Source organism: Streptomyces sp. NPDC007088 (genome assembly GCF_042869355.1).
Taxonomy (GTDB): Bacteria; Actinomycetota; Actinomycetes; order Streptomycetales; family Streptomycetaceae; genus Streptomyces.
This window is the reverse complement of record NZ_JBIAFO010000001.1, coordinates 152,760-268,102: the sequence shown is the minus strand read 5'-3', so window position 1 is coordinate 268,102 and position 115,343 is coordinate 152,760. Positions and strand designations below refer to the sequence as shown.

Annotated in this window: 98 protein-coding genes and 1 tRNA gene (2 of these 99 cut by a window edge); 62 read left to right on the top strand and 37 right to left on the bottom strand. The window is 72.4% G+C overall.

The window, feature by feature from the left end:
- Positions 1–1,828 carry the 3' portion of a hypothetical protein gene (locus ACFYMP_RS01190; protein WP_388848476.1) on the top strand. 1,061 nt of this gene lie to the left of the window's left edge, so 1,828 of the gene's 2,889 nt are visible here — the last part of the coding sequence; its start codon lies off the left edge, out of view; its stop codon occupies positions 1,826–1,828.
- Positions 1,829–1,949: 121 nt separating this feature from the next.
- On the opposite strand, the gene ACFYMP_RS01185 is transcribed toward ACFYMP_RS01190, so the two are convergent.
- Positions 1,950–3,200 (bottom strand): mechanosensitive ion channel family protein, encoded by a 1,251-nt coding sequence (locus ACFYMP_RS01185; RefSeq protein WP_388848474.1) that lies wholly within the window; start codon positions 3,198–3,200, stop codon positions 1,950–1,952.
- 56 nt (positions 3,201–3,256) lie between these two features.
- On the opposite strand from ACFYMP_RS01185, the gene ACFYMP_RS01180 reads away from it, so the two are divergent.
- On the top strand, positions 3,257–3,826 hold the full coding sequence (locus ACFYMP_RS01180; protein WP_388848471.1) for a dienelactone hydrolase family protein: 570 nt from the start codon (positions 3,257–3,259) through the stop codon (positions 3,824–3,826).
- Positions 3,827–3,918: 92 nt separating this feature from the next.
- Here ACFYMP_RS01180 and ACFYMP_RS01175 read toward each other — a convergent pair whose 3' ends face one another.
- The 3 genes from ACFYMP_RS01175 to ACFYMP_RS01165 all read right to left on the bottom strand — a co-directional run bounded on the left by ACFYMP_RS01175 (position 3,919) and on the right by ACFYMP_RS01165 (position 7,163).
- Complete coding sequence (locus ACFYMP_RS01175; protein ID WP_388848468.1) at positions 3,919–4,746, bottom strand: thioredoxin domain-containing protein; 828 nt, start codon at positions 4,744–4,746, stop codon at positions 3,919–3,921.
- A gap of 130 nt (positions 4,747–4,876) precedes the next feature.
- Positions 4,877–5,572 carry a hypothetical protein gene (locus tag ACFYMP_RS01170; protein WP_388848465.1) on the bottom strand — a complete coding sequence of 232 codons (696 nt, stop codon included), beginning with the start codon at positions 5,570–5,572 and terminating at the stop codon, positions 4,877–4,879.
- A 253-nt stretch (positions 5,573–5,825) separates the two neighbouring features.
- Positions 5,826–7,163: a DUF2252 domain-containing protein gene (locus ACFYMP_RS01165; RefSeq protein WP_388848462.1), complete on the bottom strand. Its 1,338-nt coding sequence runs from the start codon at positions 7,161–7,163 to the stop codon at positions 5,826–5,828.
- 450 nt (positions 7,164–7,613) lie between these two features.
- Between ACFYMP_RS01165 and dnaE the strand changes: the two genes are divergently transcribed.
- Positions 7,614–11,162, top strand: a complete 3,549-nt coding sequence (gene dnaE, locus ACFYMP_RS01160; protein ID WP_388848459.1) for a DNA polymerase III subunit alpha — start codon at positions 7,614–7,616, stop codon at positions 11,160–11,162.
- Positions 11,163–11,256: 94 nt separating this feature from the next.
- On the opposite strand, the gene ACFYMP_RS01155 is transcribed toward dnaE, so the two are convergent.
- Positions 11,257–11,439, bottom strand: coding sequence for a hypothetical protein (locus tag ACFYMP_RS01155; protein WP_388848456.1), 183 nt, complete (start codon positions 11,437–11,439; stop codon positions 11,257–11,259).
- A 320-nt stretch (positions 11,440–11,759) separates the two neighbouring features.
- Here ACFYMP_RS01155 and ACFYMP_RS01150 point away from each other — a divergent pair, with 320 nt between their 5' ends.
- The 4 genes from ACFYMP_RS01150 (at position 11,760) to ACFYMP_RS01135 (ending at position 15,948) form a co-directional block, all read left to right on the top strand.
- Entirely contained in the window at positions 11,760–13,082 is a 1,323-nt protein-coding gene (locus tag ACFYMP_RS01150) for an NYN domain-containing protein (RefSeq protein ID WP_388848453.1), read from the top strand.
- A gap of 85 nt (positions 13,083–13,167) precedes the next feature.
- Entirely contained in the window at positions 13,168–14,178 is a 1,011-nt protein-coding gene (locus ACFYMP_RS01145) for an ABC transporter ATP-binding protein (protein ID WP_388848450.1), read from the top strand.
- Between the two features lie 106 nt (positions 14,179–14,284).
- The gene (locus ACFYMP_RS01140; RefSeq protein WP_388848447.1) at positions 14,285–15,130 is read left to right on the top strand and encodes an ABC transporter permease; all 846 of its coding nucleotides are present in this window, start codon (positions 14,285–14,287) and stop codon (positions 15,128–15,130) included.
- Positions 15,131–15,195: 65 nt separating this feature from the next.
- On the top strand, positions 15,196–15,948 hold the full coding sequence (locus tag ACFYMP_RS01135) for a hypothetical protein (RefSeq protein ID WP_388848444.1): 753 nt from the start codon (positions 15,196–15,198) through the stop codon (positions 15,946–15,948).
- A gap of 71 nt (positions 15,949–16,019) precedes the next feature.
- Here ACFYMP_RS01135 and ybaK read toward each other — a convergent pair whose 3' ends face one another.
- The 4 genes from ybaK to ACFYMP_RS01115 form a co-directional block, all read right to left on the bottom strand.
- Entirely contained in the window at positions 16,020–16,520 is a 501-nt protein-coding gene (gene ybaK, locus ACFYMP_RS01130; protein ID WP_388848441.1) for a Cys-tRNA(Pro) deacylase, read from the bottom strand.
- Positions 16,521–16,551: 31 nt separating this feature from the next.
- Positions 16,552–17,292: an LON peptidase substrate-binding domain-containing protein gene (locus ACFYMP_RS01125; protein ID WP_388848438.1), complete on the bottom strand. Its 741-nt coding sequence runs from the start codon at positions 17,290–17,292 to the stop codon at positions 16,552–16,554.
- 70 nt (positions 17,293–17,362) lie between these two features.
- Positions 17,363–18,403, bottom strand: a complete 1,041-nt coding sequence (locus ACFYMP_RS01120; RefSeq protein ID WP_388848435.1) for a hypothetical protein — start codon at positions 18,401–18,403, stop codon at positions 17,363–17,365.
- A 264-nt stretch (positions 18,404–18,667) separates the two neighbouring features.
- On the bottom strand, positions 18,668–20,182 hold the full coding sequence (locus tag ACFYMP_RS01115) for an oxidoreductase (protein ID WP_388849527.1): 1,515 nt from the start codon (positions 20,180–20,182) through the stop codon (positions 18,668–18,670).
- Between the two features lie 289 nt (positions 20,183–20,471).
- Here ACFYMP_RS01115 and hisD point away from each other — a divergent pair, with 289 nt between their 5' ends.
- The 8 genes from hisD to hisF are packed head-to-tail and all read left to right on the top strand — an operon-like array spanning position 20,472 to position 26,230.
- Positions 20,472–21,812 carry a histidinol dehydrogenase gene (gene hisD, locus ACFYMP_RS01110; RefSeq protein ID WP_388848432.1) on the top strand — a complete coding sequence of 447 codons (1,341 nt, stop codon included), beginning with the start codon at positions 20,472–20,474 and terminating at the stop codon, positions 21,810–21,812.
- On the top strand, positions 21,809–22,945 hold the full coding sequence (locus ACFYMP_RS01105) for a histidinol-phosphate transaminase (protein ID WP_388848429.1): 1,137 nt from the start codon (positions 21,809–21,811) through the stop codon (positions 22,943–22,945). Before hisD ends, ACFYMP_RS01105 begins: the two co-directional genes overlap by 4 nt.
- Complete coding sequence (hisB, locus tag ACFYMP_RS01100; RefSeq protein WP_388848426.1) at positions 22,942–23,535, top strand: imidazoleglycerol-phosphate dehydratase HisB; 594 nt, start codon at positions 22,942–22,944, stop codon at positions 23,533–23,535. Before ACFYMP_RS01105 ends, hisB begins: the two co-directional genes overlap by 4 nt.
- Entirely contained in the window at positions 23,532–23,699 is a 168-nt protein-coding gene (locus ACFYMP_RS01095) for a hypothetical protein (protein WP_388848423.1), read from the top strand. Before hisB ends, ACFYMP_RS01095 begins: the two co-directional genes overlap by 4 nt.
- Positions 23,700–23,701: 2 nt before the next feature.
- Positions 23,702–24,346 (top strand): imidazole glycerol phosphate synthase subunit HisH, encoded by a 645-nt coding sequence (gene hisH / locus ACFYMP_RS01090; protein ID WP_388849524.1) that lies wholly within the window; start codon positions 23,702–23,704, stop codon positions 24,344–24,346.
- Positions 24,347–24,348: 2 nt separating this feature from the next.
- Complete coding sequence (priA, locus tag ACFYMP_RS01085) at positions 24,349–25,080, top strand: bifunctional 1-(5-phosphoribosyl)-5-((5-phosphoribosylamino)methylideneamino)imidazole-4-carboxamide isomerase/phosphoribosylanthranilate isomerase PriA (RefSeq protein WP_388848420.1); 732 nt, start codon at positions 24,349–24,351, stop codon at positions 25,078–25,080.
- Positions 25,077–25,478, top strand: a complete 402-nt coding sequence (locus ACFYMP_RS01080; RefSeq protein ID WP_388848417.1) for a Rid family hydrolase — start codon at positions 25,077–25,079, stop codon at positions 25,476–25,478. The genes priA and ACFYMP_RS01080 overlap by 4 nt, the downstream gene beginning before the upstream one ends.
- Positions 25,475–26,230: an imidazole glycerol phosphate synthase subunit HisF gene (gene hisF, locus ACFYMP_RS01075; protein WP_388848414.1), complete on the top strand. Its 756-nt coding sequence runs from the start codon at positions 25,475–25,477 to the stop codon at positions 26,228–26,230. Before ACFYMP_RS01080 ends, hisF begins: the two co-directional genes overlap by 4 nt.
- Positions 26,231–26,263: 33 nt before the next feature.
- Here the strand turns inward: hisF and ACFYMP_RS01070 are convergent, their stop codons facing one another.
- Together ACFYMP_RS01070 and ACFYMP_RS01065 are read right to left on the bottom strand one after the other, a co-directional pair.
- Positions 26,264–26,665, bottom strand: a complete 402-nt coding sequence (locus ACFYMP_RS01070; protein ID WP_388848412.1) for a VOC family protein — start codon at positions 26,663–26,665, stop codon at positions 26,264–26,266.
- 73 nt (positions 26,666–26,738) lie between these two features.
- A complete protein-coding gene (locus ACFYMP_RS01065) occupies positions 26,739–27,374 on the bottom strand; it encodes a TIGR03085 family metal-binding protein (protein WP_388848409.1) in 636 nt (211 codons plus the stop codon).
- Between the two features lie 137 nt (positions 27,375–27,511).
- On the opposite strand from ACFYMP_RS01065, the gene hisI reads away from it, so the two are divergent.
- From hisI to ACFYMP_RS00985, 16 genes are all read left to right on the top strand, one after another.
- Entirely contained in the window at positions 27,512–27,892 is a 381-nt protein-coding gene (gene hisI / locus ACFYMP_RS01060) for a phosphoribosyl-AMP cyclohydrolase (protein ID WP_388848406.1), read from the top strand.
- Positions 27,893–27,903: 11 nt separating this feature from the next.
- Positions 27,904–29,409 carry an anthranilate synthase component I gene (locus tag ACFYMP_RS01055; RefSeq protein WP_388848403.1) on the top strand — a complete coding sequence of 502 codons (1,506 nt, stop codon included), beginning with the start codon at positions 27,904–27,906 and terminating at the stop codon, positions 29,407–29,409.
- A gap of 7 nt (positions 29,410–29,416) precedes the next feature.
- The gene (locus ACFYMP_RS01050) at positions 29,417–30,064 is read left to right on the top strand and encodes a TIGR02234 family membrane protein (RefSeq protein ID WP_388848400.1); all 648 of its coding nucleotides are present in this window, start codon (positions 29,417–29,419) and stop codon (positions 30,062–30,064) included.
- Between the two features lie 118 nt (positions 30,065–30,182).
- Positions 30,183–30,407, top strand: coding sequence for an HGxxPAAW family protein (locus ACFYMP_RS01045; protein WP_388848397.1), 225 nt, complete (start codon positions 30,183–30,185; stop codon positions 30,405–30,407).
- 272 nt (positions 30,408–30,679) lie between these two features.
- On the top strand, positions 30,680–31,060 hold the full coding sequence (locus ACFYMP_RS01040; RefSeq protein ID WP_388849522.1) for a DUF2752 domain-containing protein: 381 nt from the start codon (positions 30,680–30,682) through the stop codon (positions 31,058–31,060).
- A 232-nt stretch (positions 31,061–31,292) separates the two neighbouring features.
- Positions 31,293–32,102 (top strand): indole-3-glycerol phosphate synthase TrpC, encoded by an 810-nt coding sequence (trpC, locus tag ACFYMP_RS01035; protein WP_388848394.1) that lies wholly within the window; start codon positions 31,293–31,295, stop codon positions 32,100–32,102.
- A gap of 10 nt (positions 32,103–32,112) precedes the next feature.
- Positions 32,113–32,361 (top strand): tryptophan biosynthesis modulator TrpM, encoded by a 249-nt coding sequence (gene trpM, locus ACFYMP_RS01030; protein WP_388848391.1) that lies wholly within the window; start codon positions 32,113–32,115, stop codon positions 32,359–32,361.
- A 124-nt stretch (positions 32,362–32,485) separates the two neighbouring features.
- Positions 32,486–33,766 carry a tryptophan synthase subunit beta gene (gene trpB, locus ACFYMP_RS01025; RefSeq protein WP_388848388.1) on the top strand — a complete coding sequence of 427 codons (1,281 nt, stop codon included), beginning with the start codon at positions 32,486–32,488 and terminating at the stop codon, positions 33,764–33,766.
- Entirely contained in the window at positions 33,763–34,647 is an 885-nt protein-coding gene (gene trpA / locus ACFYMP_RS01020; RefSeq protein ID WP_388848385.1) for a tryptophan synthase subunit alpha, read from the top strand. Before trpB ends, trpA begins: the two co-directional genes overlap by 4 nt.
- 122 nt (positions 34,648–34,769) lie before the next feature.
- Complete coding sequence (locus tag ACFYMP_RS01015; protein ID WP_388848382.1) at positions 34,770–35,549, top strand: DsbA family protein; 780 nt, start codon at positions 34,770–34,772, stop codon at positions 35,547–35,549.
- Between the two features lie 307 nt (positions 35,550–35,856).
- Positions 35,857–36,831 carry a prolipoprotein diacylglyceryl transferase gene (gene lgt / locus ACFYMP_RS01010; protein ID WP_388848379.1) on the top strand — a complete coding sequence of 325 codons (975 nt, stop codon included), beginning with the start codon at positions 35,857–35,859 and terminating at the stop codon, positions 36,829–36,831.
- Between the two features lie 231 nt (positions 36,832–37,062).
- Positions 37,063–37,908, top strand: a complete 846-nt coding sequence (locus tag ACFYMP_RS01005; RefSeq protein ID WP_388848376.1) for a VIT1/CCC1 transporter family protein — start codon at positions 37,063–37,065, stop codon at positions 37,906–37,908.
- A gap of 354 nt (positions 37,909–38,262) precedes the next feature.
- Positions 38,263–42,888, top strand: coding sequence for a glutamate synthase large subunit (gene gltB, locus ACFYMP_RS01000; RefSeq protein ID WP_388848373.1), 4,626 nt, complete (start codon positions 38,263–38,265; stop codon positions 42,886–42,888).
- Positions 42,881–44,344, top strand: coding sequence for a glutamate synthase subunit beta (locus tag ACFYMP_RS00995; RefSeq protein WP_388848370.1), 1,464 nt, complete (start codon positions 42,881–42,883; stop codon positions 44,342–44,344). The genes gltB and ACFYMP_RS00995 overlap by 8 nt, the downstream gene beginning before the upstream one ends.
- A gap of 346 nt (positions 44,345–44,690) precedes the next feature.
- Positions 44,691–44,894: a cold-shock protein gene (locus ACFYMP_RS00990; protein WP_363145956.1), complete on the top strand. Its 204-nt coding sequence runs from the start codon at positions 44,691–44,693 to the stop codon at positions 44,892–44,894.
- A gap of 87 nt (positions 44,895–44,981) precedes the next feature.
- Positions 44,982–46,748 (top strand): DEAD/DEAH box helicase, encoded by a 1,767-nt coding sequence (locus ACFYMP_RS00985; RefSeq protein WP_388848366.1) that lies wholly within the window; start codon positions 44,982–44,984, stop codon positions 46,746–46,748.
- 195 nt (positions 46,749–46,943) lie between these two features.
- Here ACFYMP_RS00985 and ACFYMP_RS00980 read toward each other — a convergent pair whose 3' ends face one another.
- On the bottom strand, positions 46,944–48,395 hold the full coding sequence (locus ACFYMP_RS00980) for an ankyrin repeat domain-containing protein (RefSeq protein ID WP_388848363.1): 1,452 nt from the start codon (positions 48,393–48,395) through the stop codon (positions 46,944–46,946).
- Between the two features lie 161 nt (positions 48,396–48,556).
- Here ACFYMP_RS00980 and ACFYMP_RS00975 point away from each other — a divergent pair, with 161 nt between their 5' ends.
- The 4 genes from ACFYMP_RS00975 to ACFYMP_RS00960 all read left to right on the top strand — a co-directional run bounded on the left by ACFYMP_RS00975 (position 48,557) and on the right by ACFYMP_RS00960 (position 54,824).
- Entirely contained in the window at positions 48,557–48,895 is a 339-nt protein-coding gene (locus ACFYMP_RS00975; protein ID WP_388848360.1) for a chorismate mutase, read from the top strand.
- A 73-nt stretch (positions 48,896–48,968) separates the two neighbouring features.
- Positions 48,969–51,500: an aminopeptidase N gene (pepN, locus tag ACFYMP_RS00970; protein ID WP_388848357.1), complete on the top strand. Its 2,532-nt coding sequence runs from the start codon at positions 48,969–48,971 to the stop codon at positions 51,498–51,500.
- Positions 51,501–51,936: 436 nt separating this feature from the next.
- A complete protein-coding gene (locus ACFYMP_RS00965; protein ID WP_388848354.1) occupies positions 51,937–53,340 on the top strand; it encodes a pyridoxal phosphate-dependent decarboxylase family protein in 1,404 nt (467 codons plus the stop codon).
- Positions 53,337–54,824, top strand: coding sequence for a lysine N(6)-hydroxylase/L-ornithine N(5)-oxygenase family protein (locus ACFYMP_RS00960; protein WP_388848351.1), 1,488 nt, complete (start codon positions 53,337–53,339; stop codon positions 54,822–54,824). Before ACFYMP_RS00965 ends, ACFYMP_RS00960 begins: the two co-directional genes overlap by 4 nt.
- Before the next feature lie 74 nt (positions 54,825–54,898).
- Here the strand turns inward: ACFYMP_RS00960 and ACFYMP_RS00955 are convergent, their stop codons facing one another.
- The gene (locus ACFYMP_RS00955; RefSeq protein WP_388848348.1) at positions 54,899–56,707 is read right to left on the bottom strand and encodes a bifunctional metallophosphatase/5'-nucleotidase; all 1,809 of its coding nucleotides are present in this window, start codon (positions 56,705–56,707) and stop codon (positions 54,899–54,901) included.
- Between the two features lie 271 nt (positions 56,708–56,978).
- On the opposite strand from ACFYMP_RS00955, the gene pyk reads away from it, so the two are divergent.
- Positions 56,979–58,415: a pyruvate kinase gene (pyk, locus tag ACFYMP_RS00950; RefSeq protein ID WP_388848345.1), complete on the top strand. Its 1,437-nt coding sequence runs from the start codon at positions 56,979–56,981 to the stop codon at positions 58,413–58,415.
- 57 nt (positions 58,416–58,472) lie between these two features.
- Here the strand turns inward: pyk and ACFYMP_RS00945 are convergent, their stop codons facing one another.
- The 3 genes from ACFYMP_RS00945 to ACFYMP_RS00935 all read right to left on the bottom strand — a co-directional run bounded on the left by ACFYMP_RS00945 (position 58,473) and on the right by ACFYMP_RS00935 (position 60,363).
- A complete protein-coding gene (locus ACFYMP_RS00945) occupies positions 58,473–59,261 on the bottom strand; it encodes a helix-turn-helix domain-containing protein (RefSeq protein WP_388849519.1) in 789 nt (262 codons plus the stop codon).
- A 148-nt stretch (positions 59,262–59,409) separates the two neighbouring features.
- On the bottom strand, positions 59,410–60,180 hold the full coding sequence (locus ACFYMP_RS00940) for an IS630 transposase-related protein (RefSeq protein ID WP_388848342.1): 771 nt from the start codon (positions 60,178–60,180) through the stop codon (positions 59,410–59,412).
- Between the two features lie 108 nt (positions 60,181–60,288).
- A tRNA-Leu gene (locus tag ACFYMP_RS00935) sits at positions 60,289–60,363 on the bottom strand.
- A gap of 102 nt (positions 60,364–60,465) precedes the next feature.
- On the opposite strand from ACFYMP_RS00935, the gene ACFYMP_RS00930 reads away from it, so the two are divergent.
- Positions 60,466–61,131: an ANTAR domain-containing response regulator gene (locus ACFYMP_RS00930; protein WP_388848339.1), complete on the top strand. Its 666-nt coding sequence runs from the start codon at positions 60,466–60,468 to the stop codon at positions 61,129–61,131.
- An 82-nt stretch (positions 61,132–61,213) separates the two neighbouring features.
- Here ACFYMP_RS00930 and ACFYMP_RS00925 read toward each other — a convergent pair whose 3' ends face one another.
- From ACFYMP_RS00925 to ACFYMP_RS00895, 7 genes are all read right to left on the bottom strand, one after another.
- Positions 61,214–61,930: an ABC transporter ATP-binding protein gene (locus ACFYMP_RS00925; RefSeq protein ID WP_363145945.1), complete on the bottom strand. Its 717-nt coding sequence runs from the start codon at positions 61,928–61,930 to the stop codon at positions 61,214–61,216.
- Positions 61,927–62,913 (bottom strand): ABC transporter ATP-binding protein, encoded by a 987-nt coding sequence (locus ACFYMP_RS00920; RefSeq protein WP_388848335.1) that lies wholly within the window; start codon positions 62,911–62,913, stop codon positions 61,927–61,929. Before ACFYMP_RS00920 ends, ACFYMP_RS00925 begins: the two co-directional genes overlap by 4 nt.
- Before the next feature lie 3 nt (positions 62,914–62,916).
- A complete protein-coding gene (locus ACFYMP_RS00915; RefSeq protein WP_388848332.1) occupies positions 62,917–64,710 on the bottom strand; it encodes a branched-chain amino acid ABC transporter permease in 1,794 nt (597 codons plus the stop codon).
- A gap of 5 nt (positions 64,711–64,715) precedes the next feature.
- Positions 64,716–65,645 carry a branched-chain amino acid ABC transporter permease gene (locus tag ACFYMP_RS00910; RefSeq protein WP_388848329.1) on the bottom strand — a complete coding sequence of 310 codons (930 nt, stop codon included), beginning with the start codon at positions 65,643–65,645 and terminating at the stop codon, positions 64,716–64,718.
- A gap of 124 nt (positions 65,646–65,769) precedes the next feature.
- Positions 65,770–66,999 carry a branched-chain amino acid ABC transporter substrate-binding protein gene (locus tag ACFYMP_RS00905; RefSeq protein WP_388849516.1) on the bottom strand — a complete coding sequence of 410 codons (1,230 nt, stop codon included), beginning with the start codon at positions 66,997–66,999 and terminating at the stop codon, positions 65,770–65,772.
- A 651-nt stretch (positions 67,000–67,650) separates the two neighbouring features.
- Positions 67,651–68,118 carry a PaaI family thioesterase gene (locus ACFYMP_RS00900; protein ID WP_388848326.1) on the bottom strand — a complete coding sequence of 156 codons (468 nt, stop codon included), beginning with the start codon at positions 68,116–68,118 and terminating at the stop codon, positions 67,651–67,653.
- A 32-nt stretch (positions 68,119–68,150) separates the two neighbouring features.
- Positions 68,151–70,436: an FdhF/YdeP family oxidoreductase gene (locus tag ACFYMP_RS00895; protein WP_388848323.1), complete on the bottom strand. Its 2,286-nt coding sequence runs from the start codon at positions 70,434–70,436 to the stop codon at positions 68,151–68,153.
- A gap of 162 nt (positions 70,437–70,598) precedes the next feature.
- On the opposite strand from ACFYMP_RS00895, the gene polA reads away from it, so the two are divergent.
- Positions 70,599–73,340: a DNA polymerase I gene (gene polA / locus ACFYMP_RS00890; RefSeq protein WP_388848320.1), complete on the top strand. Its 2,742-nt coding sequence runs from the start codon at positions 70,599–70,601 to the stop codon at positions 73,338–73,340.
- Positions 73,341–73,601: 261 nt separating this feature from the next.
- On the top strand, positions 73,602–75,386 hold the full coding sequence (locus ACFYMP_RS00885; protein WP_388848317.1) for a hypothetical protein: 1,785 nt from the start codon (positions 73,602–73,604) through the stop codon (positions 75,384–75,386).
- Between the two features lie 38 nt (positions 75,387–75,424).
- Here the strand turns inward: ACFYMP_RS00885 and hrpB are convergent, their stop codons facing one another.
- Positions 75,425–77,899, bottom strand: coding sequence for an ATP-dependent helicase HrpB (gene hrpB, locus ACFYMP_RS00880; RefSeq protein ID WP_388848314.1), 2,475 nt, complete (start codon positions 77,897–77,899; stop codon positions 75,425–75,427).
- Between the two features lie 76 nt (positions 77,900–77,975).
- A complete protein-coding gene (locus tag ACFYMP_RS00875) occupies positions 77,976–78,854 on the bottom strand; it encodes a class I SAM-dependent methyltransferase (protein WP_388848311.1) in 879 nt (292 codons plus the stop codon).
- 360 nt (positions 78,855–79,214) lie between these two features.
- Here ACFYMP_RS00875 and rpsA point away from each other — a divergent pair, with 360 nt between their 5' ends.
- The 3 genes from rpsA to ACFYMP_RS00860 all read left to right on the top strand — a co-directional run bounded on the left by rpsA (position 79,215) and on the right by ACFYMP_RS00860 (position 83,620).
- Positions 79,215–80,738, top strand: coding sequence for a 30S ribosomal protein S1 (rpsA, locus tag ACFYMP_RS00870; protein WP_363145936.1), 1,524 nt, complete (start codon positions 79,215–79,217; stop codon positions 80,736–80,738).
- 890 nt (positions 80,739–81,628) lie between these two features.
- On the top strand, positions 81,629–82,567 hold the full coding sequence (locus ACFYMP_RS00865) for a PAC2 family protein (RefSeq protein WP_388848308.1): 939 nt from the start codon (positions 81,629–81,631) through the stop codon (positions 82,565–82,567).
- A gap of 261 nt (positions 82,568–82,828) precedes the next feature.
- Positions 82,829–83,620: an ATP-dependent Lon protease gene (locus ACFYMP_RS00860; RefSeq protein WP_388848305.1), complete on the top strand. Its 792-nt coding sequence runs from the start codon at positions 82,829–82,831 to the stop codon at positions 83,618–83,620.
- Between the two features lie 158 nt (positions 83,621–83,778).
- On the opposite strand, the gene ACFYMP_RS00855 is transcribed toward ACFYMP_RS00860, so the two are convergent.
- Positions 83,779–84,258 (bottom strand): hypothetical protein, encoded by a 480-nt coding sequence (locus ACFYMP_RS00855; RefSeq protein ID WP_388848302.1) that lies wholly within the window; start codon positions 84,256–84,258, stop codon positions 83,779–83,781.
- Between the two features lie 160 nt (positions 84,259–84,418).
- On the opposite strand from ACFYMP_RS00855, the gene ACFYMP_RS00850 reads away from it, so the two are divergent.
- The 4 genes from ACFYMP_RS00850 (at position 84,419) to ACFYMP_RS00835 (ending at position 87,505) form a co-directional block, all read left to right on the top strand.
- Entirely contained in the window at positions 84,419–85,627 is a 1,209-nt protein-coding gene (locus ACFYMP_RS00850) for a sensor histidine kinase (protein WP_388848299.1), read from the top strand.
- Positions 85,624–86,229 (top strand): response regulator transcription factor, encoded by a 606-nt coding sequence (locus tag ACFYMP_RS00845; RefSeq protein WP_388848296.1) that lies wholly within the window; start codon positions 85,624–85,626, stop codon positions 86,227–86,229. Before ACFYMP_RS00850 ends, ACFYMP_RS00845 begins: the two co-directional genes overlap by 4 nt.
- A 155-nt stretch (positions 86,230–86,384) precedes the next feature.
- Positions 86,385–87,005 (top strand): dephospho-CoA kinase, encoded by a 621-nt coding sequence (gene coaE, locus ACFYMP_RS00840; protein WP_388848293.1) that lies wholly within the window; start codon positions 86,385–86,387, stop codon positions 87,003–87,005.
- Positions 87,006–87,127: 122 nt separating this feature from the next.
- Positions 87,128–87,505: a tetratricopeptide repeat protein gene (locus tag ACFYMP_RS00835; RefSeq protein ID WP_388848290.1), complete on the top strand. Its 378-nt coding sequence runs from the start codon at positions 87,128–87,130 to the stop codon at positions 87,503–87,505.
- A gap of 164 nt (positions 87,506–87,669) precedes the next feature.
- On the opposite strand, the gene ACFYMP_RS00830 is transcribed toward ACFYMP_RS00835, so the two are convergent.
- Entirely contained in the window at positions 87,670–87,903 is a 234-nt protein-coding gene (locus ACFYMP_RS00830) for a DUF6343 family protein (protein ID WP_388848287.1), read from the bottom strand.
- A 128-nt stretch (positions 87,904–88,031) separates the two neighbouring features.
- A complete protein-coding gene (locus ACFYMP_RS00825) occupies positions 88,032–88,424 on the bottom strand; it encodes a winged helix-turn-helix transcriptional regulator (RefSeq protein WP_388848284.1) in 393 nt (130 codons plus the stop codon).
- A 99-nt stretch (positions 88,425–88,523) separates the two neighbouring features.
- On the opposite strand from ACFYMP_RS00825, the gene ACFYMP_RS00820 reads away from it, so the two are divergent.
- Both ACFYMP_RS00820 and ACFYMP_RS00815 read left to right on the top strand, forming a co-directional pair.
- Positions 88,524–89,192, top strand: coding sequence for an NAD(P)-dependent oxidoreductase (locus tag ACFYMP_RS00820; RefSeq protein ID WP_388848281.1), 669 nt, complete (start codon positions 88,524–88,526; stop codon positions 89,190–89,192).
- Between the two features lie 151 nt (positions 89,193–89,343).
- On the top strand, positions 89,344–90,033 hold the full coding sequence (locus ACFYMP_RS00815; protein ID WP_388848278.1) for a class I SAM-dependent methyltransferase: 690 nt from the start codon (positions 89,344–89,346) through the stop codon (positions 90,031–90,033).
- Positions 90,034–90,058: 25 nt separating this feature from the next.
- Here the strand turns inward: ACFYMP_RS00815 and ACFYMP_RS00810 are convergent, their stop codons facing one another.
- Entirely contained in the window at positions 90,059–90,568 is a 510-nt protein-coding gene (locus tag ACFYMP_RS00810; protein WP_388849513.1) for an RNA-binding S4 domain-containing protein, read from the bottom strand.
- A gap of 130 nt (positions 90,569–90,698) precedes the next feature.
- On the opposite strand from ACFYMP_RS00810, the gene ACFYMP_RS00805 reads away from it, so the two are divergent.
- The 3 genes from ACFYMP_RS00805 to ACFYMP_RS00795 all read left to right on the top strand — a co-directional run bounded on the left by ACFYMP_RS00805 (position 90,699) and on the right by ACFYMP_RS00795 (position 93,345).
- On the top strand, positions 90,699–90,971 hold the full coding sequence (locus ACFYMP_RS00805) for a hypothetical protein (protein WP_388848275.1): 273 nt from the start codon (positions 90,699–90,701) through the stop codon (positions 90,969–90,971).
- Entirely contained in the window at positions 90,968–92,503 is a 1,536-nt protein-coding gene (locus ACFYMP_RS00800; protein ID WP_388848272.1) for a YfcC family protein, read from the top strand. The genes ACFYMP_RS00805 and ACFYMP_RS00800 overlap by 4 nt, the downstream gene beginning before the upstream one ends.
- Positions 92,504–92,628: 125 nt before the next feature.
- Positions 92,629–93,345, top strand: a complete 717-nt coding sequence (locus ACFYMP_RS00795; protein WP_388849510.1) for a uracil-DNA glycosylase — start codon at positions 92,629–92,631, stop codon at positions 93,343–93,345.
- Positions 93,346–93,506: 161 nt separating this feature from the next.
- Here the strand turns inward: ACFYMP_RS00795 and ACFYMP_RS00790 are convergent, their stop codons facing one another.
- Positions 93,507–95,729 carry an NADP-dependent isocitrate dehydrogenase gene (locus tag ACFYMP_RS00790; RefSeq protein ID WP_388848269.1) on the bottom strand — a complete coding sequence of 741 codons (2,223 nt, stop codon included), beginning with the start codon at positions 95,727–95,729 and terminating at the stop codon, positions 93,507–93,509.
- Between the two features lie 672 nt (positions 95,730–96,401).
- Here ACFYMP_RS00790 and ACFYMP_RS00785 point away from each other — a divergent pair.
- Positions 96,402–98,177, top strand: coding sequence for an FUSC family protein (locus ACFYMP_RS00785; RefSeq protein ID WP_388849507.1), 1,776 nt, complete (start codon positions 96,402–96,404; stop codon positions 98,175–98,177).
- Between the two features lie 331 nt (positions 98,178–98,508).
- Complete coding sequence (locus tag ACFYMP_RS00780; protein ID WP_363145919.1) at positions 98,509–98,682, top strand: hypothetical protein; 174 nt, start codon at positions 98,509–98,511, stop codon at positions 98,680–98,682.
- A gap of 284 nt (positions 98,683–98,966) precedes the next feature.
- Here ACFYMP_RS00780 and ACFYMP_RS00775 read toward each other — a convergent pair whose 3' ends face one another.
- Entirely contained in the window at positions 98,967–99,413 is a 447-nt protein-coding gene (locus ACFYMP_RS00775) for a hypothetical protein (protein ID WP_388848266.1), read from the bottom strand.
- Positions 99,401–100,132, bottom strand: a complete 732-nt coding sequence (locus ACFYMP_RS00770) for an ATP-binding protein (protein ID WP_388848263.1) — start codon at positions 100,130–100,132, stop codon at positions 99,401–99,403. The genes ACFYMP_RS00775 and ACFYMP_RS00770 overlap by 13 nt, the downstream gene beginning before the upstream one ends.
- 115 nt (positions 100,133–100,247) lie before the next feature.
- On the opposite strand from ACFYMP_RS00770, the gene ACFYMP_RS00765 reads away from it, so the two are divergent.
- Entirely contained in the window at positions 100,248–101,108 is an 861-nt protein-coding gene (locus ACFYMP_RS00765; RefSeq protein ID WP_388848260.1) for a helix-turn-helix domain-containing protein, read from the top strand.
- Positions 101,109–101,351, top strand: coding sequence for a DUF397 domain-containing protein (locus ACFYMP_RS00760; RefSeq protein ID WP_388848257.1), 243 nt, complete (start codon positions 101,109–101,111; stop codon positions 101,349–101,351). It begins immediately after the preceding gene.
- 294 nt (positions 101,352–101,645) lie between these two features.
- Here ACFYMP_RS00760 and ACFYMP_RS00755 read toward each other — a convergent pair whose 3' ends face one another.
- Positions 101,646–102,170, bottom strand: coding sequence for a DUF1772 domain-containing protein (locus ACFYMP_RS00755; protein WP_388848254.1), 525 nt, complete (start codon positions 102,168–102,170; stop codon positions 101,646–101,648).
- Between the two features lie 203 nt (positions 102,171–102,373).
- Between ACFYMP_RS00755 and ACFYMP_RS00750 the strand changes: the two genes are divergently transcribed.
- Positions 102,374–103,033, top strand: a complete 660-nt coding sequence (locus tag ACFYMP_RS00750; RefSeq protein WP_388848251.1) for a uridine kinase — start codon at positions 102,374–102,376, stop codon at positions 103,031–103,033.
- Between the two features lie 104 nt (positions 103,034–103,137).
- Positions 103,138–103,551, top strand: a complete 414-nt coding sequence (locus ACFYMP_RS00745) for a CBS domain-containing protein (RefSeq protein ID WP_388848248.1) — start codon at positions 103,138–103,140, stop codon at positions 103,549–103,551.
- 190 nt (positions 103,552–103,741) lie between these two features.
- Here the strand turns inward: ACFYMP_RS00745 and ACFYMP_RS00740 are convergent, their stop codons facing one another.
- Positions 103,742–104,398 carry a methylated-DNA--[protein]-cysteine S-methyltransferase gene (locus ACFYMP_RS00740; protein ID WP_388848245.1) on the bottom strand — a complete coding sequence of 219 codons (657 nt, stop codon included), beginning with the start codon at positions 104,396–104,398 and terminating at the stop codon, positions 103,742–103,744.
- Positions 104,399–104,476: 78 nt separating this feature from the next.
- Positions 104,477–105,367 carry a glycerophosphodiester phosphodiesterase gene (locus tag ACFYMP_RS00735; protein ID WP_388848242.1) on the bottom strand — a complete coding sequence of 297 codons (891 nt, stop codon included), beginning with the start codon at positions 105,365–105,367 and terminating at the stop codon, positions 104,477–104,479.
- A gap of 244 nt (positions 105,368–105,611) precedes the next feature.
- Here ACFYMP_RS00735 and uvrB point away from each other — a divergent pair, with 244 nt between their 5' ends.
- The 4 genes from uvrB (at position 105,612) to aroQ (ending at position 110,872) form a co-directional block, all read left to right on the top strand.
- Positions 105,612–107,753, top strand: a complete 2,142-nt coding sequence (gene uvrB, locus ACFYMP_RS00730; RefSeq protein WP_388848239.1) for an excinuclease ABC subunit UvrB — start codon at positions 105,612–105,614, stop codon at positions 107,751–107,753.
- Between the two features lie 225 nt (positions 107,754–107,978).
- Complete coding sequence (locus tag ACFYMP_RS00725; RefSeq protein ID WP_388848236.1) at positions 107,979–108,557, top strand: TerD family protein; 579 nt, start codon at positions 107,979–107,981, stop codon at positions 108,555–108,557.
- A 622-nt stretch (positions 108,558–109,179) separates the two neighbouring features.
- Positions 109,180–110,223, top strand: a complete 1,044-nt coding sequence (locus ACFYMP_RS00720; protein WP_388848233.1) for a TerC family protein — start codon at positions 109,180–109,182, stop codon at positions 110,221–110,223.
- A 193-nt stretch (positions 110,224–110,416) separates the two neighbouring features.
- Entirely contained in the window at positions 110,417–110,872 is a 456-nt protein-coding gene (aroQ, locus tag ACFYMP_RS00715) for a type II 3-dehydroquinate dehydratase (protein WP_388848230.1), read from the top strand.
- A 37-nt stretch (positions 110,873–110,909) separates the two neighbouring features.
- On the opposite strand, the gene ACFYMP_RS00710 is transcribed toward aroQ, so the two are convergent.
- Positions 110,910–111,566 (bottom strand): MBL fold metallo-hydrolase, encoded by a 657-nt coding sequence (locus ACFYMP_RS00710; RefSeq protein WP_388848227.1) that lies wholly within the window; start codon positions 111,564–111,566, stop codon positions 110,910–110,912.
- Between the two features lie 626 nt (positions 111,567–112,192).
- Here ACFYMP_RS00710 and uvrA point away from each other — a divergent pair.
- Positions 112,193–115,246 (top strand): excinuclease ABC subunit UvrA, encoded by a 3,054-nt coding sequence (gene uvrA, locus ACFYMP_RS00705; protein WP_388848224.1) that lies wholly within the window; start codon positions 112,193–112,195, stop codon positions 115,244–115,246.
- A gap of 81 nt (positions 115,247–115,327) precedes the next feature.
- Here the strand turns inward: uvrA and ACFYMP_RS00700 are convergent, their stop codons facing one another.
- Positions 115,328–115,343 carry the 3' end of a carbohydrate kinase gene (locus tag ACFYMP_RS00700; RefSeq protein ID WP_388848221.1) on the bottom strand. Its footprint extends 905 nt past the window's final position, so only the last 16 of its 921 coding nucleotides appear in the window; its start codon lies off the right edge, out of view; its stop codon occupies positions 115,328–115,330.

The following is a 115,343-nucleotide window of genomic DNA, read 5'->3' as shown; positions in this document are numbered from 1 at the left end:
GGCCGCGCGGGACGTACCGGCCCTGGACCGGCCCCGTACGACGATCCGGGTCACGACCGGGCGCACCGCCCCGCTGAACCTGAGCGAACGCGTCGCGCACCTGCACGAGGAGTGGGAGGGGGCCCTGCGCGCCCGGCAGTCCCCGAGCCGTTCGGGCACCGTGCCGTGGGCGCTGCCGATCGCGCTGACGGCGACCGACCTGGAACGGCCCGCCCAGCCGGTGCGCTGGTGCGAACACGCCTCGGCCCGCCCCTCCCCGGCCCGCGTCGTGTGGTCGGCGGGGGTCCTCGTGGTGGGCCTGGCACTCGTCGCCGGCCTGCTCGTCGCCCGGCAGCTCCACCTCGACGCGACGTACTGCAGCACCGGACCGCTCACCGCCGACCGGGACTCGGTGCTGCTGCCGGGCGCGGGCGAGGAGAAGCAGTGCATCGGCATCTCGACCGGCGCGGTCAGCTTCGGTGCCCGGCTGCCGAAGGACCGGCGCGGTCCGGTGGCCGGCGGGGTGCCGTGGAGCGTCCCGCAGCTGGAGAAGCAGATCGCGGAGCGCAACCGGAAGGTACTCGCGAACTCCCGGGGCCACTACGTCACCATCGTCTACGCGGGCCCGCTCAGCGCAGACGCCACGGGTAGCTCCTCGCCGGTCAAGGGCACCGAGGAACTGGCCGGCCTCGCGCTCGCCCAGGCCGCGGTCAACGAGGACAACGCGCCCGTCAAACTCCGTGTCCTGGTCGCCAACGGCGGCGTCGACATGGACGAGCAGGTGCGCATGGCCCGGCTCATCGCGGCTTACGCGGCGCGCGACGACACGGTCGTCGGCGTGGTCGGCGCGGGACGGGACATGAAGACCAGCGGGAAGGTCGCCGAGATCCTCGGCGGGGCCGGGCTGCCCGTCGTCTCCGGCACCAACTCCGCCACCTACCTGCCCAAGGAGTACGCCAACTGGTTCTCCCTCGCCGCGCCCGACGAGTGGCAGGCGCAGCAACTCGGCCTGCTCGTGAAACAACTGCGCACGGAGGGAAAGCCGCAGCGGGCGCTCGTGCTGAGCCGGGAGACCAAGGGCACCGGCGACATGTACACGGGGGAGCAGGAGAAGTACGGCGGGCGGATGCTCCAGGACCGCGGCTTCACCCTCGTCCCCGAGAAGCCGATCCGCTACGAGCTGCGGGACAGCGGCGGCGCGGCGCTGCGGGACGCCGTCTCCGGGTTCTGCCTCCCCGGGGAGGTGCCCGACGTCATCTACTTCGCGGGCCGCGTCGAGGACCTGGGCAACCTGCTGCGCGCCCTGTCCGAGGACGACGACTGCCACCGGCACAAGATCGCCCTGGTGATGGGGGACGACGTCTCCAAGGCCCATTTCGAGAGCGAGGGCATCGGGCGCAACGTCACGATCTACCACGCGACGCTCGCCGACCTCAGGGACGCCGCGCCCGGCACGGAGTTCTACCGGGACGTCGCGCGGTACTTGCCCGGCACCGGTGGCACGCAGGTCGGCTACAACAGCCCCTTCCTCGCGAGCGGCCAGACCGCCCTGTCCCACGACGCGACCCGCGCCCTGTACGAGGCCGCCAGCCGCCGGGACCGGGTCCACAGCCGTGCGGCGACCTGGGTCAACCTGCGGGACGTGGAGCTGGGCGCCCAGGCCACCGGCACCGTGAACTTCAAGGACGCCCCGGTCTACGGGGTGCGGACGGGCCACGCCATCGCGCTGTGGCGGGTACGGCAGGACCCGGGGAGCGGGAAGACGGAGTCGGTCATGCTGTGCGGCCGGACGAGCGGGGCCGCCAAGGAGCTGACGGTCGACGCCTGCCGTATCGACAAGAAGCGGTGAGCGGCGTCCGCCCGGGGACGGACGGGCCTCCCCGGGCGGGGGCGCCGGCCCGGGTACGGGACGACGCCCCGGGGACGGCCGCACCCCGCCCGCGGACGGGGCTCCTCAGGGAGCCGGTGTCTCAGCCCCGCCCGGTGCGCGGCACCGCGTCCACCTGCGGGCGCGGACGGTCGCCGTCCGCACGCGAGGGCTCCGGGACCTCCGGGGCGGCCGGCCGGTCCTCCAGGCCGTCCGAGCGCCCGGCTCGGGCGGCGTACGCGTCGGCGTTGTTGCTGTGCACCTCCTCCTGGCGCGGCGTCTCGTCCTTGCGCAACTGGACGGGGTCCTCCTCCGGCGGGGCCACCGCCGGGACCGTCGCGACGCTCGGCAGCGCGTACGGGTGCTTCTCGCTCAGCCAGGCGATCATGCGCTCGCGCACCACGCAGCGCACCGTCCAGATGTCGTCGGCGTTCTTCGCGGTGACCACGGCACGCACCTCGATCGTGGTCTGGGTCGTGTCGGTCACCGCGAGGCTCCAGTCGCGGCGGTCCCAGGCCGGGCAGTCGTCCAGGATGACCTGCAACTGCTCGCGCATCAGCGGGACCGGGGCGGAGTGGTCGAGCTGGAAGAAGACCGTGCCGGACATCTGCGCCCCGCCGCGCGACCAGTTCTCGAAGGGCTTGCTGGTGAAGTACGACACCGGCATCGTGATGCGCCGCTCGTCCCAGGTGCGGACCGCGAGGAAGGTCAGCGTGACCTCCTCGACCACCCCCCACTCGCCGTCCACCACCACGGTGTCGCCGATGCGCACCATGTCGCCGAAGGCGATCTGGAAACCGGAGAAGAGGTTGCCCAGCGTCGACTGGGCCGCGACACCGGCCACGATCCCGATCAGCCCCGCCGAGGCCAGCACCGACTTCCCGGCCGTCCGCAGGTCCGGGAAGGTCATGAGCATCGCCGCCACCGCGATGACGATGACCAGCGCGGTGACGATCCGCATGATCAGCGTCACCTGGGTCCGCACCCGGCGCACCCGGGCGGGATCGCGCGTGGCCGAGGCGTAGCGGGCGTACGACGACTCCACGACGGCTGAGGCGACCCGGACCAGCAGCCAGGCCGTCGCCCCGATCAGCACGAGGGACAGGACGAGGCCGACGGCGCCGTCGAAGTGCCGCACCGGGCGCCAGGTGATCTCGCGGTAGGAGCCGCGCAGCATCGCCGCGAGCAGCACCACCTGCCAGGGCACCCGGCACTGCCGCAGCATGCCCCACAGGGGCGTCTCGTGGTGGCGGGCGTCGGCCCGGCGCAGCAGCTGGTCCACTGCCCAGCCGATGACCAGCGTGAACAGGACGGAACCACCGATCACCAGGACGGGGCGCAGTATGTTCTCCATCTCTCCCTTGGTCTCCGTTGGAAGTGGGGGAAGTGGCGGCTGGCAGGATGTCCCGTATGGACATCCTGCTTCTTCATTCCGCCTACGGTCTGCGACCGGCCGTCCACTCGGCGGCCGACCGGCTGCGAGCCGCCGGACATCAGGTGCATGTGCCCGACCTGTACGGGGGACAAACGGCCGACACCCTGGAGCGGGGTCTGGAGCTGCGGGACGGGATCGGCAACGAGGAGTTGCTGACCAGGGCGATCAAGGCCGCCGCGCCCCTGTCCGACCGGGGGCTGGTCTACGCCGGGTTCTCGCTCGGCGGCGCGCTCGCCCAGAACCTCGCCCTCGGTGACGAGAAGGCGCGCGGGCTGCTGTTGCTGCACGGCACCTCCGACCTCAAGGACGACGCGAGCGTCGACGACCTGCCCGTTCAGCTGCACGTCGCCGACCCCGACCCCTTCGAGTCGCACGACTGGCTGAACGCCTGGTACCTGCGGATGCGGCGGGCCGGCGCCGACGTCGAGGTCTTCCGGCACCCGGGCGCCGGGCACCTCTACACCGACCCGGAACTGCCGGACTGGGACGAGCGGGCCACGGAGGAGACCTGGAGCGTCGCGCTCGGTTTCCTCGACAGCCTGTAGGCCGCGAGAACCCACGGGCGGGCAGGTGAAGGGAGGGGCGGCACCACGAGGTGCGTGGTGCCGCCCCTGCCTCGTCCTCGCGCGGTGGCGGATCAGCCCTTCAGCAGCGGGTTGAGCGCGTTGGTGAACTCGGCGACCGTCATCGGCGCGTTCTCGCTGCCCGGCGAGGTCAGCTTCTTGCCGTCCATCTGGAGGGTCGGGGTGGCCTGCACGCCGCTCTTGTCGAACTTCTCCGACATGGTCAGCGCCCACTTGTCGAAGGTGCCGTCCTTGACGTCCTTCTGGAACGCCTTGTTCCCCTTCAGCTCGGGCACCTGATCGGCGATCTTGATGAGGGCCGCGTCGCTGTTGAAGGTGTCCTTCTGCTCGTCGGGGTGGTTGTCCTTGGCGTACATCGCGGCCTTGTAGTGCCAGAAGGCGTCGGGGCTGACGTCGAGGGCCGCGCCCAGCGCGCTCAGCGCGTTCTTCGAGCCCGAGCCGCCGAGGTTGCCGTCCAGGAAGGTCGCGCCGATGTACTGGACCTTGTACGTGCCGTCCTCGACGGCCTTGTCCACCGTCGAGCCGACCGTCTGCTCGAACTGGGCGCAGACCGGGCAGCGCGGGTCCTCGTACATCTGGAGGGTCTTCTTCGCGCCGGCCTTGCCGACGACGACGGTCGTACCATCCTTGCCGCTCGCGTTCTTGGGCTTGACCAGCGGGTCCTTCTTCGCCGAGGCCCACTGGTCGGAGGAACCGGAACCGCCGCCACTGGCCTGGCTCACGCCGAACACGACACCCCCGGCCACCACGAGGACGGCGAGGACCCCGCCGCCCACCTTGAGCTGCCGGTTCCTGGCCTCCTTCTTGGCCTGTCGCTCGCGCTCGGCGCGCAGCCGCTCACGGGCCGCGGTCTTCTCCTGCTGGGTGTTGCGCTTGCTCATGGGTACTCCGTCGGTACAGAAAAGTGCGGGAGCCCGGACCGGGTACGCCTGCGTCGCACGCCACGGGGGTCACGACGGGGCCCGGTCGTACGGGCGGGAAAAGGGAGGGGGGAAGCGCCGGGGGCCGTACTCAGGCCAGGGCGTACGCGGCGGCCGGCGGACCGCGCCGTCCCAGGGAGTGGGCGAGCAGCGCCAGGTGCGGACGGCGTGCGCCGCGCGCCGCGCGCGCCGTGATCGCGCGCACGGTGCGGGCCTCGCCGGCCACGACGAAGGCCACCGCGAGCAGCAGCGGGCGGAAGGCGAAGGCCGTGAACGCGGCGAGCGACTGGGCCAGGGCGCGTTCCCCGCGCCGCAGCCAGGCCGCCGCGAGCAGTCCCACCGCGAGGTGGGCGCCCAGCAGGACCCAGGAGGCGCCGGGGCGCGGATCGGCCAGCAGCAGGGCGGCACGCGTCTCCTCGCCGCCGGCGAGGGAGCTGAGCGGCGTACCGATCGGTCCGCCGCCGCACAGCACGTCGATGCCGAAGGAGCGCAGCGGACCCGCGACGGGGCCGCCCGCCGAGCCGTAACACAGATGCTGACCGGTGGTGAAGACCGTGTCCGCCGCCAGCTCCAGGGGGACCAGCAGCGCCGCGATGTGCCAGAAACCGCGCTCGCGCCCGGCCAGACCGTAGGAGAGCGCGAAGACCGCGCCGGCGACGGCGAGCAGGGGGAGCAGCGGCAGGGGAGCCCGGGACAGGACGACGTGGGAGGCAGCCGAGAGCGTCACGACGAGCGCTGTGAACAGCGTCGCGCGCAGCGCTCTGAGCTGGGTCCCGGATATGTCCATCGTTGCCGAGTGTGCCACGGGCCCCGGTAAGCGAGCCCTAAAAGGTTCCTGTGAAGTGCGGTCTTTGTGAACAAAGGCACGCGGGGGAACGGCGGCACGTGCGGGGCGGGGCGAGGCGGGGCGGAAGCTCGCGGCGGGATGGGGGCACGCGGCCTTTCCGGTGCCGGGCGCCAGACGCCGGGCGTCAGACGCCAGACGCCGGGCGGCCGGCGTCTGGCGGCCGGTCCCCGGCGTCGCGAGGCGCCTCCCCGGGTTACAGGCCGGGGATGCGGCCGTTGCGGAAGAGGTCCACGAAGATCTGGTGGTCGTGACGGGCCCGCGCGCCGTAGCCGTGCGCGAAGTCCACCAGCAGCCCGGCGAAGCCCTCCTCGTCGGCCGCGATCGCCGCGTCGATGGCCCGCTCGGTCGAGAAGGGCACCAGCTCCGAGTGGCCGCTCTCGTCGTCGGCCGCCGCGTGCATCGCCGCCGTGGCCCGGCCGAGGTCCGCGACGACCGCCGCGATCTCCTCGTACTCGTCGATGTCCGACCAGTCGAGGTCCACCGCGTACGGCGAGATCTCGGCGACCAGCTGCCCCGCGCCGTCCAGCTCGGTCCAGCCCAGCCACGGGTCGGCGTGCGCCTGCAGGGCGCGCTGCGAGATGACCGTGCGGTGTCCCTCGTGCTGGAAGTAGGAGCGGATCGCGGGATCCGTGACGTGCCGCGAGACCGCCGGGGTCTGCCCCTGCTTGACGTAGATCACCACGTCGTTCTCCAGGGCGTCGCTGTTGCCCTCCAGCAGGATGTTGTACGAGGGCAGCCCGGCCGAGCCGATCCCGATGCCGCGCCGGCCCACGACGTCCTTGACGCGGTAGGAGTCGGGACGGGTCAGGCTCGACTCGGGCAGCGTCTCCAGGTACCCGTCGAACGCGGCCAGGACCTTGTAGCGGGTCGCGGCGTCCAGCTCAAGGGAGCCGCCGCCCGGCGCGAAACGGCGCTCGAAGTCGCGGATCTCCGTCATCGAGTCGAGCAGGCCGAAGCGGGTGAGTGAACGGGCCTCGCGCAGCGCGCCCAGCAGCGGCCCGTCCGCGGTGTCCAGGGTGAAGGGCGGTACCTCGTCGCTCTTGGCGCCCGTCGCGAGCTGGTGGACACGCTCGCGGTAGGCGGCCGCGTAGACCCCCACCAGCTCGCTGATCTGCTCGTCGCTGAGCGCCTTCGCGTAGCCGATCAGGGCGAGGGAGGCCGCGAACCGCTTGAGGTCCCAGGTGAAGGGGCCGACGTACGCCTCGTCGAAGTCGTTGACGTTGAAGATCAGGCGGCCCTGGGCGTCCATGTAGGTGCCGAAGTTCTCGGCGTGCAGATCGCCGTGGATCCACACCCGGCCGGTGCGGTCGTCCAGGTAGGGGCCCGCGTGCTGCTCGCGGGCCAGGTCCGCGTAGAACAGGCAGGCCGTACCGCGGTAGAACGCGAAGGCGGAGGCCGCCATCTTGCGGAACTTCACCCGGAACGCGGCGGGGTCGGCGGCCAGCAGCTCACCGAACGCCGTGTCGAACACCGCGAGGATCTGCTCCCCACGCTCCTCGCGGTCTGCTGCCGTGGACTGCGGGACCGACATCGCTGGGTGCCTCCTGGTACGGGAAGTGCGGGGCGTCTTTGCCCGGGGACCTCTGTGCGTCCCGGTGTGTCAACGCCTGAAGGTACCGCCGAGTGCCCGGGTCCTTGGCGGACCGCTCCGGGTGGGGGTGGTTCCGGGTGGCGGTCACTGATCGCGGCCTTCGGCCTTGTCCTCAAGCGCCGGACGGGCTGGGGGGTGCCGGGTGCGGTCGGCGGGGGGCCGGGCGGACGGGCGGACGGGCCGGGCGTGGATGCCGGGCGGGCCGGCCGGGGTGCTGGACAGGGGGGACGGGAGGTGTCGGACGGGGGCGGCGGGGGTGGTGGGGCGGCTTCCGGGTGAGGTCGGGTTCAGGGGGGCGGGGTGTGTGGGGGGAGATCGATCTTGGGGGGTCGCGACGTAGACTTCCTCGCTGTTCGTCCTGTTGTCGATGTGCCGCCGGAGGCCCCTGTCGTGTCGTCGTCCAAGCCGCCGTTCACCCATCTGCACGTGCACACCCAGTACTCGCTGCTGGACGGGGCGGCGCGGCTCAAGGACATGTTCGACGCGTGCAACGAGATGGGCATGACGCATATCGCCATGTCCGACCACGGCAACCTGCACGGGGCCTACGACTTCTTCCACCAGGCGAAGAAGGCCGGGGTCACGCCGATCATCGGGATCGAGGCGTACGTCGCGCCCGAGTCGCGGCGCAACAAGCGCAAGATCCAGTGGGGGCAGCCGCACCAGAAGCGGGACGACGTCTCCGGTTCCGGCGGGTACACGCACAAGACCATCTGGGCCGCGAACAAGACCGGTCTGCACAACCTGTTCCGGCTGTCCTCCGACGCCTACGCCGAGGGCTGGCTCCAGAAGTGGCCCCGGATGGACAAGGAGACCATCGCGCAGTGGTCGGAGGGCCTGATCGCCTCGACCGGCTGCCCCTCCGGAGAGGTGCAGACCCGGCTGCGGCTCGGCCAGAAGGAGGAGGCGCTCAAGGCCGCCGCCGACTACCAGGACATCTTCGGCAAGGGCCGGTACTTCCTGGAGCTGATGGACCACGGCATCGAGATCGAGAGCCGGGTGCGCCAGGGCCTGCTGGAGATCGGCAAGAAGCTCGGCATCCCCCCGCTGGTCACCAACGACTCGCACTACACCTACGCGCACGAGGCCACCGCCCACGACGCGCTGCTGTGCATCCAGACCGGCAAGAACCTCTCCGACCCCGACCGCTTCCGCTTCGACGGCACCGGCTACTACCTCAAGTCGACCGACGAGATGTACGCGATCGACTCCTCCGACGCCTGGCAGGAGGGCTGCCGCAACACCCTCCTGGTCGCCGAGCAGATCGACACCACCGGCTGGTTCGAGAAGCGCGACCTGATGCCGAAGTTCGACGTGCCCGAGGGCTTCACCGAGGTCACGTGGTTCCAGGAGGAGGTCAGGCGCGGCATGGCCCGCCGCTTCCCCGGCGGCATCCCCGAGGACCGGCAGCAGCAGGCCGAGTACGAGATGGGGATCATCATCCAGATGGGCTTCCCGGGGTACTTCCTCGTGGTCGCCGACTTCATCATGTGGGCCAAGAACAACGGCATCGCGGTGGGCCCCGGCCGTGGTTCCGCGGCCGGCTCGATCGTCTCGTACGCCATGGGCATCACCGACCTCGACCCGATCGAGCACGGGCTGATCTTCGAGCGCTTCCTCAACCCCGAGCGCATCTCCATGCCCGACGTCGACATCGACTTCGACGAACGCCGGCGCGTCGAGGTGATCCGCTACGTCACCGAGAAGTACGGCGCCGACAAGGTCGCCATGATCGGCACCTACGGCAAGATCAAGGCCAAGAACGCCATCAAGGACTCCGCGCGCGTCCTCGGCTACCCGTACGCGATGGGCGACCGGCTCACCAAGGCGATGCCCGCCGACGTCCTGGGCAAGGGCATCGACCTCAACGGCATCACCGACCCCAAGCACCCCCGCTACTCCGAGGCGGGCGAGATCCGGGGGATGTACGAGAACGAGGCGGACGTCAAGAAGGTCATCGACACCGCCAAGGGCGTCGAGGGCCTGGTGCGGCAGATGGGCGTGCACGCCGCCGGCGTCATCATGTCCAGCGAGACCATCACCGACCACGTCCCGGTGTGGGTGCGGCACACCGACGGCGTCACCATCACCCAGTGGGACTACCCGAGTTGTGAGTCGCTCGGCCTGCTGAAGATGGACTTCCTGGGTCTGCGCAACCTCACGATCATGGACGACGCGGTCAAGATGGTGAAGGCCAACAAGGGCCTCGACCTCGACCTGCTCGCCATCCCGCTGGACGACCCGAAGACCTACGAACTGCTGTGCCGCGGTGACACGCTCGGCGTGTTCCAGTTCGACGGCGGGCCCATGCGCTCCCTGCTGCGCCTGATGAAGCCCGACAACTTCGAGGACATCTCCGCCGTCTCGGCCCTGTACCGGCCGGGCCCGATGGGCATGAACTCGCACACCAACTACGCGCTGCGCAAGAACGGCCAGCAGGAGATCACCCCGATCCACCCCGAGCTGGAGGAGCCGCTCAGGGAGGTGCTGGGCCTGACCCACGGGCTCATCGTCTACCAGGAGCAGGTGCAGAAGGCCGCGCAGATCATCGCCGGCTACTCGCTCGGCGAGGCCGACATCCTGCGCCGCGTCATGGGCAAGAAGAAGGCCGACGAGCTCCAGAAGAACTTCGTCCTCTTCCAGGCGGGCGCCCGCAAGAACGGCTACAGCGACGAGGCGATCCAGGCCCTGTGGGACGTCCTGGTGCCGTTCGCCGGATACGCCTTCAACAAGGCCCACTCCTCCGCGTACGGACTGGTCACCTACTGGACCGCCTACCTCAAGGCCAACTACCCGGCCGAGTACATGGCGGCGCTGCTCACCTCGGTGCGCGACGACAAGGACAAGTCCGCGGTCTACCTCAACGAGTGCCGCCGCATGGGCATCCGGGTACTGCCGCCCAACGTCAACGAGTCGGTCGCCAACTTCGCCGCCCAGGGCGACGACGTGATCCTCTTCGGCCTCACCGCCGTGCGCAACGTCGGGCAGAACGTCGTGGACTCGATCATCCGCAGCCGCAAGGCCAAGGGGAAGTACGCCTCCTTCCCCGACTACCTCGACAAGGTCGAGGCCGCGGCCTGCAACAAGCGCACCACGGAATCGCTCATCAAGGCCGGCGCCTTCGACGAGATGGGCCACACCCGCAAGGGCCTCACCGCGCAGTACGAGCCGATGATCGACAACGTCGTCGCGGTCAAGCGCAAGGAGGCCGAGGGCCAGTTCGACCTGTTCGGCGGCATGGGCGAGGAGGGCGGCAAGGACGAGCCCGGCTTCGGGCTCGACGTCACCTTCACCGAGGACGAGTGGGACAAGTCCTACCTGCTGGCGCAGGAGCGCGAGATGCTCGGGCTCTACGTGTCCGACCACCCGCTGTTCGGTATCGAGCACGTCCTGAGCGACAAGAGCGACGCGGCCATCTCCCAGCTCACCGGCGGGGACTTCGGGGACGGCGCCGTCGTCACCATCGGCGGCATCATCTCCGGACTCCAGCGCAAGATGACCAAACAGGGCAACGCCTGGGCCATCGCGACCGTCGAGGACCTCGCCGGTTCCATCGAGTGCATGTTCTTCCCCGCGACCTACCAGCTCGTGTCCACCCAACTCGTCGAGGACACGGTGGTGTTCGTCAAGGGGCGGCTGGACAAGCGGGAGGACGTGCCGCGTCTGGTCGCGATGGAACTGCAGGTGCCCGACCTGTCGAACGCGGGGACCAACGCGCCGGTGATCATCACCATCCCGGCCGTCAAGGTGACCCCGCCCATGGTCAGCAGGCTCAACGAGGTGCTCGGCAGCCACCGCGGCAACTCGGAGGTCCGGATCAAGCTCCAGGGCCCCCGCAAGACCACCGTGCTGCGCCTGGACCGCCACCGCGTCCAGCCCGACCCCTCCCTGTTCGGCGACCTCAAGGTCCTGCTCGGCCCGTCCTGCCTGGCCGGCTGAGACACCGCCGGCCCCAGGGGCGGCCGCACGCGGGAGAGGGGCGCACCCGGCCGGGGTGCGCCCCTCTCCCACGGGGTCAGCGCGTGGTCACCGCTCAGTTGTGGCCGAAACGGCGCTGGTGCTTACGGGCCACGTCGGCGGGGCTGCCCTGCGCCTGGGACTGGAAGCCCTCGCGGCCCTCGGTCGCGCTCGTCCGCGCCTCGGCCCGCGCCTCCTCGGCGGCCGAGGAGCGGCCCCGCGCGTCGCCCTGCTTGCGGTTGTTCTTGTTCTTGGCCATGGAAATCTGCCTCCTGCGAGGTTCTCGGGGCCAGGTCCGCCTTCAGGCTCACATGACCGGACAGAGAACGCATTTCGGATCGTCACCGTGTGTCATCGCCGCCGGAACGACCGCGTGTCATCACCCCCGGAGAAGGGGAGGAGAAGCGGGGGAGAGGGGCGGGAGAAGCGCGGGAAGCGGCCGAAGCGTGGAAACGCCGCGCCGAAGATCGAGTTCAGGCCGTTAACCCCCGCCCCGTCGGGCAGACTCGAAGGAAACCCGATGCGCCCCTGTCCCCGGCACCGTGGACGCGGGGCCGGACAGGGACTTCAGGGAAGAGGGTGGAACGCGTGGACCGCTGCGTCGTCCTGGTGGACGCCGGATATCTCCTCGGCGCCGCCGCGAGCCTGCTCGCCGGCGAACCCTCCCGCTCCCGGATCACCGTGGACCACCACGCCCTCATCCAGCGACTGCGGGAGCGCGCGGAGCACGAGACCCAGCAGCCGCTGCTGCGCATCTACTGGTTCGACGGCGCCCCCGACCGCGTCCCGCAACCCGAGCACCGGAGGCTGCGGGTCCGCCCCCGTGTCACCGTACGGCTCGGAGCGCTCACACGCAGTGACGGGCGGTGGGCGCAGAAGGGCGTGGACGCCGCGATGCACGCCGAACTGACCGAACTGGCCCGCAACCGCGCCTGCTCCGACGTCGTCCTCGTCACCGGCGACGGTGACCTGCTGCCCGGTCTCGTCTCCGCCAAGGAACACGGCGTCGCCGTGCACCTGTGGGCCGTCCAGGCCGCCGACGGGGACTACAACCAGTCCGAGGACCTCGTCGCCGAGGCCGACGAACGCCGTGTCCTGGACCGGCAGTGGATCACCGGCGCGATCCGCGCCAAGGAGCACCCCGGACCGTGCGCCCCGCCCGCCGAGCCCCGCCCCGAGTACGCCGCGATCCTCTCCGCCCCGCTGCCCGAGTCGGCGCTGTCCTCCGCCGAGCACGGAACGGACGGCCACTCCGGGAACGGCCACCGCGCCGACGGGCACTCCGGGAACGGCCACCGCGTACCCGGACACACGCCCCTGGAGGGCGCCGGGCACGAGAGCGGCCCCGTCCCGGCCCGCGCCGTCGAGGAGGACCACGAGGAGGACCGCCCCGCCCCCGGCAAGGGCGTACCGACCCCCAAGGACCTCGCCGCGCTGCGCGCCGTCGCCGCCGGCCCCCTCCCGTCCCCGCCACCCCCCGCGAACGCGACCCTGCGCTGGTCCTCCGACAAGGGCTGGGTCGAGCGGCCCGGGAGCGGCGAGCCGCCCGAGGCCGCCCAGTTGCCCACCCTCGCGCAGCTCACGACCGCCGAACAGCGCTGGGCCGACCGCGAGGAGGACATCACGACGGTCGGCGGCGACCCCTACGAGGTCGGGCAGGTCTTCGCCCGCCGCTGGCTCGCCCGGATGCCCGAACAGCCCGGACTCCCGCCGCTGCGCGAGCGGCTGTCCGCGCTCTACCCGCGCATCCCGCACCGCGTCGACGGCGAGCTGCTGCGCTACGCCGCGCGCTTCGGCCTGCTCGCCCACAAGGACGACCAGATCGACGAGAACGACCGCTACGCGATCCGGGCCGGCTTCTGGCGCGAGGTGGGCGCCGAGGCCGCCAGCGTCGTCGAATGACCGTGAGAAACCCGACACGCCGTACGCCCCGGGGAACCGGCCCCGCCCGCCGTCCCGGAGCGGACACCCAGTAGCCTCGGTTCTCGTGAGTACGGGCACGGCACGGGCGCGAGGAAGCGACGCGGTGTGCGTCGTGCGGGATCTGGTCAAGACCTATCCCGCGCTGCGCGGTCGGCGCGGACAGCCCGCTGCCCCTGCCGTACGGGCCACCGACGGCATCGACCTCGACGTGCGGCGCGGCGAGATCTTCGGGCTGCTCGGCCCCAACGGCGCCGGGAAGTCCACCCTCGTGAGGCAGCTGACCGGGCTGATGCGGCCCGACTCCGGCAGCGTCCACCTGCTGGGCCACGACCTCGTGCGCCACCCCGAGCGCGCCGCCCGGCTGCTCGCCTACCTCGGCCAGGAGTCGACCGCCCTCGACGAACTGACCGTGTCCCTGGCCGCCGAGACCACCGCGCGGCTGCGCGGGCTCGACCTGCCCGAGGCCCGCCGCGCCCGGGACGCCGTCCTCGACGAACTCGGCCTCACCGACATCGCCGCGCGCCCCCTCAAGAAGCTCTCCGGCGGTCAGCGCCGTCTCGCCTGCTTCGCCGCCGCCCTCGTCGGCGAACGCTCCGTCCTCGTCCTGGACGAACCCACCACCGGGATGGACCCCGTCGCCCGGCGCGCCGTATGGGCCGCCGTCGACCGGCGCCGCGCCGACCACGGGGTCACCGTCCTGCTGGTCACCCACAACGTCATCGAGGCCGAGACCGTGCTCGACCGGGTCGCCGTCCTCGAACAGGGCCGGGTCATCGCCTGCGACACCCCCGCGGGGCTCAAGTCCCGGGTCGCGCACGAGGTCCGCCTCGAACTCGTGTGGCGCGAACAGGCCCCGCTGGAGGTGCCCGAGGTCGCCGCCCTGCGGCACTCCGCGGTCGAGTCCGGCCGCCGCTGGACCCTGCGCCTGGGCCCCGACGAGGCGCGCGCCGCCGTCTCCGCCGTGACCGGGGGCGCCGCCTTCCGCGCCCTCGACGACTTCACCCTCAGCACCCCCAGTCTCGAAGACGTCTACCTCGCCCTCGGCGGCCGGACGAAGGGCCTGGTCAAGTCATGAACCAGACCGCGGGCCGGCCCCTCGGCCCAGCGAACAGGAGCGCCCGCAGCGTGAAAGCCGTACCGGTGGACCGCAGCCCCGTGCCGCCCGGCGAGGACGGACCGCGATGAGCGCCGCACCCGTCGAGGCCACCGGCGCGCTGCGTGCCCCCGGCGCGGCCCCCGCCCGGGGCGGCGCGGACGGGGCGGCCGCCCCGCTCGCCCCCCGTGCCCGGCTGCTGCCCTCCCTCGCCGCCGTCTACCGCGCCCAGCTCTCCCGCGCCCGCGTCGCGCGCATCCCGCTGCTGTTCGTCGCGACCTTCCAGTCCGTCGGCATCATGATCCTCATGCGCGGGGTCGTGGACGGCGGCGACGAGGCCCGCTCGGTCGTCGCCGGCTCCGCCGTGCTCGTCGTCGCGTTCGTCGCCCTCAACCTGCTCGCCCAGTACTTCGGGCAACTGCGCGCCACCGGCGGGCTCGACCACTACGCGACGCTGCCCGTACCCCCGGCCGCGGTGGTCCTCGGGGCCGCCGCCGCCTACGCCTCGTTCACCGTGCCCGGCACCGTCGTGACCGCCGTCGTGGGCTGCGGCCTGTTCGGGCTGCCACTCACCCACCTGTGGGTGCTGGCCGCCGTGGTCCCGCTCGCGGGCGCCGCCCTCGCCGGGCTCGGCGCCGCCTGCGGCCTGCTCGCCCCGCGCGCCGAACTCGCCACCCTGCTCGGTCAGCTCGGGATGTCCGCCGCGCTGCTGCTCGGCGTCCTGCCGCCCGACCACATGCCGCAGCTGATCCGCTGGTGCCGTGACCTGCTGCCCTCGACCTACGGGGTGGAGGCGCTGGCCAGGACCTTCTCCGGCGCCCCGCACTGGCCGGCCGTCCTCGGCGACCTCGGGGTGTGCGCGGGGGTCGGTGTCCTCTCGCTGGCTCTCGCCACCTGGGCCTACCGGCGCGCGGCGGTCTCGGGGGCCCGCTGAGCCCGCTTGGTCCGATCGGCCCTCCCGCCCCTGAGCCGGTGTGAGCCGTTTGACACGATGTCCCGGTGAGCGCATCCCAGACACCGCCCCCGGGCCCCCCGTACGACCCCTGGCAGGCCGCGCCGGGCGGACCGCCGCCGGCGCACCCCGAGGACGAGGGCCCCGGGACCGGGGCGGAGATCCGCCGGGCCGCCCTCGTGGGCCTCGGCCTGGTGGTGGCCGGAGTACTCATGGGCCTGCTGTGGCTGTGGCTCGCCCCCCGGGTCCCGCTGGTCTCGGACGGCAAGATCGTCTATCTCAAGGACAGCGAGGGCGAGCAGGCCATCGGCACGGACGGGGTCTTCGTCCTGCTCGGTCTCGGCTTCGGCCTGGTCAGCGCGGCCGTCGTGTTCCTGGTCCAGCGCCGCGGCGGGGTCCCGCTCGTGGTGGGCCTCACGGTGGGCGCGCTGCTCGGCTCCGTCGTGGCCTGGCGGGTGGGCGTCTGGCTCGGCCCCACCCAGGACGTCGTGGCGCACGCCCGCGCCGTCGGGCAGGACGTGACCTTCGACGCCCCGCTCGAACTGCGCGCCAAGGGTGTCCTGCTCGCCTGGCCGCTCGCCGCCGTCGCCCTGCACCTGCTGCTCACCGGGGTCTTCGGCCCGCGCGAGGCGGTCCCCTTCCCGCCGGGCCCGTGGGCCGGCGGTCCGCAGTGGACCTCGGCCGGGGCGCCCCCGCGTCCGGCGGGCGGGAGCGACCCGCGGGGCGGCGAGGACGCCCCGCCCCCGTACGCGCCCCCGCAGCAGCCCGGCGGACAGGGCCAGGGCCCGCAGCGCGGATGAGGCGGGCGACCGGGGCCTGAGCGCCGCCCGGCCCGGGGCGGCGCTCCGGGTGCGCTTCCTTCGGGCGCCGCTCAGCCCCGGCCGACCGGTGCCAGGACGGCCCCGGTGAGCGCCACCAGATCGGCCGGGGCCAGTTCGACCTCCAGGCCCCTGCGGCCCGCCGAGACACAGATCGTCCCGAAGCCCTGCGCGGAGGCGTCGACGACGGTGGGCAGGCGCTTGCGCTGCCCCAGCGGGGAGATCCCGCCGCGCACATAGCCCGTCGTGCGCTCGGCCGCCGCCGGATCGGCCATCACCGCGCGCTTGCCGCCGACCGCCGCGGCCAGCGCCTTCAGGTCCAGGCTGCCCGCGACCGGTACGACCGCGACGGTCAGCGCCCCGTCCACCTCCGCGACCAGCGTCTTGAACACCCGCTCCGGGGAGACACCCATGGCCTCGGCCGCCTCCTCGCCGTACGAGGGGTGGGCCGGGTCGTGCTCGTAGGCGTGCAGCGCGAAGGCCGCGCCCGCGGCCGTCAGCGCGAGCGTCGCGGGGGTGGCCCCGGACTGCTGCTTCTTCGGCTTCCTCACCATGGACGGTCCCTGTCGTCGCACTCGGCCGGGTTCAGTTGAGGCTCGTGGGCGAGCGGGTCAGCTCGATCGCCGGGAGCGAGGGCAGATGCCGGATCACGGCCGTCTCCGTGCGCAGCAGCCGCAGCTCCTCCCGCAGCCGCGAGGCCGTGTCCGGCGCCTCCAGCAGCCGCTGCCGGGTCGGCACGTCGAGCATCGTCGCCGCGGCCACCAGGAAGGAGATGACGGAGGGCTCGTCGGGCAGCTCCGCGTCCGGGGCGAGCGTGCGCTCCTTGGCCCCGGCGAGCCGCTTCTGGTACGAGCGGAAGGCCCGCAGCACCGTCTCCGCGAGCGAGCCCGCGTCCTCGCCGGGCTCCTCGGCCAGCTCCTCGACCTCGGCGGTCAGGTACGGGCCCGAGGCGTCGACGGACAGCAGCCGCACCCGTTTCGTCCCGGTCGTCAGCAGTTCGAAACCGCCGTCGGGTCGCTCCTGCAGCGTCGCCGTGTCGGCGATGCACCCGACCTCGTGGAAGGCGCGCAGCGGCTCCTCGCCGAAACCCGCCGCCGGGCCCTTCTCGGGCACCGCCGTCGGGTCCGGCAGGCCCGGGGAGCTCGGCGCGATCTCCAGGCCGTCGCGGATGGCGACGACGACGAAACGGCGTTCGTCGTCCTCGGGGATCTTGCTCAGATCGCGCATCATGGCGCGATAGCGCTCCTCGAACACGTTCAGCGGGAGGACGAGCCCCGGGAACAGCACCGAGTTGAGCGGGAACAGCGGAAGGCGGACGGTGGTCACGGCTGGCAAGCCTAATGGCCCCGGCCGACAGCCGGGGCCATGAGGGGCGCCCGGCCCCGCCCCGCACCGCTCAGCCCGTACGGTCCCGGCGGCGGCCACGCCCCACGGGGGTCAGGGCCGCGACCTCGATCCGCACCCCGTCGCGCACGTCGAGGAACTGCGCGAGCGGATCGTCGGAGAGCGCCGCCCAGGGCGTGGAGGTGGCGAGCGGGCCGACCCGGCGCAGTTCCTGGAGCGCCTGCGTCCAGCGCTCCAGCCGCAGCAGGACGTACACGAGCAGGTTGCGGGCCTCGGCCGGCCACGGATCGCCCTGCGGGTAGCGGGCGGACAGGGCAAGGGCCCGGTCCGCCGCCGCGTCCAGCCGCTCCCGGGCGACGGCCGCCGCGCGCGGCCCGCGCGGCGTACCGCCCTCCTCCGCCGTCAGCCACATGTACGCGGCGCGCAGCGGCAGGGTCTGCAGCAGCGAGTCGGGCAGCGCGTCCTCGGCCGCCCGCTCCGCGAAGTCGAAGCACTCCCGGTGCGAGCCGTACCAGGCCGCTGACAGGTACTCCAGCGCGGCCAGATGGCAGCCGTAGTGGTGCGAGGAGCGGCGCACCGCCTGCTCCCACAGGTTCTCGAAGACGGTGTGCGAGGCGTTGGTGCCGCGCGCCTGGTCCAGCGCCACCCGCCAGGGCACCGGATCACTCGCGTCCCCCTCGGCCGCCGCCGCGATCAACGGGGAGGCGCCGCGCAGCAGATCGGCCCGCGCCGGTGAGGCCCAGCCGCGCCGCAGCGCGAGTTCCGCTTTGACGAGCAGCATGTCCGGGTCGTGCGGGGCCGCCTCCTGCCAGTGGGCGAACCACTCCGGGCGCGCGTCGGCGAAGGCCGCCAGCCGCGCGACACAGCGGTCCCGGGTCTCCCACTCGGCCCGTTCCCTGGTCGTCGCGAGCAGTTTGGCGGCGTCCTCGTAGACGCCCGTACCGGCCGCGACCAGCGCGGGGGCGAGCCAGGGTTCGGGGGCGTCGAGGAGGACCTCCTCGTCGGCGGGCAGCCCGTCGGAGAGAGGTGCGGTAAGCCGGATCATCCGCGCGGTACGGCGCAGGGCAAGCAGCGGGTGCATGGTGCGGACCATTGAAAGCCGCAGGTGGGAGCGCGTCCAGAGGGCGGCGGGTGTCGCTTTCGTATCGTGTGTTCGGTTGTGCTCCCGAAAGTCAAGCTACGGTAAAGGCTCGCGGGTTGTGCAGGCGGCGTCACTGTGCGGTGAAGATCGCGACCCGCTTCGTGCGCGGCCCGGCACCCGGCCCGCGCAGGTACCCCGCATTCCGCTTCGGGACGCGCGCGGGGGCCGGGCGTGCGGGGGAGCCGGGCGCGCGGGGGAGCCGGGCGCGCGCCGGCCCTATCCCCGGCGCAGGGCCCGCGTCGCGCCCGCGGCGACCGTCGTGGCGAGCGCCCAGCCCAGCGTGATGAGCACCGCGCCCGCCCACTGCCACGCCCCCTGGAGCCGCCAGTAGCCGTCCTGGCCGAAGTTGATCACCGGGACCAGCAGGTCCAGGGCGAACAGCGCCGGATTCCAGTCGGGATGCTCGTCCGCCTTGATCGGGGCCGGGCGCGCGTGCGCGAACAGGTACGAGCTGGTCGCCCACAGCACCGCCATCCATATCGCCGCCCGGCCCGGCCGGAAGCCGTAGGCCACCGTCCAGTCCTGCGCGTACCCCCACAGCTTCCCGGCCGGCGGCAGGGTCCTGCGCCGCGCCCGCTGCTTGGCGAGCAGCACCTCCCGCGCCTCGACGTCCTCCCCGCCGGCCCGCAGCACCGAGGCCAGCCGCTCGTACGCCTCCGGGCTGTAGTCCGGGCCCGAGGAGGCCACCCACTCAAGACGCCGCGCCAGGGGGAAGGTGTCCACCGCCACCAGATTCTCGTACACGAAACCGCCCATCGCCAGATGCCCGCGCGTCGGCCAGCTCGCCGCCCGGTCGATCAGCGTGACCACCCGCGCCCCCGACAGCACGACCCGGCCCCGCTCCACCCTGCGTCCCAGAAACCGCAGTTCGGGCACCTGGATACGGCGCAGCGACAACTCCTGGTCGTTCTCCATCGTGAACCGGGCCTGCTCCAGGTCCACCGCGTCCCCGAACCGCCCGTCGTCCAGCCGCAGTCCGCCCTGGCACTCGAAACGGCGCACCCGCGTGCCGCGCGCCGGGGTCGTCCCGCTGGAGCCCGGCGGGTCGCCCACCGCCGCCGGGGTCAGGTACAGCGTGCGCTCGACCGTCATCTGCGGGGCGTTGAGCGCCCGCCTGCCGTACGGGTTGGCCAGCCGGGCGCCCCGCAGGCTCAGCGAGACGCCGACCTGGGCGCCGCGCAGGCTCAGTTCGCCGTGCGACTCCAGCAGCTCCGCCTGGAGGTCCTGGCCCACGCTCAGCCCGTCCGCCATGATCGAGCGGTTGCGCCGGTCGCGGTAGACCACCGCCTCGTTGAGCAGCAGGTCGGTGCCGATGTGCGCGTCGGTCAGCCGGATGCCGTTCTGCACCCGGCAGCGCGGCAGGTGCAGATCGCCCTCGGTGTGCAGCCGCGCCGCCTCCAGCCTGGGCAGCGCGCAGTCCACCAGGCGCAGCGTCGTGAACCGCGTCTCCGGCAGCAGCACCTCCTGCTCGAAGCGGCAGCCCACCAGCTCGACGTACGGCACCACCGCGCCACCCGCGAGATCCAGCGGGTCCATGATCTGCACCCCGGCGAGCTTGAGGGAGGAGACCCGGCCGTGCAGCGCCGGCGGGCAGCTCAGCAACAGCACGCACACCACCCGCGCCCGCACCTGCCGCTGCGGGCCCCACGGGTGGGCGCCGTGCGGATCGTCCTCCGCCGGATCACCGGTCCGCAGGTCGTACACGCTGCCGTTGCGGAACGCCTGCCACATACCGACCTCCGCCGCCGTCAGCCATTCCGGCGGTTCACCGTCCTCGCGCACAGCCGTCCCTCCTCCCCGGGATCCCCCATGTGCCGTGTACACATGTACATGCCCGCTGTGTGACGCGACGAAAGCCCGTGGTGCGGGTGAGTGGAAAGGGAACACAGTGGCGGTCCTTCGTACCTCTGCGTGTCGGGGGGCGAAGCCGGTCGCGCCGGGGGACGGAGCGGGCGCCGGGGTGTCCCAGTGCGTGATACGCGGCGCCGGACCCTCCCGGCCGTCTGAGAGAATTGGGCGCGTGATCTCTCGAATCGACCTGCGCGGCGACGCTCTCCCCGAGGGCGCCGCCCTGCGCGACCTGCTGCCCCGAGCCGAGTTCGACGTGGAAGCCGCCCTGGAGAAGGTGCGGCCCGTCTGCGAGGACGTACGCCATCGTGGCGCGGCGGCGGTCATCGAGTGGGGAGAGAAGTTCGGCGACGGGCGCCCCGCCCACCTGCGGGTGCCCGCGGCCGAACTGGAGCGCGCCCTGAGCACGCTCGACCCCGAGGTGCGCGCCGCCCTGGAGGAGTCGATCCGCCGGGCCCGCCTCGTCCACCGCGAACAGCGGCGCGCCGACGTCACCACCCAGGTCGTGCCCGGCGGCACCGTCACCGAGAAATGGGTCCCCGTCGAACGCGTCGGGCTCTACGTGCCCGGCGGCCGCTCGGTCTACCCCTCCTCCGTCGTGATGAACGTCGTCCCGGCCCAGGAGGCCGGCGTCGAGGGCATCGCCGTGGCCTCGCCCGCGCAGGCCGAGTTCGACGGCCTGCCGCACCCCACGATCCTCGCCGCCTGCGCCCTGCTCGGCGTCGACGAGGTCTACGCGGCGGGCGGCGCCCAGGCCGTCGCCATGTTCGCCTACGGCACCGTGAGCGAGGACGAACCCGAGGGCTGCCGCCCGGTCAACCTCGTCACCGGCCCCGGCAACATCTACGTCGCCGCCGCCAAACGCCTCCTCAAGGGCCGCGTCGGCATCGACGCGGAGGCGGGGCCCACCGAGATCGCCATCCTCGCCGACGCGGGCGCCGACCCCGTCCACCTCGCCGCCGACCTCATCAGCCAGGCCGAGCACGACCCGATGGCCGCCTCCGTCCTCGTCACCGACTCCGCGGAGCTGGCCGAGGCCACCGAGGCCGAACTGCGCGTCCAGGCCGCCGCGACCAGGCACCGCGCGGAGCGCGTGCTCCCCGCCCTCGCCGGCCGCCAGTCCGCGATCGTCCTGGTCCGCGATCTCGACGCCGGGCTCACCGTGGTCAACGCCTACGGGGCCGAGCACCTGGAGATCCAGACCGCCGACGCCGCCGCCCTCGCCGCCCGGGTCCGCAACGCCGGGGCGATCTTCGTCGGCCCCTGGGCCCCGGTCTCCCTCGGCGACTACTGCGCCGGCTCCAACCACGTCCTGCCCACCGGCGGCTGCGCCTGCCACTCCTCGGGCCTGTCCGTGCAGTCCTTCCTGCGCGGCATCCACATCGTGGACTACAGCCGCGACGCCCTCGCCGAGGTCGCCCACCACGTCGTGACCCTCGCCGAGGCCGAGGACCTGCCCGCGCACGGCGCCGCCGTCAAGGCCCGCTTCGAGTGGAAGGTTCCCCAGGCGTGAGCACGAACGAACCCCGCGCCACCACCCTGGAGGACCTGCCCCTCCGGGACGAACTGCGCGGCAAGAGCCCCTACGGCGCCCCGCAGCTCGACGTGGCGGTACGGCTCAACACCAACGAGAACCCGTACCCGCTGCCCGAAGCCCTCGTGGACCGCATCACCGAACGCGTCCGCGAGGCCGCGCGCGGACTCAACCGCTACCCGGACCGCGACGCCCTCGAACTGCGCTCAAAGCTCGCCGCGTACCTCACACGCACCGGCGGACACCCCGTACGCACCGCACAGGTATGGGCCGCCAACGGCTCCAACGAGGTCATCCAGCAACTCCTCCAGGCTTTCGGCGGCCCCGGCCGCAGCGCCATCGGCTTCGAACCCTCGTACTCGATGCACGGACTCATCGCGCGCGGCACCGGCACCGAGTGGGTCTCCGGGCCGCGCCACGAGGACTTCACGATCGACGTGGCCGCCGCCCGGCGCGCCCTGGCCGAGCTGCGCCCCGACGTCGTGTTCATCACCTCGCCCAACAACCCGACCGGCACCGCCGTCGACCGCGACACCGTCCTCGCCCTCTACGAGGAGGCGCAGTCGGCCAAGCCCTCCCTCGTCGTCGTGGACGAGGCGTACGTCGAGTTCAGCCACCGCCCCTCGCTGCTGCCGCTCCTTGAGGGCCGGCCCCATCTGGTCGTCTCCCGCACCATGTCGAAGGCGTTCGGCGCCGCCGGACTGCGCCTGGGCTACCTCGCGGCCGACCCCGCCGTGGTCGACGCCGTCCAGCTCGTGCGCCTGCCCTACCACCTGTCGGCCGTCACCCAGGCCACCGCGCTCGCCGCGCTGGAGCACACCGATACGCTGCTCGGGTACGTCGAACAGCTCAAGGCCGAACGCGACCGCGTCGTCACCGAGCTGCGCGCCGCGGGCTGCGAGGTCACCGACTCGGACGCCAACTTCGTCCAGTTCGGCCGCTTCGACGGCCCCGGAGGCGCGCACGCCGCCTGGCAGCGCATCCTCGACCAGGGCGTACTCGTCCGCGACAACGGCGTACCGGGGTGGCTGCGGGTCACCGCCGGCACACCCGCCGAGAACGACGCGTTCCTCGACGCGGTACGCGCACTGATGAAGGAGCAACACGCATGAGCCGCACCGGCCGTGTGGAACGCAAGACCAAAGAGACCTCCGTACTCGTCGAGATCGACCTCGACGGCACCGGCAAGGTCGACGTCGCCACCGGGGTCGGGTTCTACGACCACATGCTCGACCAGCTCGGCCGGCACGGGCTGTTCGACCTCACGGTCAGGACCGAGGGCGACCTGCACATCGACACCCACCACACCATCGAGGACACCGCCCTCGCGCTCGGCGCCGCCTTCCGGCAGGCGCTCGGCGACAAGGTGGGCGTCTACCGCTTCGGCAACTGCACCGTGCCGCTGGACGAGTCGCTCGCCCAGGTCACCGTCGACCTCTCCGGCCGCCCCTACCTCGTGCACACCGAGCCCGAGAACCTGGCGCCGATGATCGGTGACTACGACACGACGATGACCCGGCACATCCTGGAGTCCTTCGTCGCCCAGGCGCAGGTCGCCCTGCACGTCCACGTCCCCTACGGACGCAACGCGCACCACGTCGTCGAGTGCCAGTTCAAGGCCCTCGCCCGCGCCCTGCGCTACGCCAGCGAGCACGACCCGCGCGCCGCCGGAATCCTCCCCTCCACGAAGGGCGCGCTGTGAACGGCCTCTCCACCGTCCTGATCCTCGTCGGCCTCTTCCTGGTCGGCGGGATCGTGTCCTTCGTCAAGCAGGACATGCCCAGGAGCCTCATCGTCTTGCTGTCCATCGGCGCGGCCATGTGCCTGATCGCCGGAATCCTCCGTATGGAATGGCTGTTCGGCTGACCATGAACACCTCCCCCAAGAAGGTCGTGGTCTTCGACTACGGCTTCGGCAACGTGCGGTCCGCCGAACGCGCCGTCGCCCGGACCGGAGCCGAGGTCGAGATCACCCGCGACTACGACACCGCGATGAACGCCGACGGGCTCCTCGTCCCCGGCGTCGGTGCCTTCGCCGCCTGCATGCGGGGCCTCAAGGAGGCGCGCGGCGACTGGATCGTGGGCCGCCGCCTGTCCGGCGGGCGCCCCGTCCTCGGCATCTGCGTCGGCATGCAGATCCTGTTCAGCCGCGGCATCGAGCACGGCGTCGAGACCGAGGGCCTCGACGAGTGGCCCGGAACCGTCGGCCCGCTCAAGGCCGACGTGGTCCCGCACATGGGCTGGAACACCGTCGAGGCCCCCGAGGACGGGCGGATGTTCTCCGGCCTCGGCCCCGAGGACCGCTACTACTTCGTGCACTCCTACGCGGTGCGGGACTGGACCCTGGAGACCGGCAACCCCAACATCCGCGCCCCCCGCGTCGCCTGGACCCGGCACGGCGAACCCTTCGTCGCGGCCGTCGAGAACGGCGCCCTGTGGGCCACGCAGTTCCACCCCGAGAAGTCCGGCGACGCCGGAGCCCAGCTCCTCACCAACTGGATCGAGACCCTCTGATCATGGCAGCGCAGCTCGAACTCCTCCCCGCCGTCGACGTCCGCGACGGCCAGGCCGTACGCCTCGTGCACGGCGAGTCCGGCACGGAGACCTCGTACGGCTCCCCGCTGGAGGCGGCCCTCGCCTGGCAGCGCTCGGGCGCCGAGTGGCTGCATCTGGTCGACCTCGACGCCGCCTTCGGCACCGGCGACAACCGCGCGCTGATCGCCGAGGTGGCCCGCGCGATGGACATCAAGGTCGAACTCTCCGGCGGCATCCGCGACGACGACACCCTCGCCGCCGCCCTCGCCACCGGCTGCACCCGCGTCAACCTCGGCACCGCCGCCCTGGAGACCCCCGAATGGGTCGCCAAGGTCATCGCCGGACACGGGGACAAGATCGCGGTCGGCCTCGACGTCCGCGGCACGACCCTGCGCGGCCGGGGCTGGACCCGCGACGGCGGCGACCTCTACGAGACGCTCGCCCGCCTCGACTCCGAGGGCTGCGCGCGCTACGTCGTCACCGACATCGCCAAGGACGGCACCCTCCAGGGCCCCAACCTGGAGCTGCTGACCAACGTGTGCGCCGCCACCGACCGCCCCGTGGTCGCCTCCGGCGGCGTCTCCTCCCTCGCGGACCTGCGCGCGATCGCCGCGCTCGTCCCGCGCGGTGTCGAGGGCGCCATCGTCGGCAAGGCCCTGTACGCCGAGGCGTTCACCCTGGAAGAGGCGCTGCGGACGGTGGCCGCCGGATGACCGGGGAAATCCGCCGCCTGTCCTCGGGCGGCCCCTGGGAGGACGCGATCGGCTACTCGCGCGCCGTCGCCCTGCCCAACGGCCTGGTCCTCGTCTCCGGCTGCACCGGCGTCGTGGACGGCGCGATCGTCGAGGGCGGCCCCTACGAACAGGCACAGGCCGCCTTCGGCGTCGCCCTCGACGCGCTCGCCGCACTCGGCCTCGGCGCGCAGGACGTCGTCCGCACCCGGATGTACGTCACCCACAGCGGCGACACGGACGAGGTGGGCCGCGCCCACAAGGAGCGCTTCGACGCCGTCCGCCCCGCCGCCTCCATGATCATCGTCTCCGGTTTCGTCGACCCGGGCCTCGTCGTCGAGGTCGAGGTCGAGGCGTACCGGCCGGAAGGAGCGGCATGAGCCTCGCCGTACGGGTCATCCCCTGCCTCGACGTGGACGCGGGCCGGGTCGTCAAGGGCGTCAACTTCCAGAACCTGCGCGACGCGGGCGACCCCGTCGAGATGGCCAAGGTCTACGACGCCGAGGGCGCCGACGAACTGACCTTCCTCGACATCACCGCCTCCTCCGGCGACCGCGAGACGACCTACGACGTCGTGCGGCGCACCGCCGAGCAGGTGTTCATCCCGCTGACCGTCGGCGGCGGCGTCCGCACCGCCGAGGACGTCGACAGGCTGCTGCGCGCCGGGGCCGACAAAGTCGGCGTCAACACCGCCGCGATCGCCCGGCCCGAGCTGATCCGGGAGATCGCCGAACGCTTCGGCCGCCAGGTCCTCGTCCTGTCCGTCGACGCGCGCCGCACCCCGGCCGGCACCTTCGAGGTCACCACCCACGGCGGCCGCAAGGGCACCGGCATCGACGCCGTCGAATGGGCCGAACGCGCCGCCGCGCTGGGCGCGGGGGAGATCCTGCTCAACTCCATGGACGCCGACGGCACCAAGGACGGCTACGACCTCGACATGATCGCCGCCGTACGCGAGCGGGTGCACGTCCCGGTCATCGCGAGCGGCGGGGCGGGCCGGCTCGACGACTTCGTCCCGGCCGTCACCGCGGGCGCCGACGCGGTCCTGGCCGCGTCCGTCTTCCACTTCGGCGACCTCAGGATCGGGCAGGTCAAGGACACGCTGCGGGGCGCCGGGCTCGCGGTGCGCTGAGACGCGGCCGGGCCCTGTCCTCCCCGCGGGGGCTCAGGTGCCCGGCAGCGGCTCCATGAGCTGCACCAGATTGCCCACCGTGTCGTCGAGGACCGCCATCAGCGTCGGCCCCTGCGCGACCGGCTCCTGCACGAAGCGCACCCCGAGGCCGGTCAGCCGGCCGTACTCGGCGCGCAGGTCGTCCACCGAGAACACGATCGCCGGCAGCCCCTTCGCGAACAGCCCCTCCCGGTAGACGCGGGCCACGTCGTCGTCCGAGGGCTCCAGCAGCAGCGCCACGTCCGGCTGCGCCCCACCGGGGGCGCCCACCGTCACGAACAGCGTGCTGCCCATGTCGAGCCGGGTCCTGGTCTCGAAGCCCAGCACCTCCGTGTAGAAGGCGTGCGCCCTCTCGACGTCCTCGACATGGACACCGGTCATCGCGAGTCTGATCACGGCACTGCCTCCTCGTGCGACGGAACACACCGGACGGGTTCCTCCCGGGGAAGCCCTTCCGTGCCCCGCGCCCTCAGAAACCGAGCTGCCTGGTCTCGCTCAGCGCCTCGACCGCGGCCTTCTCCCCGTCCAGCTCCACCTGCGCGTGCCCCTGGCGGCCGAAACCGAACACGGTCAGCTCACCCGGCTCCCCGGTGACGGTGACCACCGGAGTACCCCGGTGGGCGACCGCCGTCTGCCCGTCCGGGCGACGCAGCACCAGTCCGACCGGCGCCTTGCGCCCCAGCATCCGCGCGGTCTTCTCCAGCCGCGCCCACAGCGTGTCCGAGAACACCGGGTCGAGCTGCCGGGGCGTCCAGTCGGGCTGGGCGCGGCGCACGTCCTCGGCGTGCACGAAGAACTCCACCGCGTTCGCGAGTTCGTCGACCTGCTTGAGCGAGTACGGCGAGAACCTGGGCGGACCCGTCCTGATGAGCTGGATCAGCTCCTCGTACGGCTTCGCGGCGAACTCGGCCTGCACCCGCTCCAGGCGCGCGGCCAGCGGCTTGATGAACATGCCGCCCGCCGCGTCGGGCCGGCGCTCGCGCAGCACCACGTGGGCGGCGAGGTCCCGGGTCTGCCAGCCCTCGCACAGGGTCGGCGCGGCCGGGCCCGCGGCCTCCAACAGATCGGCGAGGAGCAGCCGTTCACGCTTCGCATGAGTGGACATACTCGTCAGCGTAGCCCCGCCGGGCGCGGAACGGGGCGTACGCGGCACGGTCCGTACACCCGCCCCCCGGGCGGGGCCGGATCGCGGGTGGCCCACAGGGGACGGGCCCCGCCGGGCGCTGCGCCACAATGGGGGGCATGAACAGCACGGCGGACAGCCCCCTCGACGCGGCCCTCGCCGCCCGGCTCAAGCGCACCCCGGACGGCCTCGTACCGGCCGTCGCCCAGCAGTACGACACGGGCGAGGTGCTCATGCTCGGCTGGATGGACGACGAGGCGCTGCACCGCACCCTCACCACGGGACGCTGCACCTACTGGTCGCGCAGCCGCCAGGAGTACTGGGTCAAGGGCGACACCTCCGGCCACGTCCAGCACGTCAAGTCCGTCGCCCTCGACTGCGACGGGGACACCCTGCTCGTGCGGGTCGACCAAGTGGGCGCCGCGTGCCACACCGGGGACCGCACCTGCTTCGACGCGGACGTGCTGCTGCCGTCCGCCGAGCCCTCCACCGCCCAGTAGGGTCTGCCGCCATGGACCTCGAATCCTTCCGCAAACTGGCCGCCGACCGGCGCGTCATCCCGGTCAGCCGCACCCTCCTCGCCGACGGCGACACCCCGGTCGCGCTGTACCGCAAGCTCGCCGCCGAACGCCCCGGCACCTTCCTGCTGGAGTCCGCGGAGAGCGCCGGCCAGTCCTGGTCCCGGTACTCCTTCGTCGGTGTCCGCAGCGCCGCGACCCTCACCGAACGCGAGGGCCGCGCGCACTGGCTGGGCACCCCGCCCGTCGGCGTCCCCGTCGACGGCGACCCCCTCGCCGCGCTGCGCGCCACCGTGGAGACCCTGCACACCCCGCGCGACCTCGCCTCGGGCCTGCCGCCCTTCACCGGCGGCATGGTCGGCTACCTCGGCTACGACGTCGTGCGCCGCCTGGAGAAACTCGGCCCCGGCGAGCACGACGACCTCCACCTGCCCGAGCTGACGATGCTGCTCACCTCGGACCTCGCGGTGCTCGACCACTGGAGCGGCACCGTCCGCCTCATCGCCAACGCCATCAACCACAACGACCTCGACACCGGGGTCGACGAGGCGTACGCGGACGCCGTGGCCCGGCTCGACGCCATGGAGGCCGACCTCGCCCGCGCGGTGCCCACCGCGCCCACCGCGCTGCCCGCCTCCGAACTGCCCCCGTACACCGCGCGCTGGGGCGGCCCCGACTACCAGGAGGCCGTCGAGGACATCAAGGAACGCATCCGGGCCGGAGAGGCGTTCCAGGTCGTGCCCTCCCAGCGCTTCGAGACCGCGTGCACCGCGAGCGCCCTCGACGTCTACCGGGTCCTGCGCGCGACCAACCCCTCGCCGTACATGTACCTCTTCCGCTTCGACGGCTTCGACGTCGTCGGCTCCAGCCCCGAGGCGCTCGTCAAGGTCGAGGACGGCCGGGCCATGGTCCACCCCATCGCCGGGACCCGCCCGCGCGGGGCGAGCCCCCGCGAGGACCAGTCGCTCGGCGAGGAACTGCTCGCCGACCCCAAGGAGCGCGCCGAGCACCTCATGCTCGTCGACCTCGGCCGCAACGACCTCGGCCGGGTCTGCGAACCCGGCAGCGTCGAGGTCGTCGACTTCATGTCCGTCGAGCGCTACTCGCACGTCATGCACATCGTGTCCACCGTCACCGGGCGCGTCGCCGAGGGCCGCACCGCCTTCGACGTACTGACCGCCTGCTTCCCGGCCGGCACCCTGTCCGGGGCGCCCAAACCCCGGGCCCTGCAGATCATCGACGAACTCGAACCGGCCCGGCGCGGACTGTACGGCGGCTGCGTCGGCTACCTCGACTTCGCGGGCGACTCCGACACCGCCATCGCCATCCGCACGGCCCTGCTGCGCGAGGGCACCGCCTACGTGCAGGCCGGGGCCGGGGTCGTCGCCGACTCCGATCCGGTCGCCGAGGACACCGAGTGCCGCAACAAGGCCGCCGCCGTCCTGCGCGCCGTCCACACCGCCAACCGCCTGAACGCCACGGGAGCGCGTGAGGGATAGTGGAAGGGTGACTGCCGTCCCCCATCCCCGTACCGACGCCCTCGCAGCCTCCGCCCGCGGCGGGGGCGCGGGGCGCCGCAGCCTCTCCGCGGCCCTCCTCCTCGGCGCGGTCGGCGCCGGTGTGGCCCTGCTCTGCTCCCGGCAGACCTGGGCGCACGGCACCGCCTCCGTCGTCGGCGGCTCCCTGCCGCTGAGCGCGAAGGGCAGCGACGTCACCGGAGTGCCCGCCGCCCTCGCGATCGTCGGCCTCGCCGCGCTCTTCGCGGTCTTCGCGGTACGCCGCGCGGGCCGGGTCCTGGTCGCGCTCCTGCTCGCCCTGAGCGGGGCCGGCACCCTGGCCGCCGCCCTCACCGGCGCCGGGGACACCGGCGCCCTCGACGAGAAGGCGGCCACCGCCACCGGTGACACGGCGGGCACCGTGCACCACTTCAGCCACACCGCGTGGCCCTACGTCGGCGCCCTGGGCGGACTGTTCATCCTGCTCGCCGGGGTGCTCGCGCTGCTGTTCAGCCGCCGCTGGCCCGCCATGTCGGGGCGCTACGACCGTGAGGGCGCCCCCCGCGCGCGCGGGGCACGCAAGGCCGTCGACCCCGACCGGCCCGAGGACCTGTGGAAGGCCATCGACCGCGGCGAGGACCCGACCCGGGGCGACTGACCCCCGCCCCCTCGTCCCCCCTCGGTCCCCGCCCCGTGCGCGAGTGCCACCCGGCTGCGCGGTGTCCCCACCCGTACGGGAGAATGGGGGCGAGACCTACCGCTATGAGGAGCTAGTCATGTCGAAGAGCAGCCACGGACACACCCCGGCGGCGTGGACCGGCGTCGCCATCGCCTTCGTCGGCTTCATCGTCGCCTGCGTGTTCACCGTGATGGCCGTGCCCGCCGGCTTCTGGGCGGGCATCGGCCTCCTCGCGGTCGCCGCCATCGTCGGCGGGGCGATGAGCGCAGCCGGCCTCGGTGCCCCCAGGGGCCACCACGACGCGACCTCCGCCCAGCACTGAGTTCCCGGCGGGCCCGCCCGCCCATCCGGAGGGCCCCGGCGCGCCACGCGCCGGGGCCCTCCGCGTGTACGAGCCCGCCGCCCGCGCCACACCCGGGGCAGAATGCCGGAGTGAGCGCAGACACAGACGCAGACACGGCCGGGCCCGGTGGAGCTTCGGCGCCCCGGGCGGGCACCGGCCGCGCGCAGGCCGTCCCGCACACCGCGGCCCCGCCGTCGCCGGCCCCCGACACGCCCACCGGGGGCACCCGCCGCGGCCCCGTACGCCGCCTCCTGGGACCCGCCGCGGCCCTCGGCGCGGTCCTCGCGGCCTTCGCCTACGTCGGCACCGTCGACCCCAACGAGCCCGGCCACTACCCGGCCTGCCCCCTGCTGCGCCTCACCGGGCTGTACTGCCCCGGCTGCGGCGGGCTGCGCAGCGCCCACGCCGTCGCCCACGGCGACCTCCTCGGCGCTCTCGGCGACAACGCGCTCGCCGTCCTCGGCTACGGCGCCGCCGCGATCCTGTGGGGCGTGTGGGTGCTGCGCGCCGTACGAGACCGCCCCGGGCCCCCGACGGCGCTCACACCGCGCGCGACCTGGGCCCTGGGCGGTGTGCTCCTCGTGTTCTGCGTTGTCCGGAACCTGCCCCTGGGCTCCTTCCTGCGTCCGTGACGTTTCGTCCCGGTCCGCTCCCCGGAGCCGGTATGAAAAGTCCAGGTCATGGGACTGGCGTCAACCGGATGCGAGCCCTACGCCCCGCGGCGGATACCATCGCAGTGGCGCCCGGTTCCCGTCCCGGTTCCCCACGGGGAGCCGCCACGGTCACCTCCGGGGCCTGTCCGAAAATCGTCCCTCCCCCGTCGTCACCGTCGCGGGGAGGGGTTCCGGGAAGGAGTCCGCCGGCGTGAGTGTGCTCGACGAGATCATCGACGGAGTGCGTGCCGACCTCGCCCAGCGGCAGGCGCGCGTCAGCCTCGACGAGCTGAAGCAGCGCGCCGCGCGAGCCCCCGAGGCCCGGGACGGACTCGCCGCCCTGCGCGGTGACGGAGTCAAGGTCATCTGCGAGGTCAAGCGCTCCAGCCCCTCCAAGGGCGCCCTCGCCGCGATCGCCGACCCGGCCGCCCTCGCCGCCGACTACGAGGCGGGCGGCGCCGCCGTCATCTCCGTCCTCACCGAGCAGCGCCGCTTCGGCGGCTCCCTCGCCGACCTGGAGGCGGTCCGCGCCAAGGTCGACATCCCGGTCCTGCGCAAGGACTTCATCGTCACCTCGTACCAGCTGTGGGAGGCCCGTGCCCACGGAGCCGACCTCGCCCTGCTGATCGTCGCCGCCCTGGAACAGCCGGCCCTCGAATCGCTCATCGAACGGGCCGTCTCCATCGGGCTCACCCCCCTCGTCGAGGCCCACGACGAGGAGGAGGTCGAGCGCGCCGTCGAGGCCGGAGCCAAGATCATCGGGATCAACGCGCGCAACCTCAAGACCCTCAAGGTCGACCGCGACACCTTCGAGAGGGTCGCCCCCGAGGTCCCCGCGGGCCTCATCAAGGTCGCCGAGTCCGGAGTGCGCGGCCCGCACGACCTCATCGCCTACGCCAACGCCGGCGCGGACGCCGTCCTGGTCGGCGAGTCCCTCGTCACCGGCCGCGACCCGAAGGCCGCCGTCTCCGACCTCGTCGCCGCCGGCGCCCACCCCGCGCTGCGGCACGGCAGGAGCTGACCGCTCCCCGATGAACCCTCCCGCGAGCGGCACCGAGAGCCTCCGGCCGGGCACCCCCCGCCCCGCCGCGGCCCCGGCGCGCCCGCAGCCGGAGGCGCCCGTCCCCGCGCGCGACCCCTACGCCCGCCTCGCCCGCGGCTGCAAGCCGCGCGGCTGCCGGGCCCCGGCCCGCCGCGTCCACGGCCGCCGCGTGCGGTACGTCATCGGTGACGAGCCCGGACAGGTCAACGGCATGCGATGGCGCCGCCCCGGCCGCTGAGGCGCACCCGTGTACCCGGACCCGTCCGGGCGCACGGCACCCCGTGCGCGGCGGCCCTCCGTGTTCACCGTCAGCCCTTCACCCGGGCCGCTCACGCGCGCCCCGGCACACAGGAGCACACGAGATGCCGAGCGAGTTCTTCCTCCCCGATCCCGAGGGGCGGATTCCCAGCGCCGAGGGGTACTTCGGCGCCTACGGCGGCAAGTTCATCCCGGAGGCGCTGGTCGCCGCCGTGGACGAGGTCGCCGTCGCCTACGACAAGGCCAGGACAGACCCCTCCTTCGCCGCCGAGCTGGACGATCTGCTGGTGAACTACACCGGCCGCCCCAGCTCCCTCACCGAGGTCCCCCGCTTCGCCGAACACGCAGGCGGGGCGCGGGTGTTCCTCAAGCGCGAGGACCTCAACCACACCGGCTCGCACAAGATCAACAACGTGCTCGGGCAGGCCCTGCTGACCCGCCGCATGGGCAAGACCCGGGTCATCGCCGAGACCGGCGCCGGCCAGCACGGCGTGGCCACCGCGACCGCCTGCGCCCTGTTCGGCCTCGACTGCACGATCTACATGGGCGAGATCGACACCGAGCGCCAGGCCCTCAACGTGGCCCGCATGCGCATCCTCGGCGCCGAGGTCGTCGCCGTGAAATCGGGCAGCCGCACCCTCAAGGACGCCATCAACGAGGCGTTCCGCGACTGGGTCGCCAACGTCGACTCCACGCACTACCTGTTCGGCACCGTCGCCGGCCCCCACCCCTTCCCCGCGATGGTCCGCGACTTCCACCGCGTCATCGGCGTGGAGGCCAGGCGCCAGATCCTGGAGCGCGCCGGACGCCTCCCCGACATCGCGGTCGCCTGCGTGGGCGGCGGCTCCAACGCGATGGGCCTGTTCCACGCCTTCCTTCCGGACACCTCCGTCCGGCTGCTCGGCTGCGAGGCGGCCGGACACGGCGTCGACTCCGGCGAACACGCCGCGACCCTCACCGCGGGCGAGCCCGGCATCCTGCACGGCTCCCGCTCCTACGTCCTACAGGACGAGGAGGGCCAGATCACCGAGCCGTACTCCATCTCCGCCGGCCTCGACTACCCCGGCATCGGCCCCGAGCACGCCTACCTGCGCGACTCCGGGCGCGCCGAGTACCGCCCGGTCACCGACGACGCGGCCATGCGGGCGCTGCGCCTGCTCTCGCGCACCGAGGGCATCATCCCGGCCATCGAGTCGGCGCACGCCCTCGCCGGGGCGCTGGACGCGGGCCGGGAACTGGGCCCCGAGGGCCTCGTCCTCGTCAACCTGTCCGGCCGCGGCGACAAGGACATGGACACCGCCGCGAAGTACTTCGGGCTGTACGACGAGGAGAGCGTCGTCGTCGACGCCGTCGTCGAGGCCGACACCGAGGGGGAGCCCCAGTGACCAGCACCAGCACCCACGCCGCTCCGGCCGACGCGGGCACCGCGCCGCACTCCGGCAACCTCGCCCTGCTCGGCGAGAGCCTCGCCGCCGCGAAGGCCGAGGGGCGCGCCGCGCTCATCGCCTACCTCCCGGCCGGTTTCCCGACCGTCGAGGGCGGGATCGAGGCCGCCAAGGCCGTTCTGGAAGCCGGCGCCGACGTGGTCGAGATCGGGCTGCCGCACAGCGACCCGGTCATGGACGGCCCCGTCATCCAGACCGCCGACGACATCGCGCTGCGCGGCGGGCTGAAGATCGCCCACGTCATGCGCACCGTCCGCGAGGCGTACGAGGCGACGGGCAAGCCCGTCCTCGTCATGACGTACTGGAACCCCATCGACCGCTACGGCGTCGAGCGGTTCACCCGGGAGCTGGCCGAGGCGGGCGGCGCCGGCTGCATCCTGCCCGACCTTCCCGTCCAGGAGTCCGCGCTGTGGCGCGAGCACGCCGGCAAGCACGGGCTCGCGACCGTGTTCGTCGTCGCGCCCAGCAGCAAGGACGCCCGGCTCGCCGAGATCACCGCGGCCGGCTCGGGCTTCGTGTACGCCGCCTCCCTCATGGGCGTCACCGGCACCCGCGCCTCGGTCGGCGCCCAGGCGCAGCGGCTCGTGGAGCGGACCCGTGTGAGCACCGCACTGCCGGTGTGTGTCGGACTCGGCGTCTCCAACGCGGAACAGGCCGCCGAGGTGGCCGGATTCGCCGACGGGGTCATCGTCGGCTCGGCCTTCGTCAAGCGCCTGCTCGACGCACCCGACCCGGCGGCCGGTCTCGCCTCCGTACGGGAACTCGCCGCCGACCTCGCGCGGGGTGTCCGCGCGGGCCGGGACAGGGCCGCCACGCAGTAGGGCCCGCCGGCCCCGGGCGGGCCGCGGGCCCCCACCGGCAACCTGGCGCCCCGCCGTTCGCTCGTAGGTGTGAAAAAGGGACCGGGGAGGCACGTGTGCCTCCCCGGTTCGTTTGCGCAGGTGTGAGCGAGAAGAATCGTCAGGGAAAGCTGTCCGCCCGCGAGCGCATCGCGGCCGACCGCCGTCAGGAGCAGGTCCGGGAGAAGCGCCGCAAGACCGTGGTCGTGGCGGTCTCGGTCGCCGCCGTCCTCGGGGTGGCCGGGGCCATCGGCGCCGTCGCCGCCAACCTGAACGGGGACAAGGCGGACGCCGCCGGGCCCGTCGTGACGCCCAAGGGCGCGGCGGGGGAGGACGGCCTCGCGATCCCCGTCGGCAAGGAGTCCGCGAAGTCCACCCTCACGATCTGGGAGGACTTCCGCTGCCCCGCCTGCGCCCAGTTCGAGGGCGCCTACCGCTCGACGATCCACGAGCTGGCCGGCAAGGGCCAGCTCAAGGTCGAGTACCACCTCGCGACGCTCATCGACAAGAACATGGGCGGCAGCGGCTCGGCGCGCGCCGCCAACGCGGCGGTCTGCGCCCAGGACGCCGGGAAGTTCCCCGAGTACCACGACGAGCTGTACCGCAACCAGCCCGCCGAGACCGAGGACACCTTCGCCGAGCCGGACAAGCTCCTCGGACTGGCCAAGAAGGTCGACGGCCTCGACACGCCCGCCTTCCGGTCCTGCGTCGAGAAGGGCACCCACGACGCGTGGGTCGCGAAGTCCGACGAGAAGTTCCAGCAGGGCAACTTCCGCGGCACCCCGACGGTGCGGTTCAACGGCAAGGACGTGTTCTCCGACCAGAAGAACCCGCTGACCCCCGCCAAGCTCAAGAAGCTGGCCGAGGACGCGGCGCGCGGCTGAACGCCCGGGGAGAACGGGGGAGCACCGGGGCGCGCAGGACGCACGGAACCGGGCGGCGGCCACCAGCCCGGGGCCCGTCGGTCCTGCGCGGCCCCGGCCGCCCTGCGGTCGGCGACCCGGTGACCGGCCCGCGCCCTTCGCGGGCGTGCTCCCACCGGGTGTGAGCGGGCACACCCCGCCGGGTACGCCAGGGTTGTCCGCCCCCCGAACCGGGGCCGTCCGCGTGACCGTCGTGTCGCTCGTTACGGAGCCGTTGCCTGGGCTGGAGTCCGCGTTCCGGGCCCGGCACGGTAGCGTCGGACCTGCCATGGACCTTGCCTTCATTCCCAGCCCGTCGCGCGGGGTGCTGTACCTCGGCCCCCTCCCTCTGCGCGGATACGCGTTCTGCATCATCATCGGCGTCTTCGTCGCCGTGCTGCTCGGAAACCGGCGCTGGATCGCGCGCGGTGGCCGGCCCGGCACCGTCGCGGACATCGCCGTATGGGCGGTGCCCTTCGGCCTGGTGGGGGGCCGCCTCTACCACGTCGTCACCGACTACGAGCTGTACTTCGCCAAGGGCCGCGACTGGGTCGACGCCTTCAAGATCTGGGAGGGCGGCCTCGGGATCTGGGGCGCGATCGCCTTCGGCGCGCTCGGCGCCTGGATCGGCTGCCGGCGGCGCGGGATCACGCTCCCCGCGTGGGCCGACGCGGTGGCCCCCGGGGTCGCCTTCGCCCAGGCCATCGGCCGCTGGGGCAACTGGTTCAACCAGGAGCTGTACGGAAAGCCGACCGATCTGCCCTGGGCCGTCAAGATCACCAGCGACACCGGCGGCCGGGTCCCCGGCACGTACCACCCGACCTTCCTCTACGAGTGCCTGTGGTGCATCGGCGTCGGGCTCCTGGTCATCTGGGCCGACCGGCGTTTCCGCCTCGGACACGGCCGGGCCTTCGCGCTGTACGTCGCCGCGTACTGCGCCGGCCGCGGCTGGATCGAGTACCTGCGGGTCGACGAGGCCCACCACATCCTGGGCGTCCGGCTCAACGTCTGGACCGCGATCCTGGTGTTCCTGGCCGCGGTCGTCTACTTCGTGCTCTCCGCGCGGCTGCGGCCGGGCCGCGAGGTCATCCACGACCGCGGTGACGGCAGCGACCCCGAACCGCGGGGCGCGGCCGGGGACGGCGCGGACACGGGGGGCGTCGAGGACGGCCATGGCGTCGAGGACGTCAAGAGCGGCGAGGGTTCCGGGGACGTGAAGGAGGCCGAGCAGGACCCGGCCTCCACCTCGCTGAAGAAGAGCTAGGTTCCCCCGGCCCCCTCCTCCGGCGGTCCACCGGCCCGGCCGCTCCGCGCGGGGCGAGGCGTCCGTCGTACCCCCGGTAAGCGCTGGTAAGTACGGCCTTCCTTGCTGGCGGGACGGCTTTTCCGTGCGTACTTTCGAACCGTCGCGAGGGCTCCCGCCGGGCCCCGCGAGGGGGAGCGGACGACCCGGTCGAGGGCCGCCGCGCGAGCGGAGAAGAGGAACACGGGCGCGATGGCCGTCACCGAGAAACACCTGAAGAGCGAAGAGACCCGGGGAGCCGGGGGGACCGAGGGCGCTGGAAGGACCGGGGGCTCCGGGGGGACCGGATCGCCGCTCGCGCACCGCGGCCACCCGAAGGACCCGGACGACCAGGGCCACGGCGGCCACCAGGACCACCACACCCACCGCGACGTCACCGGCGGCTGGCTGCGTCCCGCCGTCTTCGGCGCGATGGACGGGCTCGTGTCGAACCTCGCGCTGATCACCGGGGTCGCGGGCGGCGCGGTGGCCCCGCACACCGTCGTCCTGACCGGTCTGGCCGGACTGGCCGCGGGGGCCTTCTCCATGGCGGCCGGCGAGTACACCTCGGTCGCCTCGCAGCGTGAACTGGTCCTCGCCGAACTCGACGTCGAACGCCTTGAACTGCGCAGGCACCCCGAGGACGAGATCGCGGAACTCGCCGAGCTGTACGTCGCGCGCGGCGTCGAGCCGGAACTCGCCGCCGAGGTGGCCCGGCAGTTGTCCGCCGACCCCGAGCAGGCCCTGGAGATCCACGCCCGCGAGGAACTCGGCGTCGACCCGGGCGACCTGCCCTCGCCGTCCCTGGCGGCCGGGTCCTCGTTCGTGTCCTTCGCCGTGGGCGCGCTGCTGCCCGTGCTGCCGTACCTGCTGGGCGCGACCACGCTGTGGCCCGCGGTCCTGCTCGCGCTCGCCGGGCTCTTCCTGTGCGGGGCCGTCGTCGCCCGCGTGACGGCGCGCACTTGGTGGTTCGGCGGACTGCGCCAGCTCGTGCTGGGCGGCGCCGCCGCCGGTGTGACCTACGTCCTGGGCAATCTCTTCGGCGCCGCCGTAGGATGAGGCCCTATACAGGGGTGCGCATAACTAATCGTTACCCGGCGGTTTCAGGAGTGCGACCGAAGGGCATGAGCCGTACGCGCCGCGGGCAACGTCGCCCGCACGCCCCAGAGCCGACGGCACGCACCCGTGGCCGTACCGGCTTCCGGCACCCGGCCCCCACCGGGCCCGCCCCCGTCACGGCCACTCGCCCGACCAGCACGTCGATCGGTTCGCACCCCCTTGGTTGTCCGCATGATGGAACGAAGTATCCGGTTTCCGGGATTGCTTCCATCATGTAACCTGCTCGAAATTTCGCAGAGGGCCAACGTCGTCCCTCGGCACATGTCATATGCCACGACGACGACGGGAGAGCCGATGCGTACACCGCGCCCGCAGTCCCAGCATTCAGCGGCCCAGGGCTCCGCGGTCACCTCGACCTCCTGGGCCCACATGGATGCCCGCCCTGCCGCCCAGGGACTGTACGACCCCAGCTTCGAGCACGACGCCTGCGGCGTCGGCTTCGTGGCCACCCTCACCGGTGAGGCGAGCCACGCGCTGGTCGAGCAGGGCCTCACGGTCCTCAAGAACCTGGAGCACCGCGGCGCGACCGGCTCAGAGCCCGACTCCGGTGACGGAGCGGGTCTCCTCTCCCAGATCCCGGACGCCTTCCTGCGCGAGGTCGCCGGTTTCGACCTGCCCGAGGCCGGCGCCTACGCGGTCGGCATCGCCTTCCTGCCCGAGAACGGCGCGGACGACGTGGCCGACGCCGTCGGCCTGATCGCCGCCGAGGAGGGCCTCGCCGTCCTCGGCTGGCGCGAGGTCCCCGTCGCCCCGCAGCTGCTCGGCGCCACCGCCCGCGCCACGATGCCCGTCTTCCGCCAGCTGTTCGTCGTCGACGCCGCGGACACCGAGCCCGCGACCGGTATCGCCCTGGACCGCAAGGCGTTCGTGCTGCGCAAGCGCGCCGAACGCGAACTGGGCGTCTACTTCCCGTCGCTGTCCGCCCGCACGATCGTGTACAAGGGCATGCTGACCACCGGCCAGCTCGAACCCTTCTTCCCGGACCTCTCGGACCGCCGCTTCGCGAGCGCCATCGCGCTCGTGCACTCCCGGTTCTCCACGAACACCTTCCCGAGCTGGCCGCTCGCGCACCCCTACCGGTTCATCGCCCACAACGGCGAGATCAACACCGTCAAGGGCAACCGCAACTGGATGCGCGCCCGCGAGTCCCAGCTCGCCTCCGAGCTGTTCGCCGGCGACTCCCTGGAGCGGATCTTCCCGATCTGCACCCCGGACGCCTCGGACTCCGCCTCCTTCGACGAGGTCCTCGAACTCCTCCACCTCGGCGGCCGCTCCCTGCCGCACAGCGTGCTCATGATGATCCCCGAGGCATGGGAGAACCACGCCTCGATGGACCCGGCACGCCGCGCGTTCTACGAGTACCACGCCTCCCTCATGGAGCCCTGGGACGGCCCCGCCGCCGTCGCCTTCACCGACGGCGTCCAGATCGGCGCCGTCCTCGACCGCAACGGTCTGCGCCCCGGCCGCTACTGGGTGACGGACGACGGACTGGTGGTCCTCGGTTCCGAGGTCGGCGTCCTCGACATCGACCCCTCCAAGGTCGTCCGCAAGGGCCGCCTCCAGCCCGGCCGCATGTTCCTCGTGGACACCGCCGAGCACCGCATCATCGAGGACGACGAGATCAAGGCCGAACTCGCCGCCGCCCACCCCTACCAGGAGTGGCTGGAGGCCGGCGAGATCGAACTGCCCGACCTGCCCGAACGCGAGCACGTCGTCCACACCCACGCCTCGGTCACCCGCCGCCAGCAGACCTTCGGCTACACCGAGGAGGAGCTGCGCGTCCTGATCGCGCCCATGGCCAAGACCGGCGCCGAGCCCATCGGCTCGATGGGCACCGACTCGCCCATCGCCGCGCTCTCCGCCAAGCCCCGCCTGCTCTTCGACTACTTCACACAGCTGTTCGCGCAGGTCACCAACCCGCCGCTGGACGCCATCCGTGAGGAACTCGTCACCTCCCTGCGCTCCAGCCTCGGCCCGCAGGGCAACCTCCTGGAGCCCTCCGCGGCCTCCTGTCGCGGCGTCACCCTGCCCTTCCCGGTGATCGACAACGACGAGCTGGCCAAGCTCATCCACATCAACGCCGACGGCGACCTGCCCGGGATGACGACGGCGACCCTCTCCGGTCTCTACCGCGTCTCCGGCGGCGGCCGCGCCCTCGCCGAGCGCATCGAGGAGATCCGCGCCGAGACCGACGCCGCCATCGAGGGCGGCGCCCGCCTCATCGTCCTCTCCGACCGGCACTCCGACGCCGAGCACGCCCCGATCCCCTCGCTGCTGCTCACCGCCGCCGTCCACCACCACCTCATCAAGACGAAGCAGCGCTCCCAGGTGGGCCTGCTCGTCGAGGCCGGGGACGTGCGCGAGGTCCACCACGTCGCGCTGCTCATCGGCTACGGCGCCGCCGCCGTCAACCCCTACCTCGCCATGGAGTCCGTCGAGGACCTCGTGCGGGCCGGCACCTTCCTGCCCGGACTCGACGTCGAGGAAGGCATCCGCAACCTCATCTACTCGCTCGGCAAGGGCGTCCTGAAGGTGATGTCCAAGATGGGCATCTCCACCGTCGCCTCCTACCGCGGCGCGCAGGTCTTCGAGGCCGTCGGCCTGTCCCAGGAGTTCGTCGACACCTACTTCTCCGGGACCACCACCAAGATCGGCGGCATCGGCATCGACGTCGTCGCCGAGGAGGTCGCCGCCCGCCACGCCAAGGCGTACCCCGCCTCCGGCATCGCGCCCGCGCACCGCGCGCTCGACATCGGCGGCGAGTACCAGTGGCGCCGCGAGGGCGAACCGCACCTGTTCGACCCGGACACCGTCTTCCGCCTCCAGCACGCGACCCGCACGCGGCGCTTCGACATCTTCCAGCAGTACACCGCGCGCGTGAACGAGCAGTCCGAGCGGCTCATGACGCTGCGCGGCCTGTTCGGGCTCACCTCCGACCGCCCCGCGATCCCCGTCGAGGAGGTCGAGCCGGTCTCCGAGATCGTCAAGCGCTTCTCCACCGGCGCCATGTCGTACGGCTCCATCTCCAAGGAGGCGCACGAGACCCTCGCCATCGCGATGAACCAGCTCGGCGGCAAGTCGAACACCGGTGAGGGCGGCGAGGACCCCGACCGCCTCTACGACCCGGCCCGGCGCTCCGCCATCAAGCAGGTCGCCTCCGGCCGCTTCGGCGTCACCAGCGAGTACCTCGTCAACGCCGACGACATCCAGATCAAGATGGCCCAGGGCGCCAAGCCCGGCGAGGGCGGCCAGCTGCCCGGCCACAAGGTCTACCCCTGGGTCGCCAGGACCCGGCACTCCACCCCGGGTGTCGGGCTCATCTCCCCGCCCCCGCACCACGACATCTACTCCATCGAGGACCTCGCCCAGCTCATCCACGACCTGAAGAACGCCAACCCCAAGGCGCGCATCCACGTCAAGCTGGTCTCCGAGGTCGGCGTCGGCACCGTCGCCGCCGGGGTGTCCAAGGCGCACGCCGACGTCGTCCTGGTCTCCGGCCACGACGGCGGCACCGGCGCCTCCCCCCTCACCTCCCTCAAGCACGCGGGCGGCCCCTGGGAACTCGGCCTCGCCGAGACCCAGCAGACCCTGCTGCTCAACGGGCTGCGCGACCGCATCGTCGTCCAGACCGACGGACAGCTCAAGACCGGCCGCGACGTCGTCATCGCCGCGCTGCTGGGCGCCGAGGAGTTCGGTTTCGCGACCGCCCCCCTCGTCGTGTCCGGCTGCGTCATGATGCGCGTCTGCCACCTCGACACCTGCCCCGTCGGGATCGCCACCCAGAACCCGGTGCTGCGCGAACGCTTCGCCGGCAAGGCCGAGTTCGTCGTCAACTTCTTCGAGTTCATCGCGGAGGAGGTCCGCCAGCTCCTCGCCGACCTCGGCTTCCGCTCCATCGAGGAGGCCGTGGGCCGCGCCGAGGTCCTCGACACCTCGCGCGCCGTCGACCACTGGAAGGCGCAGGGCCTCGACCTCGCCCCGCTCTTCCACGTGCCCGAGCTGCCCGAGGGCGGGGTGCGCCACCGCGTCACCGAGCAGGACCACGGCCTGAGCAAGGCCCTCGACAACGAGCTGATCAGGCTCGCCGCCGACGCCCTGCACGCCGCCTCCCCCGAGGAGGCCCAGCCGGTGCGCGCCCAGGTCGCCATCCGCAACATCAACCGCACCGTCGGCACGATGCTCGGCCACGAGGTGACCCGGAAGTTCGGCGGCGCCGGACTGCCCGAGAACACCGTCGACATCACCTTCACCGGCTCGGCCGGCCAGTCCTTCGGCGCCTTCCTCCCGCGCGGCGTCACGCTGCGCCTGGAGGGCGACGCCAACGACTACGTCGGCAAGGGCCTGTCCGGCGGCCGCGTCGTGGTCCGCCCCGACCGGGGCGCCGACCACCTCGCCGAGTACTCCACCATCGCGGGCAACACCCTCGCCTACGGCGCGACCGGCGGCGAACTGTTCCTGCGCGGCCGGGTCGGCGAACGCTTCTGCGTCCGCAACTCCGGCGCCACCGTCGTCGCCGAGGGCGTCGGCGACCACGGCTGCGAGTACATGACCGGCGGCCAGGCCGTCGTCCTCGGCGAGACCGGACGCAACTTCGCGGCCGGCATGTCCGGCGGCATCGCCTACGTCATCGACCTCGACCGCTCCCACGTCAACGCCGGTAACCTCGAATCCGTCACCGACGTGCTCGACGAGGCCGACACCGCCTGGCTGCACGACGTGGTGCGCCGCCACCAGGAGGAGACCGGCTCCACCGTCGCCGAGAAGCTCCTCGCCGACTGGGACGCCGCCGTGACGCGCTTCAGCAAGATCATCCCCCGTACGTACCAGGCCGTGCTCGCCGCCAAGGACGCCGCCGAGCGGGCCGGGCTCTCGGAGAACGAGACCCAGAACAAGATGATGGAGGCGGCGACCAATGGCTGACCCCAAGGGCTTCCTCACCCACGGACGCGAGGTCGCCAAGACCCGTCCCGTCGGCGAACGCGTGCAGGACTGGAACGAGGTCTACGTCCCCGGCTCGCTGCTGCCGATCATCTCGACCCAGGCGTCCCGCTGCATGGACTGCGGCATCCCGTTCTGTCACCAGGGCTGTCCGCTGGGCAACCTCATCCCCGAGTGGAACGACTACGCCTACCGCGAGGACTGGTCCGCCGCCTCCGAACGGCTGCACGCGACGAACAACTTCCCCGAGTTCACCGGGCGGCTGTGCCCCGCGCCCTGCGAGTCGGCCTGCGTGCTCGGCATCAACCAGCAGCCGGTCACGATCAAGAACGTCGAGGTCTCCATCATCGACAAGGCGTGGGAGACCGGTGACGTCACGCCGAGCATCCCCGAGCGCCTGTCCGGCAAGACCGTCGCCGTCATCGGCTCGGGACCGGCCGGACTGGCCGCCGCCCAGCAGCTGACCCGGGCCGGGCACACCGTCGCCGTCTACGAGCGCGCCGACCGCATCGGCGGGCTCCTGCGGTACGGCATCCCCGAGTTCAAGATGGAGAAGCGGCACATCAACCGCCGTATCGAGCAGATGCGCGCGGAGGGCACCAAGTTCCGCACCGGGGTCGAGATCGGCCGCGACATCGACGCGGCGAAGCTGCGCAAGCGCTACGACGCCGTGGTCATCGCCGCCGGGTCCACCGTCTCCCGCGATCTGCCGGTCCCCGGCCGCGAGCTGAACGGCATCCACTTCGCGATGGAGTACCTGCCGCTGTCCAACAAGGTCCAGGAGGGCGACTACGTCACCTCCCCGATCTCCGCGGAGGGCAAGCACGTCGTCGTCATCGGCGGCGGCGACACCGGCGCCGACTGCGTCGGCACCGCCCACCGGCAGGGCGCCGCCTCCGTCACGCAGCTGGAGATCATGCCGCAGCCCGGCGCCGAGCGGCACCCGGTCACCCAGCCCTGGCCGACCTTCCCGCTGCTCTACAAGGTCACCTCCGCGCACGAGGAGGGCGGCGAGCGGATCTACTCCGCCTCCACCACCCACTTCGAGGGCGACGAGGACGGCAACGTCCAGTCCCTGCACCTCACCGAGGTCGAGTTCGTGGACGGCAAGCTCACGCAGAAGCCGGGCACCGAGCGGAGCATCCCCGCGCAGCTCGTGACCCTCGCGATGGGCTTCACCGGCATCGACCAGTCCGGCGGCCTCGCCGAGCAGTTCGGCGTGGACCTCGACGCGCGCGGCAACGTCGCCCGCGACGAGCACTTCGAGACCAGCGTCCCGGGCGTCTTCGTCGCCGGTGACGCCGGCCGCGGCCAGTCCCTCATCGTGTGGGCCATCGCCGAGGGCCGCTCCGCCGCCCGTAACGTGGACGCCTACCTCACCGGGGCCAGCGCCCTGCCCGCCCCGATCCGTCCCACCGACCGCTCCCTGGCGGTCTGACCCGTACCACCCACACGTCCCGTACAAAGGCGTACGGAACTGAACGCGGCGCCTGCCCCGTCCCCGACCAAGGACGGCAGGCGCCGTGGCGCGTCCCGGGCCACCCGGCGAGCCCCGGAACGACACGCCGGCCAGGTGTGGCGCGTCCCACCCGGCACATCCAAAACCGTCGTGTTAGGCTGGCGGAGTTGCAGTTTTGGTACCCATAGAACTTCTTATGTGCGCCTGACGGAATGCTTCGTCGGGCGCATTGTTTGTTTTGTTCCGGTTAACCGGATGGGGCTCATGGTGCGACACGGTGTACACGAGGTGTGTGCACCGCTCCGTCTCATCAAAGGAGAACGACATGGCCACCGGAACCGTGAAGTGGTTCAACAGCGAAAAGGGCTTCGGCTTCATCGAGCAGGACGGCGGCGGCCCCGACGTCTTCGCTCACTACTCCAACATCGCGTCCTCGGGCTTCCGTGAGCTCCAGGAGGGCCAGAAGGTGTCCTTCGAGGTCACCCAGGGCCAGAAGGGCCTCCAGGCGGAGAACATCGTTCCCGCCTGACCCTCGCAGGCCGCGAACCTCGCGACCGGGGCCCGCACCGGCAGGTGCGGGCCCCGGTCGTCTGCTGTCTCCAGGAAGGCACACCCCATGACCAGCTCTCAGGAGCCCGCCCGCCCGGCGCGCGACTCCGCCCGCCCGGCCCGTGGCCGCTCCCGCTCCGGTCGTACGGGTACGACCTCCGGCGACGCCGCGCCCGCCCGCCGCACCGGCGGCGCCCCGCGCAAGGCCTCCGCCGGCAACCGCGCCGGCGCTGCCCGCAGGCCCGCCGCCGCCCCGCAGGGCGACTTCACCCCGCCCCAGACCCTCACCCCGGCGCTGCCGCCCGCCCCGGCCTTCGAGGACCTCGACATGCCCGAGGGCCTCCTGAAGACCCTCGCGGAACAGGGCGTCAGCACCCCCTTCCCGATCCAGTCGGCGACCCTGCCCAACTCCCTGGCCGGACGCGACATCCTCGGCCGGGGCCGCACCGGCTCCGGGAAGACCCTCGCCTTCGGCCTGGCCCTGCTCGCCCGCACCGCCGGCCGCAAGGCCGCCCCGCGCGCCCCGCTCGGCCTCGTACTCGTCCCCACCCGGGAACTCGCCCAGCAGGTCACCGACGCCCTCACCCCGTACGCGGACGCCCTGGGCCTGCACCTGACGACCGTGGTCGGCGGACTGTCGATCGGCAAGCAGGCCGGCGCGCTGCGCCGCGGCGCCGAGATCGTCGTCGCGACCCCCGGCCGCCTCAAGGACCTCCTCGACCGGGGCGACTGCACCCTGGAGAACGTCGCGGTCACCGTCCTCGACGAGGCCGACCAGATGGCCGACATGGGCTTCCTCCCGCAGGTCACCCGGCTGCTCCAGCAGGTCGAGCCGGACGGCCAGCGCATGCTGTTCTCCGCGACGCTGGACCGCAACATCGACCGGCTCGTGAAGCAGTTCCTGACCGACCCCGTCGTGCACTCCGTCGACCCCTCGGCGGGCGCCGTCACGACGATGGAGCACCACCTGCTGCACCTCGCCGACGAGACCGAGAAGAAGGCCGTCACCCACCGCATCGCCGCCCGCGAGGGCCGGGTGATCCTCTTCATCGACACCAAGCGGGGCGCCGACCGCCTCGCCAAGCGCCTGCTCGCGGACGGCGTCAAGGCCGCCGCCCTGCACGGCGGACGCTCCCAGCCGCAGCGCAACCGCACCCTCGACCAGTTCAAGAACGGCCAGGTCACCGCCCTGGTCGCGACGAACGTCGCGGCCCGCGGCATCCACGTCGACGACCTCGATCTGGTCGTCAACGTCGACCCGCCGATGGACCACAAGGACTACCTGCACCGGGGCGGGCGCACCGCCCGCGCCGGCGAGTCCGGCAGCGTCGTGACCCTCGTCCTGCCCGAGCAGAAGCGCGAGATGTCCCGCCTCATGGTGGCGGCCGGCATCACCCCGCACACCGCCCGGGTCGCCTCCACCGACCCCGAACTCGCCCGGATCACCGGGGCGCGGGAGCCCTCCGGCGTCCCCGTCGTCCTGGAGGTCCCGGTGCAGCCGACCGCGCAGAACCAGAACGAGGGCGCCGGCCCGTCCCGGACCGGTGGCTCCTCCTCTTCCTCGCGCGGCCGGCGCCGCCGCAGGCCGGCCGGCGCCCAGGGCGCCGCACCCGGTACCGGGACGGGCACCACATCCTCCTCGGGCGGAGCGCGCCAGGGCGGCTCGCGCGCCACCGGCGGCAACGCCGAAGGCGGCCGCAGGGGCGCCGCGGGCGGCCAGGGCCGAGGCGGCCAGGGCCGAGGCGGGGCCTCCGGCTCCGGCCGGCCCCAGGGCGCCGGCGGCGGCGCGGCCCGCTCCCGCTCCGGCGGCCGGGGACGCTCCACGGGGCGCTGACAGCTCCGCCGGGCGCCCCACGGGGCGACGCTGGAATCCCGCCGGGCGTCCACGGGCGCCGGACCCCGCGGGGGACACCCCGCGAGGCGCTGCCGCCCCTGACACCCCGCCGGCCCGCACGACGCCGCCCCCGGTGCCGCCGACCGAAGCCACGGTCGGCGGCACCGCCGCGTCCTCGCCCCAGCCGCCCGCCGGCTAGAGAGCCCGCACCCGCACCGCCGTCGCCGCCAGCCGCCGCCGCGCCCCCGCGTCCGCCACCAGGGCCACCGCGTCCACCGCGAGCGCCCTCGCGGGCTCCCCGGGCGGGCTGTCCGCGAGCAGCGCCGCGAGCACCGGTACGGCACGCGGGTCGCCGCGACGCGCCAGAGCCGCCGCCGCGTGCGCCCGGACCACGGGGGAGTGGTCGTCGAGCAGCCCCGCCAGCGCCTCCCGCACCCCGCCCGCCCGCGCGGCCGGCTCCACCGGGTCCCGCAGAGCCTCCGCCGCCCGCTCCCGCACCTCCGTCACCGGGTCCCGCGCCAACGCCACGAGCGCCCCGACGCCGCCCGACCGCCCCGCCAGCGCCCCGGCCACCGCCGCCCGCACCCGCGCCCAGGGACGCGTCGCGAGCGCGACCAGCTCGGGGACCGCCGCGGGATCGCCGTACCGGGCCAGGGCAGCCGCCACCGCCACCAGCGGCTCCGGCTCCCGCGAACGACGCGCCAGCCCCCGCAGCAGCGGCACCGCCCGCGCCTCGCCCCACCCGGCCAGCACGTCCGCCGCCAGCGCCCGCCGCGCCTCGTCCTCCCACGCGCACCACGCCGCCACCGCCGCGAACGTCTCCTCGTCCCGGCGCTCCACCAAGGCCCCGACGGACCGCGCCCAGTTGTCCAGCCCCCGGCCCCGCACCCCGTCCCGCAGCGCCCGGCCCGCCAGCTCCGCGCGCGCCGTCACGATCCCCGCCTCCCGCTCCAGCAGCGTGCACACCGCCCCGTGGCCCGTACGCCGCTCGGCCGACCCCACCGGCAGCCCCGCACGGAACGCCTCCGCGACCACCGTCAGCCCGCCGTCCTCCACGACCTCCCGCACGAAGACCTCCACGCCCGGCCCCGCGCCGCCCGCCCCCTCCAGCGCCGCCCGCTCCGCGTCCGCGCGCACATCGCCGGACAGGGCCGCCCACGCCGCCGCGAGCGCCGCCCGCCCGCCCCGCGCGCCGTACGCCCGCAGACACCGCACCGTGGAGAACGAGCCACCCGCCGCGGCCACCACCAGAGGCCGCTCACCCCCCGGAGCGGCCCGGTCCGGATCAGCCCCCGCCGCGAGCAACACCTCCGCCACCCCCGCGAAGCCCAGGGCCACCGCCCAGTCCAGCGCCCGGAACCCGAACTCCTCGACCCCGTCCACCTTCGCCCCGGCCGCCAGCAAGGCCCGCACCACACCCACGTGCCCACCGCAGGCCGCCCCGCACAACGGCAGGTCACCGGCGCCACTCAGCTCGTCCGGATCGGCCCCCGCCGCGAGCAGCAACCGCACCACCCCCGGCTCGTCCCGCACCGCCGCCGCGTACAGCGCCGTCTGCCCCCGCGCGTCCACACTGCGCGCCGACACCCCGCGACGCAGCAGACCCAGCACCGCGTCCTCGTCCCCGGCCTCCACCGCCGCGAACAACGCCCCCGCGTCACCTGTCCGAAAACCGCTCCTTACCGTGCCCATGCCGCGACTGGTACCCCCGCGAGCGCCGGAAAGGCAAACAGGACCCCGGACGCAGGAGCGCCCGACACGGACCCGCACCCCCACACCCCGGCCCCCGCCCCGTAAGCTGCCCCACCATGACCACCAGCAACGCCGACGACGCCCGCGCCGAACTCCTCCGGCTGCGCGACAGCATCGACAACATCGACGCCGCCGTCGTCCACATGCTCGCCGAGCGCTTCAAAGCCACCCAGCAGGTCGGCCACCTCAAGGCCATCCACCACCTGCCCCCGGCCGACCCCACCCGCGAGGCCGAACAGATCGCCCGCCTGCGCCGCCTCGCGGAAAGCGCCAAGCTCGACCCCGCCTTCGCCGAGAAGCTCCTCAACTTCATCGTGGCCGAGGTCATCCGCCACCACGAACGCATCGCCGAGGAGAAGGCCGGCACCCAGCCCCGGGGGACCACCGCCGACTGAACCCGGTCCCCCCGGCGGCAGCACACCTCACCACCCCGCACGGTCCCCGTGCGGGGTACGGCAGCATGTCCCCATGCCCGTACTGACACGCGAAGAAGCCCGCACCCGCTCCGCCCTCCTCGACGTCCACCACTATCAGGTCGACCTCGACCTCACCCACGGCGAGGAGACCTTCGACTCCCGCACCACCGTGCGCTTCACCGCCCGCACCGGCGGCGACACCTTCCTCGAACTCAAGCCCGCCACCCTGCACTCCCTCAGCCTCGACGGCACCCCCCTCGACCCCGAAGCCCTCGCCGACAACCGCTACCCCCTCACCGGGCTCGGCGCCGGCGAACACGAGATCACCGTGCACGCCGCGATGCGCTACTCCCGCACCGGCGAGGGAATGCACCGCTTCACCGACCCCACCGACGGCGAGAGCTACGTCTACACCCAGCTCTTCATGAACGACGTCCAGCGCGTCTTCGCCGCCTTCGACCAGCCCGACCTCAAGGCCGTCTTCACCCTCGGCGTCACCGCCCCCCAAGGCTGGACCGTCCTCGCCAACGGCATCACCGAACACCACGGCGAGGGCCACTGGAGCGCCGCCCCCACCCCCCTCGTCTCCACCTACCTCGTCGCCGTCGCCGCCGGCCCCTGGCACTCGGTGCGCACCGAACACCGCGGCCTCCCCTTCGGCCTGCACTGCCGCCGCTCCCTCGCCCCCCACCTCGACACCGACGCCGAGGAACTCCTCGACATCACCCGCGCCTGCTTCGACCGCTACCACGAGAAGTTCGACGAGCCCTACCCCTTCGACTCCTACGACCAGGCGTTCGTCCCCGAGTTCAACGCCGGAGCCATGGAGAACCCCGGACTCGTCACCTTCCGCGACGAGTTCGTCTACCGCTCCGCCGTCACCGACACCGAACGCCAGACCCGCGCCATGGTCGTCGCCCACGAAATGGCACACATGTGGTTCGGCGACCTCGTCACCCTCAGCTGGTGGGACGACATCTGGCTCAACGAGTCCTTCGCCGAGTACATGGGCTACCAGACCCTCACCGAGACCACCCGCGAGGACGCCCCCGGCCGACCCGTACGCGACTGGTGCGCCGACACCTGGACCGACTTCGCCGTCGCCCGCAAGTCCTGGGGATACGACGCCGACCAGCGCCCTTCCACCCACCCCGTCGCCCCCGACCCCGACGCCGTCCCCGACACCGCCTCCGCCCTCCTCAACTTCGACGGCATCTCCTACGCCAAGGGCGCCTCCGCCCTGCGCCAACTCGTCACCTGGCTCGGCGAGAAGGACTTCCTCGCGGGCATCAACACCCACTTCGCCCGCCACAAGTTCGCCAACGCCACCCTCGCCGACTTCATCGACAACCTCGCCTCCGCCACCGACCGCGACGTCCACGCCTGGGCCGCCGCCTGGCTGCGCACCACCGGAGTCGACACCCTCACCCCCCGCCTCACCCCCGGCCCCGACGGCCACACCCTCACCGTCGACCACCAGGGACAGCGCCCCCACCGCATCGCCGTCGGCGTCTACGACCACGACCCCGTCGACCCCGACCGCCTCGTCCTGCGCGCCCGCCCCCTCCTCGACCTCCCCGCCCAGGGCCCCGCCACCACCACCCTGCCCGGCCAGGCCCCCGCCCTCGTCCTCCTCAACGACCACGACCTCAGCTACGCCAAGGTCCGCTTCGACGACCCCTCCTGGACCACCGCCCGCACCCACCTCTCGGCCGTCAGCGAGCCCCTCAGCCGCGCCGTCCTGTGGAACGCCCTGCGCGACGCCGTACGCGACGGACACCTCAGCCCCGAGCAGTACCTCGACGCCGCCCGCACCCACCTGCCCCGCGAAACCGACCTCGCCGTCGTCTCCGGCGTCCTCACCTTCGCCACCAGCCAGGTCGCCGACCGCTACACCACCCCCGCCGCACGCCCCGCCGCCCTCAGCACCCTCGGCGACCTGTGCCGCGACCTGACGCGCCGCACCGAGAGCGGCGACCACCCCGGGCTGCGCCTCACCGCCGTCCGCACCGCCATCCGCACCACCACCCGCCCCGAAACCCTCCAGGACTGGTACGACAACGACACCGTCCCCGGCGGACCCGAACTCGACCCCGAACTGCGCTGGAGCATCCTCGCCCGCCTCGCCGTCCTCGGCGCCACCGACGAGGCCACCATCGCCACCGCCCTCGACCAGGACCCCAGCGCCACCGGCCAGGAAGGCGCCGCCCGCTGCCGCGCCGCCCTGCCCGACCCCGAGGCCAAAGCCCGCGCCTGGCACTCCCTCTTCGAGGACGACACCCTCTCCAACTACCTGTTCACCGCCACCGCCCAGGGCTTCTGGCAACCCGAACAGCACGAACTGACCGCCGCCTACGTCAGCCAGTACTTCCCCGCCGCCACCGCCCTCGCCCAGCGCCGCGGCCCCGCCATCGCCCAGGCCGCCACCCGGTACGCCTTCCCCGGCCACGCCGTCGACAGCGAAACCCTCCGCCTCGGCCGCGCCTGCCTCGCCGCGGACACCGCCACCCCCGCCCTCGCCCGAGGACTCGCCGACCAGCTCGACGACCTCGAACGAGCCCTGCGCGTACGCGAAAACGCCTGACCCGGCACCCCGCCCACCGCGACCCGGACAGCACCGCCCCGACGCCGGGCGGGCCGGCACCCCACCGGCCCGCCCGGCGTCGCGCATGACCGGCCCGCCGCGAGGACGACGGCGGGGGCTTACCGGCCGCCGCGACGACGACGGCGAACGCCCGCCAGCCCGCCATCTGCCGGGTCCTGCGCCCCTCGGCCCCGCGCCTCCAGCCCCAGCCCCCGGGCCCCGGCCCCCGGCCCCCGGCCCCCGGGCTCCGGGCTCCGGGCTCCGGGCTCCGGGCTCCGCGCGGGACCGCCCCCATACCAGAACTGGCGCCCCCGCCGCCGGTTCACCTCACCCCCATACCCCTTTCGGGTCCCAGTCGTTGGGCTTACCGGGCCGCCCCCGTCAACACTCCGAACAGACGGCCGCCCCACCCCGAGCGCAGCGGAAGGACCAGCCCATGACCGCCCCACCACCCCTCGCCGGCGGACCGAACGGGCCCGACGCCCTGCGCCCCCTCCTCGACACCGTCCTCACCGCCCTCGCCGAAGGCGCCGCGCAACGCCGAGGCCCCCTCCCCGCCGGCGGACCCACCCGCACCGCCACCCGCACCCGCAGCGCCACCGACCCCGTCCTCCCCGACACCGGCAGCGACCCCCACACCGTCCTGCACACCCTCGTCACCGCCCTCACCCACGGCGCCGCCGACCCCGCCCACCCCCACTGCGCCGCCCACCTGCACTGCCCACCCCTCGCCGTCGCCACCGCCGCCGACCTCGCCGCCAGCGCCCTCAACCCCTCCCTCGACTCCTGGGACCAGGCCCCCGCCGCCACCGCCCTCGAACAACTCGTCACCCACACCCTCGCCACCGAAGTCCACGGCCACCCCCAGCACCCCGGCACCCCCCGGCCCGACGCCCTCGTCACCACCGGCGCCACCGAGGCCAACCAGCTCGCCGCCCTCCTCGCCCGCGAGAAAACCACCCCCGACCGGCCCCTGCGCCTCCTGCACGGCGCCAACGCCCACCACAGCGTCCCCCGCGCCGCCTGGCTCCTCGGCCTCCCCGCCACCCCGCCCCTGCCCACCCCCCGCGGCGTCCTCGACCCCACCACGCTCCACCACGCCCTCCAGGACCACACCGGACACCCCGTCCTCGTCACCGCCACCGCCGGCACCACCGACGCCGGACTCATCGACCCCCTCCCCGCCCTCGCCGACCTGTGCGCCCACCACGGCGCCCGCCTCCACATCGACGCCGCCTACGGCGGAACCCTCCTCTTCAGCCCCACCCACCGCCCCCTCCTCGACGGCCTCGACCGCGCCCACACCGTCAGCCTCGACCTCCACAAACTCGGCTGGCAGCCCGTCGCCGCCGGACTCCTCACCCTGCGCGAGCCCACCGACCTCGCCCCCCTCAACCACCAGGCCGACTACCTCAACGCCGACGACGACACCCAAGCCGGCATCCCCGACCTCCTCGGCCGCTCCCTGCGCACCACCCGGCGCCCCGACATCCTCAAAATCGCCGTCACCCTCCGCACCCTCGGCCGCACCGGACTCGCCCAGCTCATCGACACCGTCTGCGCCCAGGCCCACACCCTCGCCGACCTCGTCACCGCCCACCCCCGCCTCGAACTCCACTCCCGCCCCACCATCAGCACCGTCCTCTTCCGCCCCACCCACAGCGAGGACCGCACCGTCGCCCACCTGCGCCGCAGCCTCCTGCACGAAGGCACCGCCGTCCTCGGCCGCGCCCACCTCGACGGCCGCCTCTGGCTCAAAGCCACCCTCCTCAACCCCCACACCACCACCGCCGACCTCACCGCCCTGCTCACCCTGGTGGAAGGACACCTCGACCGATGACCACCGCACCCCGCCCCACCCCCGAAACCCCGCACCACCCCACACCCGCCCACTCACCCCGGCCCACGCCGCCCCACGACACCGACACCCCCCACGACCTCGTCGGCATCGGCATCGGCCCCTTCAACCTCTCCCTCGCCGCCCTCGCCCACACCCTCCCCGCCACCACCCCGCCCCTGCGCACCGCCTTCTACGAACAACAAGCCGCCTTCCACTGGCACCCCGGCCAGCTCATCGAAGGCAGCACCCTCCAAGTCCCCTTCCTCGCCGACCTCGTCACCCTCGCCGACCCCGCCAACCCCTGGTCCTTCCTCAGCTACCTGCGCACCCGCGACCGCCTCTACCCCTTCTACTTCGCCGAGCGCTTCCACATCCAGCGCGCCGAATACGACGCCTACTGCCGCTGGGTCAGCGACAACCTCCCCGGCCTCCACTTCGGCCATCAGGTCGACGCCGTCCGCTGGAACACCGAACGCCACCTCTTCGAAGTCGACTACACCCAGACCGACCACGAAGGAGAAGCCGAAGCCCTCGGCCGCGCCTACACCCGCAACCTCGCCCTCGGCATCGGCACCGCCCCCTACGTCCCCGAACCCCTGCGCCCCCTCGCCGAAGCCCCCACCGTCCCCGTCGTCCACTCCGCCGACTACCTCGCCCACCGCGAACGCCTCCTCGCCGCAGGCCACATCACCGTCATCGGCTCAGGACAGTCCGGCGCCGAGATCTACCTCGACCTCCTCCGCCACCGGCCCCCCGGCCACGAGAAGATCACCTGGCTCGCCCGCACCCCCGCCTTCGCCCCCATGGAGTACTCCAAACTCGGCCTCGAACACTTCACCCCCGACTACACCCGCTACTTCCACCACCTCCCCGAAACCACCAGAGACGCCCTCCTGCCCCAACAGTGGCAACTCCACAAAGGCATCGACACCGACACCCTCACCGCCATCCACGAGGAGCTCTACCGCCGCACCCTCCACGGCGGCTGGCCCGACACCACCCTCACCCCCGGCGTCACCGTCCGCACCGCGGGCCGCGTCGCCACCAGCCGCATCGAACTCCACCTCGAACACCGCCAACAAGGCACCCGCTCCCGCCTCGCCACCGACGCCGTCGTCCTCGCCACCGGCTACCGCGAACGCCCCCTCGACCAGCTCCTCGCCGGCCTTGACCCCTACCTCCACCGCGACACCGCCCACCGCCCCCGGATCGACGAGCACTACCGCCTCACCCTCGACCCCGCCATCAGCGACACCGGCTCCCACGTCTACGTCCAGAACGCCGAACGTCACACCCACGGAGTAGGCGCCCCCGACCTCGGCCTCGCCGCCTGGCGCAGCGCCACCATCCTCAACCACCTCACCCGCGCCACCCCCTACCCCCTCCCCAGCCGCACCGCCTTCACCACCTTCGGCCTCACCCCCGACCAGCCCCGCCCCCAGCCCCACCCCGCCACCGTCATCCGCCTCACCGAACAACGCTGACCCCACCCACCGCGCCGGAACACGACAGCGGCCCCGCAGGAGAACCCACGGGGCCGCCGCACACCACCCGACGCTCAGAACAGGGGCACACCCTCCCGCGTCAACCGCCAGTCCACCGAGGCGAAGACAGCCGGATCGATCGAACCCGCCGCCCGCACCCACCCGATGATCGTGTTCCGGATCTCGTCGGAATCCGCCCACACCTGCCGCGCCTGCGCCACATGCGGGAAGTTCCCCCCACCACTCGCCCGGTAGTTGTTCACCGCCAGTACGAACTGCGCCGACCCCTGAACCGGCGTCCCCCCGAACGACAGACCCACGATCCGCGAACCCACCGGCCGCGACACGTCGATGTCGTACGTCACCCCCGACACCGCGTCGTAGTTGTAGTCCGGCGTCCCGTCCGCGTTCGTCAGCTTCGCCACATCCACCGGCGCCCCCACCGCCGTCCGCACGAAATACTTCGCCGAGAACTCCAGGTAGTCCTTCAACTGCGCACCCGTGATCAGACGCGCCTCCAGAGTGTTCTCGAAGGTGTACAGACCCGCCGCGTCCCGGATCGTCACCTCACCCGCCGGAACCACCGCCGTCCGCGAGAAACACGAAGCCTGCGACAACACCGGCAACGAGGCGAACTCCCCACCCGCGAGCGCCTCCCGCACGGTCTGCGCCTGCACATGATTGATCAGGTCGATCAGCGGAACGTCCTTGTACGCCCCCTCCACGGTGTCCATCGCCACCACCGAGGTACCGATCACCTGATTCACATACGCCACGACCTTCTTGTGCTCCCCCGACAACAAGCGCGTGATCCGCCGGTCCTCCTCCACCGCGTTCGAGTTCAGCACCCGCGAACCCGCCCGCTCCACCGACCAGCGACCCCGCTCCAGCACCAGATCGAAGTCGAACACCGTCAGCCGCTCACCCCACTTCAACGGCTCCGACAGCACGACCTGCCGCCCCGACTCCTTGTTCGTCACCCGGCGCTCCGGAATCTCCACGTGCGCGTGCCCCACCAGAATCGCGTCGATCCCCGGCACCCGCTCCGCCACCAGGGCCGCCGCGTTCTCCACATACGGCAACTGATCACCCCAGGACGAAGAACCGTCCGCCCCCGAATGCGCCGCCACCAGCACCACGTCCGCACCCATCGACCGCAGCCTCGGCACCCACTTCGCCGCCTGCTCCTCCAGCCCCGGGAACGCCAGCCTCCCCTGCACGTTCGCCTTGTCCCAGATCGCGATCCCCGGATTCGTCAGCCCCAGCACCGCCACCCGCACATCCCGGCCGTACGGAGTCCGCAAGCGCTTCATCACATACGGCCGGAACGCCGGCTTCAAGGACTTCGCGTCCACCGCGTTCGCCCCCAGCAGCGGGAAATCACACTGCTCCTCGAACTTCCGCAGCACCTCGATGCCGTAATTGAACTCGTGGTTGCCCAGCGCCGCCGCGTCATAACCGATCGCGTTCATCGCCTTCGCCATCGGATGCACCGGACCACGCCGCGCCGTGATCGGGTCCACCCGCGCGTAGTAGTACGACAACTGCGTGCCCTGGATCGTGTCGCCCGCGTCGATCAACAGCGTGTTGTGCCGGCCCCGCTCCGCACGCACCCGCTCCACCAACGTGGAGATCTTCGCGAGCCCCACGTCATTGTGCTGAGCGTCGTCGTACTCCTTATCGGTGAAATAATCCCAGTTCAACGCATTGCCGTGCAGATCCGTCGTGCCCAGCACCGAGAACGAGTAGCGCCGCCCGCGACCCGGCCCGTGCCCACCGCCCCGCCCGGCCGCCGCCGCCGGGGAAACCGCCGCACCCGCCAGCGCCACCCCCGCCCCCGTCGCCGCCGACGTACCCAGGAACGACCTGCGATCCAACGCCATCACCCAGCTCCTCACCACTCGTCACGACGGCCGGAACACCCCACCGCCCCACGGACACAACGCGCGTAGATTCTGACGCAGCAACACCCCGAACAACACCCCTCCCGCGTTTCCATCAGATGACCACCAGCCTCACCCGCACCCCACGCAAGCGCTCATCGGAGCACCCCCGCGCACACTTCAACAATTGTCAAGTTCCCTACACCCGAAGGACGTTGAACAGTCACCCCCGACTAAACCCCTACCCGCCGGTAAGCCCTAGGCTCGACCCATGCGCCGAGCAAAAATCGTCTGTACCCTGGGCCCCGCCACCGACTCCTACGACCAGATCAAAGCCCTGGTCGAAGCCGGAATGGACGTAGCCCGCCTCAACCTCAGCCACGGCAGCTACGCCGAACACGAGGAGCGCTACCACCGCGTGCGCGAAGCCGCCGAGGAAACCGGCCGCAGCGTCGGCATCCTCGCCGACCTTCAAGGCCCGAAGATCCGCCTCGGCCGCTTCAAAGAAGGCCCCGTACTCCTTGAACGCGGAGACACCTTCACCATCACCGTCGAAGAAGGCGTCCAAGGCGACCGCCACCAGTGCGGAACCACCTACGCCGGCCTCGCCGCCGACGTCACCCAGGGCGAACGCATCCTCGTCGACGACGGCAAGGTCAGCCTCGAAGTCGCCGCCGTCGAAGGCCCCCGCGTCATCACCACCGTCGTCGAAGGCGGCATGGTCTCCGACAACAAGGGCCTCAACCTCCCCGGCGTCGCCGTCTCCGTCCCCGCCCTCTCGGAAAAGGACGTCGAAGACCTCCGCTGGGCCCTGCGCACCGGCGCCGACGCCATCGCCCTCTCCTTCGTCCGCAGCGGCCGCGACATCAACGACGTCCACCGCGTCATGCGCGAGGAGAACCGCCGCCTGCCCGTCATCGCCAAGGTCGAGAAACCCCAGGCCGTCCAGAACATCGCCGACATCGTCGACGCCTTCGACGGCATCATGGTCGCCCGCGGCGACCTCGGCGTCGAAATGCCCCTCGAACAGGTCCCCATCGTCCAGAAGCGCGCCATCAAACTCGCCAGGCGCAACGCCAAACCGGTCATCGTCGCCACCCAGATGCTCGACTCGATGATCGAGAACTCCCGCCCCACCCGCGCCGAGGCCAGCGACGTCGCCAACGCCGTCATCGACGGCACCGACGCCGTCATGCTCTCCGGCGAGACCAGCGTCGGCAAATACGCCGTCCAGACCGTCCAGACCATGGGACGCATCGTCGAGGCCGCCGAGGAGGACATCCTCGCCCAGGGCCTCCCGCCCCTCACCGACCGCGACAAGCCCCGCACCCAGGGCGGCGCCGTCGCCCGCGCCGCCGCCGAGATGGGCGACTTCCTCGGCGCCAAGTACCTCGTCGCCTTCACCCAGTCCGGCGACACCGTCCGGCGCCTCTCCCGCTACCGCTCCCCGATCCCGCTCCTCGCCTTCACCCCCGACAAGGCGACCTACGCCCAGCTCACCCTCTCCTGGGGCGTGGTGACCTTCCTCGGCCCGCACGTCGAGTCCACCGACGCGATGGTCGATCAGGTCGACGAGATGCTGCTCAAACTCGGCCACTGCCAGAAGGGCGACGTCGTCGTCATCACCGCCGGCTCCCCGCCCGGAGTCGCCGGCTCCACCAATCTGGTCCGCGTCCACCACATCGGCGAGGACGACTCACCGAAGTAACGGCGCACGAAGTAACGGCGCACGAAGGCGGGTTGCCGGGGCCGGGGTACTGGACGGTCAGTACTTCGGCCCCACGTGCTGGTCCATGAGGGCTACGGAGGCTTTGCGGGCCACGGAGATGTTGTACGGGACGCCGTGGCGGAAGCACGAGGTCCACTCCACGCCCAGTCGGTCGAGCGTGTCCGTATAGAGGCGGCGGATGTCGTCCGAGACGTTGGTGAACCAGTAGCGCGGATACTCGTAGCGTTTCCGCTCGCCACCGACCACGCGCGTGGTCCAGTTGGTGATCCGGCAGCCGTCGGAGTGGATCAGGCCACGGACGAAGCCCCAGGGGTGGGCCTCGACCACAGCCTGTTGCCAGCTTTCGAGCCGGATCTCCCGGTCGTGCTTCTTGCCGGGGCCGTGCTGGGGGAAGAGACAGGGCAGGTGCTGGGAGTAGACCTTGATGTTGTGGCAGCCCGTCCGGCGCACGCGGCAGGTCGCGTTACCCGGGAGCACTGCCCGCATGGCCGCCTCGCACTCGTCCTGAATGCCGGGCCACGCGTCGTCCAGCGTGATCATCAGGCTCGGGGCCCGGTGTTCCGAGTAGAGGCTTATGTGCCCGTCGCCCAGATAGAGGCCGAGGAGATACGAGTACGCCGCGTCGGCGAGAGGGGATTCGTCGCACCGTGGGCAGAAACTGCGCTTGCGGCCGGGGTTTTCGCCTCGCTTGGCCAGGTCGACATGTTTCCAGTAGCCGATTGTCCCTTTCGGGACATGCAAGAGGCGTGCGACCTCGGCGTTGGACATACCCTCGCGCAGGAGTGACAGTGCCTGCCGGCGCGTCTCGAATGGGTGGAAGAGCATGTGGCTCACGGTCGAGCATTGAGGGCCGACTCGGGCGGGAGACGGAGTACTTTCACCGCATGGGGGGAATGCGGGGTGTCGCTGTCGGCGCTCGAACCCGCGAACTCTCCTGAGAGGGGGCCTCGGGGCCGACGGGGGCATCCACGTATCAGTACTTCGGCCCCACGTGTCGGTCCATGAGGGCGACTGAGGCCTTGCGGGCCACGGAGATGTTGAGAGCGCGCTTGTCGCGGTGCAGAACTGTCCACTCGACGCCCAGTGTGTCGAGAGTGGCGCAGTACAGACCCCGGATGTCGTCAGATCTGTTGGTGAAGAAGTAACGGACATATTCGTAGCGCTTCAACTCGCCTGCGATGGTCCTCTGTGTCCAGTTGATGATGCGAGAGCCGTCGGAGTGGATGAGCCCCCGGACGAAGGCCCACGGATGTGCGTCCACTACCTCCTGCTGCCAGTTCTCAAGGAAGATATGACGCTCATGCTTCTTACCCGGCCCGTGTTGGGGAAAGAGGCAAGTCCAGTGCTTGCTGCTGCTGGAGACCGCGACACAGCCCTCGCACTGCGTGCGCCAGACGTTGTTGGGGAGCACGGATGCCATGGCCACCGCACAAGCCCTGATCAGTCCGGGCCACGTGTCGGCACAGGCGATCCGAAGGGTGTGGACCCCTCGCCGCCCGGTGCTGAGGCAGCCGTCACCCAAGTAGAGCCCGAGCAGATAGGCGTAAGCCGCTGGATCCGCAGGTTCTTGCGGCGAGCTCTGGCAGCGGCAGCAGGAGGAAGCGACTCGGCCCCGTGGGAGGAGGCGCTTCTGCCACTCCCTGATGGTCGCCCTGGCTACGCCGGTCTGCTTGCTGACCGAGTTGAGGCTTCGACCACTTTCCAGGAGAGCTAGCACGCGGACACGCGTATCGATGTCATACACACGAGCGACGGTGGTGGACGCGAAGAACCCGCACGGGAAAATCGGAGATCAAAGGCCCCGAACGAGTGAAACCAAGGGGCGGCACGTGACCTTCGAAAGCAAGGAAAGTGCCCCAGGTGGGATTCGAACCCACACTGTCCGCTGTTTGAGAGCGGCCTCTCTGACCGATTGGAGTACTGGGGCCTTCGAAAACAAGGGAGGGTCACCCCCTGTTCGGGACTACCTTACCGCAGCTAGGTACCCTCTCCATAGCAGTACCCACCTGCCCTGAAACAAGGAGCAACCGTGAGCGCCCCCGAGTCCGAGTCGCCCCAGAACGTCGCTGACGACGACAAGTCGCACGTGCCTCCGCTGACCACCCGTGTCGTCATCGCCGAGGACGAGGCCCTCATCCGGCTGGATCTCAAGGAGATGCTGGAGGAGGAGGGCTACACCGTCGTGGGCGAGGCCGGGGACGGGCAGCAGGCCGTGGAGCTGGCCCGGGAGCACCGGCCGGATCTCGTGATCCTCGATGTGAAGATGCCGGTGCTGGACGGGATCTCGGCGGCCGAGAAGATCGCCGAGGAGTCGATCGCCCCGGTGCTGATGCTCACCGCCTTCTCGCAGCGCGATCTGGTGGAGCGGGCCCGGGACGCGGGGGCGATGGCGTATCTCGTGAAGCCCTTCTCGAAGAGCGACGTCGTCCCGGCCATCGAGATGGCGGTGTCGCGGTTCACGGAGCTGCGGACGCTGGAGAAGGAGGTCGCGGACCTCTCGCAGCGGCTGGAGACGCGGAAGCTGGTGGACCGCGCGAAGTCGGTCCTGCAGACGGAGTACGGGCTCACCGAGCCGGCGGCGTTCCGGTGGATTCAGAAGACGTCGATGGACCGGCGGATGTCGATGCAGCAGGTGGCGGAGGCCGTGATCGAGGACGCGGCGGAGAAGAAGGCCGCCAAGGAGCAGCCGAAGTAACCGAAGTTTTCCTGTCTTCACGACGCGAAAAGGGCCGTACCGGTGGAATTCCGGTACGGCCCTTTCCGTAGGGGCCGGGCGATCAGTCCTCGCCGAGGTACGCCTTGCGGACGGATTCGTCGTGGAGGAGGTCGGCTCCGGTCCCGGAGAGGACGATGTTGCCGATTTCCATGACGTGACCGTGGTCGGCGAGGGAGAGCGCTGCCTGGGCGTTCTGCTCGACGAGCAGGATGGTGGTGCCCTGCTTCTTGAGTTCGACGATGGTGCTCATGATCTTCTGCATCATGATCGGCGAGAGGCCCATGGAGGGTTCGTCGAGCATGAGGAGTTTCGGCTGGGACATGAGGGCGCGTCCCATGGCGAGCATCTGCTGCTCGCCGCCGGAGAGGGTGCCGGCGGCCTGCCTGCGGCGCTCTCCGAGGATGGGGAAGAGGTCGTAGGCGTGCTGGATGTCCTTGGCGATGCCCTCGGTGTCGTTGCGGAGGTAGGCGCCGAGGCGGAGGTTGTCCTCGATGGTCATGCGGGGAAAGATGTGCCGGCCCTCGGGGGAGTGGGCGAGGCCGAGGGCGACGATCTGGTCGGCGCGGTACTGGTGGAGCGGTTTTCCGTCGAAGGTGACGGTTCCGGCGAGGGGCTTGATGAGGCCGGAGAGGGTGCGCAGGGTGGTGGTCTTGCCGGCGCCGTTGGTGCCGATGAGGGTGACGATCTCGCCTGCCTGGACGGAGAAGCTGATGCCTTTGACGGCCTCGATCTTCCCGTAGGCGACGCGGAGGTCCTGGACTTCGAGCAGGGCGGTCACTTGGTGTCCTCCGCGGTGGTGTCGGCGGGGGGTTCGTCGGTGGTGGCGTCGGTCGCGTTGCCGCCGGTGGTGTTCCCGGTACGGGGCCCCGCCGTCGTACCGGTGTCGTCGCCCGTCGTGGTGCCGGTGCCCGTCGTGGCCGCGGCCTCGGCGGCCTGGATCTCGGCGAGGGACTCGTCCTCGGGGCTGTTGTCCATGGGGGTGCCGAGGTAGGCGGCGACGACGCGTTCGTCGGCCTGGACGATGTCGGGGGTGCCTTCGACGAGTTTCTGTCCCTGGACGAGGACGGAGACGCGGTCGCAGAGGTTGAAGATGAACCGCATGTCGTGCTCGATGACGAGGACGGCGGTGCCCTGGTCGCGGATGGCGAAGACGAGTTCCTCGGTGGCGCGGGTCTCCTGGGGGTTCATGCCGGCGGTGGGTTCGTCGAGCAGGAGGAGGCCGGGGTCGCTGGCGAGGGCGCGGGCGATTTCGAGCTTGCGCTGTTCGCCGTAGGGGAGGTTGCGGGAGAGGTGGTCCGCTTTCCCGGCGAGTCCGATGAATTCGAGGAGTTCCATCGCGCGGGCGGTGGAGGCGGCTTCGGCTTTCTTGAAGCCGGGTCCGCGCAGGAGGGCCGAGAAGAGTCCTTCGCGGGTGCGGGTGTGGCGTCCCACGAGCACGTTCTCAAGGACGGTCATGTTGGCGAAGAGCCGGATGTTCTGGAAGGTGCGGGCGATTCCGGCTTTGGTGACGAGGTGGGGTTTGGGGGGCAGGGTGGTGCCTTTGTAGGCGACGCGTCCTTCGGTGGGGACGTAGAGGCCGGTGAGGCAGTTGAAGAAGGTGGTCTTCCCGGCGCCGTTGGGGCCGATGAGGCCGACGATTTCCCCGGTGTTGACGGTGAGGTCGACGTCGCGTACGGCGGTGAGTCCGCCGAAGCGCATGGTGACGCCGGTGGCTTCGAGGACGGCGGTGGCCGTTTCGGGCGGGGTCTGGGTGGTGGTCATGGTTCAGGCCCCCGCTTTGGTGACGCCGGTGGCGTGTTCGGGAAGTCGTTGTCCGGGCACGGCGAGCTGGTCGTTCTCGTGGAATTCGAGTTGCTTGCGGCGGTCGGGGACGATGCCTTCGGGGCGCAGCCGCATGAGCAGGATGAGGGCGAAGCCGAACAGGAGGAGCTGGTAGTCCTGCATGAACTGGAGCTTGGCCGGGATGAGGTAGAGCAGTGCGGCGCCGATGAGGGGGCCGGAGATGGTGCCCATTCCGCCGAGGATGACGGCGGCGATGAGGAAGGCGGAGTTGGGCGGTGCGGAGCCGGCGAACTTGTACTGCTCGGGGGTGACGCTGTAGGAGACGTGGGCCTGGACGGTGCCGGCGAGTCCGGCGAGGGTGGCGCCGAGGGCGAAGGCGAGGAGTTTGAGGCGGAAGCCGTTGATGCCCATGGCGGAGGCGGCGGTCTCGTCCTCGCGGATGGCGACCCAGGCGCGGCCGATGCGGGACTGTCCCGAGCGGTGGAAGACGAGCAGGACGATCGCGGTGAAGACGAGCATCAGCAGGTAGTAGTTGCCGGACCTGCCGAGGGTGAATCCGAGGACGTCGTGGGGGAGCCCGAATTTGAAGCCGAAGAATTCGAGGTCGGGGATGTTGGGGATGCCCTGGGAGCCGTTGGTGACGTCGGGGCCGCTGTTGCCGTTGAGGTTGTTCATGGTGATCCGGAAGATTTCTCCGAATCCGAGGGTGACGATGGCGAGGTAGTCGCCGCGCAGGCGCAGGGTGGGCGCGCCGATGATGACGCCGAAGACGAGGGAGACGGCGGCTCCGGTGAGGACGGCGAGGGGGAAGGGGAAGTGGACGCCGATGGTGGACTGGGGGGAGCCGGAGACGAGGGCGGCGGTGTAGGCGCCGACGCCGAGGAAGGCGACGTATCCGAGGTCGAGGAGTCCGGCGAGGCCGACGACGACGTTGAGCCCGAGGGCGACGGTGGCGAAGATCAGGATGTTGGTCCCGATGAGCGCGTAGGTGTCGTTGTCCTGGGTGAAGGGGAAGCAGATCGCGGCGACGAAGGCGGCGGCGAGGGTGATCTGCCGGTGGCGGGCGGTGAGTTCGCTCAGGCGGCGCATGAGGCCGGCGCGGGCGAGGCCGAGGGTGCCGAGGACGACGAGGAGGAGGTATCCGACGAAGAGTTCGGAGTACTCGGTGTCGATGCCGAAGGTGAAGACGTAGAGGCCGATGCCGAAGGCGACGGCGATGACGAGGATCTCCAGCCAGGCGGGGAGGGTGCGTTCGGCCCGGTGGGGTGCGGGTGCCTGGAAGGCGCGGCGCAGGGGGACGTCGGTGGTGCCGGGGTGGGTGCCGGCGGGGACGTCGTGGGGCAGGCCGAGGGCGGCGGCGAGGGCGAGGGCGGAGCCGGCGAGGGAGATCCAGGCTCCGGGGTCGAGGGCGATGAGGCCGTCGAGTTTCACCGCGATGGCGATGACGGTGTAGGCGGTGGTGGCGAAGGTGCCGAGGGCGAGGAAGCGGACGGCGCTGTGGGGGCCGCCGGGGGTGAGCCAGCGCAGTCCGGGGGTGTGGAGGGCGCTGAGGGTGAACAGGGCGGTGAGGAGGGCTCCGGTGAGGGTGACGAGCTGGAGTCCGCCGGGGTATCCGGTGACGGTGAGGTCGCCGGGGAATTCGTCGGTGTAGGTCCAGGAGAGGAAGGTTCCGGCGAAGGCGAGGACGGCGCCGGCGAGGGTGCCGTAGCGGGCGGCGGGGGCCGGGAGGCTGAGGACGGCCTCGGTGGGGGCCGTGGGGTGCGTGGTGTCTGTCATGGTGATCAAGCCCTGTCCGCGACGCGTTCGCCCAGGAGGCCCTGGGGTCGGAGGAGGAGGACGACGATGAGGAGCACGAAGGCCCAGACGTCCTTCCATGCGCCGCCGCCGAAGAGGTCCATTCCGGGGACGTCGCCCATGTAGCCGGTGGCGAGGGATTCGGCGACGCCGAGGACGAGTCCGCCGAGCATGGCGCCGTAGAAGTTTCCGATGCCGCCGAGGACGGCCGCGGTGAAGGCTTTGAGGCCCATGATGAAGCCCATGTAGAAGCCGATTTGGCCGTTGTGGAGGCCGTAGCCGACGGCGGCGACGGCGGCGAACGCGGCGCCGATGGCGAAGGCCATGACGATGATGCGGTCGGTGTTGATGCCCATGAGCTTGGCGGTGTCGGGGTCCTGGGCGGTGGCCTGCATGCCGCGTCCGGAGCGGGTGCGGGAGACGAAGAAGCCGAGGACGAGCATGCAGATGGGGGCGGCGATGATGATGAAGAGGTCGCCGCGCTGCACGGTGGCGCCGAGGACGTGGAAGGGGTCGCCGTGGAACTGGGGGAAGGAGATGTCGGACTTGGCGTCGGGGTAGAAGGCCCAGACGAGTTGCTGGAGGAAGAGGGAGAGCCCGATGGCGGTGATGAGGGGGGCGAGCCGGGGGGCGCCGCGCAGGGGCCGGTAGGCGAGTCGTTCGGCGGCGGTTCCGACGGCGACGGAGCAGATGACGCCGCCGATGATCATGAGGGGGATGACGGCGAGGAGTGGTGAGCCGTCGGGGAGGAGGCTCCAGACGGTGTAGGCGCCGAATCCTCCGATCATGAAGATCTCGCCGTGGGCGAAGTTGATGAGCTGGACAATGCCGTAGACCATCGTGTAGCCGATCGCGATGAGTCCGTACATCGCGCCGAGGATGAGTCCATTGGCCAGCTGTTGCGGCAGTTCGTGCACCGCAGGGCCTCCGTGGGGTGGTTCGGATAAGGCGCCGCGCGGGACGCTGTGAGCGGTTCCCGCGCGGCCTGGTCAACACGTGTGAGGGCCGGCCCTCAGGGTGCGTGGCCGGGTCGGGCCCTGGTCAGGGCTTGTAGACCTCGCTCTTCTTGGGGACCCACTTGCCGCCGTCCACCTCGTAGGCGGTCATCATCGTGTTGGTGGTGTCTCCGAACTCGTCGTACGAGACGTCGCCGGTGACGCCGCTGAACTTGACGGTGCTCATGGCGTCGAGCACCTTGGCGCGGGCGTCGCCGGGGAGTTTGCCGTCGTTGTCCTCGACGGCCTTCTTGACGGCTTCGATGATGGACCAGGTGGCGTCGTAGGTGCCGCCCCCGTAGGCCTCGTAGTCGTCCTTGTATCCGCCCTGCTTGTAGTCGGAGATGAACTGCTTGGCGGAGTCGAGCTGTTCGACGGGGGCGCCGACGGAGGTGGCGAGGTCGCCCTGGGCCTTCTTGTTGAGCTTGATGAAGTCGGCGCTGTAGATGCCGTCGCCGCCCATGAGCGGGATCTTGCTTCCGCTGTCCTTGAGCTGCTGGCTGAGGGGGCCGGCGGCGGGGTACTCGCCGCCGTAGTAGACGGCCCCGGCGTTCTTGCGCTTGACCTTGGCGACGACGGCGTTGAAGTCGCGGTCGTCGGGGTTGATGTGGTCGGCGCCGACGATCTTCCCGCCGAGCTTGGTGAAGGTCTCCTTGAAGGAGGCGGCGAGGCCGGCGCCGTAGGTCTTCTGGTCGTCGATCAGGTAGACCGACTTGATCTTGGCCGTCTCGTAGAGGTAGTTGGCGGCGAAGGAGCCCTGCACCTGATCGGTGGTGGCGGTGCGGAAGAAGGTCTTGAAGGGGCGCTTCTTGTCGCCGCTCTTCCAGGCGTCGCCCTGGGTGAGTTCGGTGCCGGTGTTGGCGGGGGAGATCTGGGTGAGGCCCGCGTCGTTGAACGGCTTCTGCATGGACTGCGAGACGTTCGAGTTGAGGGGGCCGACGACGCCGAGGACCTTCTTGTCGCCGATGAACTTGGTGGCGTTCTGCTGGCCGATGGAGGGCTGGGCCTGGTCGTCGAGCGGCTCGATCTTGAACTGGACGCCTGGGACGAGGTCCTTCTTGTTGGCGATCTTGGTGGCGAGGTCGGCGGAGTTGCGGATGCCGAGGCCGAGGGCGGAGAGGTCACCGCTGAGGGGGGCGTCGACGCCGATGACGACGGTGGTCTTCTTGCTTGAGCCGTTGGTCTTGTCGCCGCCGGAGCTGTCGTCGTCGTCGCGCGATCCGCAGGCGCTGAGGGTCAGCGCGCCTGTGGTGAGCACGGTGGTGAGGATGAGCAAGGAACGGTTTCGCACGGGTGGGTCCTTTCCTGGCGCGGCCTCCTCGCTTGAGGTGCCGTGTCGATCGCCGGGCAGGACGAGGGTGCTGTGGGCGGTGCTTGGTGTGGCTGCCCGGCGGCGCGGTGACTGGCCGTGACTCTAAGCGCAGGTGAAGGGGTGCGGGAGCGGGAGCGGACAGGATGTGACTGTCTTGTTATGCGATGTGGCGTGTGAGAGGCGCGGGGTGGCCGCAATGCGGTTTTCGAGTGGTCTGTGATGACCGCATGCTGAGAACTCCCAGCATGCGTAAGGTACTTAAGTCCCTGTTGGTGCTGGCAGGCTGCGGCGGGCGCGGGTGCGGCCTTGGGGGGTCCTGGGGGTGCGGTGTGCGTGAACCGGTTGTGGGCGGCGTATTGCGCGCGTGTTACACAGGGTGATCGCGGCCCGGTGTGCGGCGGCTTCTGGCCGGGGGTGCGGACGCGGGGCGGCGGGGGCGCTCTGCGGGCCCGTTGGCCGTCAACTGCGGTGTGTCATCGGTGCCTTGTGTCCGTATAGCGGCGAGTTTCTCGTCTTCGCAGGGGAGTTGACAACGGGGGCGCTCCCGTGGTGGGAGCGCCCCCGTCGTCGTACACGTGGCAGCGGTGCGTGTGCGCCCGCGGGGCGCTGTGCGGTTCAGCCGGCCGGTCGCGGGTTCTCGCGGAGCATGCAGGTGAGGCGGGAGGTGCAGACGCGTTTGTCCTGTTCGTCGGTGATGACGATCTCGTAGGTGGCGGTGGAGCGGCCGCGGTGGACGGGGGTGGCGACGCCGGTGACGAGGCCGGCGCGGACGCCGCGGTGGTGGGTGCAGTTGAGGTCGACGCCGACGGCGAGCTTGCCGGGGCCGCCGTGGAGCATGGCGCCGACGGAGCCGAGGGTTTCGGCGAGGACGGCGGAGGCGCCGCCGTGCAGCAGTCCGTAGGGCTGGGTGTTGCCCTCGACGGGCAGGGTGCCGACGACGCGTTCGGCGCTCGCCTCCAGGACCTGGACGCCCATGCGGGTGCCGAGGTGGCCGGCGGAGAACAGGGCGGTGAGGTCGACGCCGAGGGCGGCGTACTCGTCGAGGACGTCCTGCGGGAACTTCACGGTGTGCTGCTCGCCCATGGGCGCGGCTCCGTTTCTGTGCTGCGGTCGGTTCAGGCGGGGGTGGACGTGGGGGAGTCGAGGCGGACGACGACGGACTTGGAGGTGGGGGTGTTGCTCGTGTCGGCGGTCGCGTCGAGGGGGATCAGGACGTTGGTCTCGGGGTAGTAGGCGGCGGCGCAGCCGCGTGCGGTGGGGTAGTGGACGAGGCGGAAGCCGGGGGCGCGGCGTTCGAGGCCGTCGGCCCATTCGCTGACGAGGTCGACGTGGTCGCCGTCGGCGTGGCCGAGGGCGCGGGCGTCCTCGGGGTGGACGAGGACGACGCGGCGCCCGCCGGTGATGCCGCGGTAGCGGTCGTCGAGGCCGTAGACGGTGGTGTTGTACTGGTCGTGCGAGCGCAGCGTCTGGAGCAGCAGGCGGCCTTCGGGCAGCTGGGGGTGTTCGACGGGGGCGGCGGTGAAGTTTGCCTTGCCGGTGGCGGTGGGGAAGCGGCGTGCGTCGCGCGGTCCGTGCGGGAGGGTGAAGCCGCCGGGGTGGGCGACGCGGGTGTTGAAGTCCTCGAAGCCGGGCACGACGCGGGAGATCCGGTCCCGGATCGTGGCGTAGTCCCGCTCGAACTCCTCCCAGGGCGTGCGGCTTTCCGGGCCGAGGACGCGGCGGGCGAGGCGGGCGACGATCGCGGGTTCGGACAGCAGGTGGGGGCTCGCGGGGGCGAGCCGGCCGCGGGAGGCGTGGACCATGCTCATGGAGTCCTCGACGGTCACGAACTGTGCCCCGCTCGCCTGGACGTCGCGTTCGGTGCGGCCGAGGGTGGGGAGGACGAGGGCGCGGGCGCCGGTGACGGCGTGGGAGCGGTTGAGTTTGGTGGAGACGTGGACGGTGAGCCGGGCGCGGCGCATCGCGGCCTCGGTGACCTCGGTGTCGGGGGAGGCGGCGACGAAGTTCCCGCCCATGGCGAAGAAGACCTTGGCCTCGCCGTCGCGCAGGGCGCGGATGGCGCGGACCACGTCGTAGCCGTGGTGGCGGGGCGGGGCGAAGCCGAACTCGGCCTGGAGGGCGTCGAGGAAGGCGTCGGCGGGCCGTTCGAAGACCCCCATGGTGCGGTCGCCCTGGACGTTGGAGTGGCCGCGCACGGGGCAGACCCCGGCGCCGGGGCGGCCGATGTTGCCGCGCAGCAGGAGGAAGTTGACGACTTCGCGGATGGTGGGGACGGAGTGCTTGTGCTGGGTCAGGCCCATGGCCCAGCACACGACGGTGCGGCGGGAGTCGAGGACGAGGCGCAGCGCGCTCTCGATGTCGGCGCGTTTCAGGCCGGTCGCGGCGAGGGTGTCGTCCCAGTCGGCCTTGGCGGCGGCCTCGGCGAACTCCTCGAAGCCGTGGGTGTGGGCGCGGACGAACTCCTCGTCGAGGGCGCCGTCGGTCTGGAGGATCAGCTTGTTGAGGAGGCGGAAGAGCGCCTGGTCGCCGCCGAGCCTGATCTGGAGGAACAGGTCGGTGAGCGGGGCGCCCTTGATGAGGCCCTTGGGGGTCTGTGGGTTCTTGAACCGCTCCAGGCCCGCCTCGGGCAGCGGGTTGACCGAGATGATCTTCGCGCCGCCCGCTTTGGCCTTCTCCAGCGCGGAGAGCATGCGGGGGTGGTTGGTGCCGGGGTTCTGTCCGGCGACGATGATCAGGTCGGCCTGGTGGAGGTCCTCCAGGGAGACGCTGCCCTTGCCGACGCCGATGGTCTCGGTGAGCGCGGAGCCGGAGGACTCGTGGCACATGTTGGAGCAGTCCGGCAGGTTGTTGGTGCCGAACTCGCGGGCGAAGAGCTGGTAGAGGAAAGCGGCCTCGTTGCTGGTGCGGCCCGAGGTGTAGAAGACGGCCTCGTCGGGGGAGTCGAGGGCGGTGAGTTCCTCGGCGACGATGGCGAAGGCGCGCTCCCAGCTCACGGGTTCGTAGTGGGTGGCGCCCTCGGCGAGGTACACGGGCTGGGTGAGGCGGCCCTGCTGGCCGAGCCAGTAGCCGCTGCGCCCGGCGAGGTCGGCGACCGGGTGGGCGGCGAAGAAGGCGGGGGTGACGCGGCGCAGGGTGGCTTCCTCCGCTACGGCCTTCGCGCCGTTCTCGCAGAACTCGGCGGCGTGCCGGTGGTCGCCCTCGGGCCAGGCGCAGCCGGGGCAGTCGAACCCGTCTTTCTGGTTGACGCGCAGCAGGGTGAGGGCGGTGCGCCGCACCCCCATCTGCTGCTGGGCGATGCGCAGCGAGTGGCCGACGGCCGGGAGGCCGGCCGCGGCGTGCTGCGGTGCGGTGACCGTCGGTGCGTCCTGCACCGGGTCGCTGGTGGGCGGCTTCGCTGCCATGGTCGCTCCCCTTCGGGCCGCGGGGGCGCGGCGCAGTGCGGCTGCGTGCCGTGACCCCGCCCGTTCGTACTGTGCGGTACGTCGCCCCGATCCTCGCACGGCACGCCGGGTGCGGGCGCGGGCGGGCACGGGCTGTCGGTGGGGCGTGGCAGGATCGAGGACGTGGCAGAGACAGCATCGAAGAAGAAGACCGCGGCGGCCGAGAAGCCCCACACGTCCGGCCGGGAGCGTCCGCGCCTGATGCTCATGGACGGGCACTCCCTGGCGTACCGGGCGTTCTTCGCGCTGCCCGCGGAGAACTTCACGACGGCGACGGGCCAGCCGACCAACGCGATCTACGGGTTCGCGTCGATGCTGGCGAACACGTTGCGCGACGAGAGGCCCACGCATTTCGCGGTGGCCTTCGACGTGTCCCGCAAGACGTGGCGGGCCGAGGAGTTCACCGAGTACAAGGCGAACCGCGCGAAGACGCCCGACGAGTTCAAGGGGCAGGTCGAGCTGATCGGTGAGCTGCTGGACGCGATGCACGCGCAGCGGTTCGCGGTCGAGGGTTTCGAGGCGGACGACGTCATCGCGACGCTCGCCACGCAGGCCGAGGCGGCGGGCTTCGAGGTGCTGATCGTCACCGGGGACCGGGACTCCTTCCAGCTCATCACCGAGCACGTCACGGTGCTGTACCCCACCAAGGGGGTCTCGGAGCTGACGCGGTACACGCCGGAGAAGGTCGAGGAGCGGTACGGGCTGACCCCGGCGCAGTACCCGGACTTCGCGGCGCTGCGCGGCGACCCCTCCGACAACCTGCCGGGCATCCCGGGGGTCGGCGAGAAGACGGCCGCGAAGTGGATCACCCAGTTCGGTTCCTTCGCGGAGCTGGTCGAGCGCGCCGACGAGGTCAAGGGCAAGGCCGGGCAGAACTTCCGCGACCACCTGGACGCGGTGCGTCTCAACCGCCGGCTGACCGAGATGGTCCGGGACGTCGAGCTGCCCAAGACGGTCGGGGACCTGGAGCGCGCGCCCTACGACCGCAAGGCGCTCGCGATGGTCCTGGACACCCTGGAGATCCGCAACCCCTCGCTGCGGGAGCGGCTCCTCGCGGTCGACCCGGGGGCCGAGGAGGAGTCCGAGCCGGTCACCGAGGGCGTCGAGCTGGACGGCACGATCGTCTCCGGGGGCGGGCAGCTCGCCGCGTGGCTGAGCGAGCACGGCTCGTCCGTGCTGGGCGTCGCGACCGTGGACATGTGGAAGCTCGGCGCCGGTGAGGTCGCCGAGGTCGCGCTCGCCGGGGCGGGCGGCGCCGCCGTCTGGTTCGACCCCGCGAACCTCGACGAGACCGACGAGAGGGCCTTCGCGCACTGGCTGGAGGACCCTGAGAAGCCGAAGGTCATGCACAACGCGAAGGGCCTCATGCGGGTCTTCGGGGAGCGTGGCTGGAGCGTCGGGGGCGTCTCCATGGACACTGCGCTCGGCGCCTACCTCGTCAAGCCCGGCCGCCGCTCCTTCGCGCTGGACGCCCTGTCCCTGGAGTACCTGGGCCGGGAACTCGTCCCGGCGGCCGACGCCGACGGGCAGCTCGCCTTCGGCGCCGACGACGAGGCGCAGGCCCAGACCCTGATGGTGCAGGCCCGTACCGTCCTGGACCTCGGCACGGCCTTCGGGGAGCGGCTGCCGCAGGTGCGCGCCGCCGAACTCCTCAAGGACATCGAGCTGCCGACCTCCGCGCTGCTCGCCAAGCTGGAGCGGCACGGCATCGCCGCGGACCGCGCCCATCTGGAGAAGATGGAGCAGATGTTCGCCGGCGCGGTCCAGCAGGCGGTGAAGGAGGCGCACGCCTCGGTCGGCCACGAGTTCAACCTCGGCTCGCCCAAGCAGCTCCAGGAAGTCCTCTTCGGCGAGCTGGCCCTGCCGAAGACCCGCAAGACGAAGACCGGGTACACGACGGACGCCGACTCGCTGGCCTGGCTCGCGACGCAGACCGAGCACGAACTCCCGGTGATCATGCTGCGCCACCGCGAACAGGCGAAGCTGCGGGTGACCGTCGAGGGCCTCATCAAGTCGATCGCGCCCGACGGCCGCATCCACACGACCTTCAACCAGACCGTCGCCGCGACCGGCCGCCTCTCCTCCACCGACCCGAATTTGCAGAACATCCCGGTCCGTACCGACGAGGGCCGCGCGATCCGCCGCGGCTTCGTCGTCGGCGAGGGCTACGAGTCCCTCATGACGGCCGACTACAGCCAGATCGAGCTGCGCGTCATGGCCCACCTCTCCGAGGACGAGGGCCTCATCGAGGCGTTCACCTCCGGCGAGGACCTGCACAACACGGTCGCCTCCTACGTCTTCGACGTGGACCGCTCGGCCGTCGACCCGGAGATGCGCCGCAAGATCAAGGCCATGTCCTACGGGCTGGCCTACGGGCTGTCCGCGTTCGGCCTGTCCCAGCAGCTCAACATCGAGGCCGGCGAGGCCCGCGCCCTCATGGACACCTACTTCGAGCGCTTCGGCGGGGTCCGCGACTACCTGCGGCGCGTCGTCGAGGAGGCCCGCGCCACCGGATACACCGAGACGATGCTCGGCCGCCGCCGCTACCTGCCCGACCTCAACAGCGACAACCGCCAGCGCCGGGAGACGGCCGAACGCATGGCGCTCAACGCCCCGATCCAGGGCACCGCCGCCGACATCGTGAAGATCGCGATGCTCAACGTCGACCGCGCGCTCACCGGGGCCCGCCTCCACTCGCGGATGCTGCTCCAGGTCCACGACGAGATCGTCCTGGAGATCTTCCCCGGCGAACGCGAACGGGTCGAGGAGATCCTGCGCCGCGAGATGGCCTCGGCGGCCCAGCTGCGCGCCCCGCTGACCGTGTCCGTCGGCGTCGGCCGCGACTGGGAGTCCGCCGCCCACTGAGCCCACCCCGGTGGCGGGTCCGCGCGCGGACCCGCCACCGCCGCCCCCACAGCGAACCCACAGGCCGGGGGCGTCGGCGTCACCGCACGGTCACCCTGCGTGCCCTCCCCCTGAACGCAGCGCGACGCGCGGGCGACTACTTATGGCCAAGTGGTGAAAGACGGTCAGCGGTGTCTGCCCGGACGTCAGAAGTTGTCGTAGTGTCGCCAGGGTCGTCGCGCTGGGGAGCGTGGCGGGCGGCACAGGAGGGGTGGCACCACAATGGCGGCGCAATTCGGCATACGGCTGCGCAAGGGGGCGGCGGCCACGGCGATCGCGGCCCTGGTGATGGCGGCGCTCACCGCCTCCCAGGCACCGGGCTTCACCGACGACCACCGGCAGCCCCGCAGCAGCGAGGCGAGCGACCGCAAGGACGTCACCCCGCCCACCGACGACCGCTACTACACCGACGTCCCTCCCGTACGCCCCGGTAAGCCCGGCAGCTCCCACGACCTGCTCGGCGAGCGGCCCGGCACCGGATCGGGCACCCAGGAACCCGTCGCGCGGGAACCCGCCGAGGCCGGTATCCCCGCGACCGTCCTGGACGCCTACAAGAAGGCCGAGGCCGAACTCGCCGAGACCCGCTCCGGCTGCCGGCTGCCCTGGCAACTGCTCGCCGCCATCGGCCGCGTGGAGTCCGGACACGCCAGTGGCGGCAAGGTCACCGCCGAGGGCACCACCATCAGCCGCATCACCGGACCCCAGCTCAACGGCAACGGCTTCGCCCTCATCTCCGACACCGACGGCGGCCGCTACGACGGGGACCGCACCCACGACCGCGCCGTCGGCCCCATGCAGTTCATCCCCTCGACCTGGGACACCTGGAGCCGCGACGGCAACGGCGACGGCACCAGCGACCCCAACAACGTGTACGACGCGGCCCTCGCCGCCGGCTACTACCTGTGCGCGGACGGCCGCGACCTCGCCACGACCACCGGCCGCGACGCCGCCGTCCTCAGCTACAACCACTCGCAGGAGTACCTCGACACCGTCCTGAAGTGGTTCGAGTTCTACCGCAAGGGCACGCACGAGGTCCCCGACGGCACCGGCACCGTGCCCAGGCACCCCAACCGGCCCGACACCCCGGTCCCCGCCTCCTCGACACCGCCCTCGGTGCGCCCCTCCCCGACGCCGCCCGCCCACGGCACCAGCGCGAGCCCGCACCCCTCGCGACCGGACAAGCCGGGCGGGAGCCAGTCGCCGGACAAGCCCACCAAGCCGACCAAGCCGGCGAAGCCCTCCACGCCCCCGGCCACCACACCTCCGACGACGCCCCCGGCCACCCCGCCCACGACCCCGACCAGGCCGCCCGCGCCGCCGAAGCCGCCGGCCCAGCGGGTCGCCCGCTTCGCCGACTCCGCGACCGGCACCCTCACCGCCGTCGCCGGAAGCGACTTCGCCCACCGCGTCGGCGTCCGCGCACTCGACGGACTCGGCAAGGGGGTGCCCGGGGCCAGGGTCACCTTCACCGTCCTCGGCGACACCGGGGCGACGTTCGCGCAGGGCGCCACCTCGGCCACCGTCACCACGACGGCCACCGGGAGCGCCACCGCGCCTGTCCTCAGCGCCGGTGAGAAGACCGGGGAGTTCACCGTCCGCGCCCAGCTCAACGGCAGCGGCCTCGCGCCCGTCACCTACCGGGCCACCGTCACCGCCCGCCTCGCCGACCAGCTCGCCCGCACCGACGACAAGGCGTTCACCGCCGCGCCCGGCACCGCCTTCGCCACGCGGCTCACCGCGAAGGCCACCCTCGGCAAAGCGGCCGCGCCCGGCGTCGCCGCCACCGCCACCGTCCTCAAGACCGCCAAGGACACCGAAGCGGCGGACGCGGGACCGTACTTCAAGGGCGCGGACGACACGCCGGCCCGCACGGTGTCGCTCACGACCGACGAGGACGGACTGCTGACTCTCCCCGAACTCTTCGCCGACACGGAGAAGGGGGAGTACGTCCTGCGCGTCACGACCGAGGGCGGGGCCGTACTCGACGTGACCCTCACCGTCGGCTGACCGGTGCCCCCGGTCGCCGGGCCGGCGACCGGGGCGCCTCAGCTCCCGGACGGCTCCTCGGGCCACGCGTGCTTCGGATACCGCCCCCGCAACTCCGCGCGCACCGCCCGGTACCCCTGCGTCCAGAAGGTCTCCAGATCACTCGTGACCGCCGCCGGACGCCCGGCCGGGGACAACAGGTGGACGCGCATCCGCACCCCCGCCACCTCCGGTGTCCTGCTCACCCCGAACAGCGACTGGAGTTTCACCGCCAGCACCGGACGGTCCCCCGAGTAGTCGATCCGCACCCGGCCCCGTCCCCCGGGCAACTCGTAGCGCTCGGGCGCCAGTTCGTCGAGCCGGCCGCCGACACCGGAGGCCCACAGCAGGCGCCGCAGAGCGGCGGCCACGTCCACGCGCTCCAGGTCGGCCCGGCGCCGCGCCCGGGACAGCTCGGGCTCCAGCCACTCCCCGGCCCGCTCCAGCAGACCCGCGTCCGACACCTCTGGCCACGGCTCGCCGAGCGCCTCCCGTACGAAGGCCATCCGCTGCCGCAGCTCCCGCGCCCCGCGCGACCAGCCCAGCGCGCCCAGCTCCGTCTGACGCAAACCGTCCAGCAGCGCCTCCCGCACCAGCGCCGCATCCGGCTCCCGCAGCGGACGGGCCCGCAACTCCACGGCGCCCAGCCGCTCCACCTCGCGCGCCACGACGTCCCCGCCCGACCACCGCACCTCGCCGCCCCGCGCATGCAGCGCCCCGGCCGCCGCCCGCGCGGTGCCCTCGTCGATCACCGCCGCCAGCCGCACCCGGGCCGACACCGCCCCGGCCGGCCGGTCCGCGACGGCGACGGCCAGCCACGGGGCCTGCCGCAGCCGCGAACCCTCCGCCGGCTCCGCGCCCGTGCCCGACACCATGAGGAAACCGCCGCCGCGCGCCCGCGCCACCCGCTCCGGCTGGGCGAGCGCCGTGACCAGCCCCACCGCCGCGTCCTCGGCGAGCGCCCCGTCCCCGGACAGCGACTTCGGGACCTGCGAGGACAACCGGCGCACCTCCTGCCGCCACCGCGCCCCGTAGGCGTCCGCGCCCGCGCGGGCCCGGCGCAGCGCCCCCGCGAGATCGTCCCCGTACTCCCGCGGCGGCTCCTCGCTCAGCAGCGCCACGACCTCGGCCGCACGCCGCGCCCCCACCTCGGCGGCCCCGTCGAGCAGGGCCCGCGCGAGCCGGGGATGCAGGCCCAGACGCGCCATCCGCTCCCCGCGTTCGGTGGCCCGCCCGGAGCGGTCCACCGCGCCGATCGCGCCCAGCACCTCGCGCGCGGCGGCCAGCGCCCCGGCGGGCGGCGCGTCCAGCAGCGCGAGAGAGGACGCGGCCGGATCGCCCCAGCACGCGGCCTGCAACGCGAAGGCCCCGAGGTCGGCGACCTTGATCTCGGGTGCGGGGAACGCGGGCAACCGTGCCTCCTCGGCCCGCGCCCAGCACCGGTACACCGTGCCCGGCGCCTCACGCCCGGCCCGGCCCGCCCGCTGCCGCGCCGAGGCCAGCGAGGCCCGGACCGTGGTCAGCGCGCTCAGCCCCCGCGCGTGGTCGACCCGGGGCTCACGGGCCAGCCCCGAGTCCACGACGACCCGCACCCCCGGCACCGTCAGGCTCGACTCCGCCACCGAGGTCGCGAGAACCACCCGGCGCCGCTCGCCCGGCCCCGAGAGCACCGCGTCCTGCACGGCGGCGGGCGCCCGGCCGTGCACCTGGAGCACCTCCGCGTCCACCCCCGACAGCAGACCCGCCACCCGCGCGATCTCCCCGACACCCGGCAGGAAACACAGCACGTCGCCCGCGCGTTCGGCCAGCGCCCGGCGCACCACCGAGGCGATGTGCGTGAGCTGCGCGGGATCGACGCGCAGACCGTGCGGCGGCCGCACCGGCCGCACCGGGGGCGCCCACAGCGTCTCCACCGGATACGACACGCCCTCCGCCACCACGACGGGCGCCCCGCCCAGCAGCCGCGACCAGCCCTCCGCGTCGGTCGTCGCCGAGGCGGCCAGCAGCCACAACTCGGGCCGCAGCGCCGCCCGTACGTCCACGAGGAAGGCCGTCGCCGTGTCGGCGTCCAGGTGCCGCTCGTGACACTCGTCGAGCATCACCGCGTCCACGCCCGCGAGTTCCTGGTCGCGCTGGAGCCGCTGGAGCAGGACGCCCGTCGTCACGACCTCCACGCGGGTGCGCGGACCGACCCGCCGCTCCCCGCGTACCGTGAAGCCGACGCTCTCGCCGACCCGCTCGCCCAGCAGCCAGGCCATACGCCGCGCCGCGGCCCGCGCCGCGATCCGCCGGGGCTCGGCGACCACGATCCGGCGCGGCGCCGCGTCCCCGCCGAGCAGCCCGGCCAGCGCGAGCGGCACGAGCGTCGTCTTACCGGTGCCCGGCGGCGCGCACAGCACCGCGGCCCCGTCCGCCCCCGGCCCCTCAAGCGCCGTGCGCAGCGCGGGCAGGACGGAACGGACGGGGAGGGCCGAGAGCGCTTCGGTACGGATCACGCCGGCCAGTCTCGCGCACCGGGCCGGCCGGGGAGGGGGCCAGGGCCGTGGGGCCCCGGCCCCGCGCCCCGGCCTCTCAGCTGTCGCGCTCGCACACGAAGATCGCCGTGCCGGGGATGAGGTAACCGCGCAGCGGGGACCAGCCGCCCCACTCCTGCGTGTTCCAGTCCGGCCACTCCGGCTCCACGAGGTCGACCAGCCGGAAACCGGCGGCCACCACGTCCCGCACCCGGTCGCCGACCGTGCGGTGGTGCTCGACGTAGACCGCCTCGCCCTCCTCGTCCTCCTCCACGTACGGCGTGCGGTCGAAGTAGGAGGCGCTCACGCTCAGCCCCTCGGGCCCCGGCTCGTCCGGGAAGGCCCAGCGCAGCGGATGCGTCACCGAGAAGACGAAGCGGCCGCCGGGCCGCAGCACCCGGTGCACCTCGCGCAGCACCCGCACCGGGTCCGCGACGAAGGGGAGCGCGCCGTACGCCGAGCACGCGAGGTCGAAGGAGCCGTCACGGAAGGGCAGGACCCCCGCGTCGGCCTCGACCAGCGGGAAGCGCGTCCCGTGCTCCTCGGCGATACGCATCGCGTGCTGGAGCTGGCGGTGCGCGAGGTCGAGCGCGACCGGCCGGGCGCCCTGCGCCACGAGCCAGCGCGAGCACTGCGCCGCGCCGGCGCCGATCTCCAGGACGTCGCGGCCCCGGAGGGACTCGGCCGGGCCCAGCAGCTCGGCCTCGACCTCGTCCAGGCCCTCGGGACACCACACGAAGCGGTCGTCGCCGAGGAAGGTGCCGTGCTCGCGCTGGTAGTCGTCCGCGTTGCCGTTCCACCAGCCGCGGTTGGCGCGGCTGCTCTCCGTGACACTCGCGGCGCGGCGGGTGGCGGTGGTCTCGTCGGTCTCGGGGGACCCGGCCGCCGGGGCGAGGGGCCGGGGGTCCGTTTCGGGGGCTTGGATGATGTGCTCCATCGTCGTACTCTTCGCTCCAGCCCGAACGCCGCGCGTGGGCGTTCTCTACGGCCGCCCCGTGAGGGCTGTGGTCTGGGACGACACGCAGCGTGCCGGTAATGCGGGGATCGCCCCCGGGTGTGCGCCTTCGCGCATTGACCCTGTCCGGCTGCCCCCGTATGCTACAAGTTGCGCTGCGAGCCTGCGCTCCTCAGACCTAGCAGGCGGTGCTCGCATCTGTTGTATGTCTCCTCGGTCGTCGAGGTGTTCCGGGCCCCAGGGTGCGGCGCCTCCTGACCGTTCAGGCTCCTCAGGGCGAAATGGGCTCCCGGCGCAAGCAGTACCTACGACTTCAATGTCCGTACCGGAGCCCTAACCCACATGACGAGCAGCACCGAGACCACCGCCACCACCCCGCAGGTAGCGGTCAACGACATCGGTAACGAGGAAGCCTTCCTCGCCGCGATCGACGAGACGATCAAGTACTTCAACGACGGCGACATCGTCGACGGCGTCATCGTGAAGGTCGACCGGGACGAGGTCCTGCTCGACATCGGTTACAAGACCGAAGGCGTCATCCCTTCCCGCGAGCTCTCGATCAAGCACGACGTCGACCCCAATGAGGTCGTCAAGGTCGGCGACGAGATCGAGGCCCTGGTTCTCCAGAAGGAGGACAAGGAAGGTCGGCTCATCCTGTCCAAGAAGCGCGCGCAGTACGAGCGCGCCTGGGGCACGATCGAGAAGATCAAGGAAGAGGACGGCATCGTCACCGGTACCGTCATCGAGGTCGTCAAGGGTGGACTCATCCTCGACATCGGCCTCCGTGGCTTCCTGCCGGCCTCCCTCGTCGAGATGCGTCGCGTCCGCGACCTCCAGCCCTACGTGGGCAAGGAGCTCGAAGCCAAGATCATCGAGCTGGACAAGAACCGCAACAACGTGGTCCTGTCCCGCCGTGCCTGGCTGGAGCAGACCCAGTCGGAGGTCCGTCAGACCTTCCTCACGACCCTCCAGAAGGGTCAGGTCCGCTCCGGCGTCGTGTCCTCGATCGTCAACTTCGGTGCCTTCGTGGACCTGGGTGGCGTCGACGGCCTGGTGCACGTCTCCGAGCTGTCCTGGAAGCACATCGACCACCCCTCCGAGGTGGTCGAGGTCGGCCAGGAGGTCACCGTCGAGGTCCTCGACGTCGACATGGACCGCGAGCGTGTCTCCCTGTCGCTCAAGGCGACGCAGGAAGACCCGTGGCAGCAGTTCGCCCGGACGCACCAGATCGGCCAGGTCGTCCCCGGCAAGGTCACCAAGCTCGTTCCCTTCGGCGCGTTCGTCCGCGTCGACGAGGGCATCGAGGGTCTGGTCCACATCTCCGAGCTGGCCGAGCGCCACGTGGAGATCCCGGAGCAGGTCGTCCAGGTCAACGACGAGATCTTCGTCAAGGTCATCGACATCGACCTCGAGCGCCGCCGCATCAGCCTCTCGCTGAAGCAGGCCAACGAGGCGTTCGGCGCCGACCCGTCGGCCGTCGAGTTCGACCCGACCCTGTACGGCATGGCCGCGTCCTACGACGACCAGGGCAACTACATCTACCCCGAGGGCTTCGACCCCGAGACGAACGACTGGCTGGAAGGCTACGAGTCGCAGCGGGAGACCTGGGAGACCCAGTACGCCGAGGCGCAGAGCCGCTTCGAGCAGCACCAGGCCCAGGTCATCAAGTCGCGCGAGGCCGACGAGCAGGCCGCGGCCGAGGGCACCGAGACGGCCGCTCCGGCCGCCTCGGGCAGCGGCGCCGGTGCCGGCAGCGGCAGCGGCGGCGGCTCGTACTCCTCGGACTCCGGCGACAACTCCGGCGCGCTCGCGTCGGACGAGGCGCTGGCGGCCCTGCGCGAGAAGCTGGCCGGAGGCCAGAGCTGATCACGCGGTAGCCACCGAGCGGTAGACAGCTCGCGACCGGGGTCCCGGTCCCCTTCCCAGGGGGCCGGGACCCCGGTCTTTCCGCGTTCTGAGGCACCCGGCCCGGCTTTCGCGCGTTCCGGCGTCCCGAACCCCGCTTGTCCCGGCGCGCGGGGGACACGCCGGAACGCGCCCGCCCCCGCGCCCCTCGGCCTCCTCACCCCCTCGCCCTTCCGGGACGGCCCGCCCCGCGCGTACACAGGGAGACGTGCGAGAGGCACCCGGATGGTGAGGACCGTGAGGCGGCGCGGTGAGCACCCCCTCGGACCTCAGGATCACCACCGGTGCCCGCCGGTGGCGCGGCACACGTGAGAGAGGTACCTCCCGCAGGGGGAGAGCCTTCGCCGCACCCCGGTACGAGTCGCCCGTACCTTCCCGCGCGACCAGAGGTCACCAGCGGTGCCGGTGCCGCGCCGGCCACGACGGGACCCTCGGCCTCGCCCCGGCGCGGCGGCCGCGGCGGGGCCCGTTCACCGGCTACCACGACAGCGGTGCGCGCACGGACTCCAGCGCCGCGCCCAGTCCACACCTGGAGGCGCCCTGGCACTCCCTGTCCGGCGGGCCCGACGCCGCCGCCCCCGCCTCACTCAACGAGCCCCCCGGGCACGTCACTTCGCAGGCGACCGCCCGAGCTGCCACGACGCCTGGCGGCACGGCGCGTTCTCCTCCCCGCGTAAAGTCAGCAGCCACCACCAGCGGTCCTCGACCCCTGAGGACCGCCCGCGCCGGCCGCGCCCCCACTACCGGGGCGTTCCGCGCGCGGCGCACGGGCCGGGGACGCGGGCGGGAATGCCCGCGTCCCCTCGCGTGTTCTTGTCCGGGGAGTACGAGAAGGACCGGAGGGCGTCAGAGTGCTTGATCCGCAGGGTTTGTACACGTGGGAGCCGAAGGGCCTGGCCGTCGTGGACACCGCGCTGGCCCAGGAGTCGGCGGGCCTGGTCATGCTGTACCACTTCGAGGGATACATCGACGCCGGGGACACGGGGGACCAGCTCGTCGAGCGCGTCCTGGACACCCTGCCCAGCCAGGTCGTCGCCCGCTTCGACCACGACCGGCTGGTCGACTACCGGGCGCGCCGGCCGCTGCTCACCTTCCGCCGCGACCAGTGGACGGACTACGAGGAGCCGGCCATCGAGGTCCGCCTCGTGCAGGACGCCACCGGAGCACCCTTCCTCGTGTTGTCCGGACCCGAACCGGACGTCGAGTGGGAGAGGTTCGCCGCGGCCGTCGGCCAGATCGTGGAGCGCCTCGGGGTGCGGCTCGCGGTCAACGTCTACGGCATCCCGATGGGCGTCCCGCACACCCGGCCCGTCGGCCTGACCCCGCACGGCAACCGCAACGATCTGGTGCCGGGCCACCCCACGCCCTTCGAGCAGGCCCAGGTCCCCGGCAGCGCCGAATCGCTCATCGAGTACCGGCTCGGCCAGGCCGGGCACGATGTCCTCGGTATCACCGCGCACGTCCCGCACTACATCGCCCGCTCCGCCTACCCGGACGCGGCGCTCACCGCGCTGGAGGCGTTCACCGGGGCGACCGGTCTCGTGCTGCCCGGGATCGCGCACAGCCTGCGCACCGAGGCCCACCGCACCCAGACCGAGATCGACCGCCAGGTCCGGGAGGGCGACGAGGAACTGGTCGCCCTCGTCCAGGGCCTTGAGCACCAGTACGACGCGGTGGCCGGCGCCTCCTCGCGCGGCAACATGCTCGCCGAGCCCGCCGACATCCCCTCCGCCGACGAGATCGGCCGCGAGTTCGAGCAGTTCCTCGCCGAACGCGAAGGCGACGCCTGACCCGGCCGCCCGGTCACCCGGCGGCCCGCCGCGGCGGCCCGGTGACCGGCCGGTCCGGGCAGGCCCCGCCCCTCTGACGGACTTCGGCGCGCCCTCCCCGGCAGGCGGCACCCGACCGCCGCGCGGCGACCTTCCCGGCGTATCCGGCTCAATCCGTCTTAATCCGGCCTGTCCGAGGCCGGAATCGCCCTGTTGACGCCCGTTGTGCGGTGACTTCATCCTGAATCCCGGACATTCCGAGCAACGAGGGACAACAGGGGAATGATGGTCTGCATCAGGCGTACGCACGCGAGGGCCGGTCTCGTCGGGCTTCTGGCAATGGGACTGTTCGGCGCCTTCGTGCCGCAGGCGTCCGCCGTCTCGTACAGCCCGTGGGGCTACTACGGGCCGGTCAAGGGCTACAAGTACAAGAACCGCGCGGCGATCGCCGACAGTTCACGCCTCTACGCGTCGACGACGGCCGCCAGGAACGGCAGCGGCAACGTACCGGCCGGTTACCTCGGCGCGCTGGCCCGGCTCTACAAGGGCGACGCGCTGTGCAAGTCGGCCGGGTACGCCTACAACTCCGGCCCGGCGAACAGCCTGTCCGTCCCGACCCAGGGCAACGGCTGCGGGACCGGCGCCTACTACAGCTACGGGGCCACGAAGGCGTACAACGGGAACGGCTACAAGGCCGTCTACACCTTCAAGTCCCCGAGCCTCAACCACCGTTCCGTGGCGGCCCGCTCGACGCCCTCCCCGCAGGAGGCGGCGGACCGGGCCCTGCCGAGGAACGCGAGGGGACAGACGTACGGCTCCGGCCTGGACGCGGGAACGCCCCAGGCGGCGCCCGACCTGATCCGGGCGTACACGACGGAGGGGGAGCTCGGCTACGTGAAGCGGGCGGAGCTGGAGGACGAACCGGCCCCCGCCTCGCCGCGTCAGGCCCTCGCCTTCCAGTCGGAACGGGCCGGCAAGGACCGCCGGATCCCGGTGTACGCGCTCGACGGGACGACGGCCGTCGGCACCTTCGTGGTCGAGGCGCCGCAGGCCACCCTCACGAAGGGCCGCTGACCCGTCCCCGCTCCCCCGCGCCTGCCGCGGGGGAGCGGCCGCCGAGTGGCCGGCTCCGTGGGTCCTCCGTGGGCCGCCCTCCGGTGGCCGGGTGGCCGTTCACGGCGTCCCCGCCCGCTGCGAGGAGGCGGCGGGCGCCGGCGGCCTCCCGCCGGGTGTCAGCCGCCGGTGAGGGAGGCCGCCCGGACGGCCGCCGCCCCCCGCTCGCGCCGCCCGCGCAGCAACACGACGACGAGCGCGAAGACCTGGAGCACGAGTTCCAGGCCCGGCAGGTCGGCGGTCGCCTCGGCGTGGACGTGTCCGGTGCGGCGGATCGTGCCGACGGGCTCACCGTCGTCGCCGAGCATGGTGTGCTCCCGGCCTGCCGCCGCGGTCCGGCGGAACGAGACGACCCGCTCACCGCACGTCAGTCTCCAGCTCCGGCGCACCCGGTCCGTGGTCGCGACGACGGTTCCGCCGGCGTCGAGCAGCTCGTGGACGCCGCTGAAGCGGTGAACGCGGACACGGTAGTCGAAGCCGTGCAGGGTGACGCGCGTGCCGGAGCGTCCCGCGGACAACGAGAACGTCGTCAGCGCCCGGCCGTCCTCGCTCAGCTCGTACTCCTGGCCCGGCGGATGTTTCCTCTTCGCGTGCAACATGTCCTCATCACAGCATCCGCCCGCCGGGTGGGCCCATGCCATCTGTCACGCATGACGGGCGGGACACCGGGGGCACCGGTCACGGGCGGGCGTGCTCGCCCGCACGACCGCCGCCTCCCGGGCCGCCACCGGACCGGTCCCCTGAGGGCCGGGCCGTAGCATGGGCGACGTGGACGCGCGTGATCCGGACGAGTTCTCCGTCGGCCAGTGGCCGGACTGGAGTTTCTGGAAGAACCCGCCGGACGGCCCCAGGGCCCGCGGCCGGGGCCGGGTGGCCGTCGCCACGGCCACCGCGCTGGCCTCCCTCACCCTCGTCGCGCGGGCCGAGGACATCGCACACGGCAGCACACCTCCCTGGCTCAGCTCCCTCGCGATCGGCCTCCTCGCCTGCTACGTCGTCGGCTGCGTGCTGGCGCCCTGGTACGGGCCGGTGGCGCCGCGGCGGGGACGCGTCGCCATCGTGGCCGCGATGTTCCTGCTGGGGGCGGCACCGGCCGTGCTTCTCGCGTCACCGTCCTACCTGACCGATCTGACCTACGCCCTCGCGATCGGGCTCATGCTGCTGCCGCTGCGCCACGCGCTGCTGCTCGGCCTCGCCACGGTGCTGGCCCAGATCCTCTGGATGTGTGCCGCCCGGGGCGGGGTGGCCTGGGCGCAGGTGGCCGTCCTCGTCGGCGTGACCGCGGCGCTCGGCACCGTCTTCGCGCTCAGCTTCACGATCGGTCATCTGCGGGCCGCGCGCGAGCAGGTCAGGAGACTGGCGGTCAACCAGGAACGGGAGCGGGTCGCCCGGGACATGCACGACGTCCTCGGCCACAGCCTCTCCACGATGACCGTCAAACTGGGGCTGACACGGCGCCTCCTGGAGTCCTCCGGAGACCTCGCCCTCGCGGTCGGCCAGGTCACCGAGCTGGAGGGCATGGCGCGCACGGCGCTGTCCGACGTGCGGGCCACCATCTCGGGCTACCGCACCCTGTCGCTGGACAGCGAGCTGGCCGGTGCCCGCGTGGCGCTGCGTGCCGCCGGCGTACGGGCGGACCTGCCCGCCGCGACCGACGCGGTGCGCCCCGGCCTGCGCGAGGTGTTCGGTTACGTCGTGCGGGAGGCGGTCACCAACGTGCTGCGTCACTCCGGCGCCGACGTGTGCGTCGTCCGCGTCGGGCCGGACTGGGTCGAGGTCACCGACAACGGCGGTTCCACCGGCGGGGCGAGCGCCGGGATGGGGCTCACCGGCCTCACCGAACGACTGGCCGCCGTGTCGGGCACCCTCGAACACGGGCCCGCCCCCGGCGGCGGGTTCCGGGTCCTCGCCCGCGGGCCGGCCCCGGCGGTCCCCCTCGCCCCCTCTCAGGAAGCCGAGCCGACATGATCCGCGTCCTGCTGGCCGACGACCAGGCACTCGTACGCGGCGCCCTCGCCGCCGTACTCCGGCTCGAACCCGACATCGACGTGGTCGCCGAGATCGGCACCGGCACCGAGGTGCTGGCCGCCGCGCAGCGCACCGCGCCCGACATCGCGCTGCTCGACGTACAGATGCCCGGCCGCGACGGCCTGGCCGTCGCCGCCGACCTCCGGCGGGCGCTGCCCGGCTGCCGCACCGTCATCTGCACGACCTTCAGCCGGCCCGGCTACCTCTCGCGGGCCATGTCGGCGGGCGCGGCCGGGTACGTCGTGAAGGACTCCCCGCCCGAGCAACTGGTCGACGCGATCCGCCGCGTCCACGCCGGCCTGCGCTTCGTAAATCCGGCCCTCGCCGCCGAGGCGCTGGCCGGCGGTGCGAGCCCGCTGACCGACCGCGAGGCGGACGTGCTGCGCGCCGCGGCCGAGGGCGGCACCGTGGCCGACATCGCCGGCGCGCTCCGGCTGTCCCGGGGAACCGTGCGCAACCACCTGTCCGCGGCGATCGGCAAGACGCGGGCCCGCACCCGGGCCGAGGCGGCCCGCCTCGCGGAGAACAACGGCTGGCTGTGACCACGGCGCCGCCCACTCTTGTCTCCCTTCACCGGTCCGGTTCTCGCATGACCTGTCGCGAAACCCTCGCGGCAGGCAGGCAGGCAGGCAGGCAGGCGAAGCCGCCGGGGGCGGCCGGGTGTCGCCGGGCCGCCGGACCTGCCTAAGCTGCCCCCATGCTTTCCGTAGGGCTGACCGGCGGCATCGGTGCCGGCAAGAGTGAGGTGTCCCGGCTGCTCGTGCGCCACGGGGCGGTGCTGATCGACTCCGACCGCATCGCCCGTGAGGTCGTGGAGCCGGGTACACCGGGGCTGGCCGCCGTGCTCGACGCCTTCGGCGCCGGGGTGCTCACGGCCGAGGGCAGCCTCGACCGCCCGGCCCTCGGCCGGATCGTGTTCGGGAACCCGGAGAAGCTGGCCCAGCTCAACGCCATCGTGCACCCGCTGGTCCGCGAGCGTTCCGCCGCGCTCCAGCAAGCCGCCCCGGCCGACGCCGTCGTCGTCAACGACGTACCGCTGCTCGTGGAGAACGGGCTCGGCCCGCTCTACGATCTGGTGCTCGTGGTCGACGCCCGGCCAGAGACCCAGCTGCGGCGCCTGGTCGCCACGCGCGGCATGACCGAGTCCGACGCCCGCGCCCGGATGGCCGCCCAGGCCACCCGCGAACAGCGCCTCGCCGCCGCCGACCTCGTGATCGACAACGACGGCCCGCTCGACACGCTGGCCGCCCGCGTCGCCGAGGTCTGGGCGGATCTGGAGCGCCGCGCGAAAGGTCTGGAGCGCCGCGCGACAGGCTGAGCCCGGCCCGGCACCCCCGGCCGCTCCTCCGGCGGGTCCGGCCGCGCCCTCCCGGGCGCCGGCCCCGGAATAGCGCGGCCGTGCGCGGTGTTGCCCCTGGGCAGTGAGGGAAGGACACCGCCATGCCCGAAAGCACCCCGGAGAACCACGTCATCGACTTCCGGGCCGCCGAGCAACTGCTCGCGGCCCGTGACCCGCGCGGCGCCGTGAAACTCCTGGACTCCGTGATCGCCGCCCACCCCGAGAACACCGCGGCCCGACTGCTGCGCGCCCGCGCCTTCTTCGCCTCGGCGCAACTGCGCGGCGCCGAGCTGGAGTTCAGCCTCGTCCTGGAGCGCGAACCGGACAACGCCTTCGCGCACTTCGCCCTCGCCCGCACCTTCGAGCGCGCCAACCGCCCCGAACAGGCCCGGCGCCACTTCCGGCTCGCCGCCGCCCTCGACCCGCAGCCCGAGTACCTCAGGGCCGCCCGATTCGAGGAGGCGACCGGCCCGCAGTAGGGCGGACGGAGAAGCGTCAGGGCGCACGGGGAAAGGGGCCTCCGGTCGCTGACCGGAGGCCCCTTCCGCCGCGGGTCCCGTCGCAGGCCCTTCGTGTGCCACGACGGGCCCTGTTCGCCGCCGTACACCGGCACGCTTTCCGCCCCGCCGGGCGCGGGACGCCGTCACATGGGCCACAACTGTGGCGGCTGGTGCCCGGTGTGCAGGCGTACGAGCACGACGATCAGGTCGATCGTCACGAGCACCCACAGGACCGCGCTCACCGCCGCGAGGCCGGGCTCGTCGGCCAGGGCGAAGCCGACGGTGGCGCCGATCGTCAGCAACTGCCCCCACACACTCAGCCAGAACCGCAGCTTCAGGGGACTCTTCGCGGTCAGTGGTTCACTCCCGGTACGCATGGCACTCTCCGCTCATCGGATGCCCCTTTCGTCCCTCTTCTTCCGGTGTACCTCGATCCTGTACGGGAGGGAAGGGAATCGGGCACTCGTTCGGGACCGGTCGAGCTGTGGGAGGACGGACAGGGGGCTTACCGTCGCCCGTCCTCGCGGACCGGCTCCGCGGCGAGGGAGGCGGACCGGGCGGCGAGAAGCGCGGGCAGGTGCTCCGCGCTCCAGGCACGGGCCGCGGCGATCAGGGAGAACAGGCTGCGGCCCAGCGGCGTCAGCGCGTACTCGACGCGGGGCGGGTTCTCGGCGTAGGAGGCCCGGGTCACCAGCCCGTCGCGCTCCATCGCGCGCAGGGTCTCGGTGAGCACCTTCGGGGTGATGCCCCGCAGCGGAACCCGCAGCTCGCCGAACCTCCGGGGGCCGCCCTCCAGACAGATCGCGACCATCGCGGTCCACTTGTCGCCGATCCGGATCGGCAGGGCACCGGAGGGGCACAGGGGATCGAACAGCTCGGGGTCCAGGGGTTCGTCCATGGGCAGGGACGGTAGCCGGTTTCGTTGCAGTAACCGGCACCCCCGTGGCTACCGTCTCCCCGGCGGTGGGAGCGGCCCGCCGCACGGGAGGGGGCAGAGATGAGCGGGATCGTCGTGTTCGGTGCGGGAGGCCGGGCGGGCCGGGCCGTCACCCGGGAGGCGCGCCGCCGGGGACATCAGGTCACCGCGGTGGTGCGTGATCCGCGCCGGCACGCGGGGATCGAGGCGGACGGGGTGCGCCTGCTCGGCGGCGACATCACCGACCCGCGGGCGGTGGCCCTGGCGAGCGAGGGCCAGCACGCCGCGGTGCACGCGGTCAGCCCGTTCACCGGGCCGGAGCGCGGATTCGCCGGCCTGGACCCCGAGTTCTTCGTCAAGGCCGCCGAGGCGCTGCTGCGGGGCCTGACCGAGACGCGGACCCACCGGCTCCTGGCCGTCGGCCTGTTCGCGAACCTCAAGACCCCGGACGGCACACCGGTGCTGGACGATCCCGCTCTCCTGCCCCCGCCCATCCGTCCCTTCGCCCTCGCGCACCAGGCCGGACTGGACCGGCTGAGGGAGGCGGACACCCCCGTCGACTGGCTCGTACTGACCCCGCCGGCCCGGCTGGAGCGGGACGCCCCGCGGACGGGCCGCTACCGCGTGGGCGGCGACACGGTTCCCGATCCGGCGACGGCGCGGCTCTCGTACGCCGACCTCGCGGTGGCCGTGCTGGACGAGACGGAGACCCCGCGCCACCACCGCACCCGCGTCTCCGTGTACACGTGACCGGACGGCGCCCATGGCGCTCCGCGTGAACGGACGCCCACAGGGCGGGAACTCCCGCCCCGGCGGCCCCCGTTGTCCCTACAGGCGTCGGCAGGCGCCGCCCGTCCCTTGTCGTCGGGGCAAGGCGTACGGCCCGGCCGGGGAGTGGCGGATGACGACGCATCGCGAGGGGTACGGCGGTACGGGGCCGGGGGCGCTCACCCCGGACGGCTGCGCGGTCGAACTGTACGAGCGGCTGCGGGCGGGGGAGGAGCCCGGGATCATCGCGGCGGCCTCCCCGCCCGGAGCCCGCGTCCTCGAACTGGGCTGCGGGGCCGGCCGGGTGACGCACCCCCTGCTGGAGCGCGGGTTCGCCGTCACCGCGGTCGACGAGTCCGCCGAGATGCTGGAACGGGTGCGCGGGGCGCGGACCGTCCGCTCGGCGATCGAGGAACTCGACCTCGGGGAGAGCTTCGACGTCGTGCTGCTCGGCTCGTTCCTCGTGCACGCGGGCGACGTCGAGGTACGGCGCGGACTGCTGCGCACCTGTCGGCGGCACCTGGCCGAGGGCGGCAGCGTCCTCGTCCAGCGGGAGGGCGCCGACTACCACGAGCGTCTCCCGCGCGAACGCGTCGACCCGGGCGGGTACACGGTGCGCATCGTCTCGGCCACCCCGCTCGGCGACGGCGTCGACCAGATCCACGCCGTGTACGAGTTCCCCGACGCGCGCTGGACCCAGACCTTCCTGTCCCGCCCGCTGGACGACGCGGCCTTCCGCGCGGCGCTCGCCGAGGCCGGGCTCCAGGTCGCCGAGGTCCTCACCGACGACGGCGTCTGGGTCCGCGCGGTCGCCGCCTCCTGACCCCCGGGGCGGCCGGCGCGGCGGCTCAGCCCGGCCGCCCCGTCCGTCCGGCCCCGCCGGGCGGCGGGGTCACATTGCCCCACACCCCGCGCAACCGCTCCAGCTCCCTGCGGTCCCGCTTGGTGGGGCGGCCCGCACCCCGGTCCCTGACCCCGGCCGGGGCGACCGCCTCACGCGGCGGGGGCGGCGGGCTGTGGTCCACGTAGCACTCGACGGCGACCGGCGCCCCGACGCGCTTGCGCAGCAGCCCGCGCACGACCAGGACCCGGTCGCGGCCCTCGTGCCGCAGCCGCACCTCGTCGCCCACCCGCACCGGGGCCGCCGCCTTCGCCGGCTCCTTGTTGACCCGCACGTGCCCCGCCCGGCAGGCCGCCGTGGCCGCCGACCGCGTCTTGACCATCCGCACCGACCACAGCCACACGTCGACGCGGACGCTGCCGCCCTCCGGAGTTCCCTGGCTCGCCATGCCACCGAGCCTAGTGGCCCGCCGCCCGCCACCCGTAGGGATTACTTGGGGAACCCCTACGGGCCCGATCCCGCACCCGTAAGGAGTACCCGGGGCCCGATACGGCCGAATGGCCGTGCACCGCCGTACCCGGTCCGGGATTCTGGCCGCCCGGACCGGCCGCCCGCCGGCCCCGGACAGCGGCGGCGAAAGGCACGGCATGCAGCAGGACCCGTACGGGGGCCCCGATCTGGAGCACCGGGCCGACCGGCTCGTGGAAGGGCTGGAACGGGACCCGGTCCGGCTCGCCGCGATCCCGTCCCCCGCCTTCCCCGGCTCCCCGCCCGGACCCGGCCGGCGGGCGTACGCACCGCTCACCGGAGCCCAGCGGGCGGCCCTTGTCGAACACGCCGGACGCGCCGGCCGGCCGGACACCGCCCCGGTCCTCCACGCCCGTACCGAAGGCACCCGCGAGCGGGGCGGCGCCGCGTGAGCCACAGCGACGTCAGGGACGAACGGACGGAGAGCACCGGCGACGGCGGCGGGAAGCGTTTCGCCTTCCCCAGCGCCCTCACGATCCTCGCGATCGTCACGGTCGCCGTATGGGCCCTCGCCTTCCTCATCCCCTCCGGCGAGTACCGGCGCGACACCGACGGCGCGCCCGTCGAGGGCACCTACCACCGCGTCGACTCCGGGCAGAGCCTCGTCGACCGGCTCAACGACCTCTTCCTCGCACCCGTCAACGGCCTGTACGGCATCAGGGACGCGAAGAGCGGACAGGTGGGGCCCGACCTGTCCGGCGAGCTGTACGGCAGCGCCGGGGTGTTCCTCTTCGTCCTCGCGATCGGCGCGTTCATCACCGTCGTCTTCGCGACCGGCGCGCTCGACCGGGGCATCGAACGCCTCGCGCACCGGCTGCGCGAGCGCGGGCCGCTGCTCATCGCGGGCGTCATGGTCGTCTTCTCGGTCCTCGGCACCGTCGAGGGCTTCGCCGAGGAGACCCTCGGCTTCTACGGGCTGATCGTGCCGCTCATGCTCGTCCTCGGCTACGACCGGCTCGTCGCCACCGGGGCGATCATCCTCGGCGCGGGCGTCGGCGTGCTGTGCTCCACCGTCAACCCCTTCGCGACCGGGGTGGCCTCCTCGGCCGCCGACATCTCCCTGGGCGACGGCATCGTCCTGCGCTTCCTCATGTGGGTCGTCCTCACCACCGTGACCGTCCTCTACGTCATCCGCTACGCGCGGCGCGTACGGCGCGACCCGGACCGCTCGCTGGGCGGCTTCCGGCCCGGAGACCGGGAGCACGTCGTCACCGCGCAGGCGCGGACGCCGCCGCTGAGCCGGCTGCACCAGAGCCTCCTGTGGCTGGTCGGCCTGATCTTCGCCTTCATGATCTTCTCGGTGGTGCCCTGGTCCAACGCCCTCACCGGGAACGCCGAGGCCACCCCCTACGGATTCGAACTCGGCTGGTCCTTCCCGCAGCTCGCCGCCCTGTTCCTGTGCGCGGCCGTGCTCGTCGGCCTCGTCGCCCGGCTCGGCGAGGCCAGGCTCAGCGCCACCCTCGTGCAGGGCGCCGCCGACTTCCTCTCGCCCGCCCTCGTGATCCTCCTGGCCCGGGGCGTCACCGTGATCATGAACAACGCGCGGGTCACCGACACCGTGCTGCACGCCATCGAGGGCGTCGTGCGGGGCACCTCCTCGGGCCTGTTCGCCGTCATCGTCTTCGTCGTCAACCTCCCCCTCGCCTTCCTCATCCCCTCCACCTCGGGTCACGCGACCCTCGCCATGCCGATCCTCGCGCCGCTCGCCGACTTCGCGGGCGTCCCGCGCGCCCTCGTCGTCACCGCGTGGCAGGCCGCGAGCGGCTGGATGAACCTCTGGGTGCCGACCACCGCCGTGACCATCGGCGGCGTGGCCCTCGCGAAGGTCGGCTACGACACGTACCTGCGGTTCGTCTGGCCGCTGCTCGCCCTGCTGTTCGTCCTGGTGTGCGCCTTCGTCGCGCTCGGCGCGGTGTGGACCTGAAGCCGGGCCGCCGCGCCCGCCTACCCTGGGAACACATGACGAAGGGCACGAACGGCACCAAGGGCACCAAGGGCACGGGGGAAGCGATCGGCACGCGGAGCGCGGGGCGGGACCCGGCACGGAGCATGGCAGAACTGGACGGGCGCGTCGCCGACTGCCGCGCCTGCCCCCGGCTCGTCGACTGGCGCGAGGAGGTCGCCCTGGAGAAACGCGCCGCCTTCGCCGGCCAGGAGTACTGGGGCCGGCCCGTGCCCGGCTTCGGCCCCGCCGACGCGCCGCTCGCGCTGATCGGCCTCGCGCCCGCCGCGCACGGCGGCAACCGCACGGGCCGCATGTTCACCGGTGACCGCTCCGGCGACGTCCTCTTCCGCGCCCTGTACGACGTGGGGCTGGCCAACCGGCCCACCGCCGTCTCGGCCGACGACGGGCTGGAACTGCGCGGCGTACGGGTCACCGCCCCCGTGCACTGCGCGCCCCCCGCCAACAAGCCGACCCCCGCCGAACGCGACACCTGCCGGCCCTGGCTGGTGACCGAACTGAGCCTGCTGCGTCCCCGGTTGCGGGCCGCCGTCGTCCTCGGCGCCTTCGGCTGGCAGGCCGCGCTGCCCGCCTTCGCCGCCGCCGGCTGGCAGGTGCCCCGCCCCCGGCCCGCCTTCGGCCACGGCGCCCGGGTCCTCCTGGAGGCGCGGGACGGCGGGCCGTCCCTCGACCTCTTCGGCTGCTTCCACGTCAGCCAGCGCAACACCTTCACCGGCCGGCTGACCCCCGCGATGCTGCGCGAGGTCCTCTCCGGCGCCGCGCACGCCGCCGGACTGCCCGCCGAGGGGCCGCGCGAGAGCTGAACGAGCGGGGCGGCCGGGAGGGCCCGATACGTATACGGCCCCGCCCGCCCCGTACGAGGAGTACGGGACGGGCGGGGCCGTGGGGCGGCCGGGCGCGGAACGCGCTCAGCCGGACAGGGACCTGCCGGGGTGCGCTCAGACAGGGACCTGCCGGGGTGCGCTCAGCCCTTCAGGGAGGCCAGGGCCTCGTTGAAGGTGGCCGAGGGACGCATCACGGACGCGGCCTTCGCCGAGTCGGGCTGGTAGTACCCGCCGATGTCGGCCGGGGAGCCCTGGACGGCGATCAGCTCGCCGACGATCTTCTCCTCCTGCTCGGCCAGCGACTGCGCGAGCGCCGCGAAGGACTCGGCGAGCTGCGCGTCCTCGGTCTGCCCGGCCAGCTCCTGCGCCCAGTACAGGGCGAGGTAGAAGTGGCTGCCGCGGTTGTCGATGCCGCCGAGCTTGCGGCTGGGCGACTTGTCCTCGTTGAGGAAGGTGCCGGTCGCCCGGTCCAGGGTGTCGGCGAGGACCTGCGCGCGGGCGTTGCCGGTGGTCTGCGCGAGGTGCTCGAAGCTCACCGCGAGCGCGAGGAACTCACCGAGGCTGTCCCAGCGCAGGTAGTTCTCCTTGACCAGCTGCTGCACGTGCTTGGGCGCGGAACCACCGGCGCCGGTCTCGAACAGGCCGCCGCCGTTCATCAGCGGGACCACCGACAGCATCTTGGCGCTGGTGCCCAGCTCCAGGATCGGGAAGAGGTCCGTGAGGTAGTCGCGCAGCACGTTGCCGGTCACCGAGATGGTGTCCTCGCCGCGGCGGATGCGCTCCAGCGAGTACGCGATCGCGTCCTCCGGCGTCCTGACCTCGATGGTCAGGCCCTCGGTGTCGTGCTCCGGGAGGTACTGCTCGACCTTCGCGATGAGGTTGGCGTCGTGGGCGCGGCCCTCGTCCAGCCAGAAGACGGCCGGGACGCCGGTGGCGCGGGCGCGGGTCACGGCGAGCTTGACCCAGTCGCGGATCGGCGCGTCCTTGGTCTGGCACATGCGGAAGATGTCACCCGCGCCGACGGGCAGCTCCAGGACCGCCTCGCCCTTCGTGTTCACGACCCGGACGGTGCCGGTGACGGGAATCTCGAAGGTCTTGTCGTGGCTGCCGTACTCCTCGGCCTTCTGCGCCATGAGGCCGACGTTGGGCACCGAGCCCATCGTGGCCGGGTCGAAGGCGCCGTGGGCGCGGCAGTCGTCGATGACGACCTGATAGATCCCGGAGTAGCTGCTGTCAGGGATGACCGCGAGGGTGTCCGCCTCGTTGCCGTTCTTGTCCCACATGTGACCCGAGGTGCGGATCATCGCCGGCATCGACGCGTCGACGATGACGTCCGAGGGCACGTGCAGGTTGGTGATGCCCTTGTCGGAGTCGACGTAGGCCAGCTCCGGGCCCTCGGCCAGCTCGGCCTCGAAGGACTCCTTGATCCTCGCCCCCTCGGGCAGGCCGTCCAGGCCCTTGAGGATGCCGCCCAGACCGTCGTTCGGGGTCAGGCCGGCGGCGGCGAGCTGCGCGCCGTACTCGGCGAAGGTCTTCGGGAAGAAGGCCCGTACGACATGACCGAAGATGATCGGGTCGGAGACCTTCATCATCGTGGCCTTCAGGTGCACGGAGAACAGCACGCCCTCGGCCTTGGCGCGCGCGATCTGCGCGGTCAGGAACTCGCGCAGCGCGGCCACGTGCATGACGGAGGCGTCCACCACCTCACCGGCGAGAACCGGCACGGACTCGCGCAGCACCGTCGTGGAACCGTCGTCGCCCGACAGCTCGATACGGAGGCTGTCCTCGGCGGGGATCACCACGGACCGCTCGGTGGAGCGGAAGTCGTCGGCGGACATCGTCGCCACGTTCGTCTTCGACCCGGACGTCCAGGCACCCATGCGGTGCGGGTGCGCCTTCGCGTAGTTCTTGACGGAGGCGGGCGCGCGGCGGTCGGAGTTGCCCTCGCGCAGCACCGGGTTCACGGCGCTGCCCTTGACCTTGTCGTACCGCGCGCGGACGTCGCGGTCCTGGTCGGTCTTCGGGTCGTCCGGGTAGTCCGGCAGCGCGTAGCCCTGCTTCTGCAGCTCGGCGATCGCGGCCTTCAGCTGCGGGATCGAGGCCGAGATGTTCGGCAGCTTGATGATGTTGGCCTCGGGCGTCTGCGCCAGCTCGCCCAGCTCGGCGAGGGCGTCGTCGACGCGCTGGCCCTCCTCCAGCCACTCGGGGAACCCGGCGATGATCCGCCCGGCCAGCGAGATGTCGCGGCTCTCCACGGCGACACCGGCCGTCGAGGCGTACGCCTCGATCACCGGCAGGAACGAGTACGTCGCCAGGGCCGGGGCCTCGTCGGTGTGCGTATAGATGATGGTCGAGTCAGTCACCGGGTGCTCCGCTCCGTCTCCACAGTCTTCTGTCTCTTCAATATTGCTCGACATCAAGATATCCCGAAGAGGCGCCCCGTCCGAAAGGGCCCCGGCCCGCGGAACGAGCCGTCCGCGACGGCCCCGGACCGGACGCCGGGCGCGGGCGGACCCCACCGGGCGCCGGGGCCCGGACCCCACCGGGCGCGGGCGGACCCCACCGGGCGCCGGGGCCCGGGAAATGCCGCGCGCCACCGTTCAGGCGGCTCCGGGCCGCGTGGACGCCCTCACCCGCCGCGCGTATCCCGCCACCGAGCCGTACGCGCCTCGTCGAGGCCACGGACCGGTACACGCGGCGCGGGGTGGGCGTCCCAGGCGGGCTGACGCCTCACGGGCGCCCCGGGCGGCCCCCGTCCGCTCCCGCGCCGTCTTCCGTCATCTCCCCGAAACCCACTCGTTCCCGGTCTTGACACGCGCTCCCGTACCCTGGTGAGGAGCCAAGGCCGACGTCGTCCGCGGGCATCACCTCACGTGACCGCGCCGGACGGCCGCGTACGCGCGACCGTCCGTGACCTGCCGACTGGAGCCAGCTTGTCCGTACGCGTCCTGCGCGACCGCACCACCGCGCACACCCCGCGCACCACCACCCTCCCACCCTGGCTCGGCCATGCCCTGCGCGCCCAGCGCGGACCCATGCCCTGGGTCGCCATGGCCCGGGGCGGCCTCGCCGTGCTCCCGCTGCTGCTCGCCGTCGCCGCGGGCCGGCCCACCGCCGGGGTCATGGCCGCGCTCGGCACGCTGCTCGCCGCGATCAACGACCGGCCGGGCCCGCGCCGCACCGCCGTCCTGCGGCTGTCCGCACCCGCCCTCGCCGGGGCCTGCGGACTCCTCCTCGGTTCCTACGCCACGGCCCTCACGCCCGACCCGCGACGGGCCCTCGTCCTGCCCCTCGTGCTCGCCGCGCTCGGGCTGCTCGCCGGCGCCGTCAGCGCGATCGGACCGGTCGCCTCCGGCATCGGCACCCAGCTGCTCGTGACGGCCGCGATCGGTGCCGGCATGCCCCTGCCCGAGCCGGGCTGGCAGCGGGCCCTGTTCTTCCTCGCCGGGGCCGGCTGGCTGCTCGCCCTGCGCCTGCTCCTGCCCTCACCCGGCAGGACCACCCGCAACCCGTACCGGCTCGACGGCGAACGCGGCGCCGTGGCCGCCGTCTACACCGCCGTCGCCGACCTCCTCGACGCCACCGGCACCGAGAGCGCCCTCTCCCGCCGCGCCGCCCTCACCACCGCCCTCGACCAGGCCCAGGACGCCCTCGCCGGCCCCCGGCTGCGCCGCTTCGCGAGCAGCGCCGCCGAACGCCGGCTGCACGCCCGGTTCTCGGCCGCCCTGCCGCTCGCCGAGGCCGCCACCGCCCTGGCCTGGGCCGGCACGCCACTGCCCGCCCGCGCCGCCCGCGGATGCCGCGCCCTCGCGGACGCCGTCCTGCTCGACGCCCTCCCCGGCGTCGTGCCCGCGCCCAGCAGGGACGCCGCCGGTCTGCGCTCCCTGGACAACGCCCTGCTCGACGCCGTCACCGCCTTCGACACGGCCGGCCCGGCCGGCCTCGCGACGGCCCGCACCCGGCGCGGCCCCCTGCGCGCTGCGCTGCGCCGCGCCACCGGACCGGCGGGACGCGAGTACGGCACCCGGGTCGCGCTGTGCCTGGGAGCCAGCGCCGCCGCCGCCCAGGCCCTGCACCCCGAGCACTGGTACTGGCTGCCGGCGACCGCGGTCTTCCTCGTGAAGCCCGACCTCGGGCCGCTCGCCTCCCGGGCGCTGTGCCGCGTCGCGGGCACCCTGGTGGGGGCCGCGCTCTTCGCCCTCCTGGTGACCGTCCTGCGGCCGGTGCCCCTGCCGGGCGCCGCCGGGCTCGTCGCGCTCGTCGCCGTGTGCGGCGCGCTGATCCCGCTCGGCATGCGCCACTTCGCCGTCCAGACCGCCGTCGTCACCGTCCTGGTGCTCGCCCTCGTCGGACTCGGCGGGGAGACCCAGGCCACCTGGAACCGTGTCACCGACTCGCTGCTCGCCTGCGCGATCGTCCTGCTCGTCGGCCATCTGCCGCTGCCCGGACGGCGCGGCAACGTCGTCCGCGGCCGCCTCACCGCCGCCTCGCAGGCCGCCACCGACTACCTCGGGCACGTCCTCAGCGGCTCCGAGGACCGGCCCGGCCGCTGGGCGCTGCGGCGCGCCGCCTACCGCTCCCTCGCCCAGGCCCGCACCGCCGTCGAACTGTCCGCCGCCGAGCTGCCCACCCTCGCGCGGCACACCGAGGGCGCCGCCGACGTCACCGCCGTACTCGAACGCCTCGTCGACACGACGACGGCCGCCGCCGTCCACTACGACGACGCGGGCCGGCTGCCCGAGCGCGACAGCGAACGCCTCAACGCGCTCCTCGGCGAACTCGACAGCTCGCGCGCCAAGGCCGCCTGCTGAGGCCGTGGACCGCCCGCCCGCCCGACGACCGCCGGGAGAGGGCCCGCAGCCCCCGTGCGCCGTCCCGACACGCCCCCGCGCACCCCGTGCGATCTCTCGCGCTGTCATAAGCCGGGGGCAAACAGGTGACGGAAACGTCACAGTGCGGCCCGGGACGTCCACTTGTGCGTCATTCTCGAAAAGCCCGTACCGCACCGACCGCCGACAGGCCACCGCCATCAGCGTGACGTGAGCGTGCGGGCCGTCGTTGTCCGGGAACAGGACGGCCCGCCGACGACGGACGGGGCCGGCCGACGACGCGAGGGGCACGAGGACAGGACGGGGTGGAGCCGTGAACAAGCGAGTGGTGCTGGAGCGTTTCCCTGCGGGTGGCCCGCGGGGCTCCTGGCCGGCCGAGGAGTTCGCCCGCGCCCTGCGCGGCGAGGGGACGGCCGCCGAGGTGGTCATGGACCTGGCTCAGGACGTGTTCCTGGTCATCGTCCGCGCCCGGGAGGCCCGGGACTGAAGCCCACGCGGGCCGGGAGAGCCGAAGCGCACCCCGCCGCACGCCCTCGCGCGGGGCGGACACGAGCGCCGGCCCGGCAGCGTGACACGGGCCACCGGTGCCGAGCCGTGGCGCGGGCCATCGGTACGCGGGGCGCTCAACGGGCAGTGGGGGGCTGGTGCCGAGCCGCGGCGTGGAGCAGTCGGTTCGCGGGGCGCCCAGCCGGGGGCGGGGCGTCGGTACCGGGCCTGCGCGGGGTGCCGTCAGCCGGTAGCGGGGTGCCGTCAGCCGGTGGCGGGGCGCCGTCAGCCGGTGGCGGGGGCCGGGCGCGACCACGCCGGCAGGGTGTCGGTGAGCCGGCACAGCGTCACGTACAGCGGGATGGGCGGCGTGTACGGGGCCTTGCCCGAGGGACAGTGCAGCAGCTCCGGCTCGCGCCGGCTGTCGGGGACCAGCGCCCCGGCGGCGTAGTGCACGGGCGCGGGCCACTCCAGGGCGACGTCCGAGCCCGAGGGCACGATCCACCACCAGCGGCCGCCGTCACTGTAGACGCAGCCCATGCTCGGCAGCCGGCCCATCACCCGTCGGGCCAGCGCCTCGGGCACCCCGACGGCGTCCGTACCCATCGACGTGGTCATCCCGCTCGGTACCGACAGCTTGACCAGCGCACCGCGCTCCGCTGCGCGCGTCCTGCCACGAGCGAGGCCCAGCAGCGTGTCCAGGCCCAGCGAACGTGCCGTCACCGTGTGCATTCAGCTCCCTCTTCCCGGGGCAGCTCCGCCCAGACGACGAGTCCCGCACCGTGTTCCGCCTCATGGGTTCCCCAGGCGGCACTCACCGCGGCGACCAGGAACAGGCCCCGCCCGTGCTCGTCGCGCGGGTCCTGCCGGGGGCTCGCGGGCACCCCGCTGCACCCCTCGTCGCGCACGGCTATGAGCAATCGGGCACCGCCGCCCGTACGAGCCCCGCCTCCCGTACGGACGACGGACGCCCCGCTCCCGGCGGCGGAAACCGCCACCGGGTGGCTCTCGGGCGTCGCGGCCGCGGACGCCGGGCGCCCAGCCGCGCCGCCGGCCCCTGCCCCAAGCGGCTCCGCGCCGTGGTGTCTGACATCGATGTCCGTTGTCCGTGCGGTGCCACGGTCCTCGGGCACCGCCCGATGGCCCCCCGCCAGTGACGGGCGGCCGGAGGCCCCGCCTCTCAGGAAGCCCTCCTCCGGCGCGCGCACCTCGCGCAGCTCGCACACGATCTGCCGGCTGCTCGTGTGCACGATCGCGTTGGTGACCAGCTCGGAGACGACCAGGGTCGCCGCCTCGCACGTGTCCTCGGCGACGGACCAGCCGGTGAGCTGGGCACGAGTGAGCCTGCGGGCCAGCGCTGCGGAGCCCGGATGCGCTGCCAGCTCGAAGCTCGCGCAGCGATCGGTGGCCTGGGTGGTGATTAACGGAGCGGACGGAATCACGTGAGCCACTATCGCCCCGCCGCGAACACTTGGCAAGAGCCACTCTGAAAAGTTCAAAGTGGAGTGTGCTTCAGTTGCGGCGCATGGCACACTGCTCGGGAACTGTTCGCCAAGGGAGGTCGACGTGAGCGAACCGCGGTCCGCGCCGACCGTCGGTCAGGTGGTCCTGGGCAAGCGCCTACAGGACCTGCGCGAGAACGCGGGCTTCAGCCGGGAACAGGCGGCCAAGGTCCTGCGCGTCGCCCCTGCCACGGTCCGTCGCATGGAAACGGCCGAGGTCGCGCTGAAGATTCCGTACCTTCAGCTCCTGCTTCAGTCCTACGGCGCCTCCGCCGAAGAGGCCGAAGCCTTCGTCACCCTCGCGGAGGACGCGAACCAGCCCGGCTGGTGGCAGCGGTACCACGACATCCTTCCCGGCTGGTTCAGCATGTACGTCAGCCTCGAAGGGGCCGCCGGCCTCATCCGCAGCTACGAACCGCACTTCGTCCCGGGCCTGCTCCAGACCGAGGACTACGCGCGTGCCGTGATGCTCGCCGGTTCCCTCGGCCGCACCGGACCCGAGGACGTCGAGCGACACGTCGACCTCCGGCTGCGCCGCCAGAAACTTCTCGTGCGAGAGGACGCCCCGCGCCTGTGGGCCGTCATGGACGAGACGGTGCTGCGCCGCCCGGCGGGGGACTCCAGGGTCATGCGCGAGCAGATAGACCGGCTGCTCGAGGTCTCCGCCCTGCCCAATGTGACCCTCCAGATCGCCGAGTTCAACGCCGGACCGCACCCCGGCACCTTCGGCCCCTTCGTCCTGTTCCGCTTCCCCATGCCCGAACTCCCGGACATGGTCTACGTGGAATACCTCACCGGCGCCGTCTACCTCGACGGACGCCCGGAGGTGGCCACGTATCTGGAGGTCATGGACCACATGGCGGCTCACGCCGCTACTGCACAACGCACAAAGGAGGTCCTCCGGGATGTCCGCAAGGAGCTGTGAATGGACCGCGTCCGGATATACAACGGCATGCCCGCGGGGGAGCTCGGCAGCGTCGGCTGGCGCAAACCGTGGAGCGGCGGCAACGGCGGCAACTGCGTGGAGGCCATGAAACTCGCCGACGGACGGATCGCGTTCCGGCAGTCCGCCGATCCCGAGGGCCCCGCACTGATCTACACTCCGGCCGAGATCACCGCCTTCATCCAGGGGGCCAAGGCGGGACAGGCGGACTTCCTCCTGTCCTGAGCCGCGCGGTTTTGTCGCCCCCACACCCCACCCACACGCTCTCCTGCGGGTGGGTCCGTCTTTTCCCCTCCTTCCTCCTTCCCGTCCGCTCTTCCCGCACCGGCCGGGGCTCGGCGTCACGAGCCCCGGCGTCTTCGTGTCGCCGGCGTACGGGGCTTCGGCTCTGCCGGGCTCAGACCGGCCGCCGTTCACCCCGGCCGAACTCGCCGGGCACCCGCGACGCGCGCGGTGCGCGTGCGGTGCGCGCGTGGGACGACTGGCGTGCCGTCCGTGGCGGCTTCGCGGGGCGGAGCCTCACCTCCCCGCGGTCAGGGCCAGGACGAGGGAGATCAGCGCGGCTGTCGCGGCCCCGCAGCGTATGTGGTTCCACACCGTCCACTCGGCGAGGTAGCGCCGCCACGGCTCCTCACTCGCGGGTGCCTGCGGATCTACCGTCTCCAGAGCGGTGTTGCGCGGCACGTTGGCCGCCGCCGTCACCCCGAAGCCACCAACGAGGTACAGCCCGCAGCCCAGCAGTACCTCCGTCAGCCCGCTCTCCGGGCGCCGCACCAGGGTGACCACGGCCGCCGTCGCGCACAGCACGGCGGCGCCCAGGAACACCGTGAGGAAGAGCGGGTTGACGATCACCTTGTTGATCCGCTGCATCACCACCAGCCCCTGTGCCGTGGGCAACTGACGCAGCGCCGGCATCACCGAGACGGAGAAGGCGAAGAACACGCCCGCCACCAGTCCGCAGCACACCGCCGCCGCCAACACCAGCAGGAAGTGCGGGCCTTCCAGAAAGGCGGCCCCGGCCTGCCACACGCACTCGGTCTTCATGATCCCCCGTTCCTCAGGCGCGGCCGGACACACCGCGTGGCCCGCCGACGGGGCCAAGTCAAGCGACTCCCGAGCGCTTTGACCATGCCTGTGGACAACTCGCGTGCCCCGGTGCTCACCCGAACGGGTGGGACTCGCGCGTGCGCCGGCCGGCGGGTCCCCAGCGGGCCCGCCCCTCACCCCCGCACGGGCGGAGCGGCAGGATGGGACCCGTGCGATTCGAAGCGATCACCTGGGAACGGCTCACCGAGTCCCTCGCCGAGCAACTGCTGACCACACAGCCCGCGGACGGCGGAGAGCGGGTCCGGGCCGCTTTCGACGGCGCCCCCGCCGCCCGCCCCGGCGACCTCGCCGAGAGCGTCGCGCGGGCGCTGCGGGAACGCGGACGCTTCGCGCTGCCCGTCGCCACCGAGGGCTTCCTGCGCCCCGCCTCGCTGCGCTACGAGTACGGGCACGAGGACCCCGCCTCCTACTACTCCGGCTGGTTCGACGTGCCCGCGCTCTGGCGCGAGGTGTTCGGCCCCCTCGACCCCGGCGGCGAGGGGCGCGTCCTGCCTGACCTGTGGGACCCGGTCACCGACCGCGCCACCCGCTCCCCGTACGTGACCCTGCCGCCCGGGGGCTTCCTCCTGCTGCACGGACCGCTGCTGTTCGGGCACTGGTTCCCCTTCGACCTCGGGGTGCACCTCTCGCTCAGCGAGGGAGCGCTGCGACGGTGCACCGCGCGAGACGAGCAGTGGACCCTGCCCGCCTTCGCCCGCTACGAGGAGGAGACCGCCCCCGCCGAGGTCGCGGACGTCCTGGTGCGGACCGACGATCCCCGGCACCCCGCCTGGCGGCCACCGGGAGGTCACACCGAGTGAGCACCGTCCCGTCCGCGGGTGCGCGCCGTGTGCCGTGCGGCGAGAATGGCGAGGGCCGGACGGTGCCGCCGTGCCGGACGGCCAACGGCACCCAGGAGGTATCGATGACGAACGCCGCAGACATCATGAACCGTGGGGCCCAGTGGATTCCCGCCCACGAGACGCTGGACCGTGCCGCCCAGGTGATGCGCGACCACCGACTCGGGGCGCTGCCCATCGCCGACGCGGACGAGCGGATGCAGGGCATCCTCACGGACCGCGACATCGTCGTGGACTGCGTCGCCAAGGGCCACGACCCGGCGAAGGTCACCGCCGGTGACATGGCGCGGGGCACTCCGCGCTGGATCCCCGCCGACGCGGATCTGGAGGAGGTCCTGAGCGAGATGCGGGAGCACCGCGTCCGCAGGCTGCCCGTGATCGAGGGGAAGCGCCTGGTCGGCATGATCAGCGAGGCCGACCTCGCCGCACACCTGAGCGGGGAGCAGTTCGCGGCCTGGGCCTCCCGGGTCTACGCCTAGCCCCGGCCCGTCACCGCTCCCGACCCGCGACGCGCAGGGGTGGGCCCGGTCGTCGACACGCCGGCCCACCCCTTCCGGAGCCGCACCGCCGATTCCGGCGGTGGGGCGGCATGCGGACGCGGGGGAAACACGCCCCCGAAGCGTCGGCACCGTCACCGTCACAACCCGCGCCCAAAACGCACCATCCGTCTCAGAACAGCGGCTGCGGCAGGACCCCCTCCAACTCCAGCAGCCTGCGCTTGGTCTCCACGCCGCCCCCGAAACCGCCGATGCCCCCGTCCCGCTCCACGACACGGTGGCACGGCACGACGACCGGCAGCGGATTGGCCCCCATGGCGATCCCCACCGCCTGCGCGGCCCCCGGCTGCCCGACCCGCCGGGCGAGGTCCCCGTAGCCGACGACCGAGCCGAACGGCACCCCACTCTCCAGCGCGCGCAGCACCTGACGGTGGAACCCGGCCGTCAACGACCAGTCCAGCGGCAGCGTGAAACGGGTGCGCCGGCCCGCGAAGTACTCCTCGAACTCGGCCCGCGCGGCGGCCAGCACGGGTTCTCCCGCCACCGGGTCGGCGGCTCCGCCCAGGCGGCCGGTCAACCGCTCCAGCTCGGCCTCCCGCACCTCCTCGTCGGCGTGGAACACGACGCGTACGAGGCCGGTGCCCGTCGCGGCCAGCAACAGGGGGCCGATCGGGGTCCGCAGCACGTCCCAGGACCAGCGGGCCGATCCCGGACCGCCCTCGGACCCGTCGGAAAGAACCGGAGCGCCCCCGGACGCGCCGCCCGGAACCGCCCGCTCCCCGCGCGACTCCGCTCCGCCCCGGTCCGTCGACCGCGTGTGACTGTTCATGCCCACACCGTACGGCGCGCGACCGACACCGGCGCGGGCCTCTCGTCGAGCCCCGTGACGCGCAGGTGTGGACGCCGGTCAGTCCTCCAGGGCTCCCCGCACCACGTCCGGGGCGTTGGTGATCACGCCGTCCACTCCGTAGTCCGCCACGCGCCGGGTGTCGTCCACCGTGTCCACGGTCCAGGTGAACACCTCCAGCGGCTTGGCGTGCGGGCCCTTGAGGGCGTGCACGGCCGCCACGTAGTCGCCGTCGATGGTCACGTGCGAGGAGTTGATCTGGTCCGCGAACTTCGCGTACTCGGGCAGTTCCTTGATCTGCGGCGTACCGAGATAGCCGGTCTTCACATCGGGCCGCTGCTGGTGCACGGTGCGTACGCTCGCCGCGTCGAAGCTCTGCACCACGAGCCGGTCACGGACGTGCGAGCGGTCCAGCCAGCCGTCCCGCCGCAGCGCGTCGAGGGTCTGCCGCTCGATGCCCGGGTACAGATCGGGGCTCTTGAGCTCCAGGATCAGGTTCTGGTGGTTGCGGGTCACCCGCCGCATGTACTGGTCCAGCGTCGGGACGCGGGCGCCCTCGAACTCCTTCGCGAACCAGCCGCCCGCGTCCAGCCGGGCGATCTCGGCCGCCGTGAAGTCACGGACGTTCCACGGCGCCCGGTCGGGGAAGACCTGCTCCACGTCGGTCGTCCGGGTCAGCGTCGTGTCGTGCAGGACGACGAGCTTGCCGTCCTTCGTGCGCTGGACGTCGTTCTCGACCCAGCGGAACCCCAGCTCGGCCGCCCGGTCGATCGCGGCCAGCGTGTTCTCGGGGGCCTGTTTGGAAGCGCCCCGGTGAGCGACGACCGTCACGTCCTGCGGGGACCGCTCCCGCAAGGCGGTGTCCGCGGCCGCCGAGGTGGCGGGCAGACCGATCAGCGCACCGGCCCCCACGAGCGCGACGGCGACCGCTGCGGCGGAACGAGCAAACATGAAAGCTCCTGGTGTTCGCGGGTTCACTGACTGTACGAGAGTGGCCGTCCGTGTGCGACAGGAAGCGGACGGGTGATGGCCCTCCGGCGAACGGCAAGGCAAGAACCGGCCACCCGCGCCGCCGCCCCGGCGGCCGGGAGACACCGCCGTCACCCGGTGGCCGCACGCCCCTGGGCCACCCGGGTGGCCCCGCGCCCCCTCCGCCGGCCGACGGTTGTCAGTGGCTGGTCGTACGGTGGATCCCATGCGGCCCGTATCCCACATCGAACGCACGGTGGCGCCTTTCGAGGTCGTCAGCCCGTACCAGCCGAGCGGCGACCAGCCGGCTGCCATCGCCGAGCTCGAAAAGCGCATCCGCGCGGGCGAGAAGGACGTCGTCCTGCTGGGAGCGACCGGTACCGGCAAGTCCGCCACCACCGCGTGGATGATCGAGAAGCTCCAGCGCCCCACCCTGGTCATGGCGCCCAACAAGACCCTGGCCGCTCAGCTCGCCAACGAGTTCCGCGAACTGCTGCCGAACAACGCGGTCGAGTACTTCGTGTCCTACTACGACTACTACCAGCCCGAGGCGTACGTCCCCCAGTCGGACACCTACATCGAGAAGGACTCCTCGATCAACGAGGAGGTCGAACGGCTGCGGCACTCCGCGACCAACTCGCTGCTCACCCGCAGGGACGTCGTGGTCGTCGCCTCCGTCTCCTGCATCTACGGCCTCGGTACGCCGCAGGAGTACGTGGACCGCATGGTCCCCCTGCGGGTGGGCGACGAGATCGACCGCGACGACCTGCTGCGCCGCTTCGTCGAGATCCAGTACACGCGCAACGACGTGGCCTTCACCCGGGGCACCTTCCGTGTGCGCGGCGACACCATCGAGATCTTCCCGGTCTACGAGGAGCTGGCCGTCCGCATCGAGATGTTCGGCGACGAGATCGAGGCCCTGTCGACCCTGCACCCGCTCACCGGCGAGGTCATCAGCGACGACGAGCACCTGTACATCTTTCCCGCCTCGCACTACATCGCCGGCCCCGAGCGCATGGAGCGCGCGATCAACGGCATCGAGAAGGAGCTGGAGGAACGCCTCGCCGAACTGGACGGGCAGGGCAAGCTCCTGGAGTCCCAGCGGCTGCGGATGCGGACCACCTACGACATCGAGATGCTCCGCCAGATCGGCACCTGCTCCGGCGTGGAGAACTACTCGATGCACTTCGACGACCGTGCGCCGGGCACGGCGCCCAACACCCTGCTCGACTACTTCCCCGAGGACTTCCTGCTCGTCATCGACGAGTCGCACAACACGGTCCCGCAGATCGGCGCGATGTACGAGGGGGACGCCTCCCGCAAGCGGACCCTGGTCGACCACGGTTTCCGGCTGCCCTCGGCGCTCGACAACCGCCCGCTGAAGTGGGAGGAGTTCCTCGGCCGCATCGGCCAGACGGTCTTCCTGTCCGCGACACCCGGCAAGTACGAGCTCTCGCGGGCCGACGGCTACGTCGAGCAGATCATCCGCCCCACCGGACTCGTCGACCCGCAGATCGTCGTGAAGCCCACCGAGGGACAGATCGACGATCTCGTGCACGAGATCCGCGAGCGCACCGACAACGACGAGCGGGTCCTGGTCACGACCCTCACCAAGAAGATGGCCGAGGATCTCACCGACTACTTCCTCGAACTCGGTATCCGCGTCCGCTACCTGCACAGCGACGTCGACACCCTGCGCCGGGTCGAACTGCTGCGGGAACTGCGGTCGGGGGAGTACGACGTCCTCGTCGGCATCAACCTGCTCCGCGAGGGCCTCGACCTGCCCGAGGTGTCCCTCGTGGCGATCCTCGACGCCGACAAGGAGGGCTTCCTGCGCTCGGGCACCTCCCTGATCCAGACGATCGGCCGCGCGGCGCGCAACGTCTCCGGGCAGGTCCACATGTACGCGGACCGGATCACCCCGGCGATGGAGCGGGCCATCGACGAGACCAACCGCCGGCGCGAGAAGCAGATCGCCTACAACGAGGAACGCGGCCTCGACCCGCAGCCGCTGCGCAAGAAGATCAACGACATCGTCGCGGCCATCGCCCGCGAGGACGTGGACACCGAGCAGCTCCTCGGCACGGGGTACCGGCAGTCCAAGGACGGCAAGGGCACCAAGACGCCGGTGCCCGCGCTCGGCGGGCAGGGCAAGGCGGCCGCCGCGAAGGGCAAGAAGGGCAGGGCCAAGGACGCCACGCCCACCGACCGGCCCGTGGAGCAACTCACCCAGCAGATCGAGGACATGACCGAGCGCATGCGGGCCGCCGCGGCCGACCTCCAGTTCGAGGTCGCGGCCCGGCTGCGGGACGAGGTCTCCGAGATGAAGAAGGAGCTGCGCCAGATGAAGGAGGGCGGACTCGCCTGACCCGGGACCCGGGCCGCTGATCCGCGGGCGTGGCCGTTCGGGCCGTTCCCGGGGTTCCGGTCCGGGCGTACCGGGTACGGCACCGGTCGGACGACATGTCGCAGGAGCGGCACAATCCGTGTCCGCGGGCTGCGCGGGGCGGGTCCCCGGTGCGAGAGTGCGATGCGGCCGCGCCCGCCGGGTGCCGGCCGCAGTCGCGGCACCACCACCGGAAGGGGACCACGCGTGACGGTCAACATGACCAAGGGCCAGGCCATCAGCCTGAGCAAGAGCGACGGGGGCACGCTGACAGCGGTCCGGATGGGCCTCGGCTGGCAGTCCGCCCGCAAGCGCGGACTGTTCGGCCTGCGCACCCGGGAGATCGACCTGGACGCGTCCGCGGTGCTCTTCGCCGACAAGCGCCGCGTCGACGAGGTCTTCTTCCAGCACCTCGTGAGCAACGACGGATCGGTCCGGCACACCGGGGACAATCTGGTCGGCGGGGCCGGGCAGGGCGACGACGACGAGTCGATCCTCGTCGACCTGCAACAAGTGCCCGAGCGCGTCGACCAGATCGTCTTCACGGTGAACTCCTTCACCGGACAGACCTTCCAGGAGGTGCAGAACGCGTTCTGCCGGCTCGTCGACGAGACGACGGGGGAGGAGCTGGCGCGCTACACCCTCGCGGGCGGCGGCAGGTACACGGCGCAGATCATGGCCAAGGTGCACCGCCTGGGAGGAGGCTGGCAGATGACCGCTCTCGGCGCCCCCTCGGAGGGCCGCACCTTCCAGGACCTCATGCCCGCCATCCTGCCGCTCCTGTGACCTCGGCCCCGGGCCGCGCCGCCGGGTGACGGAAGGCGAGCGCGGTCGAGGCGCGCCCAGCCCACCCGGCGCCCCGGCCGCGCCCGCCCGCCGCACGCCACGGCACCCGCACCCCGCACGCCACGGCCTCTCCCGCCGAGCGTCGCGGCCTCCCGCCCCGCGACACGACCTCTCGCCGCACGCCACGGCCTCTTCCGCCGCCGCGGGACCGCACGTCTCCCGCCGGGCGAGCACGCCCCTCCGGCCCTCCGCCCCGCCGTCACGCCGATGCGCGGGGCCGACCGGCTGAATTCCGGAACGGCCCGCGGCCGGCCCGAGTCCGGCCCGCGACCGGGACACACCCTGTGCGCCCCACGGCGCGGCCCCCTCCCCAATCGCCCCCCGGCACCGGTACGTGCTCCCGACAGGCCGACCTTTTGGGGATTCCTTTACTAATCCCTTTACATCCCTTGGTTCTCTCGCGTAGGTTGTGTCTCACGGAGGGGAGTACTCCTCAAGCGGCGTGCCCGTCAATACGGATCAACCGATCCCGGGGCGCCGGCCAGGGGCGGAGGCCCCGGGTGGAAGAGACCTCCGGCAGCGACGAGCTGATCATCTGCCGTGACGTACTGCCGGAGGCGCAGTGAACATCTCTCTTACCGTGTGGCTACTGACGATCGTGGCCTTGTGTGCCCTGATCGCGGTCGACTTCTTCATCGGCCGCAAACCCCACGACGTGTCCATCAAGGAAGCCGGCGTCTGGACCGTGGTCTGGGTCGCCCTCGCCTGCCTCTTCGGGCTGGGGCTGCTGATCTTCGGCGGCGGGAAACAGGGCGGGGAGTTCTTCGCCGGGTTCATCACCGAGAAGTCCCTCAGCGTCGACAATCTCTTCGTCTTCGTCCTGATCATGGCGAAGTTCGCGGTGCCCACGAAGTACCAGCAGCGGGTCCTGCTGATCGGCGTCCTGATCGCCCTGGTGCTGCGGACGGGGTTCATCCTGGCCGGGGCGGCGATGATCTCCAGCTTCTCCTGGATCTTCTACATCTTCGGCGCCTTCCTGATCTACACCGCCTGGAAGCTCATCCAGGAGGCCAGGAGTGACGAGGAGGACGAGGAGTTCGAGGAGAACAAACTCCTCAAGTCCCTGGAGCGGCGCTTCGGAGTCGCCGACCGCTACCACGGCACGAAGCTGTTCCTGAGGCAGAACGGCAAGCGGATCATGACGCCGATGCTCGTCGTGATCCTCGCCATCGGCACGACCGACGTGCTCTTCGCCCTCGACTCCATCCCGGCGATCTTCGGCCTCACCCAGGACCCGTACATCGTCTTCACCGCCAACGCCTTCGCGCTGATGGGGCTGCGCCAGCTCTACTTCCTCATCGGCGGACTGCTCAGGAAGCTGGTTCACCTGAGCTACGGCCTGTCGATCATCCTCGGCTTCATCGGCGTGAAGCTGGTCCTGCACGCGCTGCACGAGAACGGGGTGCACGTGCCGGAGATCTCGACCGCGGTCTCTCTCGGCGTGATCGTGCTCGTCCTCGCCGTCACCACCGTGACCAGCCTGCTGGCCTCCCGCAAGCAGGAGAGTGCGGCGCGGGACGCGGCGGGCCCCGGTGGCGAGGAGGGCGAGAAGAACGCGGCCCGGTCGTCCAGGGACGGGGACGGCAGGGCCGACCTGAGGCGCTGACCGCGGCCGGCGCGCCTCACCGCGTGGTCCTCGTCCGCCATGGGGACGGACGGGGACCACGCTCCCGCCAAGAAGCCGGCCCGCCAAGAAGCCGGCCCGCCAAGACCGCCTCTGCCGGGAGCCCGCCGCGACGGGCCGGCGGGGGTCCCGTGATAGACCTCCGGGGGCAGCGCCGAACCGCACCGGAGGAACCATGGCCCACACGCTCGCGACCGCCCCGATCATGATCCTGAACGGGCCGAACCTCGACCTACTGGGACAGCGACAGCCCGAGATCTACGGCAGCGAGAGCCTCGCGGACATCGAGGCCCTGTGCACCGAGACCGCCGCGCGCCATGGCGGCACCGTGGACTTCCGGCAGAGCAACCACGAGGGCGAACTGATCGACTGGGTGCACGAGGCCCGCCTGCACCACGCGGGCATCGTCATCAACCCCGCCGCCTACTCGCACACCTCGGTCGCCCTGCTCGACGCCCTCAACGCGTGTGACGGACTCCCCGTGATCGAGGTGCACATCTCCAACATCCACCGGCGTGAGCAGTTCCGGCACCACAGCTACGTCTCACTGCGCGCCGACGGCGTCATCGCGGGCTGCGGAGTGCAGGGGTACGCCTTCGGGGTGCAGCGGGTGGCCGCCCTCGCCGGCTGAGTCCTCGGCCCGGGGGCGCCCCACCGCCGACCGCGGGTCACCAGCCCCGCGCGCGCCACTCCGGCAGGTGCGGGCGCTCCGCGCCGAGCGAGGTGTCGTCACCGTGGCCCGGATAGACCCAGGTCTCGTCGGGCAGCCTCGCGAACAGCCGGGTCTCCACGTCGTCGATCAGCTGCGCGAAGGCCGCGGGATCGGAACGCGTGTTGCCGACCCCGCCGGGGAAGAGGCAGTCGCCGGTGAAGACGTGCGGGGAACCGTCCGGATCGTCGTAGACCAGGGCGATCGAGCCGGGCGTGTGCCCGCGCAGATGCCGCACGGTCAGCCCCGCCCGGCCCACCCGGATCAGGTCGCCGTCGTCCACCGGCACGTCCGTCGCGACCGGGATACCCTCGAGGTCCTCGCGGCCCGCGCAGGTCAGCGCGCCGGTGGCGGCCACGACCTCGGAGAGCGCCTGCCAGTGGTCGGGGTGGCGGTGCGTCGTCACCACCGTGCGGACACCGTCCCCGCCGATGAGTGTCAGCAGCGTGTCGGCGTCGTTCGCCGCGTCGATCAGCAACTGCTCACCGGTCTCCCGGCACCGCAGCAGATAGGCGTTGTTGTCCATCGGGCCGACCGCGACCTTCGAGATGATCAGGTCGCGCAGCTCGTGCACGTCCGCCGGGCCACCGACTCGCACTTTCCCGCTGTACGTCATGGCGGTCACCCTAGACGAACGGGGGGCGGGCCCCGCGCCCACGGGGTCCATGGCGTAGGCCGCCGTAGCCGCGGCCGTGACGCGGCAACCGCCCAGGCGTTGTGCAGGGCGCCCGCCCGTTTCCGCGACCGTCGTGTCGCGCCGTGTACCACCCCCGGGCCCGGCCGGGAGGGCGATCGGTCAACCGTGACAGCTTCACCACTCGTCCGGGTGAAGGTGGCCGACCTGGGCCCGGAATCGAATGTGCGTGCTATACGCTCGGGGAGGCGGTCGAAAGGCATCCTGGAGGAGCATCCTGGAGGGTGGCGGCGCGACCGCCGGAATCGACGGCGGGCCCGTGGTGTTGCACCGGAAGCGGTGAGCAGTCTCCGGGGGAGCACCGTCGAGCCGGACGTCCGCCGGGCCGGAGCCATCCGGCCGGTGAGCGCCGTCACGCCCGAGGCGCCCAGCCGCCCAGGGCCGAACGACCAGCAGTTCACCGCAGCATCGCCGTCCATCGCTGAGGCGGGCCGCGCCTTCCCGGTCGCCACCGGAAGGGCCCCGGCCACGACCGGGCCGATGGTCCAGACAGTTCTCCGAGGCAGGGCCACCGCCCCGCTTCTGCCGACAGAAAGGTGCGGACCGGCGTGGCCGACCGTCTCATCATCCGTGGAGCGCGCGAGCACAATCTGAGGAACGTCTCGCTCGACCTCCCCAGGGACTCGCTCATCGTCTTCACGGGCCTCTCCGGGTCGGGCAAGTCCTCCCTCGCCTTCGACACGATCTTCGCCGAGGGCCAGCGCCGCTACGTGGAGTCCCTGTCCTCGTACGCCCGGCAGTTCCTCGGCCAGATGGACAAGCCCGATGTCGACTTCATCGAGGGCCTGTCCCCGGCCGTCTCCATCGACCAGAAGTCGACCTCGCGCAACCCGCGCTCCACGGTCGGCACCATCACCGAGGTCTACGACTACCTGCGCCTGCTGTTCGCGCGGATCGGCAAACCGCACTGCCCCGAGTGCGGTCGCCCCATCGCCCGGCAGTCCCCCCAGCAGATCGTGGACAAGGTCCTCGGCCTGCCCGAGGGCAGCCGCTTCCAGGTGCTGTCCCCGCTCGTACGCGAGCGCAAGGGCGAGTTCGTCGACCTGTTCGCCGACCTCCAGACCAAGGGCTACAGCCGCGCCCGCGTCGACGGCGAGACCGTCCAGCTCACCGAGCCGCCCAAGCTCAAGAAGCAGGAGAAGCACACCATCGAGGTGGTCATCGACCGCCTCACGGTCAAGGAGAGCGCCAAGCGCCGCCTGACCGACTCGGTGGAGACGGCGCTCGGCCTCTCGGGCGGCATGGTCGTCCTCGACTTCGTCGACCTGGAGGCCGACGACCCCGAGCGCGAGCGCATGTACTCGGAGCACCTCTACTGCGCCTACGACGACCTCTCCTTCGAGGAGCTGGAGCCGCGCTCCTTCTCCTTCAACTCCCCGTTCGGCGCCTGCCCCGAGTGCAGCGGCATCGGTACGCGGATGGAGGTCGACCCCGAGCTGATCGTGCCCGACGAGGACAAGTCCCTCGACGAGGGCGCCATCCACCCGTGGTCGCACGGTCACTCCAAGGAGTACTTCGGCCGCCTCGTCGGCGCTCTCGCCGACGCCCTCGGCTTCCGTACCGACATCCCCTTCGGCGGGCTGCCGCAGCGCGCCAAGAAGGCCCTGCTGTACGGCCACAAGACACAGATCGAGGTCCGCTACCGCAACCGCTACGGCCGCGAGCGGGTCTACACGACCCCCTTCGAGGGGGCGGTGCCCTTCGTGAAGCGGCGCCACTCGGAGGCGGAGAGCGACACCAGCAGGGAGCGCTTCGAGGGGTACATGCGCGAGGTGCCCTGCCCCGAGTGCCACGGCACCCGGCTCAAGCCGATCGTGCTCGCGGTCACCGTGATGGGCAAGTCCATCGCCGAGGTCTCCGCGATGTCCATCACCGACTGCGCCGACTTCCTCGCCGAACTCACGCTCAGCGGCCGCGACAAGAAGATCGCCGAGCGGGTGCTCAAGGAGGTCAACGAGCGGCTGCGCTTCCTGGTCGACGTGGGCCTGGACTACCTCTCGCTCAACCGCGCGGCCGGCACCCTGTCCGGCGGCGAGGCCCAGCGCATCCGGCTCGCCACCCAGATCGGCTCCGGACTCGTCGGCGTCCTCTACGTCCTGGACGAGCCGTCCATCGGCCTGCACCAGCGCGACAACCACCGGCTCATCGAGACCCTGGTGCGGCTGCGCGACATGGGCAACACCCTCATCGTGGTCGAGCACGACGAGGACACCATCAAGGTCGCCGACTGGGTCGTCGACATCGGCCCCGGCGCCGGTGAGCACGGCGGGAAGGTCGTGCACAGCGGTGAGCTGGCCGGGCTGCTGACCAACAAGGAGTCGCTGACCGGCCAGTACCTCGCGGGCAAGCGCGCCATCGCGGTGCCCGACGTGCGCCGGCCCGTCGACCCGAAGCGGCACCTGACCGTGTTCGGCGCGAAGGAGAACAACCTCCGCGACATCGACGTGTCCTTCCCCCTCGGCGTACTCACCGCCGTGACCGGGGTCTCCGGCTCGGGGAAGTCCACGCTGGTCAACGACATCCTGTACACCCACCTCGCGCGTGAGCTGAACGGGGCCCGTTCGGTTCCCGGCCGGCACACCCGGGTCGAGGGCGACGATCAGGTCGACAAGGTCGTGCACGTCGACCAGTCGCCCATCGGCCGCACCCCCCGGTCCAACCCGGCGACGTACACCGGCGTCTTCGACCACGTGCGCAGGCTGTTCGCCGAGACGATGGAGGCGAAGGTGCGCGGCTACCTCCCGGGCCGCTTCTCCTTCAACGTCAAGGGCGGCCGCTGCGAGAACTGCGCGGGCGACGGCACGATCAAGATCGAGATGAACTTCCTCCCGGACGTCTACGTCCCGTGCGAGGTCTGCCACGGCGCCCGGTACAACCGGGAGACCCTGGAGGTCCACTACAAGGGCAAGTCCATCGCCGAGGTCCTGGACATGCCGATCGAGGAGGCGTGCGACTTCTTCGAGGCGGTCCCGGCCATCTCCCGGCACCTGCGCACCCTTGACGACGTCGGTCTCGGTTACGTCCGGCTCGGCCAGTCCGCTCCGACCCTCTCGGGCGGCGAGGCGCAGCGCGTGAAGCTCGCGAGCGAACTCCAGAAGCGTTCGACCGGCCGTACCGTCTACGTCCTGGACGAGCCGACCACCGGTCTGCACTTCGAGGACATCAGCAAGCTCATCAAGGTGCTGTCCGGCCTCGTGGACAAGGGCAACACGGTCATCGTCATCGAGCACAACCTCGACGTGATCAAGACGGCCGACTGGGTCGTCGACATGGGCCCCGAGGGCGGTAACGGCGGCGGCGTCGTGGTCGCCGAGGGCACCCCCGAACAGGTCGCCGCCGAGCCCGCGAGCCACACCGGCCGCTTCCTCGGCGAGGTCCTCGGCCCGCAGGCCGTCGCCGAGGCGGCGGCCCGGCCCGCCAAGAAGACCGCCGCCCGGCGGTCCGGGGCCGCCAAGAAGACGCCCGGCCAGATCGTCCCCGGCCAGAGCGCCGCGCGGAAGACCGCGGCCGCCAAGGGCGCCGGAGCCAAGGCCAAGGCGGGCACGGGGTCCGGCCCGGCGAAGAAGTCCGCTCCCGCCAAGCGGACGGCTCGCAAGAGCTGAGCCGGAGGCTCGCACGGCGAAGGGCCGGGGTCCGCACGGGGACCCCGGCCCTTCGCCGTCCGGACCGCGGGCGCCCGAGAGTCAGGCCAGCTCGTCC

Coding starts and splice junctions, on each gene's coding strand:
- ACFYMP_RS00795 (WP_388849510.1), top strand. CDS start 92,629: ATGGCAGAACTGGACGGGCGCGTCGCCGACTGCCGCGCCTGCCCCCGG.
- ACFYMP_RS00875 (WP_388848311.1), bottom strand. CDS start 78,854: ATGGAGCACATCATCCAAGCCCCCGAAACGGACCCCCGGCCCCTCGCC.
- ACFYMP_RS00760 (WP_388848257.1), top strand. CDS start 101,109: ATGGACCGCGTCCGGATATACAACGGCATGCCCGCGGGGGAGCTCGGC.
- ACFYMP_RS01055 (WP_388848403.1), top strand. CDS start 27,904: ATGGACCTCGAATCCTTCCGCAAACTGGCCGCCGACCGGCGCGTCATC.
- ACFYMP_RS00860 (WP_388848305.1), top strand. CDS start 82,829: ATGATGGTCTGCATCAGGCGTACGCACGCGAGGGCCGGTCTCGTCGGG.
- ACFYMP_RS00820 (WP_388848281.1), top strand. CDS start 88,524: ATGAGCGGGATCGTCGTGTTCGGTGCGGGAGGCCGGGCGGGCCGGGCC.
- ACFYMP_RS01120 (WP_388848435.1), bottom strand. CDS start 18,403: ATGGTCCGCACCATGCACCCGCTGCTTGCCCTGCGCCGTACCGCGCGG.
- ACFYMP_RS01165 (WP_388848462.1), bottom strand. CDS start 7,163: ATGTCGGTCCCGCAGTCCACGGCAGCAGACCGCGAGGAGCGTGGGGAG.
- ACFYMP_RS00990 (WP_363145956.1), top strand. CDS start 44,691: ATGGCCACCGGAACCGTGAAGTGGTTCAACAGCGAAAAGGGCTTCGGC.
- ACFYMP_RS00710 (WP_388848227.1), bottom strand. CDS start 111,566: ATGACGTACAGCGGGAAAGTGCGAGTCGGTGGCCCGGCGGACGTGCAC.
- ACFYMP_RS01005 (WP_388848376.1), top strand. CDS start 37,063: ATGGCCGTCACCGAGAAACACCTGAAGAGCGAAGAGACCCGGGGAGCC.
- pyk (WP_388848345.1), top strand. CDS start 56,979: ATGCGCCGAGCAAAAATCGTCTGTACCCTGGGCCCCGCCACCGACTCC.
- trpM (WP_388848391.1), top strand. CDS start 32,113: ATGAACCCTCCCGCGAGCGGCACCGAGAGCCTCCGGCCGGGCACCCCC.
- coaE (WP_388848293.1), top strand. CDS start 86,385: ATGCTTTCCGTAGGGCTGACCGGCGGCATCGGTGCCGGCAAGAGTGAG.
- ACFYMP_RS01170 (WP_388848465.1), bottom strand. CDS start 5,572: ATGGACATATCCGGGACCCAGCTCAGAGCGCTGCGCGCGACGCTGTTC.
- ybaK (WP_388848441.1), bottom strand. CDS start 16,520: ATGGTGAGGAAGCCGAAGAAGCAGCAGTCCGGGGCCACCCCCGCGACG.
- ACFYMP_RS00750 (WP_388848251.1), top strand. CDS start 102,374: ATGGGACCCGTGCGATTCGAAGCGATCACCTGGGAACGGCTCACCGAG.
- uvrB (WP_388848239.1), top strand. CDS start 105,612: ATGCGGCCCGTATCCCACATCGAACGCACGGTGGCGCCTTTCGAGGTC.
- aroQ (WP_388848230.1), top strand. CDS start 110,417: ATGGCCCACACGCTCGCGACCGCCCCGATCATGATCCTGAACGGGCCG.
- ACFYMP_RS00845 (WP_388848296.1), top strand. CDS start 85,624: ATGATCCGCGTCCTGCTGGCCGACGACCAGGCACTCGTACGCGGCGCC.
- ACFYMP_RS00900 (WP_388848326.1), bottom strand. CDS start 68,118: ATGGGCGAGCAGCACACCGTGAAGTTCCCGCAGGACGTCCTCGACGAG.
- ACFYMP_RS00830 (WP_388848287.1), bottom strand. CDS start 87,903: ATGCGTACCGGGAGTGAACCACTGACCGCGAAGAGTCCCCTGAAGCTG.
- ACFYMP_RS00855 (WP_388848302.1), bottom strand. CDS start 84,258: ATGTTGCACGCGAAGAGGAAACATCCGCCGGGCCAGGAGTACGAGCTG.
- ACFYMP_RS00815 (WP_388848278.1), top strand. CDS start 89,344: ATGACGACGCATCGCGAGGGGTACGGCGGTACGGGGCCGGGGGCGCTC.
- ACFYMP_RS01175 (WP_388848468.1), bottom strand. CDS start 4,746: ATGAGCAAGCGCAACACCCAGCAGGAGAAGACCGCGGCCCGTGAGCGG.
- ACFYMP_RS00735 (WP_388848242.1), bottom strand. CDS start 105,367: ATGTTTGCTCGTTCCGCCGCAGCGGTCGCCGTCGCGCTCGTGGGGGCC.
- gltB (WP_388848373.1), top strand. CDS start 38,263: ATGCGTACACCGCGCCCGCAGTCCCAGCATTCAGCGGCCCAGGGCTCC.
- ACFYMP_RS01115 (WP_388849527.1), bottom strand. CDS start 20,182: ATGTGGCAGGCGTTCCGCAACGGCAGCGTGTACGACCTGCGGACCGGT.
- ACFYMP_RS00745 (WP_388848248.1), top strand. CDS start 103,138: ATGACGAACGCCGCAGACATCATGAACCGTGGGGCCCAGTGGATTCCC.
- hisH (WP_388849524.1), top strand. CDS start 23,702: ATGAACACCTCCCCCAAGAAGGTCGTGGTCTTCGACTACGGCTTCGGC.
- ACFYMP_RS00965 (WP_388848354.1), top strand. CDS start 51,937: ATGACCGCCCCACCACCCCTCGCCGGCGGACCGAACGGGCCCGACGCC.
- ACFYMP_RS00775 (WP_388848266.1), bottom strand. CDS start 99,413: ATGCACACGGTGACGGCACGTTCGCTGGGCCTGGACACGCTGCTGGGC.
- ACFYMP_RS00960 (WP_388848351.1), top strand. CDS start 53,337: ATGACCACCGCACCCCGCCCCACCCCCGAAACCCCGCACCACCCCACA.
- ACFYMP_RS01140 (WP_388848447.1), top strand. CDS start 14,285: ATGAGCGCCGCACCCGTCGAGGCCACCGGCGCGCTGCGTGCCCCCGGC.
- ACFYMP_RS00985 (WP_388848366.1), top strand. CDS start 44,982: ATGACCAGCTCTCAGGAGCCCGCCCGCCCGGCGCGCGACTCCGCCCGC.
- ACFYMP_RS00885 (WP_388848317.1), top strand. CDS start 73,602: ATGGCGGCGCAATTCGGCATACGGCTGCGCAAGGGGGCGGCGGCCACG.
- ACFYMP_RS00915 (WP_388848332.1), bottom strand. CDS start 64,710: ATGACAGACACCACGCACCCCACGGCCCCCACCGAGGCCGTCCTCAGC.
- ACFYMP_RS00920 (WP_388848335.1), bottom strand. CDS start 62,913: ATGACCACCACCCAGACCCCGCCCGAAACGGCCACCGCCGTCCTCGAA.
- ACFYMP_RS01080 (WP_388848417.1), top strand. CDS start 25,077: ATGACCGGGGAAATCCGCCGCCTGTCCTCGGGCGGCCCCTGGGAGGAC.
- ACFYMP_RS00945 (WP_388849519.1), bottom strand. CDS start 59,261: ATGCTCTTCCACCCATTCGAGACGCGCCGGCAGGCACTGTCACTCCTG.
- ACFYMP_RS00975 (WP_388848360.1), top strand. CDS start 48,557: ATGACCACCAGCAACGCCGACGACGCCCGCGCCGAACTCCTCCGGCTG.
- pepN (WP_388848357.1), top strand. CDS start 48,969: ATGCCCGTACTGACACGCGAAGAAGCCCGCACCCGCTCCGCCCTCCTC.
- ACFYMP_RS00895 (WP_388848323.1), bottom strand. CDS start 70,436: ATGGCAGCGAAGCCGCCCACCAGCGACCCGGTGCAGGACGCACCGACG.
- lgt (WP_388848379.1), top strand. CDS start 35,857: ATGGACCTTGCCTTCATTCCCAGCCCGTCGCGCGGGGTGCTGTACCTC.
- ACFYMP_RS01045 (WP_388848397.1), top strand. CDS start 30,183: ATGTCGAAGAGCAGCCACGGACACACCCCGGCGGCGTGGACCGGCGTC.
- ACFYMP_RS01065 (WP_388848409.1), bottom strand. CDS start 27,374: ATGTCCACTCATGCGAAGCGTGAACGGCTGCTCCTCGCCGATCTGTTG.
- ACFYMP_RS00740 (WP_388848245.1), bottom strand. CDS start 104,398: ATGAACAGTCACACGCGGTCGACGGACCGGGGCGGAGCGGAGTCGCGC.
- ACFYMP_RS00755 (WP_388848254.1), bottom strand. CDS start 102,170: ATGAAGACCGAGTGCGTGTGGCAGGCCGGGGCCGCCTTTCTGGAAGGC.
- ACFYMP_RS01155 (WP_388848456.1), bottom strand. CDS start 11,439: ATGGCCAAGAACAAGAACAACCGCAAGCAGGGCGACGCGCGGGGCCGC.
- priA (WP_388848420.1), top strand. CDS start 24,349: ATGGCAGCGCAGCTCGAACTCCTCCCCGCCGTCGACGTCCGCGACGGC.
- trpB (WP_388848388.1), top strand. CDS start 32,486: ATGCCGAGCGAGTTCTTCCTCCCCGATCCCGAGGGGCGGATTCCCAGC.
- ACFYMP_RS00825 (WP_388848284.1), bottom strand. CDS start 88,424: ATGGACGAACCCCTGGACCCCGAGCTGTTCGATCCCCTGTGCCCCTCC.
- hisI (WP_388848406.1), top strand. CDS start 27,512: ATGAACAGCACGGCGGACAGCCCCCTCGACGCGGCCCTCGCCGCCCGG.
- ACFYMP_RS00850 (WP_388848299.1), top strand. CDS start 84,419: ATGGGCGACGTGGACGCGCGTGATCCGGACGAGTTCTCCGTCGGCCAG.
- ACFYMP_RS00995 (WP_388848370.1), top strand. CDS start 42,881: ATGGCTGACCCCAAGGGCTTCCTCACCCACGGACGCGAGGTCGCCAAG.
- rpsA (WP_363145936.1), top strand. CDS start 79,215: ATGACGAGCAGCACCGAGACCACCGCCACCACCCCGCAGGTAGCGGTC.
- ACFYMP_RS01185 (WP_388848474.1), bottom strand. CDS start 3,200: ATGGAGAACATACTGCGCCCCGTCCTGGTGATCGGTGGTTCCGTCCTG.
- ACFYMP_RS00785 (WP_388849507.1), top strand. CDS start 96,402: ATGCCCTGGGTCGCCATGGCCCGGGGCGGCCTCGCCGTGCTCCCGCTG.
- ACFYMP_RS01180 (WP_388848471.1), top strand. CDS start 3,257: ATGGACATCCTGCTTCTTCATTCCGCCTACGGTCTGCGACCGGCCGTC.
- ACFYMP_RS00955 (WP_388848348.1), bottom strand. CDS start 56,707: ATGGCGTTGGATCGCAGGTCGTTCCTGGGTACGTCGGCGGCGACGGGG.
- hisB (WP_388848426.1), top strand. CDS start 22,942: ATGAGCCGCACCGGCCGTGTGGAACGCAAGACCAAAGAGACCTCCGTA.
- ACFYMP_RS00805 (WP_388848275.1), top strand. CDS start 90,699: ATGCAGCAGGACCCGTACGGGGGCCCCGATCTGGAGCACCGGGCCGAC.
- hisF (WP_388848414.1), top strand. CDS start 25,475: ATGAGCCTCGCCGTACGGGTCATCCCCTGCCTCGACGTGGACGCGGGC.
- ACFYMP_RS00835 (WP_388848290.1), top strand. CDS start 87,128: ATGCCCGAAAGCACCCCGGAGAACCACGTCATCGACTTCCGGGCCGCC.